This window comes from Brevibacillus laterosporus (genome assembly GCA_007833815.1).
In the GTDB taxonomy this organism is placed as follows: domain Bacteria; phylum Bacillota; class Bacilli; order Brevibacillales; family Brevibacillaceae; genus Brevibacillus_B; species Brevibacillus_B laterosporus_D.
Genome location: CP033464.1, coordinates 4,736,173 through 4,851,515, shown reverse-complemented (window position 1 = coordinate 4,851,515; position 115,343 = coordinate 4,736,173). Strand labels below are relative to the sequence as shown.

Sequence of the window (115,343 nt, the reverse complement as noted above, 5' to 3'; positions counted from 1 at the left end):
AAAAATTCTCCTGAATGAAGGCGAAAAAGACAGCAGAAGGATGTCATGACTGGGAAAACAATGGTAAAATAGAAGAAGCAAAACCTTCTCCACCTAGAACGTAAACTTACCATGTCCAATTGTAAGCTTACAGTCCAAGCCAAGAGAAAGGAGTGTTACTTTGAACGATACAAAAAATCAAAAACTACGTTGGACTGCGTGGATTAGTTTGTCTTTGTTACTTCTTCTGGGCGCCTCCTTCCCGCATAATACCACAGTTTTATACCGCCTTTTACAGCAGATAGGCATTCCTACCAATATAGAAACTTTCCAAGTGGATGGCATTTTTCTTATATTATTATTTTTCTTTGTACTTGCCCTTTTCCTGAAAGAATACGGGGTAGGCAAAACAATTTTAATATTATGGATCGCTGTTCCGTTAGCAACTTCTCTTCTTATAGGTGGATTTCAACATTTTATTGCCACAGGTGTCTACGCACTTGATTATGAGAAAAAAAGAAGCTCCTGTAATTACAAAAAGACCTCAGATGGCTTGGTTAAAGGGAGTTGCCAATTCTATATTAAGAATTATGGCGGTAAAGAAGTCTATTTCTCCATAGATATGCCTTTTTCACCATTCAATACTAACAAAATTCAGCAGGAGCTTTTGCGTGAAGAATATGTGATTCAACCACGCTCTGAAGAAATTTTTGAAATGCCGTTTCAAATTCGACCTTATCAAATGATTCGGACTGACGAACCAGAGGAAATAGGGGGAGGTAGCATTACAAGCCCAGAAATTATGGTGCAGGCAGAGGGATATGAGCGGAGATTTTAGAAAGAAGTTTTTTTGATAATGAGCTTGAACAAGTTGGTACATAGCAAAAGCGCAAGAGGATATCCATACGGGTATCTTCATGCGCTTTTCGTTTTTTTCCAAAAGCATCTTTACATATCTACCGTTGCTTGAAATAAACACCGGCTATACAGACAAAATCAGCTGGGATGATTTACTCTGAACCAGCTATTAGTTTCCCAGTAGTAGTAAGCTGGCAGGTTCTTGCCCCCCTACTTGGCTTTCTCCGATAATTTCAACAGCGGCCGTGCGCAATTGGATCGGCAAGAAGGGGCTAGATGGGCCAATCTCAACATCGACTGCATGACAGCGAGTGGTTGGGAGGTCTTTTTATTTTGGCAGAACGATATCTAGAGTTTGCAAGCTAGAACCATCTGTTTTCACTGTTTTAAGCTGATAAGAGGATTCAGCGGGCCAGCCGATATCTTCTTGGAAAATTAGTTTGTTCTGTTTATGAAAATAGACAGGTGAACCAGCATACTTGTGTAATGTGGTGATTTGCTTTGCTTGTTGCGTTGCTATATCCATGGTGAACAGTTCATACTCAAACGTTTTTTTGGAAGAAGCAAGGGAAACAGCTGTAAAGGCAACTTGTTTATCATCCGGTGAAAAATGAACGTTATACATCTCAGGTGTTCCTAGCGCCTCGTTTACTGGCAAGTAGCTGGACAGTGTTTTCCCTTGTAAATCAGTGGCAAATATTGATAGTTTATCTTGAGTAAAGTCAGGCTTATCTGCTGTATTTGTAAATTTGGTGAAGAACAGTTTTTGTCCGTCCGATGATACAGACAGGTCTGACATTTGATATTCTTTATCGTTCGTAATTTGTCGTTTGTTTTTCCCCTGTATATCGATAGAAAAGATATCATAATCATGGGGGCGTTTGGAAGCGATTGGAGAGTAATTTTTAAATACCCCAGCTTTTAGAAAATAGATGGTTTGATTATCAGGAGCAAATGCTGCGTCTGTGATCAAATCATGCGGATCGGATAAATGCTGCAATTCAGAGCCATCTGCATTCATTATATAAAGAGCCTGTTCAGTAGTCTTATTTTCTACTGCTGTAGGTCGCACAAGAGCAAGAATCTTTTTCCCATCACTAGAGTAGACGGGCTGGAGCAAAGAATGACCAGGAAGACTTGCTAGCTTTTTGACACCTGTCCCATCTGGATTTGCTGTATAGAGACTAGCTACCCCATTAACCGAATAGGAAAATAAAATACGAGAATCATCTGGAGCAACATCAACACCTACCTCCAAACCTGTTTTTCCCGAATTCATTGCAGTAGTAGAAGCGTACAGAGAGCCTGTCACCCAAAGACCGATTGTAAGACAAAAAGCAATTCCTAAAAATAACCACTTGCGCGTTTTTTTGTTCATTTGTATCACCTCACGTGTTTTCTAAAAAGAACAGAAAAAGCCAACAGAAACAGCAGAGGAAATCCCAAGCAATAATCCTAGAAACGGCATACTACCGATTAACTTGTACTGTGTCCAATAAAAACCAGCCGAACATTAGAATACCACTTGCCCATTTTGACAGGGGATACAGCATAACTAACAGCAAAGTTAAGTTTGCTGTATGGATCACGTTTCTTTGCTTGCGCTCCGAGATGGTTAGATGCATAGGTTTTTTCCCGTATCCCCAAAACAAAAAGAGTAGAGTGAGTAGAATCAGAACCGTGCTTATCAGTAGTTTCCTCGGGAAGATTTTTTCTGGATTCCAATAGAACCAAAGCAATATGCTTCCAAGTAGCATTCCAGTTACCATAGGGAAAGGAAGAAATGCTTGCAAAATAAACAGGGAATACAAGTAATAAAAAATGGTGAACAGAATGGATCCTGCTCCCACAAGTACTAGTAGCAGGCGATAATGTGGAGATTGAGATTCTTGTAATTCCTCACCAATCTCCTGCTCGCCTCCAAAATCACGAATGGCTAGCCGCTCTGCTTCCTCTTGTGAATAGCCAGCTTGCAGATAATCCTGTTGTAGCTGGTGAAGATGGCCTAGGAATTCTTCTGTTAACTCAGCTCGATCCTGCTCGCTAAATTCCCCGTGCGACAAAATAGAGGAAACATACTCTTCCAATCGACTCATACATAACCCTTGGCTACCTTGCTCACCAGTGAGTGAATGGTGTTCCACTCCGATACTTTCCGCTGTAATTCTTCTGTGCCAGCATCCGTAATCTGATAATATTTGCGTCTTCCTTGGGCTTCATTGTCTCCCCAATAAGAGATGACCCATCCTTTTTTATGTAGTCGATTTAAGGCTGGATAGAGTGTGCCCTCACTCATGTGATATAAATTATCACTTTTTTCCTTTAGTTCTTTTGTAATTTCATAGCCATACATATCGCGTTCAGCGATCAAGGAGAGTAGTAAAATGTCGATGCTACCCTTCATTAGTTCCTTATCCAACAAGCTCAACTCCTTTTTTGCATTGTATAACGATGTATCTTGTATTGCAATACGATGTATGTAAAAGAAAGCAAATAAAAACAGCCCTTTCTTGGAACGGCTGTATTGCCATCCAATAATAGGGCTGTCTTAGGTAACGCATATGACTTGTTTGCTCATCATCATGCTGTTGTTTCGCTCCTATCTAGCTGGTCTTGGAAGTAACAGGGTGTTGAAAGGATTAGGTTACATCGCCTAGATCCCGCTGTGCTTCTAATTAAAATCCGTTAACTGCTTTGAATGCGTTCACGCGACCGTTTTGGTAGCTTGTGCCTGTAGCTGGGGTTTGATCAGCTGTAGACAAAACACGATCGACGATTTGTTTGTTCGTAGCACCTGGTTCTTTGCCCCAAGTCAATGCAAGAACGGATACAGCAACTGGAGTAGCCATGGACGTACCAGACATATTGGTGTAGCCACTGTTTTTGTAAGTAGAGTAAATATCTACACCAGGAGCAGCAATGTCAACCCAGCTTCCGTAGTTGGAGAAGTAAGCAAGTCCGTCGTTAGAATCAGTAGCAGCTACAGCAAGTACGTTGTTGTAAGCAGCTGGGTAAGAAAGAGAAGATGATCCGCTGTTACCTGCGGCAGCTACGATGATTTTGTTTTTGCCCCAAGCATAGTTAATGGCATCTTGGAAAGATTGTTGATAAGCTCCGCCACCAAGTGACATAGAGATGATGTCAGCTCCATTATCAGTAGCCCATGTTACGCCATTGATGATGTCAGCTGTATATCCAGATCCCTGTGCATTTAGTACTTTTACAGGAATAATTTTGGCTGAACCGTCAACACCGCTGACGCCAATTCCATTGTCACCGATGGCAGCAGCTAGACCTGCGCAGTGTGTACCATGACCATGGTCGTCGTTAGGTGTAGATGCACCAGAGACAAAGCTCTTACCAGGTAACAGGCTAGCCTGTAGATCAGGATGGTTTAATTGAACGCCAGTATCCAAGATAGCTACTTTCTTTTGAGATCCTTTAATAATGTCCCAAGCACCATAAGAGTTGATATTTTTGTGGTGCCATTGCTTATTGATCAGAGGATCATTTGGTGTGTAATCTACATGATACATCAGGTTAAATTCAACGGAATCTACATTTGGGTCTGCTAAATATTTTTGTCTAAATTCCTCAGCTTGTCCATCTGGAACTTTTACTAATTGCCATTCTGATTTGCCATTACCCAACTGTTCTACTTCTTCAGCACCTAAAGTAGAATGAATTTGCTCGGTGTTAATAGGTTGAAGGGTGTGTTTGAATTTTACCAATATTTCGTCATCTTTAAATTCACCAGCAGGAGCAGCAGCTTCCGTTTGTACTTGATGCTCAACCTTTTCAGTCATTGAAGCGAAAACATTGATAGGTAAAATCGTGGCTAACGCTGTGCAAAGAGATAGGACTTTTAGTGATTTTTTCATTTTTAACAACAACTCCCTTTAAAATATTTTGTTACTAGTCTAAATTATACGAAAATTACGAAAAAACACAATATATAACTTATCGACAAAAAATGTCTCAAAAGATAAAAATATGTCGAAATATTAATTTTTATTTACCTTTTTGTTGTATTGTTATTTCTAAGTGTGTTAAGGTCTTCTCTCAAAAAAATAGACCAAAGTGTTACGAGAGCTTACTATAGCTAGTTATCATTAGGAAAAATCTACCATCATCAAAATCCTATTCTGTAAAAACATTTTAGTAACATGTTAAAGGACGATGAAAAAAAACAGCTAGATTAGCTAAAAAATTTGTAGATTAGTTACAAGATTTGTTGGATGAATAAATAGAATAAAACATAATTTGGGAATATTAGAAAAATCAGGTTATTCACTTTGTGATTTCCACCCATTTCAAACTATAGCTAGCGCCAAATGGATGATAGGCTATTCCCTTTAGGTAAGACTTTGTCAATCTGGTTGCCCCTACTTGATAAACAGGGCCAATTACAGCATCGTTCATCAGGATTTTTTCTGCTTCCAGCGTTGAGTTCCAGCGTTCGTTGATATCGCTTGTTGTTTTTGTTCTAGCTGATTCTTCATGTATTCAGCAAGCTTTTTGCTTAAAGGACTATCGTAAGTGAGAAACTCTAAGGATACCTGCTTGGTTCCCAATTCTTGTTGGCCTGTTTTCCACAGTTCTTGTTAGACGTACGTCGTTAGTCTCTCCCTCCTTGGACGTGGTTTACTATTTTACTAATGCAAGTAATGTGCCTATTTGGGAAAGAGGCAAAACGAGAATTTTAACCATACAGAGCGCAGAGGGTGTCTTATAAGTCAAACAAGTAGACAGGGGGAGTGTATGATTCTTTTTGCGGGTAAAAACCGTTGGAGGACAAGTAAGAATCGTAAGGAGAAAGCAAAAAGACAGAAAAAAGCGAAAAAAAGAATAAAACCAAAAATGAGGAAAGCAAAAAACCTCAGGAATCATTCACAATGTAACACTCATATCACGATGCAAGGACGAAAAATGTTACTAACTTTCACTTTTCATCCCATAAGAGTGCTAGTGATTTCCAGAAGGTTTTTGGCAAGAAAAAATGGGGTATTAGGAAGTAATCGGGATAAGGAGCTTGTTCATCTTGTTATAAAGCGTTGCACGTGGGATCAGTGAGTTGGAGGTAGTGAATGAACTGGAATCATCTCGAGAACTAATTTATCTGTAAAAAACCGTATATTTGCAAGGTTTTTAATAGTATTGGAAGGTTTGTAAATAGATAGATAAATTGTTTTTTGTTTACATTGATACGCTAGATAGTTAAAATGTTATAGATAGGGTAGTATGTGAACGTATATATACCATAGATAAAGAGAAATAAAGTGAAGATAGACCTCCTTTTAGTGATATACGTAAGGGAGGTCTACTTCTTGTTATACATGGTGTGTCGTTAGAACTATTTCCTTTTCTGTCAATCGAGTAAAACACCCTTAAAACAAGCATGCTATAACTGGGGGTGTTAGCATGAAACGAATCTATACAGCTATTATACGGAGCTCAGCAATACTACTGACCCTTTCTCTATGGGGGTGTTCTACCCATTCTCCAGGTGGCACAAATACGCATATTGACATTCAAGAGTACAAAAGTGATCGTCGCAATAACCATGAGTTTGTAGAACCTGGACCAATGGCAATGATGTATAAAGGAAAAAATACAAATAGCTATCAGTTGACAGCCGTGGAAGAACGAGCCAAAAAAGTACCTGGAGTTCTTGATGCAAAAGCGATAGTTTTTGGAGATACCATGCTGATCGGTGTGATGACGGACGGAACTCCTAATGGAAAGTATGAACGAAAACCGATCCAGCGTGATCCAACAAGTGAATTACGACCGAAACTAAGTTTAAAATTAAATGTTGATGGACATGACAATCGAATTATCCGTGGGATTCGAGACACATTAATTCGTCAGGATAAGGTGCGTCTTGTCTTCATTACTCCTGATTTTAAAATGTACAAACGAATTTTATCCGTCCATGACAGATTGTTGGCAGGCCAACATGTGGACGAAAGTGAGTTCAGACGTTTAATTAATGATGTGGGAGCTTATACAGAAGGATTCAGTGCCAACTAGAGAATGATAGGTATGCGGGTACTTAGTAGAGTACCTGCTTCCTCGCTTTATGATAAACGTACAGAATGCTACAAAAGTTCAAGAAATTATATACATAAGAGTAAAGCAAGAGAGAGGATGACAAAAATGAAGAAAATATTAGTAGTAGACGATCAATAAAGAAGGCAAGCGGCTCTCCAACCTGCTGAATGATTTTTTAGATTGCAAAGAATGCAAGCAGGTAAACAAAATATTCATTTTATTCATGTCCAACTAGGTGAATTGTTGCAAGAACTATTGGAACAGTGGCAAGTAGGGCAAAATCATCATATTGTTCTTACTAAGCCGGAACAAAATATTTACGTGAAAGCAGATACAGATCAATTGACACAGGTGATTCATCAAATAACGGAAGTCTCCTCGATCTAACGAGAAGGAAAGCGAGTGGATGTGATATGTCGCCATGACTATGAATAAAAATCAAAAACATTTGCACGAAGCCCGTAAGCTATTTTTGCATGAATTAACGAATCAGTTAAGCAGCATGGAGGAACATCTGGAGCATTATGCTAATGAACAAAATTTGCAGTCTGCCCAAGAATTTTATCGAATCGCCCATACCTTGAAGGGTAGTGCACCTATCTTTGGACTGATGGCAATCGGTAAAGTGGCAGATTTACTGGTTCGAGAATTTGAATGGACACAAATGGATACCAGAAAAAGGCTAGCGCCTGACCAAATTGGTATGGTTAACATGCTAATTGGCCAATTAAAAATGGAACAAAGTTTTAGTAAGGAAGAAATTTTACATGAAGAGAAACAGGAAGAATATCTGTTGCTAAATAAACAAGCATATCGACTCCTATTAATTGACGACGATGATGTATTGCGCACCTATCTTGTCAAACGTCTTTCTCAAGAAGGCTATCAAGTCGAAGAGGCAGCCAATGTGGAAGAGGCCAAGCAATTATTACGGGAGCATACCTTTGATTTAATCACGTTGGATTTGATGATGCCCCCACAATCTGGGTATGAGATTTTTGACTTTGTGAGAAATGATATGGTGTTAAAGTGGATTCCGCTCATCGTGTTATCTGGAAGAAAAGATAGCGAGGATAAGGTAAGGTGCTATCGGATGGGAGCAGACCACTATGTGACCAAACCATTTCATTTTGAGGAGTTGGAAGCATGTATCTACCGCTTGCTTACGAGAACTCAGCACTATGAACAGATGGCTTTCCGTGATCCGTTAACTGGAGTGAACAATCGCCGCTATTTTGACCATCAATTACAAGTGGAATTGGCACAAACACGTAGGCAGCAGGAACCTAATTCACTTGCCTTTATTGATATTGATTATTTTAAAAAGATTAATGACATCTACGGACATCATATCGGTGATTTGGTTTTGCAAGGGTTAAGCTACAAAATCCAACAAAACTTACGTGCAACAGATTTGTTAGCACGTTATGGCGGTGAAGAATTTGTTATCGCCTTCCCTGGCACAACAGCTGAACAGGCTACAATGGTCTTAGAGCGGATTCTTGCTCAGTTACAGCAAGATCCTGTTGTGCAATTAGATGGTCAGAATTTTCATATCACGTTCTCTGCTGGTGTAGCAGAGTGGGATGAAATGATGTCGAAACAAAAATGGATGGAGCAGGCTGATCACGCCATGTATGAGGCGAAGCGTCAAGGGCGTAATCGAGTTGTTCGAGCCAAATTAAACATGGAAGAACCCCAGAACAATTTGGATTCCAACAAGAAAAAACGGTTGCTTCTGGCAGACGATGATCAAATTATTCGTTCGATCTTAAAAGCAAGGCTTGCCCATCCAGAAGTAGATATTATAGAAGCAGCAGATGGGGAAGAAGCGTTGAAAGTAATGAGGAAAAATAGACCGCATCTCTGTATTTTAGATGGAATTATGCCGAAAATGGATGGGTTTTCGTTATTGAAGATTATTCGACAAGATCAGAATCTACGCAAAATGAAAGTAATGATGCTTTCACACCGAAATAGTGAGGGCGACATCGTTCAAGGATTGTCGTTAGGGGCAGACGATTATATGTCGAAGCCATTTTCCATGGTTGAGTTGGAATTGCGTGTAAAGAGATTGTTACATTTACAGTAATGAAAATCGACCTAAATAAGTAAGCATGTATGTACATGAAAAAGGAGCAAGAAGCTTGATACCAAGGGCTTCTTACTCCTTCTTCTATAAGAAATAAAGTATGTAAGTAAAAGAAAAGACATCATTTCCTTGGAAATAGTGCCTTAGATCGACAAAAAGGAACATAAATAAAATGATCACAAGTCGCCTGCGCCTTTACGTAATTTCACTAAAAGATGTAATAATTGCTGTTGCTCGTCTTTTGATAATGGGGCAAAGAAACTATTTTGGTAATGCTCACGGATTTTCACTAATGATTCTTCTACCAAGCTTTGGTATTTATCTACTAACTTGACCACATAGCTACGGGAATCTTGGGGATGTGCTTCCTTATAAATAAATCCCTTTTTAAATAACCCTGGCAAAATTCGAGAGATAGTCGTTTTGTCACGTAAGGTAATCTCCCCTAGTTCTGTTGGGGTAACACCATTTGTTTTATATAATACAGCTAGCATTTGCCACTGTTCAGGGGTTAGATCGTAAGGCTTTAATACCTTATTAGTTTCCTCACGGGTAAGCTGACCAATTCGATGAAGATTATGACCTAAACTATTGCATACATCAGCTAAGTACGAGCTAGGGTTCATAAACAGGGTCCTTTCCATTCAAAAAAAGCCTTTTCTTCTTATATAACCACAGATAGAAAGCTTCGTCAAAGCGTGGAAAGTGACGACTTTGTGCAAATGAATTTTATGGCTGGCTCATTCTCTGAAAGATAAGCCTGTCTATAATAAAAAAATAAGCATATTAGAATGGCGGCCAAAGTGTTTATTTTCGTGATCCTGATCAAATCATGCTGGAACTACATACAAGTACTTTGCAATATAGAATGAGTAATTGGACCTAACAAGGCAAGGATACTTATTAATGACAAAAAACTCATATTTATCCCTTTTTCCATCGGGATATAGGGAATGTTTCAACTTGAAATGAGTAGTAACAGTGGATAAAATGAACTAAAGATTGTGGTTCTTAAGATTTATTCCCGATTAATATGAAAAAGCGTCCTGTTAGAGGGAGTATCAAAATGAGATAACGATATGGCGGAGCGGGCGGTCTTTATTTTGGCAAAATGCTGGAGGCCTACAAAAAACAAGCTCATCATGACTCTTTAACAGAAGTCCTGGTCAATCGGCAGTTTTTTAAGATGATGGACAGGGAGATACATAAAGCGAAAAACAACGTGATTGCCTATATTGTGGTCCCGTGGGTGGTGAGATGGAAATTTGGCATCGAGAGACCAGTCACATTTCCTTACAATAAGATGAAAACATATACATGAATGCATGTAACAACGCACACAATAGAAAAGAGAGTACGAAACCGGGGTACGACCTGGTTTTTTTAATGGATAAAATTGAATAGAAGATGGTCTGATACAAAAGGACCTACTGATTGGCAAGTAAACATTTTGTTAACAATTTGTTACCAAACAACAGACAACCGCCTAAATGATTCCAGTAAATCTGTGCCTGAATTAAGATTAAATGAAAATCAAGACATTTATTGTGTATTTTTTCTGAAGGTATTTGTGTATTTTTTTACAAAAAAAAGTGAGTCAGTGTGCTGAAAACCCTGTCATCTAGCGGTTCATCAAATCTTATTAATATCTTTACAAAAACTTAACATAGTTTATGTCGAATTTTGACTATAAATCAATTTACGTAGAAAAACATGTTTTATATAATCGTAGAGGTGATAATTCTGAAGGAGTGAGATTTCTTCCATGATCAAATCTAACAAAACAACATTCTTCGATCTTTTTGAACAGCAAGCTGCGACTGTACATAAAGGTTCCCATCTCTTTTTTGAAATGGTAAGTAACTACCAAAATTTACAGGAGAGAGTAGCTGAGATTAAAGCAGTTGAAAAGGAAGGCGACGCTGTTGTTCGTCAAATAATGAACCAATTAAACTCAACATTTATCACACCGTTGGAACGTGAGGATATTCACGCGTTGGCTCATACGCTTGATTCCGTTATTGACTTGATTGATGGTACCGCAGAATGCATGTATCTCTACCAAGTGAAACAAGTAGACAAGCGTGTACTAGCTCAAGCAAATATCTTACATCAACTAACTTCTAAACTAATCGAATTGATTCGGACTCTGCGTAAACTGGATCATAAAGTGGTAGAAGGTATCGCAAAAGATATCAAAACCCTTGAACATGAATCAGACGCGAATTATCGCAAAATGGTCTCTGAGTTGTTAAATACACCAGGGCAAGACCCAATTGAAGCGATTAAGTTAAAAGAGATTTATGAGAAACTGGAAGACTGTGCGGACTTTGCTGAGGACGTTTCTAATCTGGTTGAAGGGATTGTGCTGAAGAATGCTTAATCTGTCGCCAGAAATGATCATCCTGATTCTCGTGGTGATTATGGCTTTAAGCTTTGACTTTATCAACGGGTTCCATGATACGGCCAATGCAATTGCGACTTCTGTTTCAACCCGCGCGTTAAGCCCGCGTACGGCTATTCTTATGGCTGCTGTCTTTAATTTGATCGGTGCACTCACTTATACGGGTGTTGCCAAAACGATTGGTAGCGATATCGCTAATCCATTTGAATTGCAAAATGGGTTGGTCGTAGTACTTGCTGCATTGGTGGCTGCTATCCTTTGGAATCTGATTACCTGGTGGTTCGGGATTCCTAGTTCTTCTTCACATGCGTTAATCGGCGGGATTGCTGGTGCGGTTGTAGGTGCAGAAGGCTTAGGGGCGGTTAATTATAGTGGATTTATAAAAATCATTCAGGGTTTGATTGTATCTCCGCTTATTGCCTTTGCATTAGGATTTATTGTTATCAAGATTGTTTCTAAAATCGTTGCTAACATGCCATATCACAAAACCAACAAAGGCTTCCGTTACTTACAGGTGCTATCTGCTTCTTGGCAAGCATTTAGTCACGGGGCCAACGATGCCCAGAAGACAATGGGGATCATCACTTTTGCTATGGTATCAGGTGGATTTACGACATCAACGGACATTCCTTTGTGGGTAAAAGTGTCCGCGGCTCTCGCAATGGCATTTGGTACTTCTGTTGGAGGATGGAGAATTATCAAAACTCTAGGTGGCAAGATTATGAAAATCAAGCCTATTTCTGGGTTCTCTGCTGATATTTCCTCTGCATTTATCATTACGCTATTTACAATCTTGAAATTGCCGGTTAGTACAACACATGTAATCTCCTCTGCTATCATGGGGGTAGGTGCTTCACAGAAGTTCTCTGCTGTAAAGTGGGGCGTTGCGGGACGTATCATCTTCACGTGGGTAATTACACTTCCATCAGTAGCTCTATTAGCTGCCATCAGTTATCGTGTACTTGATGTATTTTTCTAAGATCATACTAAAATAAATCTGTAAAGCCTAAAAGCTAGGACACTCCTGTTAATCGTTGCCAGAGAGTGGGCCTAGCTTTTATTTCGATTTTTTGAATGGAATGAAAAGGGATATAGCATAAGTGATTTTGACGTAAGAGGATTCCAGCCCCGTCAAAATCATAAAACACGCCTTCTTCCGTGTGATGGGAGGTAAGGGTATTCGTTGTGTTTGTTTGTTGATAATACACAATGACAAAGTGATCCAGATATTCTTCTAAAAGCTCACTGGTCATTCTATCATCTCCTTCTTATCAGAAATGCCAGTCGATTATGACTGTATATCCATTATGACCCTTCCATATTTCTTTTAAACGAGAAGGAAGCCTTTTTTAGATAATCGTTCTTCTCTCATCAAAATAAAAGCATCCTGTTCCCCATTCTTAGGGATACAGGATGCTTGTTTATTCATTAGTCAGGCTACATGCTATTTTTTTGCGTGGGTCCAGCATTTTTTTGGCGTCGGTAACAGTAGATTAGTACAATCAAACCTACAACCATCAGCCCAAGGCTCATTACTTGAGCAATACGCAAAGGTCCAAGATATAGAGAGTCTGTACGCATTCCTTCAATAAAGAAGCGGCCAAATGAATATAAAATGAGGTAGCTTCCCATAATTTGACCATCAAATTTTTTGAAACGATACAACATCAATAACAGAAGTCCTAATACGAGCAGATTCCACACGGATTCATACAAGAAAGTAGGATGGTAGTATTGGCCTTGAATGAACATTTGCTCGCGAATAAAGGCAGGGAAGTTAGACATGAACGCAGCAGAAGCCACATCTCCATGCGCTTCCTGATTCATGAAATTACCCCAGCGACCAATGGCTTGGCCCAAGATAACACTAGGTAGCATGGCATCTGCTAATGTAAGGAAAGGCAGATTGTATTTTTTTACATAGAGAGCACCTGCTATAAATCCTCCAATTAACCCTCCGTGAATCGCTAGACCACCATTCCATACCTTAACGATATCGAGTAAATGATCTTTATACGTATTCCACTCAAAGGCTACGTAATAAAGGCGAGCACAGATGATAGCAGCAGGAATAATCCAAACCACCATGTTTAAAATATGATCGGGATCTATACCGGAGCGCTTGGCATTATAACGCGCGAGATATGTTCCTACTAAAAAAGCAGTCCCCATAATAAGTCCATACCAATGGACATCTAAGCTTCCGATGGAAAAGGCAATCGGATCATACAAAGTGAATCTCCTCCTCATGTTTACTCATGGGGAAAGTATAACATAGAATACACTCGTATTTCCTCATGCATTCCAATGAAAGCTGTTTTTCTAAAAGCATAAGGAATAAAAACCAAATGACTCTTTATGTCTTAGGTCAAAATTTCTAAAATATGTGCCAAGGAAGCCCGATTTTCCTTGTGTTGCAAGGGAAGAAATAAATCTCCTTTATTCTTAACCCGAGCTGGCATTGTATGGACGGTAAAATCACTCGGATGCGCATACTCTATTTCTGACCAACGTAAAGGGGCAGAGACGGTCGCTAGCTCCTTGGCTCTAGTTGTGTAGGGAGCAGGTAAGGTTTTGCCACGCCAATGTTGCAAGTAATCCAGATACAACTTGGTTCCCCGATTCTTTGTTAGGCGTTCAATAGTTAGTTTTTGTGGATACTTTTGCGTTAGATAGTTACAAATAAATTCCCCTACTTTACGAGTCTGTTCGAAGGAATAGCCTGATTGAATAGGAATATAGACTTGAATACCACTTGCACCCGATGTTTTGGGATAGCTGATGAGCTGTAACTCATCTAGGATTTCTTTTACATAGAGACTAGCCTCTATAGCATCATCAAAATCAGGAGTGGATGGGTCAAGATCAAAGACTAACTCGGTGGGCCATTCCTGCTGGGAGGTATGAAAGGCGATATGCCATTCTAATACCGCTTGATTGGCCATCCAGACCAGTGTAGCAACATCATTTAACAACGCATAGGTGATTGTGCCATCTACAGCACGTGGAATCCAATCTGGTGCATAGTTTGGAAGATTCTTTTGGTAAAAGGATTTATCTCCGACTCCGTGCGGATAGCGGATAACAGTTAGAAACCGATCAGTTGTATAAGGTAGCAAATAAGGCGCCATCTGTATGAGGTATTGCAAATAAATGAGTTTGGTTACGCCAGCTTTAGGCCATAAAGGCTTATCCGGATTGGTTATTATCAGCTCTTTTCCATCGATGTCTAAATGATATTCTTTCGTAGCAACCGCCAAGAATAAACACCTCCTGCTGTTCGGATGCGCCTTATTCTTCCCGATTTTTCGGTAATTGCTTCACATCGTCAGTTACTTTTTTTCCGGGATAAAAGAGTTTATACTCTTTTAATGGATTTTCTTTAGCACTAATGTGAGTAGGAGAAATTTTAAACACACCAACCGCACTGCCCAATGAAGAGCGATAATGGGTGACATGAGCCTCAGATAGGGAACGGTCAAAATAGCCAGGTACATATTTATCTAACATGACCTGTAACACCGCTGTTGCTTCTTTAGGATCGGTAATGAGTTCAATTTGTCCAAAGACAAGAACGCTAAAATAAGCGGTATCCACGTGGGCAGGGACGGGGTCTGACATAGTACCTTGCTCGTGGCTGACTGTGAAACAGACGCGAGGGTTCTCAGCTATCACCGTATTTTTTCGTCCCTCCATTGACCCATGGAAATAAATACAGCCATCTGCCCAGACGAAATTGACAGGAATTACGTATGGTTCGTCATGAAGGGAAAGGCCTACGTGACCGATTGGGGTTGTTTCCAAAAAACGAGTAATTTTGTGCTGATCATGAACTTGTTTCAGGGATCTTCTTAGTGGATTGGACATGGTTTTCCTCCTGTATAATAAAGGTTTCTTGACATAACAATTTGATTTACATCATAATTATCGTGAAAATCTGACCCTTTTCATAGAACCAGAATAAGAATATATAATAAGGTCAGATTCAGAAGCTAATCGGAGGTGTATATATGTTTTTCTCCACTACAAAGATGCAACAGAAAAAGCCAATGTATCAGCAGTTATATGAAGCGATCAAAACTGATATTGAAAATAACAGGCTAGTGCCTGGTAGTAAGCTTTTATCGGTCAGACAGATGGCCCAAGAATGGCAAGTGAGTCGGAACACAGTAGAGGCAGCCTATCATCAACTATTGGATGAAGGATATGTGAAAAGCAAAGAGAAAAGCGGATATTATGTAGAAGATTTATTGACCGATGGATGGACCAGAGATTTGGAAGCGGGGTCAGTCGAACAAACAAACGGAGTAGTTCATAGCGAAGAGGATTCCATGCCTTTGCCTATACGCTATGATTTTGTCTATGGCAAGGTGGATGGGACTGCATTTCCAGTAAAACAATGGAGAGCCTGTATGCAGGAAGCGATGCAATCCGAATTAGAACGAACAGAGGCATATGGTGAATACCAGGGAGAGTATCAATTACGGGAGGCTTTGGCTACGTACGTATATCAGGCAAGAGGAATTAAATGTGTAGCAGACCAAATTTTTATAGGATCAGGAACGCAGCAGTTAGCAAGCCTGTTATGTCAGACTGTCTTTCGTGACAAATCTGTTGTAGCAATGGAAAATCCCGGCTACGATCGCGTGCGACACGTATTTCATCAGCATGAATTTTCAGTACAACCTATCCAGTTGGATGAGGATGGTATTCGCTTAGATCAGTTGCTGACAAGTAAGGCTGATATCGCCTATGTCACCCCGTCTCATCAATATCCCTATGGTATGGTTATGTCTATTGTGCGACGATTGCAAATAATCGCTTGGGCAAAAGAAACGGGGGCATACCTGATTGAAGATGATTACGATGGAGAATTCCGCTATGGCACTAAGCCTATTCCAGCTTTGAAAGCGTTAGACGACAATGGACGGATCATTTATTTCGGGACAGCCTCAAAGGTCTTATTACCGTCCCTACGAATCAGCTACATGATCTTGCCTCAAACATTGGTTACACAATACAAGGAATTATGGCAAAAGTATTTACAGACCGCACCCAGAGTAATTCAGTATGCACTTGCTCTGTTCATACAAAAAGGAGAGTGGGCGAGGCACATCAGACGTATGAGAAATCTGTATGCGAAAAAGCATCGTCTTTTACTTCAATCCCTAGAGAAAACGATGGGAGAGCGAATAGAGATTATCGGGAGTGAAGCGGGGCTGCATATCTTACTTCGCATCCATACAACATATACGGAAAATGAGCTCATTACACGGGCAAGCCAACGGGGCTGTCAGGTTTATTCCATAGATCAGTATTATCAGCGAAAAGAAGGCCAGCAAGAGAACTTAGATAAATCTGAGTACCCTGTACTGCTTTTAGGATTTGGTGCCATTCCGGTAGAAGAGATAACAGCAGGAGTAGAAGAATTACATAAAGCATGGTGGGGATGAGCCAATGATATGAACATCGCAGTGAATCCAGGAAGAAATAAGCTTTGAATTGGAATTTTGTTCCCATTCGGATATTTTGGTATATATGCCGCATGATACAAAATTTTCATCTTCCTGGATGGAAGAATTAGGAATTGATCATACTAATTCTTAAAAAGGATTATGATTATGGAGCCAATTGTGCCTTTTGAACCAATAAGTACAAACGAAGTTCCGACTGGAGCCAACTGGGTTGGACAAGTAAAATGGGATGGAGTCCGTGTATTAACCTACTTTACCGATAATAAAACGCTATTGTTCAACCGAAAACGTAACGAAAGAACCAATCACTATCCAGAATTAATAAATAGTAGGGATTATTGTTCAGCAAAATCTGCGATATTAGATGGTGAAATCATCGCCTTTACGAACAATAAGCCCTCGTTTTATGAAGTAATGAGACGAGATGGGATTAAAAGCTTTAGTAAAATGGCATCTACTATAAATGAAGTGCCAATTACATACATGATTTTTGATATTCTTTTTTTTGACGGCAAATGGGTCACTACTTCTTCTTTGGAAGAAAGACAGAATTTGCTCACCCAGATCATTAGCCCAAACAATCATGTACAGCTAGTCGATAATTTTACAGAAACCGTTTCTTTGTATGATGTGGTTGTTAATAATGACCTTGAAGGAGTTGTATATAAAGACCTAAGTAGCACTTACATAATCAATGGAAAAGATCAACGATGGAGAAAGAAAAAGAAAATAAATGATCTCATAGCTGTTGTAGGTGGGGTAACTTATAGGGATACCATCGTAAACTCCTTGTTACTTGGCCTTTATGACCAACTTGGCCAACTATGGTATATAGGGAGCGTAGGTTCCGGTACATTAACTAATAAGGACTGGAGAAATCTTACTGATGGAATCAAACCAATTATTCAGGATAAAATTCCATTTAAGAATAGACCGCCCAAAGCACGTGAAGTGACATGGATAACTCCCATATTAACGGTGAAGGTAAACTATCTTGAATGGATTGATGGACATAATTTAAGGCAGCCTAGCATACAAGCATTTGTCACTGTTCCTCCTTCAAGTTGTGTATTTACCCAGTAACAAGCACTACAGCAAAATGGGTCTATAATAAGCTAGACCCATTTTCTATTTCACTCATATTCAGTGTCTGTAAACAAATCTAGGTCATCTATTCAGAGTACAGATTCTATTGCTGTTTTACCTTTTCTTTCACACTTGCTTTATCATCACAAATAAGGCTAGTTTTGTATTCGACCAACTGAATATCACATCCGGGACCCAAGGTTATATGATTGCCGCGGACGATGGCGGCTTTTGTGTCTTCAAGATAAATATCGTCACCCTCGATGATGTGTGTAGTTAGGCAATTGGAGAAGAATGGACGAAGCAGGGAAGGTAGGAAAGAGGCTCTTCGTTTTACTTCAATATGCTCTCCGCCTATTTCTTTTGCTCTGCACTCACCACTTGGTTGAACATAAATGCGACCAGCATTAAGTAATCCTTCAATTTGAAAGCACCCATACGTCTGGAAGGACTCAGCTTCACAATCACCGGTGATTTTAGCATAGCCACGTACCTTCACCTCTTCTCCATGGCAAGAACCTTCCACTAGAATACTACCATCAATGCTAATTTCTTGACCTTTTACTTGACCATTTACTTTTGTATTTCCACTAATTTTCATGATCTGGCTCTCCACATTGCCGTGAATGGAGGAGTTACCACGAACGATAAAGGATTCAGACTCTACATACCCTTCCACGGTAGCGTGTCCCGCGCAGGAAAACTCCTTGCAAACAATATCATTTGTGATTTTCGCACTACCTGCTATTTTGACTGAATGAAATGTTCCTCCAGGCACTTTCATGGACCCGTTAATTACCAGATCGTCTGATTCTTTTTTTGACATTTACAGCTCCTCCTTGAGTATGTCCCATTTTTGTTTCAAATTTTCAAGTAAAACGGGAAGAGAGAGTCGGGCGATAACACGAGCATGCTCTTCCCAATATATTTCGCAGGGGGACATTGTGAATAGACAGATTGACATGCCCATTTTTCTAACGAGAATGAGTTCAGTAGCTTTTCCTTGTAAAGAAGAGTAGTTGGCAGCGTATGTGCGCAGCACGGTCTTGGCTTCCTCCTTACTGCAATTTCCACTGAGGAGTAATTGGTCTACTGTGTACAGGGATAAGACCATTTCAAACGAGTATTCCTGCTGTTGATCAAAACACTCTTCATATAGTTCAAGAGAAATCGATGAAACAATGTTGCGAGAAAGAATGCTTTGCCTACTGATTGAATGATCCAAAGGGATAGGTGAGAACATATCAGCCAATTCATCCAGTGACAGATCATCCTTCATGCTTAGAATTTTGTTCACCCTATGAAGAATTTCTTGCTTAGGGAAAAAGGTCTCCTGTCCTGTAAAGGTTGACTTACGGATAAACCAGTCTTCGGGAATTAGGTTTTTGCGCTTCCAGCGATATAGTTGGCCATAGGAGATACCAGTTTGTTCTAACAATTCTTTTTTTGAAAGCAACTCTTGATTAATTTTGGAGACCTCCTTTGTAAAAGATGAGTGGAAAGAGGTGTTTTACTTGTGTAAATGATCGTAACATAACAATGTTACGTTGTAAATGGGAGACAAACTGTATCAAAGTGAAAAAATAATTGCGTGATTTTATTTAGAATGATTATAATGTGGTAGAGAGGATGGTGAAGGATATGAACGTGCTTGATTTTTCAGTACAAACGATGAATGAGGAAACAGTATCATTAGGACGCTATAAAGGTAAGGTTTTACTCATTGTGAATACAGCTAGCAAATGTGGCTTTACTCCTCAATTTACAGATTTACAAAAGTTGTATGAGCGTTATCAAGAGCAAGGTTTAGAAATTCTAGGATTTCCCTGCAATCAGTTTGAGCAACAAGAACCAGGAAATAACAAGCAGATTGCTCAGTTTTGTCAGCTAAATTATGGGGTGAAGTTCCCTGTTTTCGCGAAAACAGATGTAAAGGGAACGAATGCGAACCCATTGTTCCGTTATTTATGCCAAGAAATTCCGTTTGCTGGTTTTGACGAATCACAATCATCTGGTCGTCTTTTACATATGTTTTTGCAAGAAAAATTTCCTGAGACATTGCTGGATAACTCTATAAAATGGAATTTTACCAAGTTTTTAGTTGATCGAGAGGGAAATGTAGTGGGTCGCTATGAGTCTCCAGTAGAGCCAATGGATATGGAGATTCCTATTCAGAATTTATTATAGAAGCAATAGGAAGAAAAAAGACTAAGAAGCTGAGAGCAAACAGCTAAGCCTCAGCTTTTTAGCTATTGGTCAGGATTTTGGTTTCTGTGTTTTTTTACGTCGTAACGCTTTGGTCACGGTAGTAGAGCTTGATACAGGAGAGAGTGTGCTTGTTTCCTCCGTGATTACAGGTGCTTTTCCTTTCCTGGTTGCTTTCTCGCCGATAGGCTTTGGTTCAGGATAACGTTCCACAACATCCCGGTCCCTCTCTGTTTCCTTACCAGCTGGAGCTTGAGGCGTTCCTGTTTGAGCCAAGCTTTCTTTTAACGCCTGCATAAGATCAATGACATTGGCGCGTGGGGCGGAGGGAGCGGTTGCTACTTCTTTGCCTTCCAGCTTTTTTTGAATAAGTTCTTGTAAATGCTGTCGATACGTATCTTGGTATTGTTCAGGATGGAAGGGGCGCGACATGCCCTCGACCAATTGAATGGCCATGGCCAACTCACTTTCAACTAACGTAGCATCAGCTTGAGGAAGAGCTGGTACTTGTGAGAGAGAGCGCACCTCATCTGGGTAAAAAATCGTTTCCAACACCATGCCATTTTCATAGATCCGTAATACGGCCAAGCTTTCTTTATTACGCAGAGTGATTCTGGCAATAGCAATTTTACCTGTCTGTTGTAGAGCCACTCGTAGTAAGGAATAAGCTTTTTCTCCAGTTTCCTGTGGGGAGAGATAGTAGCTCTTATCAAAGTAAATCGGGTCAATCTCTGACAATTGAACAAAATCGACAATTTCAATAGCACGCTTTGTTTCTGGTGCAATTTTTTCTAAATCTTCATCTTGGATCATAACGAAATTGCCTTTTTCATATTCGTATCCTTTTATGATTTCGTCTGAAGCTACTTCTCGGTCACATGTTGGGCAAAGCTTGGAATAACGGATAGGAGTGTGGCACTCTTTATGCAGTTGACGAAAACGGATGTCGCGGTCTTCTGTTGCTGTAAACATACGAACTGGGATGTTCACTAAGCCAAAACTAATGGAACCTTTCCAAACGGTGTGCATAAAAAACGCCTCCTTATAAGTAGTATCCACAAGGAGGCAAGATGTGTTGGCATGTAACTTTTGGGACGTCCAAAAGTATTATTGATTATGCTTTTTTACGTTAGCATGATCTGCTTCGGATTGCATATCACGGGCATGTTCTATGCCAACGCCAGTGCGATCCGCTTGCGATTGTGCTTTAGAAGCTTTCAATTTACGTTCCGATGGATTTTTTGCTCCCATGTTGTTTCTCTCCTTTTATCCTTTATGGATGGGGAATTGTTACTAATATCCCTGTTTTGGACAAAAAAATACCTCACAGCTTCTAATGAAGAGTGAGGCAGTCATTCAAGCTGTTTCCGCGCGGGAAACTTGCCACCACCATGCTCCTATCTACATGAGGTGTCAACTGAACTGACTTCAATTATGGGAGAGGAGAAACCGGAGGAAGAGCTTATGGGGAAACGTAAGTCTTCTCCGCGGTTGTCGGCGACACCGGAGCATCGCTTGTATCACATTTTTGCCAGTCAAATGGTAACTTATACATTCTTTTCTATTTTTTTATCAGCAACAATCAAAATTTTACGTTTTTCCTTCCTATATGGTAGTATGAAAACTACTGTCCCACGAAAAATTTGTGGCAACGGATATGTATACAAGTCAGGTGAAGAGAAAATGAGAGTGATTTCAGGAGAACACAGAGGACGTCCACTTGCCGCTGTACCTGGTACAAGTACAAGACCCACAACAGATAAGGTGAAGGAATCCATCTTTAACATGATTGGACCTTATTTTGATGGGGAATGGGCTTTGGATCTATACGCAGGCACAGGAGGTTTAGGTATTGAAGCTCTTAGTCGCGGTGCTGCAAAAGCTATTTTTGTAGACAGTGATAGTAAAGCTTTTAACACCGTCAAACAAAATCTACAAACCATGCGATTAGATGAACAGGCAGAGGTTTATAAAATTGATTCAGCACGTGCGCTAAAGGTACTGGCTGCTCGTGGGGTTTTATTTGATTTAATATTTCTTGATCCGCCATATGCCAAGCAAAAGCTAGAGCAGGAGATTGAACAACTGCAAACGTTACATATGTTGGCAAGTGATGCTTGGATCGTGACAGAGCATGATTCTAAGCTGACCTTGCCTGAACAAATTGGATTGTGCGAGCAATATCGCTGCTCTACCTACGGAGATACCAGAATTACCATTTATCGCTATACAGTGGAAGGGGATTCCTAGCATGAGAATAGCAGTTTGCCCAGGCAGTTTTGATCCAGTCACGTATGGGCATCTAGATATCATTAAGCGTGGAGCCAAAATTTTTGATAAGGTAATTGTTGCCGTACTGGTTAATTCCAGTAAAAATCCATTATTTACGCTAGAAGAGAGAATGGCATTATTGCGTGAAGTAACAGCTGAGTATTCTAATGTAGAAGTAGATACGTTTAATGGTCTGTTAATTGATTATATGCAACGAAAGGAAGCGCGTGTTTTGTTAAAAGGCTTGCGGGCAGTATCTGATTTTGAATATGAGATGCAGATGGCCTCTATTAATCGCAAGTTGGATGACGAAATTGAGACGCTATTTGTCATGACAAATAATCAATATTCATTCTTGAGTTCTAGTATCGTAAAGGAACTTGCCAAGTACGATGCCAATGTAACTGATCTAGTGCCGCCGATCGTGGAGCAATCCATGCGGTTAAAGTTTCAGGAATTACAGGGAAACAACAGCTAGGATGCCTTGTGCACAAGTTTATGTTCAAGACATTAAAGGGTAAGGAACACATGGGGGTTCTTACCCTTCCTTTGTTTTTGTGCGTATGGTTGGTACGATCAATGCTTGAATAACTTGTGTAGCAAGAAACAAATCAGAAATAATACGATAGCAATACCAGCTGCAATGGTGCTCATTTGTGAAAAAATCAACCACCATGACTTAGCTTGTAGCAAATGCTCGCTCGGTAAAAATGCCGGGATACTGGTATTTACATTTTGGGTGAGTATGGTCAACGGTTTCCAAAAAACAATGGTTAAAGTAGCAGCCAAAGCAGCATGTATGGCTCGACCAATGAGATAGGGCTTCACGCTAATATCCGTCTTACTTAAAATGCTTGCAACTTGCGCGTGGACGCTGAGTCCTCCCCAGGATATGATGGCAGCGGTAATAGCTGCTTTGGTCATCATGGAGATATCTTGAATTTCGCTCGTATTTTGGGCACCCATCGTTACTTCAAACAGACCCGCCAATCCAGCTTCCCCCATCTCATCTGTAAAGCCAACGGGACCCAAGGCTAGAGATAGTACTCGGTTTAGGAAGTTGGTGATGCCAACGGTCTGCATCATTTGAAGTAAGACGGAGAACATGATGATAAAACCGCCGACTACCATCAAGGTTTGCAAAGCGGACTGCACAGCATCGCCCATTAGCTTGCCAAATGGACGATTGTCCCTTATGCGAGCGCGATGCATGGCTTGCAAGGCTCGGTATAGTAAGGTATGTTGCGATTTTTCATAGGTGCCTGTGATGGATGCAGATGGGCTGTAGAGGCGGTATAGTATGCCAAGCAGGATAGCGGAGCCATAATGGGTAAAGGCAATCACATAGCCAAGTTGTTCACTGTTAAAAAAACCAACAGCTACAGCTCCGATCACAAACAGTGGATCTCCTGTGGTAGCAAAGGTAACGAGCCGTTCCCCTTCTACTTTTGTAATGTTGCCACGTTCCCGTAATCGAGTGGTTAGATTGGCTGCGACTGGGTAGCCAGAAGAGAACCCCATTGTCAGCACGAAACCTCCCGTACCAGGCACATTAAACAGAGGTCGCATCAGAGGCTCCAGCAATACCCCGATAAAATGAACAACTCCAACTCCCATCAAAACTTCCGATACAAATATGAAAGGAAGAAGAGCAGGAAAGACAACTTCCCACCAGATGTTTAATCCGCGAACAGCAGCCTGAAAGGAAGGTTCCGGATTAATAATAAGCACGAAAACCAAAAGGAGCGATAAAATCGCCAAGCTAATTGTGAGATAAGGAGAACGATGCGACATAGAACCCTCCCAGATGTAAGCGTTAGTACATGTCTACGTTGGAGAGGTACAAACTATTCATCATCTCTAATAGGTAAAAAATGAATGGAGGAGTGGGCTGTTTTCATAAGATGAGGGGAGGAGGCGTTTTTTCATGACAGAAAAGAAACGACCAACCGTTGGTTTGGCGCTGGGTTCTGGAGGTGCACGTGGTTTTGCTCATATTGGCATTCTAAAGGTGTTTGAAGAGCATAATATTCCTATTGATTATATAGCCGGAAGTAGCATGGGTAGCATGGTAGCAGCCTTTTATGCGAATGGAATCAAACCAGACATGATGGAAAAGCTGGCGATAAATCTAAAGCGCAAGCACTGGTTGGATCTGGTTGTCCCTCATATGGGATTAGTAGCGGGTCAAAAAATTAAAGAAATCATCCGCTTATTGACTCATGGCAAAAATATTGAGGAACTACAAATCCCTTTGGCTATCGTTGCTACTGACATAGAGACGGGAGAGCGGGTTGTTTTTACGGAGGGGCCAGTGGATACCGCAGTTCGTTCCAGTATTGCCATTCCAGGAATTTTTGTGCCGGAGCGGGTAAATGGCAGGTTGTTGGTTGATGGTGGTGTTATTGATCGGGTACCAATAACGGTTACGAGAGAGATGGGTGCTGATCTTGTCTTGGCAATTGACGTAGCCAATTTTGACACCAAAATGAAGGTGTCAACAATCTTTGATGTGATTGCTCAAACGATTGATGTGATGGAGCGGGAGATTCTGCGCCATCGGATGTTATCCGCAGATTTGGTCATTCGTCCAGAAGTAGGTCATATAGGTAGCTTGTCGTTTACGCAAATAGCTTCTATTGTGGAATTAGGAGAGATAGCGGCTCAAATGTATGTCGATCAAATTAAAGAGATGATAGAGAATTGGGAGGAAGCAAATGCAGAACGAACACCAATCGAACGAGCGTTTAAGACCAACCAATAAACGTAATGTAGCCGTCCTTGTAGCTATGGCGATCATGGCACTTATGATTATTAGTACCTACATACCTTTGCCTTATTACGTTCAGCGCGCTGGCACAGCGAAGGAGCTTGCACCCATAATTACAGTGGAGGGTGGTGTGAAAGATGAGAAGGGCACATTTATGTTGACTACTGTACGTATGTCCCGCGCCACACCTTTATGGTATGTATACGCACAATTTTCCAAGGATGTTGATCTCATTTCGGATAAATTTATTACAGCACAAGGTGAAAGCGATGAAGACTATGCTAAACGTGAATTGTTGGTCATGCAACGATCGCAACAGGTAGCAGAAGCGGTTGCACTTAAAAAAGCAGGTTATCCTGTAAAGATGGAAGATCAAGGAGTCTTAATCCTGTCTGTTATGGATGGCTACCCAGCTAAAAACGTGTTGAAGGTAGGCGATGTTATTACTTCGCTAAATAACAAGCCCGTGAAAACCACGAACGACTTATTCCTTTTATTAGAGGGAAAGAAGGCGGGAGATGCTATCACATTGCAATTTAAGCGGGATGGACAGGAGAAAAAAGCAGAGCTGGTTCTAGCTCAATTACCCGAAAATAATGGAGCTAAGTCACATCGAGCTGGATTTGGTATTACACCACAGGACCAGAAGCGTATTTTGTTTGATAAAAAAATCACCATTGCTGCTAATAACATAGGTGGACCATCAGCGGGCTTAATGTTCACATTGGAAATTTATAATCAATTGCGACCAGAAATCGATATAACTCGTGGCTATCGTATTGCTGGAACGGGTGAAATGAATTCGGATGGTACGGTAGGACGGATTGGGGGCATTAATCATAAGATTATCGCCGCCGATGCCGCAGGAGCAGAGATATTCTTTGCGCCCAACGATACCAGCGGAGATAAGTCAAACTATGAAGTAGCCGTGGAAACAGCGAAACGTATCCACACTTCTATGCGTATTGTACCGGTTAAAACGGTAGATGATGCGCTTCAATACCTACAGCATTTAAAACCAAAGGGAACAGAGTAAGGTTCCCTGCTACTGCTCAGGTGTGATTTGCAAGGGAATCCGTCGATATTCTTCTAAAAAGGGCTGCTCCATGCAAGAGGAACGTACCAACCGATATAAAGCATTCGAGCGGATATCAATATCAAGCATAGGGTGCAATCCATCTCGCACGTTTGTGTAGAGGGGGATTGTGCTTTTTTGTTTGGCTTGCTGTAGCAATACTCTTCCTTTCTGACTAAATCCAAGCACGCGGGCGTATGGTGCGCCTTGGCGAAGGCTGGAAGCAGATATCTGTTCTTTTTTCACATCGAGTAACAGATTAAGTAGCATACGTTGAATGCGGTTTTGAGTATATCGCTTACTTTTAGCGGAGGTGACTATATCTGCCACCGTTTTGGATCGCCTAGCAGATTCAAGTAGACGGTACTCCATGCCTTCTTCTATTTCATGATACATGGCAAGTTTTTCAGGAGTAAGCTGCAAAAGACGATGAAATAAGGGATGAGCGAAATCTTCCCAAGTGATAGGGCCAAGTCCTAATATCCATTCGCGATGTAACACATCTATGGTAGTTTTAGGTACGTAGGAGGCGACTGTCGCTACATTTTGTTGCGTCAGTAACTTTCGTAATGCTGTAGCACTTGCTATCTGCTCATCTGTAATTGTTTCTTGATGATAGCCTGCTTTTTGGCGTTGAATGGTGGCAGGTACAATTTTGCTGTTTAATCTAGCCAGTGATAGGAGATAGTTAAAACCAAGAATATTATTTGGCTGATCGAGGATTGCGCCGTGGATGCCATGATCAGCGAGGTACGTGTGAGCTGCCTCAGCGTATGCCTTGGGATAAGGAAGACCTTCACGTAGACCTGTTTTTAGTAAATGAGAAAAAGCGGGCGTCTCATGCGCGAGTATCTGTGCCGCTTGATGCATCCAACTAATGTCTCCACTTTCACTACCAAAGCATAACGTATCAACTATTCCGATACGATCTAACAAAGAGACAGCGCCATGGGCAAACATCTCAGCGTTTGAGGTGGCAAAGAGAGTGGGGAGTTCAATCACAAGATCAACACCTACTTGTAGAGCCATTTCGGTTCGCGCCCATTTTGAGACAATGGCAGGCTCACCCCGTTGTAAAAAATTGCCGCTCATGACGGCAACACAGGCATCTGCACCTGTCTTTTTTTTGGCTAAAGTAAAATGAAGCTTGTGTCCGTTATGCAAAGGGTTGTATTCTACTATAAGGCCCACTGTTTTCATTTGTAAAAATTACATCCTTTCTACCAGAACCTATCTGTACTGGTAGTGTAGTAAAGTTCAATTGTTCTGGCAAACTCTATTTGTAGCCAATAAGGTGTCAAGGAAAATAGGTTGACAAAGATGTAGGCAAAAGCTATAATCATCTTTGTTGTGCATGAGGTGATAACATGAATATAAAACTAATAGAATTGCACCACAGAAAAGGAGACCCACTTCCTTTTCAAACAAACTTGGATTCCCAGGATTTAAAGAAGCGTCATCAAGAGATCCGAGATTTATCGACCGTAAGCGTTACGGGAGAGGCTCAGGAGCTCGGTGGCTTAATCTATATCAAGGGAGAAATACAAGCAGAGGCTAAGTTCGTTTGTGCACGTTGCTTGACGCCGTACACAGAACAGTTTTCGATTCCTTTTTCTGAAACCTTTGCGCCGAATACATCCGATATCGTAATGGATGAGGATAGCGATATTCATCAGGTGACTGGCGAAGAGATCGAGTTGGACCCGTTCCTGGAAGAAAACTTCCTGTTGTCGATTTCAGCGTTTCCACTGTGCTCCAAGGATTGTGAGGGACTGTGCTCGAGTTGCGGAATTAACCGTAATGAACAGTCATGCAATTGTTCCACAGAACGTATTGATCCGCGTTTAGAAGCTTTAAAGAAATTCTTCATTCAAGCAGAAGAATAGGCTTGTTTTCAAGATGAAGCTCTTCTCTTTGGATGGATTGCTTCATTTTTGAACGGGTTGGTCGATTCCTGTGAATTGGTACTAACCCACATACATCGGTTCCACAGATAACCATTTCACTTATGGCTTGATGCCATGAGTTTCTATATGGGGAACCTTCAGACATTTTGACTTCGAAGGAGGTGTAAGGAAGATGGCAGTACCTCAACGTAGAACTTCCAAGACTCGTAAAAGATTGCGTCGTACGCACTTCAAATTAGAGATTCCAGGTATGGTTAAATGCGATAACTGCGGCGAACACAAGCTAGCTCACCGCATATGCGCAAGCTGCGGAACTTACAAAGGTAAGAAAGTAGTTCAATAAGTGAGAGGCAAGGTGAGATAATCACCTTGCTTTTTTTCTGTTCAAGCGAGAGTTTTTAACGGATTAGGTTATTTTTTATGAATAGGGTTGTAAAAACAGCCTCCCTCCCGTATACTAATTTAGTACCTGGTATTAAAAACAACTCGTAAGCATAGATATAAAATAGCTAAGGGGGGTGCCGAATATCGCTCGCATAGCTAAGAGAGATCGCCAAAGACAATTAGTGAATAGTCTGGAACGAAATCCATTCGCTACGGATGAAGATTTGGCTACGATGTTTGATGTTAGCATTCAAACAATAAGGCTGGATCGATTAGAGCTAGGCATACCGGAATTACGTGAACGGATTAAGTCTGTTGCAGAAAAAAGTTTAGATCCAGTCAAATCACTAGGAATTGAAGAAGTGATTGGCGAAGTAATAGATCTACAATTGGATGATTATGGAATTTCTGTTTTGGAAATAACAGAAGAGCACGTTTTTCATCGGACACAGATTGCTCGTGGGCATTACATTTTTGCTCAAGCAAACTCCCTGGCAGTGGCCGTCATCGACGCGGATGTTGCTTTAACGGCTACAGCTCGCATGCGTTTTATCCGACCTGTGAAGCAAGGAGAGAAGCTGGTTGCCAAGGCTGTGGTTCGTTCCACGGAAGGGGACGAAAGCAAGGTGCGCGTCGAAACGAAAGTCCAAGGAGAAAATGTGTTTACTGCTACATTCCGGGTGTTTCGTATCCGTGAGTAGGAAGAACAGGAATGAACAGGAGGGAAATGTACTTGCGTATTTCACTTGATGCCATGGGGGGCGATCATGCACCCCGCAGTGCTGTAGAAGGAGCTCTGGAGGCTATCGCTGTTGAACCCTCCTTGCAAATTGTTTTAGTTGGGGATGAATCAGCTATTGGTAGTTATTTGCCTACTCCCCATCCATCTAATATTGAGATTTTACATACAACTGAAAAGATAGCAACAGATGAAGAGCCAGTCAAAGCTGTGCGCCGTAAAAAAGATTCTTCTTTGGTTAAAGCTGTTGAACTAGCACGTCAAGAGGAAGTAGAAGCAGTCATTTCTGCTGGAAACACCGGTGCACTGATGACAGCTGGATTACTGGTTACCGGACGTATGAAAGGTATTGAGCGTCCAGCCCTTGCTGCGATGATACCAAAGATTAAGGGTGGCGTTACCTTAGTGCTTGATGTTGGTGCTAATATGGATGCCAAACCGCAACACTTAGTCCAATACGCCATTATGGGTAGCCTTTACGTAGAAAAAGTATTAGGAATAAAGCAACCACGCGTTGGACTATTAAATGTTGGCACAGAAGAAGCAAAAGGAAATGAGCTGGCGAAAAGTACCTTTCCTTTACTAAAAGAAAGTCCGGTGAATTTTATTGGCAACGTAGAAGCACGTGATCTGTTAGAGGACGCTTGCGACGTGCTAGTATGCGAAGGCTTTTCTGGCAACATTTTATTAAAAAATACAGAGGGAACGGCACTGGCGATTTTCTCCCAGTTAAAACGCGAACTTACCTCCACCTTCATGAATAAGCTGGCTGCTGCTATTTTAAAACCAAGTCTAAAACGCTTTGCTAACCGCATGGACTATGCAGAGTACGGTGGTGCGCCGATGCTTGGATTGAAGCGTCCTGTCTTTAAAGCGCATGGTTCATCCGATGCAAAAGCTTTTAAAAATGCTCTGCTTGCAGCGGCACGTTTTTGCAAATCTGATGTCAATCAGCTCATTTTAAAGGAGCTGCAGATCGATCATAGCGGAAAAGGGGAAAAAGAATGAATGGATTACGTCCTGTAGGAATCCTGGCAACAGGTTCTTATACACCTGATAAAGTGTTAAGTAATGCTGATTTGGAAAAAATGGTAGAAACCTCTGACGAATGGATTACCTCTCGTACAGGGATTCGTGAGCGCCGGATTTGTGCGGAAGACCAGGCTTCTTCAGATCTAGCCTATGAAGCTGCTGTAAGAGCGCTAGATAAAGCGAAAATAAGTGCCGAAGAAATTGACATGATCATTGTGGCAACTGTAACGCCTGACCATTCCTTCCCATCTACATCATGCCTATTACAAGATAGACTGGGTGCAAAAAAAGCGGCAGCTATTGATCTTTCGGCGGCATGTACAGGCTTCATTTACGGGGTGACGACGGCTACACAATTTATCGCGAATGGCATGTATCGTTATGTGTTGGTAATTGGGGTAGAGTCATTGTCCAAAATTACAAATTATGAAGACCGCAATACATGCGTATTGTTTGGTGACGGTGCAGGGGCGGCTGTTCTTGGTCCTGTTCCAGAGGGAATGGGCTTTAAAGCATTTGACGTGGGTGCGGACGGTTCTGGCGGAAATTTGTTATCTATGCCAGCTGGTGGCTCACGTTATCCAGCTACTAAAGAAACCGTAGAGAATAAAATGCACTATCTGGCCATGACTGGTAATGAAGTATTCAAATTTGCCGTGCGTATGATGAACAGCTCAACCGAAACTGTTCTGACAAAAGCAGGTATAGATAAAGAAGCGATTGATCTGTTGGTACCACATCAAGCGAATCTGCGTATCATTGATTCAGCTGTGAAACGTTTTGGCTTGTCAGAAGATAAAGTAGTGGTTAACTTGGATCGCTATGGAAATATGTCGTCTGCCTCTATTCCGGTTGCATTAGATGAAGCAATCGAAGCAGGTAGAGTAAAAGAAGGAGACAACATCATTCTCGTTGGTTTTGGTGGCGGTTTGACTTGGGGGGCTGCACTGCTTACATGGTGCACACGTGAACAAAGCGACGAATAAAGCGAAGTACACAGGGATTGGAGTCGAATGGATTTGAGTAAACTAGCATTTGTTTTTCCAGGACAAGGCTCTCAGTTTGTCGGAATGGGAGTACAGTTGTGTGAAGAATCAACAGCGGCAAAAGCGATTTTTAGTCAGGCGGATGAAGCCCTTGGTTTCTCGCTTTCACACCTATGCTTTGAGGGACCTGAAGAAGAACTGCGTTTGACAGCAAACACACAACCAGCCATTTTGACCATGAGCGTAGCTGTTCTTAACGCTTTGCAAGAAAAACGACCTGATCTGAAGCCGGATTTCGTGGCAGGACACAGTTTGGGTGAATATTCTGCACTGGTTGCTGCTGGGGCGATCAGCTTTAAAGATGCAGTTAAGACCGTACGAGCTCGTGGAAAATTTATGGAACAAGCCGTGCCTGCTGGTCAAGGGGCTATGGCAGCTGTACTGAATATGGACCGCCAAAACTTGCAAAGCATTTGCGAACAAGTGACGGAAGCCGGATATCCTGTTCAGCTTGCCAATATGAACTGCCCAGGACAAATTGTAATCTCAGGTAGTGCTGAAGGTGTAGAAAAAGCAGGCGTATTGGCAAAAGAAGCGGGCGCTAAACGCGTCATGCCACTAAATGTTAGCGGACCTTTCCATTCTTCTTTGATGCAGCCAGCTTCTGAGCTTCTACAAGCTGTTTTAGCTGATATCGAAATAAAAGATGCTAATGTACCTGTTGTGACGAATGTTACGGCACGCCCTATGACTGGATCTAGCGAAATTGCTACAAGATTGGTTGAACAGGTATCTTCTCCTGTTCTCTGGGAAGATTCAGTTGCTTGGATGATCGAGCAAGGAGTGACTACATTTGTCGAGATCGGCCCAGGAAAAGTATTAGCTGGTCTGGTTAAAAAAATTGCACCAAAAGATGCGAACATAAAAATCTTTAGCCTGCAAGACATGGATTCACTCACTGAATTCGTAGGAGGAGAAGCATGTTAATGATAGAAGGAAAAGTAGCTTTGATTACGGGAGCTTCTCGTGGAATTGGCCGTGCGATTGCACTAAAATATGCGGAAGCAGGAGCCAATATCATTGTTAACTACTCAGGAAACGAAGCGAAGGCTCAGGAAACAGTGGCCGACATCGAAAAATTGGGTCGTGAAGCAATTATGATTCGTGCCAACGTGGGAAATACAGAGGAAGCGGAGAATATGGTAAAAGAAGCGTTAGAGCGCTTTGGTAAAATCGATATTCTCGTAAATAACGCAGGAATTACTAGAGATAATCTCTTAATGCGTATGAAAGAATCAGAATGGGACGATGTTATTAACGTCAATTTAAAAGGTGTATTTAATATGACGAAGGCGCTGACTCGTCCAATGATGAAACAACGTAGCGGAAGCATGATCAATATTACATCGGTTGTAGGTGTATTAGGGAATGCAGGACAGGCTAACTACGTGGCTGCCAAAGCTGGGGTCATTGGTTTAACCAAAACCACCGCTCGTGAACTGGCCTCACGAAACATTAAAGTGAATGCCATAGCTCCAGGATTTGTTGATACGGATATGACAGATGTTCTACCAGAGGATGTTAAGGGCGGGATTCTAGCACAAATTCCATTTAACCGTTTGGGATCGGCTGACGAAATTGCCAATGTGGCACTCTTCCTAGCATCTGATGCATCTAGCTATATGACAGGGCAGACTTTGCATGTAGACGGCGGCATGTATATGTAAACTGGTTTTTACTAGAGACATCCCGTATAATACGTTGAGAGGGGGTGAAGTAAGTGGCAGAAGTTCTTGATCGAGTAAAGAAAATCGTCATCGACCGTTTAGGTGTAGACGAAGACAAAGTAACGTTGGAAGCTTCTTTCAAAGAAGATCTAGGGGCAGACTCCCTTGACGTAGTTGAGCTTGTTATGGAATTGGAAGACGAGTTCGACCTTGAGATCTCTGATGAAGATGCAGAAAAAATTACTACTGTGGGTGAAGTAGTTAATTACATATCTTCCCACAAGTAATCGCTAAGGAGGGGCTCCGTTTCGACGGGGCTTCTCCCTTTACGCAAATAAGTGATTTTTTCAACAAACGTACTTATTAATAACGTAAGATAGGATGCGCAAGCTGATTTAATATAGAGGTGAATGAACATGAGACGTAGAGTAGTCCTTACGGGTTTTGGGTGTATTACAGCACTTGGAAAAGAACCAGAAACTCTTTGGAAGAACCTGCTGGCAGGTAAATCAGGGATAAGTCATATCGAGAATTTTGACACGACCGATTACGCCACGAAGATTGCAGCAGAAGTAAAGGACTTTGACCCAGAACAATATATGGATAAACGAGAAGCGCGGCGTATGGACCGTTTCGTGCAGTTTGGTCTGGCAGCAGCGAAAGAAGCAGTAAAGAATGCAGATTTAACCATTACTGATGAGAATGCCGAGCGTATTGGCGTCTATATTGGTTCTGGGATTGGTGGACTTAGCACATGGGAAGAACAACATCAGATTCTGATGGAGAAAGGTCCACGTCGTGTTAGCCCATTCTTTATTCCTATGCTAATCGCTAATATGGCTTCTGGGGTTGCTTCTATCGAGTTGGGTGCCAAAGGGCCAACTTCAAGTGCAATCACCGCGTGTGCAACAGGTACGAATGCAATTGGTGACGCTTTCCGTCTCATTCAGTATGATCAAGCTGATGTGATGATTACAGGTGGAACAGAAGCGACGATTCGTCCGATGGGTATGGCGGGTTTTTGTTCACTAAAGGCGATGTCTACACGCAACGATGATCCACAAAAGGCAAGTCGTCCTTTTGATCAAGGTAGAGATGGTTTCGTTATGGGTGAAGGAGCTGGGGTATTAGTTTTGGAAGAATTAGAGCACGCTAAACAACGCGGTGCGACAATTATTGCTGAGATTATTGGCTACGGTATGAGCGCTGATGCGTTCCATATTACTGCTCCTGTTGAAAATGGAGATGGTGCACGACGCTGTATGTTACATACGCTAAAAGATGCAGGTGTGTCTCCTGAGCAAGTGGACTACATCAATGCACATGGTACATCTACACCAGCTGGTGATCTGGCTGAAACAAAAGCGATTAAGAGCCTATTTGGCGAGCATGCATACAAGCTGGCTGTGAGTTCTACAAAATCCATGACAGGTCATTTGCTGGGAGCAACAGGAGCTATCGAAGCGATGGCGACTGCTTATGCTCTGCGTGATCAGATTTTACCTCCAACCATCAACTTAGAGAACCCTGACCCAGGATGCGATCTGGATTATGTACCAAACAAAGCAAGAGAGGCAAAAGTAGAATATGCTTTGTCTAACACGTTTGGCTTTGGTGGGCATAATGCGACCATTCTTTTGAAACGTTATGCGGAGTAGGGTATGCATTCGGTGAGGGAAGGTGTGAGAGGGATGAATTTTAAAGGGCTGCAAGAAAAAATTGGAATCGTATTCACTGATGAGTCCTTGTTGCGGCAAGCATTCACCCATTCTTCCTATGTGAACGAGCAAAGGGGCAAACGGATTTCCGACAACGAACGCTTAGAGTTTTTGGGTGATGCGGTGTTGGAGCTAACGGTCTCCCAATTTTTATACAAAATGTTCCCGAAAATGAGCGAGGGTGAAATGACCAAGCTTCGTGCGGCGATCGTATGTGAACCGTCACTCGTCAAGTTTGCGGAATTACTTTATTTTGGAGAACTAGTATTATTGGGAAAAGGTGAGGAGCTTACAGGGGGACGTCAACGTCCAGCTCTTCTTGCTGACGTTTTTGAAGCCTTTGTCGGCGCTTTGTACCTTGATCAAGGCTTGGATGCAGTTTTTCAGTTCCTAGAAAAATATGTGTATCCGCGCATTGATAAGGGTGAATTTACACAAGTGACCGATTTTAAAAGTCAATTGCAAGAGCTTGTTCAACAGGACAGCTTGGGAGAAATTATTTATCGCATTTTGCAAGAGAGAGGACCTGCCCACAATCGTGAATTCGTATCAGAAGTGATATTGAATGGCAATCAGTTGGGAGTAGGCTCCGGTCGTTCTAAGAAAGAGGCAGAACAGCGCGCTGCTGCCCTTGCTCTCATGAAAATTGGAACAAAAGGGTAATCCATAATACTAGCTGTACAGATGTTTAAAAAGACTAGGCTTTTACTTTGTTTGATATACAAAGTAGGGGTCTAGTCTTTTTTATGTATGATCAGTTGCTGTATTCTTTTTCAAATTATTTTTAATAAGGTGTAAGTTTTTTGTGAAACGGAGTTCTACAATATGAACACAATGAACACACAAAAAGGCTCACAAACCAGTGCCCTCTTTTGACAGGAGGATAACATCATGCATGATGATTCTGAGCTTATAAAGCTTGTGTTACAAGGTAATCAACAAGCTTTTGCTCCCATTATTGATAAATACAAAGTGAAACTGTATTCCAGTGTTCATAAAAGTTTATTACCATTTGCACAAATTTGAACTTGGTTCTAATTTTCTGCTTGGTTATTCCGAATTGCTCATAATGCTTGCATGGATGAATTAGCTCGTAAAAGAAAACAACCTTCTTTCGTGAAAGCCGAGATAGAGCAGTTTTTTCAGGAAAGCAGGTTATGAGGAATGACTCGAAAAAACGCTAGAAAATCAGGTATTTCCCAAGTCACCCTACGCCAAATGGGTCATCTGTGATAAACTAGGAGAGTTAAAGAGGATTGAGTATGTTTAGGGGAGATTATCATGTATTTAAAACGGTTGGAACTGATCGGCTTTAAGTCGTTTGCAGACCGGACCGAATTGGAGTTTGTACCGGGAGTGACTGCGGTAGTTGGTCCAAACGGTAGCGGCAAGAGCAACGTATCGGATGCGATTCGTTGGGTGCTTGGTGAACAAAGCGCCAAGTCGCTTCGTGGCTCCAAGATGGAGGATATTATTTTTGCTGGTAGCGATACGCGCAAACCGGTAAATTTCGCGGAAGTATCTTTAACCCTAGATAACTCGGATGGCTCTTTGGATACCGAATACTCCGAAGTGACCGTTACACGTCGAGTCTATCGTTCAGGGGACAGCGACTATTCTATTAACAAGCGTTCCTGCCGATTAAAAGATATCATGGAACTGTTTATGGATACCGGCGTAGGAAAAGAAGCCTACTCCATCATTGGACAAGGACGAATTGAAGAGATTCTTAGTACGAAATCAGAAGATCGCCGGGGCATTTTTGAAGAAGCAGCCGGAATTGTAAAATATAAAACTCGCAAGCGAGAAGCAGAAAAGAAACTGGATGAGACGACACAGAATTTAGTGCGCATTTATGATATCCGCAATGAGGTAGAAGAGCAGGTAGGTCCTTTGCAGGAGCAAGCAGAAAAAGCAAAAACCTACAAAGGCTTGCATGAAAAACTAATCCAACATGAGGTAGCGCTCTACGTGCAACAAATTGAACAGACGCATACCAAATGGGAAGAAACGAAACGACAGGCGACGGATCTTGAAAATCAGTTAGCTAAGCGTACCACACAAGCAGGGCAACAAGAAGCTGAGCTGGAGCAGGCTCGTTATAAGGTTAATCAGATCGACCAATCTATTGAAGAGTTGCAGCAGGTGTTGCTCACGGTTAGTGAAGAGGCGGAGAAGGTGGAAGGCCGCCGTGAGGTATTACGGGAACGTAAAAGAAATCTAGAAGCCAATCGCAAGCAAACGATGGAGCAAATGCATCGTTTAACCGAGAAGCAACATACCCTAGAGGAAGAACTGACAACGGAAGAGACACGTCGCGAAGAAGCCAAAGGCAAGATGCGTGAAGCGGAAGGCCAACTAAGGAAGGCAGAATCCGAATTTCAAGTGGTCGTGCGTGGTTTAACGGATGACTTAGAAAAGCTGAAGAGCGATTACTTCGACAAGCTAAATGAAATGGCTCGTCTCCGTAATGATATCCGCCATCAAGAACAGACACGAGATACAAGCAAGGCGAGAATGGAGCGTCTGCAAGCAGACCGTGATCGTTTAGGTAACGAGGAGTCTTCTCATGTGAATACAGGAGAGGGATATGCTGCTGAGCTTGCAACCATTGAGCAGAAAATAAATGCGACCTTAACCCGTTTCCGCGAACTCATAGCCGAAACCCGCGGACAAGAGCAACAGATGGAAGAAGCAGAAAAAGAAATACACCGCCTTGAACAGCAACGCGAGGCTACACGTTCCAGATTGGATCTGTTAAAAGAGATGCAACATGATTTTGCTGGCTTCCAGCAGGGTGTTAAAGAAATTTTACGTGCTCGTGAAAAAGGCATGAATGGAATTCACGGAGCGGTTGCTGAGCTTATGACGGTTCCTCGTAATGTTGAAACAGCTATTGAAGTTGCATTAGGTGGGGCGTTGCAAAACGTGGTCGTAAACGATGAGGCAGCTGGACGTGAAGCGATTTCCTACTTGAAAAGGCACAATTTGGGGCGTGCTACTTTCTTACCACTATCCGTGATTCGGTCCCGTTCGCTTACTAGTGAAGATGAACGACAGTTGCGCCATGAAAACGGTGTGGTTGGAATTGCGAGTCGTCTTGTTTCCTTTGATGAAGCTTATCGGGCGGTAGTCGAGTCTATGCTTGGTAACGTGATTATCACTGAGACATTAGAGCAAGCAAACCGTGTTGCGAGAAGTTGTCATTACCGCTATCGAGTGGTCACGTTAGATGGTGATATTGTTAACGCAGGTGGTTCCATGACAGGTGGAGCCGTGAAGAAAAACAGCGCCAATCTGCTTGGACGTAATCGTCAAGTGGAAGAATTAGAAGCCATGTTAGATACTTTGCATAATGAAATTACGCAGAAAAAGGCTAGCATGGAAGAGGTAATAAAGTCAGCTAAACTAGCAGAAGATCAACAGGAAAAATTACGTGAACAGGGCGAAGTTCTTCGTTTGCGTGAACAGGAATTAAAAGGTTTATTGCAACAAGCGGAGATATCCGGAAAATCAATACGTGAACGTATGGCTGTACTCGATCAGGATATGGCCCTTTATCAGAAAGAGATGAGTGATGCTGGGCATAAGCTGACTGAACTTACTCAGCAATTGGACGGTTTAGCGGAAGAAGAGCACTTGCTTACAACCGCTATCGCGACGGCGGAAACAAGACGAAAAGAGCATATGCTCAGCAAGGAAGAAATGAATGAGCAGATTACCAGTCTGAAGGTATTGGTGGCTCAAGTGAAGCAGGAGCATGCTTCGCGCATAGAACAGGTAGAGCGCTTGCGTGAACAACGTGCCTTGCTGACGAAAGAATGGGAAGAAGCAAATCAGGCGTTGATGGATTTACATAGCCTAGATGATAATAATGATTCGTTTTTTGGAGAATTGGATGAAAAAATCACTGAGCTTCGCCAAGATAAGGACCGTGTTGCCAACTTGATTTCTGAACGACGTGGTGATCGAGCTAGTTTATTTGCTAAGCAGGAGCAATTGGAGCTTGAAGTAAAAGAGATTCGTAAACAAGTGAAAGCACTTGAAGAGAAGCTACACGTGGAAGAAGTGAAGGGTAACCGTTATGAAGTGGAATTGGATCATTTGCTCAGCAAACTATCCGAAGAATACGAGCTGAGTTTTGATCTAGCAAAACAGAAATATCCGCCGCTAGGAGATATTGCTGAACAACAGGTGGTAGTAAACGGATTGAAAAAGCAAATTGCTGCACTAGGAACGGTACATTTGGGAGCGATCGAAGAGTATGATCGTCTAACGGAACGATTAGATTTCTTACGTAAACAGGAAGCTGATTTAATAGAAGCAAAAGAGATGCTGTATCAGGTGATTGCTGAGATGGACACAGAGATGTCACGTCGTTTCCAACAAACATTTGACGAAATTCGAGTCCAATTCCAGGATGTGTTTGTGCAGTTGTTTGGGGGAGGTAGAGCGGATCTCTTATTGTCACAACCAGATCGATTGCTGGAAACAGGAATTGATATTGTAGCTCAACCACCTGGCAAGAAACTACAAAACTTAGCATTGTTATCGGGAGGCGAGCGCGCATTAACCGCTATGGCCCTTTTATTTGCCATCTTGCGTGTGAAGCCAGTGCCATTCTGTGTGTTGGATGAGGTAGAAGCCGCTCTGGATGAAGCCAACGTCAGCCGATTTGCAGAATACATGCACCACTTTAGCAGTGATACCCAGTTTATTTGTGTTACACATAGGAAAGGAACCATGGAAAGCGCTGATGTTTTGTACGGTATTACAATGCAGGAAGGCGGCGTTTCCAAACTGGTATCTGTTAAACTAGAAGAGACGAAAAAACTTGTTGAATCCGCCTCATAGGCGCATATAGACTCAAAGCATCATGAAAAACAGGAGACAACATTCAAGGAGGGTCATTTGTGAGCTTTTTTAAGAAACTTCGTGATTCCATCGTTAAAAAATCAGAAGAGGTAACGCAGAAGTTTACGGATGGGTTAACCAAAACGAGAGATCTTTTGGTAGAAAAGGTAGAGGATTTAGTTCGTCGTTATAAAAAGATTGATGAGGATTTCTTTGAAGAATTAGAAGAAATTCTGATTGCAGCTGATGTGGGCGTAAATACAGTGATGGAGCTCGTTGATGATTTGCGTAGCGAGGTACGGAAGCACAAGATTGAGAATGCTCTTGATTTGCAACCGATTCTTTCGGAAAAGCTGGTAAACTTATTACGTAATGATGATGCGCACAATACGGCATTACAAATAGAAGAAGGACGTTTAAACGTTGTGTTATTCGTAGGGGTAAATGGTGTAGGGAAAACCACTACCATTGGTAAGATGGCTCATATGTTTAAACAACAAGGGAAAAAAGTAGTATTAGCTGCTGGGGATACGTTCCGTGCGGCAGCCATTGAACAGTTGGAAGTGTGGGGAAATCGTGTCGATGTAGATGTGATCAAACACCAGCAGGGCGCTGATCCCGCAGCTGTTATCTTTGATGCGGTACAAGCGGCTAAGTCACGTAAGGCAGATGTTCTTCTTTGCGATACGGCAGGACGCTTGCAAAACAAGGTAAATCTAATGGAAGAGCTAAATAAAATCTTCCGTGTCTTACAACGTGAAATCCCAGACGCCCCACATGAAGTATTGTTGGTGCTGGATGCTACGACTGGGCAGAATGCAATGAACCAAGCAAAGGCATTTGGGCAATCAGCAGGTGTCACAGGAATTGTATTGACCAAACTAGATGGAACCGCAAAGGGTGGTATTGTTATTGCTATCCGTAATGAACTGGATATCCCTGTGAAGTATGTAGGTTTAGGCGAGAAAATGGATGATCTGCAAGCCTTTGATCCAGAGCAATTCGTCCATGCATTATTTGCTGGCCTGATTGAAAAAGAAGTGGAGCAGGAAGCTGAATCCGATCAAGAAAAGTAAGCATAAGTACGCTGTTTTTATAGAATTTATACAGAAAAAAATTAATGTCAACAAAAACACTTGACAGTAGGCGCAGGATTGTATAGTATATTACTTGGCTCTGTAAAGTAAAAAGACTTTACACAGTAGCAACCGATCTAACTGTAAAGGATTGGTTCCATGCTGGAAAAAACGAATCAAGTGAATCTCTTATTTGACTTCTATGCTTCCTTACTAAAAGGAAAGCAACGTGAATACCTTGAGCTTTACTACCTGGATGATCTATCGTTAAGCGAGATTGCAGAAATGCATGAAGTAAGCCGACAAGCCGTTTATGATCATATCAAGCGAGCTGAAAAGCAGCTGTATGAATATGACGACAAGCTGAAGTTGACAGCGAAGCATGAACAGCGTCAAGAGGTTGTGAAGATGATGATCAATCTGGTAGAAGCGACAGGTGGGGACGATACGAGAGAGGAATTGCTTATCTTGCTCCGCCAACTGTCAGAGATGGATTAGGAGGGGCACATATGGCATTTGAAAGCTTGGCAAGCCGATTGCAGGGCGCCTTTGATAAGCTACGTGGCAGAGGTAAAATTGACGAAACCATCGTGAATGAAGCGATGCGTGAAGTGCGTCTCGCTTTATTGGAAGCAGACGTTAACTTTAAAGTCGTGAAACAATTTGTCGCTCGTATCAAGGAACGTGCAATTGGACAAGATGTGTTGAAAAGCTTAACGCCAGGACAAATGGTTATTAAAGTGGTAAATGAAGAGCTGACTGAGCTTATGGGCGGTGACGTCTCCAAGCTTGCTGTCTCCAACCGACCGCCGACTGTTATTATGATGGTTGGTCTACAAGGTGCGGGTAAAACAACCACGACCGGTAAACTGGCTAAGCTATTACAAAAGCAAAATCGCAAGCCAATGCTAGTCGCTTGTGATATTTATCGCCCTGCTGCAATTAAGCAGCTACAAGTACTAGGTGAGCAGTTGAATGCCCCTGTGTTCTCAATGGGTGATCAAGTAAGTCCGGTAGAAATCGCTACGAAAGCGATTGAACATGCCAAAGAAAATCACTACGATTATGTGATTCTTGATACGGCAGGTCGTCTGCATATTGATGAGACTCTCATGGAAGAGCTTCAGCAAGTGCGTGAAGTGGCAAAGCCAGATGAGATTTTGTTGGTTGTCGATGCTATGACTGGTCAAGATGCAGTCAATGTAGCAGAGAGCTTTAACAATCAACTAGAGCTTACGGGTGTGATTCTTACTAAGTTAGATGGAGACACACGTGGTGGTGCAGCCCTTTCCGTTAAAGCAGTGACTGGTAAACCGATCAAGTTCGCAGCGATGGGTGAAAAGCTTGATGCTTTAGAAGCATTCCATCCAGATCGTATGGCATCACGCATCTTGGGCATGGGCGATGTACTGAGCTTGATTGAAAAAGCACAGGAAAACGTCGATGTGGATAAAGCAAAAGAGATGGAGCGCCAAATGCGCCAAGGGGAATTCACCTTTGACATGTTCTTGGATTCCATGCAGCAAATGCGCCAATTAGGGCCGATTGAGGACCTCTTGGGTATGTTGCCTGGGATGAACAAGATGAAGGGCATGAAAGATCTAAAGGTGGATGAAAAGCAACTCGCTCGTACAGAAGCTATCGTGAAATCGATGACAAAAGAAGAGCGTGCTAACCCTGACGTCATGAATGCAAACCGTCGCAAGCGTATTGCAGCCGGTAGCGGAACCACAATCCAGGAAGTGAATCGTTTCATTAAACAGTTCGAAGATATGAAGAAAATGATGAAGCAATTCACAGGCATGACGGACAAAATGAAAAAGAAAAGCAAGAAAAAAGGCGGATTCCTTCCGTTTAAAGGAAAGCCACCGATCGATCCGTTCGGCGGCATGGGTGGAGGTACCGACGATAAAAAAGGCGGCGGCTTCAACTTCCCATTTAATCCGTTTAAATAATGTAAGCTTGAACTCTCTTCGCTTCATAAAAGCGATAGTTCAGATATATAGACACATACAACGTTTATCGTTGATTCTTTTAGGAGGTGAACAACATGGCAGTTAAAATTCGTCTAAAGCGCATGGGTTCTAGTAAGGCTCCTTTCTACCGTGTGGTAGTTGCGGATTCTCGTTCCCCACGTGATGGTCGTTTCATTGAAGAGATCGGCTATTACAATCCAGTTGCTCAACCAGCAGTGGTTAACATTGACAGCGAGAAAGCTGTACAATGGATCATGAACGGAGCACAACCTACCGATACAGCTCGTAACTTGCTTTCTCAAGTAGGCGTACTTGCGAAAGTACACGAAGCAAAATTCGGCAAGAAGTAAGATTGGGACGGTGATCTTTAGATGAAGGCTTTGATCGAAACGATCGCGAAAGCTCTTGTGGATCATCCGGAACATGTGAAAGTGAACGCAGTGGACAAAGAGCGTATCTTGGTTTTCGAGCTTTCCGTTCATCCAGATGATATGGGTAAGATTATTGGAAAACAAGGTCGCATTGCGAAAGCCCTGCGGACGGTTGTAACGGCTGCTGCAGTGCAGACTGATAAGCGGATTACCGTTGAAATCGTATAAAAAAGACTGGGGGTTTCTCCAGTCTTTTTTCGTATCTACATACGTGTTTATTCCACATGTTAAGGTATGATGAATCACAATGCTACTAAATGTGTCTATATAAAACGGGAGCAAATAGAACTTTCAGCTGTCGGGAGGCGGGTCCTATGATCAGCATTGAGAGATTGGTCCATGTAAAAGTTGTTTTGACGGAGAAAACAAAGACCATATTACGGGAAGAATATGAAAGAAAAGCGCAATATGTGCATATGGAATTGGAACAATGGCGATTCCAACGCAAGAAAATATTAGCAGAGGCAGAAAAACGTGGAAGCGAAGGGGTGCGTCTAGCTCAAGAGCGATTGGATCAGGAAGAAGGAACGTTACGAGAAAAATTAGAACTTATTTCCCTCCAATTGGAACAAGTAGAAAGACTCCCCTTAGAAAGTGAACTTCATCAGCAAACACTTAAGAGTCAGATTGAAATGGAAGTCGGGGACCGTTGGAATGAAAAAATGGCGGATGCTGAAATTATCATTCGTGACGGGATCGTAATTGAAATACGTCAAGGAGGCAAAAGCTTGTGACACAATCAAAATTTTATACAGTAGGAAAATTGGTTAATACACAGGGATTACGTGGGGAAATGCGTGTCGTTTCCACAACAGATTTTCCTGATGTTCGTTTTAAAAAGGGGAATAAGTTACATTTATTTCATCCAAGCTTGTCAACGCCTATGATCATTGAAATAGCTTCGTACCGTGAACATAAAGATTTTATTATCCTAACGTTTAAAGGATACACATCTATTAATGACGTGGAAAAGTATAAGGGTGGAGAATTAAAAGTTCCTGAAACCGAGCTACTGGAGCTTGAGGAAGATGAATTTTATATCCATCAGCTCATTGGTTGCGAAGTGATTACGGATACAGGCGAAGTATTGGGCAAGATTGCAGAGGTTCTGCAACCAGGTGCTAATGACGTCTGGGTGGTAAAAGGTAACGGAGGCAAAGAAATCATGCTACCATACATCGACGATTGCATTAAAGAAGTAGATGTTCAGAACAAAAAAGTAATTTGCCACATCATGGATGGATTGCTGTAGGGGAGAGTTAGATCATGCGTATTGATGTACTAACACTGTTTCCAGAGATGTTTACAGGAGTATTCTCTACCAGCATTTTAGGAAAAGCAGCAGAGCGAGGAATCGTCGATTTTGGAGTGATTAACTTTCGCGATTATTCGAAGAGCAAACATGGCAACGTAGATGATACTCCCTACGGAGGCGGTGGCGGCATGGTCTTAAAGCCAGATCCGATTTTTGATGCTGTGGAAGCTCTATCTGTTCGCGAAGGCGCTGCGAAACCGCGCGTTATTTTAATGTGCCCACAGGGAAGACGTTATGATCAAAAAATGGCAGAGGAATTAGCAAAAAAAGAGCATCTAGTGTTCATTTGTGGTCACTATGAAGGCTACGATGAGCGTATTCGTGAGCATCTGGTGACGGATGAAATCTCTATAGGCGATTATGTACTGACAGGCGGAGAATTAGGCTCGATGGTCGTTATTGATAGTGTTGTGCGTTTACAACCAGGTGCGCTTGGCAATGAAATGTCTGCTGTAACAGACTCCTTTTCTACGGGGCTTTTAGAGCACCCTCATTACACACGCCCTGCCGAATTTAGAGGCTGGAGGGTGCCTGATATCTTATTATCGGGACACCATGCGAACATTGAAAGATGGCGCCTGAAAGAATCACTAAAGCGTACCTGGCAACGCCGGCCAGAGTTATTGGAGCAGATTGAGAAATCCAAAGAGATTCAAAAGTTACTGGTGGAGATTCAACAAGAAGCGAGTGAGAGTGACTCTTGATGCTCATAAGCATGGAAATGAGGAAGATTACAATCATGTTATATTGTAGAGCTAAGAGATTTATCCTTGATTATTTTCCTCTGATGCTTGTAAATAGCCCTCATGTATGATAAAATATCACTTGTGGCAATTTTGCCGCTGACTTCGACGGTCCGCTACTCGATCGTTAACCTAACATAAGGTTTAGCAATAGAGGCGAGTAAGAACGTCTGTGTGGAAGGAGTGAATCATGATGAATCAAATTATTCGTGAATTAGAAAAAGAACAACTGAAACAGGATCTTCCTGCGTTCCGTCCTGGTGACACTGTACGTGTACACGTTAAGGTAATCGAGGGTACTCGTGAGCGTATTCAGGTGTTCGAAGGCGTTGTTATCCGCCGCCGTGGTACTGGTGTAAGCGAAACTTTCACTGTTCGTAAGATTTCTTACAACGTGGGTGTTGAGCGTACATTCCCACTACACACACCTAAGATCGACAAGCTTGAAGTAGTACGCCATGGTCGCGTACGTCGTGCGAAGTTGTACTATCTTCGCGATCGCGTAGGTAAAGCTGCTCGTATTAAAGAAATTCGTCGATAAGAATAAGAGGGGGGCTGCTTGCCAGTCCCCCTTTTTTCAGTTCTATTAGTTTAGAATGCTCCAGTCCTCTAGAAAGTACAGATCATTTCAGATAGATGCACTTATAAAGTGTAAAGATATCTTCTGTCATATATAATAGATAAATGAGACTCTAGAGCAGGAGGAAAGATTATGAGCGAAACTGCCTCGACTACCAAGAAGAAAAATGAAGCTTGGGAATGGATTAAAGCGATTGTCATTGCAATAGCTTTAGCATTCTTTATCCGTACCTTTTTATTTGCCCCGTTTATCGTCGAGGGTCATTCCATGGATTTTACTTTACACAACGAGGAAAAACTCGTGGTTAACAAAGCTCTCTACCATTTGAGAGAGCCACAGCGTGAGGAAATTATCGTATTCCATGCGTCTGAAAAACGTGATTATATTAAACGTGTCATTGCTGTGGCTGGAGACACCGTTGAAGTAAGAGATGATGTTTTGTATGTTAATGATAAAGTAGTGGAAGAGCCATATTTAAAAGAGAAACGTGACATTGCAGAAAAAGAGAAGGATTTGCCACTAACCACTCCTTACGAAAAAATAACGATTCCACCTGGACATATATTTGTGATGGGCGACAACCGCCAAAATAGTTCAGATAGTCGAGAATTTGGTCCAGTAGAAGTAAGTAAAGTGGTAGGACGTGCAGAGTTCGTCTTCTGGCCGATCAAAGATATACGCATGACACGCTAATCAACTAAACAGCAGTGTATAAAAAGTAGGTGAATGTACGATGACAATCCAATGGTTTCCGGGACACATGGCCAAAGCGCGCCGGCAAGTAACGGAGAAATTAAAGCAAATTGATGTGGTTATTGAGCTTCTGGATGCAAGGCTACCTTTGTCTAGTCGCAACCCGATGATCGATGAGATCGTGGCAGAAAAGCCACGTTTGATTCTGCTAAACAAGGCAGATTTGGCTGATCCAGCTGTAACAGAGATGTGGACGAGATATTTTAAAGAACAAGGCATCCGTACGTTACCGATTGACGCTTTATCAGGTAGAGGAGTTAACAGACTGCCTGAGCTATGTCAAGAATTGGCCGCAGACATGTTACAAAAACGTGCTGATCGAGGCATGCTAGCAAGAGCTGTACGTATTATGATCTTGGGTATTCCCAATGTAGGTAAATCCTCGTTGATTAACCGTCTGGCTAAACGTTCTGTTGCTCAAACAGGCGATCGTCCAGCTGTAACAAAATCACAACAATGGGTAAAAATGGGTGATACACTTGAACTTCTGGATACACCAGGTATCCTTTGGCCTAAGTTTGAGGATCAGATGGTAGGGCTTCGCTTAGCAGCTAGTGGTGCAATTAAGGACGAACTAATTGATTTCTCTGAAGTTGCTTTGTACGCTGTTCGCTATATGATGCATTACTACCCAGAGCGTCTAAAAGAGCGTTATAAGCTGACTGATTTACCTGAGGATGGCGTAGAATTACTAGAGATGATTGGTAAAAAACGTGGCTGTATGGCTTCAGGTGGACATATTGATTATGACAAAGCTTCCGAGCTATTGTTACGTGAATTACGTTCAGGAAAGATTGGTCAAATTACGTTAGAACGTCCGATTGATTGGGAAATGGAAGTGGCAATTGGTGAACCGCGTTCTATGTATGATGAATAAAAAATGTGTTTATTGACCCTTGCCGTATTGGCAGGGGTTTTTGATTGTTAGACCTGAACATGTAAAATGGTATGGATAATCCTAAAAGTGAGAAAAATTTTTGTCGCAAGGCTAGTCTTACGATAAAATAAAGATAGAAAGCAATGGGAGTCGGGAGAGAAAATTAATGAACATAGCAGAAATGTCGATACAGAAGATAAGAGACTGGGTAGAAGGAACAGACCAATTGTCTGCAGAGCAACGTTTGGAGCTCTCTAAAGACCAGCGAAAAGGTGTACAAGCAATTTGGCGCAGATTTATCGCTCAGGAAAACCATCTGAAAAAGCAACAAGCCCTATGGGAAATCATGACTGAAACAGAGAAGCTGTACTGGGCACAAGGGAATGAATACATAGTAGGTATCGATGAAGTAGGACGAGGACCACTAGCAGGTCCGGTTGTTGCTTCAGCAGTATGTTTACCAGCTACATTTTATCTACCAGGATTAAATGATTCCAAAAAAGTAAGTGCCTCTATGCGAGAAGCTTACTATGAAGTAATTATGCAAGAAGCAACTGCTGTAGGCATTGGGATTATTTCTGCTGAGCGCATTGATGAAATAAATATCTTGGAAGCAACACGCGAAGCAATGTATGTAGCGATTAGAGAGACAGGAATAACCCCAGAGTTATGTTTAATCGATGCTGTACATTTACCGCGTTTAGCAACGCCACAAGTCTCGATTATTGGTGGTGACGGCAAGAGTGTCTCCATTGCGGCCGCGTCAATCGTGGCAAAAGTGACGCGTGACCGGCTTATGAAAGCGTATGCTGAGGAGTATCCGGCTTATGGCTTTGAACAAAATGCTGGTTATGGCACAGCAGAGCACCTACAAGCATTACGTACGTACGGTCCTTCACCATTGCACCGCAAGACATTTGGAGGCGTAAAGGAGCTTATTACTGGATAGAGTGTTCAAAGGACCTTTTTATTCGTTTTGATATGAAAGGAGGAGAAGCGATGATACAAGCTGGTCAACTGCTATCTAACATGTGGCAACAAGCCCGTGCAAGCGGAAGCAAACAAGTAGAACTAAGTCCTAACCAGGTGGTAAAAGGGACCATCGTAAAAGTACTCCCGGAACAAGCGGCTATCGTCCAAATTGGCGGAATACAAATGGTTGCCAAAATGGAGACGAATCTGGAAGCAGGTCAAAAAGCTTGGTTACAGGTTCAAGGGAATACAGAGCCACTTACGCTAAAAGTGGTCCATACTGAGGCAGGTCAAACCTCTAAAGAGGCTTCACAGGAAGGCTTATTACGCTCTTTTGGCTTACCTAATCAACCAGAGCTAAAAGAAGCTTTGCAATTTTTACTTGATAAAAATTTGCCTGTTAACAAGCAAACCTTATTGGAACTCGGTCAAATTATAAAAACACAAGGGTCAGGGACAGATGTCATGCAATCCGTGCAGACAGCGCTCACCAAACAGCTTCCTCTCACACAAGATGTGGTTCTGGCATTGCGCAGTTTTTTGTTTGGAAATAACATTTCTGACTCCATTCGCGCTTTTTTACAACAGGTTAACGATACGTTGGCAACGCTCTCATTACATAGCGAAGGGAAGGGCACTGCTGAGCAGAATCAGACAACATCACAAGGTGGCTCTTCAGCTTCTGCGTCGCCACAATTGCAACAACCTTTGCGAACTCTTGCTACCTTACTACAGTCGTTACCGTTACAACTGAATGAAAAAACACCTTTGTTAGACGGAAGCCCAGCAATGTTGCCAAAACAGGTAATAGCGAATCTTTCGCAAACATCATTAAACCAAACCGTAGACGGTCAACAAATGGGAGTAGGGTTACAAAATGGAGCTTCACCTGTTCAAATAGGGCATCAAACAGGGCAACAAACTAACCTCTCGAATCAACCAACCAATCAACAGGGGCTCATGCCATCATCTTTAGCAGATAAGGTAGCTACCTTTTTTTCAGGATCGAATGTGAAACAGGGGGGAAATACTGGGGTTCCTAGTGGAGTTGGAGGAGACCAACCGACTCGATTTGAGGGGAGTCTAGGTGGGGGGAGAGGACAAGCTACTTTGCAACAAACTGAAGGTGCAAGTCAGTCAACTTTATTTCCTCCATCTGGAACTACACGCACTCCTATACAACCAGTCAGCATCACAGGTAATGGTAACCAAACAATTGATAACGTAGGGCAATCCAACCAAAATAGTCAACAACAAACAGGTGTTCCAATTCTGGGGCAGAATTTGCAGACTACGAGCCGTTCTTCTGGCATGCTTGTCTCAGAAGATCCGTCTTCACTTAAACAACAATCTTTAATGAACAATCAGGCAATATCCTCGCAAGCAAAAGATGGATCGGCAGTGGATCAACCCCATTTGGAAAAGAGTCCGGGAGTTTTGCAACAAAAGCTGGAATTGCTGGGTATCACAAATGAAAGAAATCTTTTTCAGTCTGGGCGAGCAGGTAACGAAACGATTGATCAACAGCAGCTACAAAATATAAAAAGCTTGTTGTTACAAATCACTCAGGCTCCACAAGGTGTATCTTTAGCACTCAAGGAAGCATCAGAGCAACTGCTTCAACACATCACTGGACAACAATTAATGATGTCTACTTCACAGCAAACGCAACCCCTGACGCATGTGATGATGCAAATTCCAATCAAGACTGAGCAAGGAGAAGATACGGCTTTTGTACAAGTGGAAGCACGTAAACAAAAGGGCGGGCAATTAGACCCAGGGAATTGTAGACTATTTTTCCAATTAGATTTGCATGTCTTGGGAATGACAATGGTTGATGTAACAATTGTAAATCGAATTACTACTATTCAGGTTTATAATGACCAGTCTTGGTTGGAAAAATTGATTCAGTCAGAAAGACAAACGTTTACTCAGCAACTACAAGAAGTAGGCTACCAGCTATCTATTTTACGTGTCCAACCACTACCAGATGCCAAATCAGGCAATGGTGGACTTACAAGAGATACAGAGCAAATGAAGAGTAACTATACAGGTGTTGATTTGCGTGTGTAGCAAAAGAAAGGGGGGACGTTATGGAGGAGTCTGGTGGGCATAAATCTTCTCAACCATCTACTTTTAACAACGCCTTTCAAGAAAACTCGGTACCACGATTAAAAAAAGTGGTAGCGTTGCGATATAAGGAAGATCAGGATGAGGCCCCGCGTTTAGTAGCTAAAGGGGGCGGTTATATTGCTGAGAACATCCTACAGAAGGCAAAAGAACATAACATTCCTGTTCAAGAGGACCCTTCGTTATTAGAGGTTTTGTCTAAATTAGATTTACAACAGCAAATTCCCCCTAAATTATACCAGGTAGTAGCAGAAATTCTTGCATTTGTTTATCGGTTAGATAAGAAAGAATGGAACCAATGACAGCCCGACGAAAAATGATTGGTCAAATCGGAGAAGAAAGGGCAAGCAACTACCTGAAAAGCTTGGGGTATCGTATTATTGGTCGTAATGTTCGGCTATCTCAAGGAGAGATTGATATTGTGGCCATGGAAGGGCAGACAGTTGTGTTTATTGAGGTTCGGAGTCGCACAGGTTCAAGAGAGGTTATCCCGAAGTATGGGAGCCCTGTTGAATCGATAACTCCACGCAAGCAGCAGAAATTACGACAGCTAGCACTAGCCTACCTTCAAAGCCATAATCAGTCCTATGATGCATTTCGGATAGATGCCATTGCAGTATGGATTTGCCCCGATCTTTCACAAACGGAAGTAGGTCTAGAGCATTATAAGCATATTTAGCTATTTGTATAGTAAGGACCTAACTTGTAAGAAATAGGCGAGTTCATAGGTATTCGTCTACATCCATAATACCTCTTTGAGCGTAGTATACAATGTACTCGACGAGTTGTAACTCCTCCACATTAGGTAATACATCTGGATTGGCTGTCTATAAGTCAGAAATGACTTGGGGCAGTCTTTTTTTGTGTGACCTGGTTATTACATGATGAAATAAAAAAACGTTTTCTTCCGAGGAAGAGAACGTTTTTTTAAATGGTACATAAAGGAAAAATAAATAGGACTTATGTAACAATAATTATTCTTTCGTGCTAACAGGCATATCATTCAAGCAATCATGGCAAATGATTTTACCTTTGAAGTGAGTAATTTGGTCTGCGTTTCCACAGAAAATACAAGATGGCAAGTATTTTTTCAAGATTACGCGTTCTCCATCTACATAGATCTCCATAGGATCTTTAATTTCAATGTTTAGCGTGCGTCTCAATTCAATAGGAAGAACGATACGTCCTAGTTCATCCACTTTTCTTACAATACCTGTTGATTTCATAGGTGTGAATCCCCTCTCTGTCAGATGTATTTAGTCAAAATTCGACAAGTTTATCTGATTATTATAGTACCAATATTTAATAAATAAGTCAATCTTTACTTTTTTTAAAAAAGTGACTATATTACTAACATTTATGATGGTGATTCCGCTTACATGGGGCTATAGTCTAGATACGTTTTCTGTTTTTTAGAAATGATACGAAATCCTCTTAGCCTCGTATTATGGACTATTTTTCACTTTTTCTAAAGATACACCGGAGCAACAGGTAAAAAAACATACTCAACGATTATTTACCCAAAAATGGTGTATGTCAAACCTGTTTTTATGAACATATTTTTGTACCACTAAAAAATCGCCTTATCAAGTGAACGATATTGGATAGCTTCTGCTACATGTGTAGCTTTGATATGCTTAGAAGCATCCAGATCAGCAATGGTACGAGCGACTTTTACAATTCGATCATATCCACGAGCACTCAACCCTAATTTGTCGAAAGCAATGCTCATTAATTCTTGTCCGCCTTGATCAAGAGAGCAATATGTTCGCAATTCTTGTCCAGTCATAGAGCTGTTAAAAGAAAAACGTTTGTTTTGATGATAACGATCATGTTGAATTTGGCGAGCTACTTCCACACGTGTGAGGATTGAAGCTGAGTTTTCCTCCTCCTCTCGTTTGGTTAGATGTTCCACGGAAACGCGAGGAACCTCCAAATGAATATCAATGCGATCTAACAAAGGACCAGAGATTTTGGAACGATATTTTAATACTTGTAAGGGAGAGCACCGACAGATAGTTTGATCTTTGGAACCATAATACCCACATGGACAAGGATTCATAGACCCAATTAATAAGAAACGAGCTGGATACATATACGCTTGTTTGGCCCTACCGATGGTAATTTGACCATTTTCCAGAGGTTGTCGCAACACTTCAAGAACTCCTCGAGAAAATTCAGGCATTTCATCAAGAAAAAGAATTCCACCGTGGGCCAGACTGCACTCACCTGGACGAGGGACTTGGGCTCCTCCACCTGCAAGAGCGGCTTGGGTAATCGTATGATGTGGTGCACGCAGGGGACGAGCTGCAATGAGTCCTTGACGAGTTGTAAAGCCCGCAATGCTGTAAATTTTGGTTACTTCAAAGGATTCCTCCTGCGTCATTTTAGGCATGATGGATGGGAAGCAGTTGGCTAATAAGGTTTTTCCAGAGCCAGGCGGACCAACTAGCATTACATTATGAAAACCAGCTGCTGCAACTTCCAGCCCTCTTTTCACGAACTTCTGCCCCATAACATCAGCAAAATCGTATGAAGGAATCACATCAAAGGGACTATTTTCGCTTGCAAGTGGTTTAATTGAGTTAGAATGAAAATAGTCAGAATTAACCAGAGTAGAATCTATTGGTTGAACCCATTCGTTGCCTTTACTAGCCTCCACAGCTGTTCTTAAATGTGGTACAGACATGATTTCTAAGGGAACTAGCTCTGCTTCTACTCGATTGGCAGTGGGTAATATTGCTTTGCTAAATCCTCTTTGATGAGCTTCGAGTAGCATGGGTAAGACACCTGGAATAGGGCGTAAGCTACCATCCAGCGCTAGTTCACCGAGAATGAGTGGAGTGGCCGATGTCATTTCAATTTGTTTGGATGCAAGTAAAATTCCAAAGGCAATGGCTAAGTCAAAGGCTGACCCTTCTTTGCGCACATCAGCAGGGGCTAAATTAACGGTAATGCGCTGCATAGGGAAGTCGAATCCGGCATTTTTTAAGGCGGCTCGGACGCGATCTCGGGCTTCTTTAATAGCGCTACCACCTAAACCCACCACTTCAAAATGTGGCAATCCATTAGAAATATCCACTTCTACAGTTACTAGCATGCCATCTATTCCATGAATGGTCGCTGAATAAATTTTGGCGTACATATTAGATATCCCCTTTATAAGTCAGTACGTGAAGATCTGAACCAGCTTCAAACCACTTTCAAAACAATTGAAAATGAAGTTTAAATCAAGTTCTAACCTACTTCTACTCAAATTAGATGTAAGCTCAGTTCAAACCAAGCTATCCCATTCTATAAAGCCATCTAATTCTGACTGTATAAAAAGTTAAAGGGTATCTGCAAAATGATTTTGTCTTACAAAACCTGCTAGCTGTTCCCATTAGGCCTATCATTTTGTACAATGAAAGGTAAGTCCATGTACAATATCAATATTTTACTCTGCGTTTCGCTAAAAACCGATTTTGTAGAGTATTACGAACGGACATCTTATAGAAGTAAGGATGATCAGATTGAATATACTAACAGCGGATCATATTAGAAAAAGTTTTGGAGAAAAGGTCTTGTTTGAACCCCTCTCCTTTCATATTGCAGAGAATCAGCGAATTGGTTTGATTGGTGTAAATGGTACAGGTAAGTCTACCTTGCTAAAAATATTAGCTGGTATAGAAGAAGCTGATCAGGGAGAAATCCTTCATTCCAATCATTTTCGAGTAGAATATTTGCCTCAGAACCCAGAATTTGATGGAGATTCAACTGTCTTAGAGCAAGTATTTTACGGGGATACTCCACTAATGCGTGCTTTGCGTGAATATGAGGTTTCTCTGGAGGAATTGCAACAAGATCAGGAGAATGATCACAAACTCCAACGGTTATTGCGTGCTCAGCAACAAATGGATGCAACTAATGCGTGGGATGCAAATACCAAAGCCAAAACGGTGCTCACCAAATTGGGTATTACTCAATTTGCACAAAAAGTGGGGGAACTTTCTGGTGGACAACGCAAACGTGTAGCGATGGCGCGTGCGTTAATTCAACCTGCGGATTTGTTAATTCTAGATGAGCCAACCAACCATATTGACAATGAGACAGTCGAGTGGCTGGAAGAGTACCTCGCTTCATTTAGAGGTGCATTGCTATTAGTAACGCATGATCGTTATTTCCTTGATCGAGTAACGAATCGAATTTTTGAATTGGATAATGGCAAGCTGTATAGCTATGAAGGCAACTATGCTGCATTTTTAGAAAAGAAGGCAGAACGAGAAGAGAATGAAACGGCTCAAGAAAGCAAACGACAAAATCTCTTGCGCAGAGAGCTAGCGTGGTTGAGAAGAGGCGCTAAAGCGAGAACCACTAAACAAAAAGCACGGGTGCAACGAGCGGAAGAATTACGCGACAAGAAGACGGATGGACCACAGGCAAAGCTTGATATCGCTTTGGGTGCAAGTCGTCTTGGTAAGAAGGTAATTGAAGCCGAAAATGTCTCTAAAGCGTTTGGTGAACGTACATTACTTACAGATTTTAGCTATATTGTGGTACCGGGTGATCGGATTGGGATCATTGGACCTAATGGTAGCGGAAAATCAACTCTGTTGAACATGCTTGCAGGGCGTTTACAACCTGATAGCGGAACGATTGAAACAGGTGAAACGGTTAAGCTTGCTTTCTACACGCAAGAAAATGTAGAAATGGACGGAAATTTACGAGCTATTGAATACATTAAAGAAGTGGCAGAACAAATCAAAACAGCTGATGGATTCACCCTGTCCGCTTCGCAGATGTTGGAACGATTTTTATTTACTCCCAATCAGCAATGGACGTATATTTCTAAACTATCTGGTGGGGAGCGTCGTCGTCTTTATTTGCTACGCACGCTGATGGGAGAACCAAATGTTCTGTTCCTCGATGAGCCGACGAATGATCTAGATATACAAACGCTTAGTATTCTAGAAGACTATCTAGATCACTTCCCAGGAGCTGTTATTACTGTCTCTCATGATCGTTATTTCCTAGATCGGACGGTTGAGCATCTGTTTGCTTTTGAAGGGCAAGGGGAAATTCGTCACTACATGGGAAATTACTCCGAGTACTTGGAAGAGAGTAAACAAGAAAAAGCCTTAGCCGAAAAAACAGAAAAAGGAAGAGCTGATGAGCAAAAATCAGATCAATCAACTGCTCAGGCTACTCGAGGGGCCAATCGAACCAAAAAATTATCCTATAAAGACCAACGAGATTGGGATGAAATAGAGAATCGTATTGCGAGTTTGGAAGCAAAGCTCTCAGAAGTGAAAAATCAGGTCGCAAATGCAGGCAGTAATTTAGATCGAGTGCAAGAACTGTTTGCAGAAGAGCAAGCGATAGCCAGTCAATTGGAACAAGCAATGGAGCGTTGGACGGAGCTATCTATTATGGTAGAAGAATTAGAGGAAACCAATAAAAAAGGATAGCAAAATAATGAAGGTCTAACGAAATATAAGGAACCGTGGATCGGTGGGTGGGAAGGTTGAGAAGACCTTCCTTCTTTTTTTTGCAGAAGCATCATAAACTGATTCATCCCGACTCAAAGCGTGTAAAAACATGTTGCAAACACGCTTACATAATTAGGAATATTCAAAATAGAATGAGATAAAGAAACACATCATAATATATCTTCGATGGTATACGGGCAAAAGTTCTGAGCAAATAATGGGTGAAATTACCTGGCAATAAACGGTGGACTCACCTATCGATTTACAGTATATTCAAAAGGAAATCACGCACGATTATGGAAGGAAACCCATCATTTTCTCTGCGTGTAGCCGGTACCTAGAGACAAACATTATGATCTATTACAAACCTTTGGAAAAGAGAGGGATAAACATGAAAAAGAAGAGCGGAATACAACTGTTAGTAGCAGGAACCATGATTTTATCGACAGTGGTAGTACCACAGGTTATTTTGGCTAAGACTGTTGCAGTAAAGCCAGTTCAAACAAATACAGCTTTTACTCAAGGAACTGGTTATCAAGCTGGAACCTATGATTATCAATCAGCACAACCTTCTACATATAACTGGACGCGCCAATCACGTTATAATGTGGTTCCTAATCCAGTAGAAAAATGGTCTATTACATCAGGAAAATCTATTACTGCCTCTCCTGTAGTTACTGGTAATGGTACAGTATATGTAGCCTCAAATGGGGGAGAATTGTATGCTTACCAAAATGGTCGTATTAACTGGAAAACTCAGTTAAAGGGCAATTTGTCTAGCACTGTAATTGGTAAAGGCGGAACGATTTATACAGGGTCATCTGAACATACATTGTTTGCTGTTTATCCAAGTGGCGTGAAAAAGTGGGAGAAACGTACAGTCGGTGAAGTAACAACGTCACCAGCACTTGGCTCAGATGGAACGATCTATGTAGGAACTGGCGATGGTAAATTACAAGCATTTAACGAAAATGGATCAGAAAAATGGACATTTAGTGCTACAGCACCAGTAACTACAGCACCAATCATCTCCAAAGATCAAATGGTATATGTAGGAAGCTCCGACGGTAAATTGTTTGCTGTCCAAGCGGCATCAGGAAAAACGAAATGGACGCTGACAATGGATGCTCCGATGAAACAATCCCCAGTGATCGGGAATGATGGTACTCTGTATCTAGGTACAGAAGCTGGAACAATCTATGCCGTTGGATCAAATGGAAAAGTAAAATGGTCCATTTCTGTTGGAAAAAAAGTAACCTCGTCACCAGCGATTGATGCAAACGGAACGCTTTATGTTGGAACGGATAGTGGTATGTTTTTTGCTTTAGATTCTAAAAACGGAAAACAAAAATGGACCTTCAATGGTGGACATCAAATCGATTCAGCTCCGATCATTGGTGCCAATGGTGTTATTTACATGGTAACAGGAAACGGTATGTTGCGCGCACTTGACCAAAAAGGAAATCGTATCTGGGAATATAGCATGAAAGATAATACAGTCTCATCACCTGCTATAGGCGCGGACGGTACTATTTATCTTGTATCTCAAAATGGACGTGTGACAGCAGTTGGTAAGTAAAATTACGAAAATAGGCTAGAAATTGAGAATCGTCTTATCAACAAAGGCGATTCTTTTTTTGTTCGTCAAAACTTCGATAACGATTATGCTCTTCTGAATAACTGTAACAATGCAACAGTGAGTTATGCTATAGATATTGAAATATTATTTTTAATTACATTCGTTTAGCAAAGCGAACCATTATGGGTCGCTTTTTTTGTTAAGGAGATCAGTAAGAACAAATGGATAAATTTGAAAAAGAGAAGTTTTTGTCTTTGTTTTGTAATATTACTTTAGTATGATAAGAAAAATATATCAATTGAAATGAGTACATGTCACATAGACTAAAAAGGAATAAGACATGTAGGAGTAAGAGTCTGATAACAGGAAAAAGTAATCATTAGCCAAAAAGATTGGGGCAAAGCTTGGAAGCTTGGATAAAACATCTTCTTGAACCTCTCATGGCTAAAGCTACGAGATTCCTGCGCTATCACATCCAACGAAGTGAGAATTAGCAGGCTATCCCCGTAGTCCCTACGGTTATTGAAAAAAAGTGTACGTTGGACTCTTCTCTCTGACCTACTGCTTGGTTTTCGCTTTTCGGTCAGAGAGGACGAAGGTGCTTGAATGTTTTACGCCACAAAGCATTCCTTATGGCAACCCCATACATTCCGTTTTCAATGAGCAATCTGTACAAGATTAGTATACCTGTTCTTGTTAGTTATTCAAAGAAGTAGTCGGACAAGTAACGTGTCAGAAGACACGCTTTGTCCGAAGCCGATTCATCTCATGAGTAAAATCACGAGTGTTCTCGGCTAATTCATAAAACCAGTGGAAAGGTAACAGGGTGAATGATGAAATCCTTATGTACTTTTCTTGCAGAGATCCATCGTGTCTCTGAGAGCGAGATTTTATTTGATTTTTTCCATGATCGACTTCCTTCTAAACATCCAGTGCTGCTGAAACGCTTACTTGTTTTACCTCGTGTGTATTTTGACTTCCTTATTGAAAAAGGGGTCATGCAGGTAAGGGGAGTGGGTACTTATCAGACAGCTTACCGTAACAGTGTTGCAGTTGGGATGAACATGAAGTCGTTAGGGAGCACAGTACTCTTTGATATATGTTTTTCTAAAGAAACCTATCAGTTATGGCAGAAGATGGATGCTGTCATTGAAGATATCTCATTACCAGCTGATCTGTTTGAAGATTATGTGTATCGATTAGGGGCATTAAGTCGCTTTCGCCATCTCGGCAGACTGGATGACCCTGTTATAGCTACTAAGCTGGGTGAGAACGATATGATTGAATTTAAGCAGGACTTCTTGAATTCAAAGCAAGCGATCGTCAAAGCGATTGTTGCCTTTTCTAATAGTAATAATGGTAATTTATTTTTAGGTATTAGCGATGATTCAAAAATTGTGGGCGTGAATGATGAACTTGCTCATTACGGTGATCCCGATAAGTATTTACTTGCCATCACTCAGTATATTCAAGATAAGACCACGCCGATTCTGCATCCATTTCCAAAGATATCCTTACGGGAAGTAGAGGGGAAGTTTGTAGTTAGTATATTTGTGGAAGTTGGGACTGAATTGATGTGCGGACTTGATAAAAATAATGAAAAATATGTCTCGATTCGAACGAACAATCGCTCTTTTATTGTGAGAGATCCCCATCAAATTGGAGAAATTTACGTAAAACGAAAATTGGGGAGCGATATTAGCCGTCGTCTGGGACTACTGTAGGCTTACAGCCAAAGAAGCAAGATCAGGAGGGGACATGCGTGAAAAAAAGCTGGCATGTTTGCTTGATGTCCGTTATATGGACTTGTTTCGTCGTTGCTGGTTGTTCCACGCAATCAAGCAGTTATGGATCAGAAGAAAAAGTAGACCTTTCGCAGGTGTTTCAGGCACTGGAAAGTGTTTCTGTCCTCACTACGAATGGACAAGAAATACCACTACCTATGGAAGATTTTGAAAAGAATTTTACAGATCGTCGCTTATCATTGGTAATGTCAAAGGATGCACTGGTGGATCAGGAAATTAAATTCAGACTAATCGCCTATAGACAAAAGGAAGCTCCGTTGGTTATGGAGGTAGGTGAACATGGTTTCACCTATGCAAATAATACCTATCGAGGCGATAATGCAAGCGTTTTCTATCAAACAGCTCGTAAGCAACTTGGGCAAGCTGTGATAAGTGCTCAGGACCTAGGTGGGTTAGAATTTAAAGCGGTTGACTTGTCACAGGCAAATACTGTAACAGTGCGGGGTACAACGGCACAAGAGGCTAGACGTTTGATATCAGAAAGTAAAATGTTAGATCAATCTGTTCATGCGTACCCCCTCTATCCTTCTTATCAAGTGAGCTATACACAGGGACAGAGTGGGCTTCATTTGGAACAGCTTCAACCAACTTTATTACGCTGCGTGATTGGGCGAGAAGTCATTTATTATCAAACAAGTTCCGCCTTGTATAAACTGGTAACTAATTTGTTACCAGAAAGGCCAAAAACCACAGGATGGGAAGAGTTATATGAAGCAACACGATTAAATGCTGTAAGTGACGGACAACAAACCAGTAAAAACGAAGCACACCTCATGAAACAAAACCTCATACAACAAGGGAAAATACATCAAGTGATTCGTGTGCTTACACGTACACAACATTCTAACGCTACGATTCAACATCAAGGGAAGTCGACATTTCCATTGAACCTGACCTTTTATGTAGATCAATTACAGTATCAAATGAAGGTAGAAGGAAATTATGTTCTCTATCAAGGTAAGCAATACTATTGGCCTAATCTACAAACTAATATTGAATCTATTCTATTTACAATCAAAGACTAAATAATTTACTCAGTCTATAAATGATGACGTACTATTAAGTAAGTGACTTTTTCCAAATCTTATCGTAAAATAATTATGTCATAACATTGACACTTTTTGTCCGACCAGAGCTTTTTGGGGCTGGTTTTTGCTTGGTCTAGCAAGAAATCATACTTTTGCTCACCATTATTGATTCAAACTGCCATAGGAGGTTGCAGAATGAACATTCATGAGTATCAAGGAAAACAGATACTAAAACAATACGGAGTAAAGGTACCGGAAGGTCGAGTAGCTTTTTCCGTAGATGAAGCTGTGAAAGCAGCAGAAGAGCTTGGCACCCAGGTCGTAGTGGTAAAAGCCCAAATCCATGCTGGTGGTCGCGGAAAAGCTGGTGGGGTTAAAGTCGCTAAGAACCTAGATGAAGTCCGTACATACGCGAACGAAATTCTTGGTAAAGTGCTTGTTACTCACCAAACAGGTCCAGAAGGCAAAGAAGTAAAGCGCTTACTAATTGAACAAGGCTGTGACATTAAGAAAGAATATTATGTAGGGGTTGTAGTTGATCGTGCCACCAACCGTGTTGTCCTGATGGCATCAGAAGAGGGTGGTACTGAGATCGAAGAGGTAGCAGCTAAATCACCTGAGAAGATCTTTAAAGAAGTGGTTGATCCTGTTACAGGTTTACTACCATTCCAGGCTCGCCGCTTGGCTTTTGCGATCAATATTCCTGCTGAGTTAGTAAATAAAGCTGCTGGTTTCATGATGAGCTTATATCAAGCATTCGTTGATAAAGATTGTTCCATTGCTGAGATCAATCCGCTTGTTGTCACTGGCGACGGCGAGGTGATGGCTTTGGATGCTAAATTAAACTTTGATAGCAATGCCCTCTATCGTCATTCTGATGTATTGGAATTACGTGACTTAGAAGAAGAAGACGAAAAAGAGATTCAAGCTTCTAAATATGATCTATCCTACATTGCCCTAGACGGTAACATCGGTTGCATGGTAAATGGTGCAGGTCTAGCGATGGCAACTATGGATATTATCAAATTCTATGGGGGAGACCCGGCGAACTTCCTAGATGTTGGGGGCGGTGCGACAGAAGAGAAAGTAACAGAAGCTTTCAAAATCATTCTGTCAGATCCTAAGGTAAAAGGTATTTTCATCAATATCTTTGGTGGTATTATGAAATGCGACATTATCGCGAGCGGTGTAGTAGCAGCAGCGAAACAAGTAAGTTTGGACAAGCCTCTAGTTGTTCGTCTGGAAGGTACAAACGTTGACCTTGGTAAACAAATTCTGAAAGATTCAGGATTAGATATCGTTGCAGCTGATTCCATGGCTGATGGGGCCGAGAAAATCGTTGCTCTCGTAAAGTAGGATGTTGTCCGTTACAGAAGCAAGAAGACGATAAAAAGGTGGGAAACATACGCGATGAGTATTTTAATTAATAAAAATACCAAAGTGATTACACAAGGGATTACAGGCTCTACAGCTTTGTTCCATACCCGCGGTGCAGTTGAATACGGTACACAGATGGTAGGCGGCGTACGCGCAGGAAAAGGCGGACAAGAAGTAGATGGGATTCCTATTTTTGATACTGTTATAGAAGCTGTAGAAAAAACGGGTGCAACCGTCTCTGTGATTTATGTACCGCCAGCAGGTGCAGCAGATGCCATCATGGAAGCCGTAGATGCCAATCTTGATTTGGTTATTTGCATCACGGAAGGTATTCCTGTTCTTGATATGGTTAAAGTGAAACGTTACATGGAAGGCAAAAAGACTCGTTTAATTGGTCCAAACTGCCCAGGGGTAATTACTCCAGGTGAATGTAAAATTGGAATTATGCCAGGTTACATTCATACACCAGGTAAAGTGGGTATCGTGTCCCGCTCTGGTACGTTGACCTATGAAGCAGTACACCAAACAACAACACGCGGTATGGGTCAATCCACAGCGGTTGGTATTGGTGGCGATCCAGTTAACGGAACCAACTTTATCGATGTATTGAAATTATTTAATGAAGACCCTGATACAGAAGCAGTTATTATGATTGGGGAAATCGGCGGTACAGCAGAAGAGGAAGCGGCTGAATGGATTGCGGCTAATATGAAAAAGCCGGTAGTAGGATTCATTGGTGGTCAAACAGCTCCTCCAGGTAAACGTATGGGTCATGCGGGTGCGATTATCTCAGGTGGTAAGGGAACAGCCGCTGAGAAAATTGCTAAACTAGAAGAATGTGGCGTACGTGTTGCTAAAACGCCTGCTGTTATTGGAGAAACATTAGTAGAATTCCTGACAGAAAAAGGAATGCTAGACAAAATAATGAGTAGATAATTACTTGCAAAAAGTCAACAAGCTACAAACTACTCCAAGAACGTTACAATGGAGATAAGTTCGAGTTTGCTTGGCTTTTTGTTTTTATTTTTTGTGCCATCCCTCTTTCTCTTTTTATAATGAAGAAAAAGAAAGAGGGAAGGTAGATGAAGGAACTAGAGGAACGTGATTGGATTTATACTTTGAGTAGATGTAGTGGTGTTGGAAGAAAAACATTATGGGCTATCTATGAAGAAAAGGGAAGCTTTGAGCCTCCTTATAACCTACAATGGCTAGGGAAGAGAGGCGTGGGCAGCTTTACTACAATTACTGCGAGACAGGTATACGAGGATCAATTAGAGAGGCAACGAAAGGGAATCCAATTCATCACCTATTGGGATCAAGAGTACCCAGATTATTTACGTGAGATACCTGATCCTCCCATTCTTTTATATTATCGGGGTAATTTGGAATTGTTACGGAAAATATCAATCGGTGTTGTGGGAACACGAAATCCTTCTACATATGGTCGTGATGTTTGCAAAATGTTGGTAGGTAGTCTAGCTAAATCGGGTATGGTCATCGTATCGGGAGTTGCTAAAGGCATTGATACCATTGCTCATCAGACAGCCCTCCATCTTCAGGTGGAAACTATTGGTGTGCTGGGAAATGGGCTAGATCGGATTTATCCTGCCCAAAATAGGTTATTATATACCCAAATAGCACAGCATGGACTACTTCTATCTGAATATTCAGAGGGAATGGCTCCAAGGACTGGTTTTTTTCCTGAACGTAATCGGATTATTAGTGGACTCTGTTGGGGAACACTTGTTGTGGAGGCAGCGGCGAAAAGCGGATCGCTCATTACTGCTCGTTGTGCCTTAGAACAAAATAGAGAGGTATTTACGGTGCCTGGTTCCATTTTTTCTAAAGGAAGTGCAGGCACGCATTACTTAATGAAAGAGGGAGCAAAACTAGTAAGCTCGTTAGAAGACATCATCGAAGAACTACCCCATCACCTACAAGCTAGTTTGAAAAAGAAATGTATAAATACAGAGATAATACAACTGTCAGCAGGTGAGAAAGCTCTCTTAGCATGTATGCAAGAGAATAGTCTTCATATAGATGAAATGATGCTCAGAATACCTAGAGATTGGCGTAAAGATTTTCATGCTATTTTACTTTTATTGGTAGGGAAAGGCTTGCTTGAAGAAGAAGCTGGACAATTTTATAGAAGAAGAGAAAGTGCAGAAGGAAAATATTAGAAGTTTGACAAATGGATATCCCGTATTGAATAATAGGGGAGATTCATTTAGTAAGGGGGAAAAATAGAATGGCTGATACTCTCGTTATCGTCGAGTCCCCGGCGAAAGCAAAGACGATAGGTAAATATCTGGGCAGCAAATATGTCGTGAAAGCGTCAATGGGCCATGTGCGCGACCTTCCAAAAAGTCAAATGGGGGTTGATGTAGGTAACCATTTTGAACCCAAATACATAACCATTCGTGGTAAAGGTGACATTTTAAAAGGCTTGAAAGATGCAGCTAAGAAAGCCACTAAAGTATATCTCGCAGCTGACCCGGATCGCGAAGGGGAAGCGATTGCTTGGCATTTAGCCACATATCTTGGTCTTGATATATCAAAGCCTCTGCGTGTAGTCTTTAATGAAATCACGAAAGAAGCTATTAAAGATGCCTTTAAGCATCCGAGACACATTAATATGGATTTGGTACACGCTCAACAAGCTCGCAGAATTTTGGACCGTCTTGTGGGTTATAATATTAGCCCCATCTTATGGAAAAAAGTGCGTAAGGGCTTGAGTGCGGGTCGTGTTCAATCTGTAACTGTGAAAATGATTAATGACCGAGAAAAAGAGATTCAGCAGTTTAATCCTGAGGAGTATTGGACGATTACTTCTACGTTGGAATCTAAAAGCAAGCCATTTGAAGCGCGTTTTTATGGATATGCTAACGAGAAAGTAGAACTCTCTTCAGAAGAGAATGTGCAAGAGGTTTTGAGAAAAATCAAGAAAGATGAATACAGAGTCGTAAAAGTGCAAAAGAAGGAACGCAAGCGTCACCCAGCTCCTGCCTTTATCACTAGTTCCTTGCAACAGGAAGCGGCTCGCAAGCTTAATTTCCGTACCGCTAAGACGATGATGATCGCTCAACAATTATATGAGGGTATTGATTTAGGCAAAGAAGGTACTGTCGGTTTGATTACGTATATGCGTACAGACTCTACACGAGTATCGCAGACAGCTCAAGACGAGGCGAAAGAATTTATTACTAATCAATATGGACAAGAGTTTGCTGTAAAGGAAGCTCGTCAAGCACCTAAAAAAGAAAACGCTCAGGATGCTCATGAAGCAGTGCGACCTACGTCTGTCATGCGTACGCCTGATGAAATGAAGGAACACTTAAGTCGAGATCAAATGCGATTGTATCGCTTAATTTGGGAGCGCTTTTTAGCAAGCCAAATGGCTTCCGCCGTGCTTGATACAATGAGCGTAGATATAGATAACAATGGTGTGATGTTCCGTGCCAGCGGATCTAAAGTACAATTCGCAGGCTTTATGAAGGTGTACATTGAAGGCAATGATGATGGCTCCAATGAGGATGATAAGCTGTTACCTCCCATTGAAGAGGGGCAGATTCTATCTGAACAAGCAATTGAGCCGAAACAGCATTTTACGCAACCGCCACCGCGTTATACGGAAGCAAGATTGGTTAAAACGCTGGAGGAAAACGGAATAGGTCGTCCATCCACGTATGCTCCTACCCTAGAAACGATTCAAAAGCGTGGATATGTTGCTTTAGAAGAGAAGCGATTTATACCTACTGAACTTGGACAGATTGTTATAACTATGATTGAAGAGTTTTTCCCAGAGATTTTAGATGTAGAATTTACATCTGGAATGGAGGGCGGGCTCGACAAAGTTGAGGATGGGATTGCAGACTGGGTAAAAATACTGGATTCTTTCTATCAAGGCTTTGCTGAGCGAGTTAAAGTGGCTGAAGAAGAAATGAAGGAAGTCGAACTGAAAGATGAGGTTTCAGATGAAGTTTGTGAACTATGCGGAAAGCATCTAGTTTACAAATTAGGCCGCTTCGGAAAGTTCCTAGCTTGTTCCGGATTTCCAGATTGCCGAAATACCAAGCCGATTGTAAAACATATTGGTGTGAAATGTTCAAGTTGTGAAAACGGTGAAGTGGTAGAACGTAAAAGTAAAAAGAACCGTATTTTCTATGGATGTACCAATTATCCAGAATGTGAGTTCTTGTCCTGGGATAAACCGATTGCCAGACCATGTCCGAAGTGCAATGAGATGCTTGTTGAAAAGAAACGAAAAAAACAAGGCGTAAATATTGTATGTACAAAATGTGATTACGAAGAAGAAGGGGATTCATAGAACTTTTAGTTCTATTCCCCTATTCAATTAAATAGTAGGTATAGAGAGGATTTTTCACCATGACACAACCTTTTGTAACGGTGGTCGGTGCAGGTCTTGCTGGGAGTGAAGCCGCTTGGCAAATTGCTCAAGCCGGTGTTTCTGTTAAGTTGTATGAAATGAGGCCAGTTAAGCAAACCCCTGCGCACCACACAGATAAATTTGCTGAACTGGTTTGCAGTAATTCACTAAGAGCTAATTCATTGACCAATGCTGTTGGGGTATTAAAAGAGGAAATGCGTCAATTTGATTCTGTGATCATGAAAGCAGCGGATCAATGCCAAGTTCCTGCTGGTGGAGCTTTGGCTGTTGACCGTCATGAATTTGCAGAGTATGTTACGGAAGCAGTACGTAATCATCCATTAATTGAGGTGGTTAACGAAGAAATCACAGAAATTCCAGAGGGGATTGTAATCATTGCATCTGGTCCGCTTACTTCCCCAGCTCTTTCTGAACAACTAAAAGAGCTTACGGGAGAAGAGTACCTGTATTTCTACGATGCTGCGGCACCTATCATCGAGAAAGATTCTATTGATATGGAAAAGGTATTTGTTGCTTCACGTTATGATAAAGGAGAAGCGGCATACTTAAATTGTCCGATGAATGAAGAGGAATTTAATCGTTTTTACGATGCATTGATTTCTGCGGAAACCGTTCCTCTCAAGGAATTTGAAAAAGAAGTCTTTTTCGAAGGATGCATGCCAATTGAAGTCATGGCATCTCGTGGAAGCCAGACTATGCTGTTTGGACCGTTGAAACCAGTAGGCCTAACCGACCCGCGTACTGGAGAACAACCACATGCCGTTATTCAGCTTAGACAGGACAATAGTGCTGCAACTCTGTATAACATCGTAGGTTTTCAGACTCATTTGAAATGGCCAGAGCAAAAACGAGTTTTTCAATTGATTCCAGGTCTGGAAAATTGTGAAATTATTCGCTATGGAGTCATGCATCGCAATACGTTTATCAACTCTCCGAAGTTGTTGCGTCCAACCTATCAGTATAAAGAGCGTGATAGTTTGTTTTTTGCAGGACAGATGACTGGTGTCGAGGGTTATGTGGAATCAGCAGCATCTGGACTACTAGCGGGGATAAATGCGGCGCGTCTTGCTAAGGGAGAAGAACAAATGATTCTTCCGGAGGAGACTGTAATGGGTAGCATGGCACATTATATCACAACAACCAACGCCAAACATTTCCAACCAATGAATGCTAATTTTGGTCTTTTACCAAGTTTAGGAATTAAAATTAGGAACAAAAAGGAAAAAAACGAAAAGATCGCTGAACGGGCGCTTGGTAGTATTCAGAATTTTACACATAAAAGACATAATTAAAGTTGTTTCAGTGTTTAGCGCTATGTTACTATATATGTGATTTGGGAGGAGTACATCTCAGATGGACAATTCATCCGAGTTTTCCGCATGGATCATATCTTACATCCATTACCTAAAGGTGGAAAAAAACGTCTCTCCTCATACGCTGAAGCAATACGTAGCAGATATCAATGAATTTGTCGTATTTATGAAACAGCAACAAATCAATGAATTTGCTGCTGTTTCTTATTTACATGGTCGGTCTTTTTTAGCTCATCTTGCAAAAAAAGGTCTTTCCCGTCGGAGTATTGCGAGAAAATTGTCTAGCTTGCGGAGCTTTTATCGCTTTTTAATGCGTGAAGAGTATTTGGAACAAAATCCGTTTCAGATGGTTTCTACACCAAAAGTGGAGAAAAAGCTACCTACCTTTATGTATCCGCATGAAATAGAGACACTATTAGGAGTAGTTGATACTAAAACGTCGCTTGGTCTCCGTGATTTCCTTATTTTTGAACTTTTATATGCAAGTGGAATGCGCGTGTCTGAATTGGTAACACTGTCAATAAACGCTGTTGATATTCAGAATGGGATTGCCCTTGTATACGGTAAAGGTGCTAAGGAAAGATATGTGCCAATCGGAAGTTATGCCATCAAGGCTCTGCAACAATACTTACAGGTAGGGCGGCCGAGGTTACTAGCAAAGGCTAAAAAAGATACCCCAATTCTCTTGTTAAATTATAGGGGAACTCCCTTATCAGATCGTAGTGTGCGCCGAATGGTAGATAAATATCTACAACAAGCAGCCCTACATCTAGGGATTTCACCCCACAGTTTCCGTCACTCATTTGCTACGCATCTACTCAATGCAGGAGCAGATTTACGGACGGTGCAAGAGCTATTAGGACATGTGAATATCTCCACTACACAAGTATACACCCACATCACAAAAGAAAGATTGCGGGAGGTATACGATACTGCACATCCGCGTGCAAATTTTCACAGGGGGTGAACGACTATGGAACAATTTCATGCTACCACCATTTTTGCCGTCCAGCATAAGGGTGAAGCGGCGATGGCAGGAGACGGTCAGGTTACATTTGGCAATAGTATGGTGATGAAAAACAAAGCCAAAAAAGTACGAAGACTATATCGTGAAGAAGTTATGGCAGGATTTGCTGGCTCTGTTGCTGATGCAATTACGTTGTTTGAGCTTTTTGAAGGCAAACTGGAAGAGTATCATGGTAATTTACAGAGAGCGGCAGTCGAGCTGGCCAAAGAATGGCGTTCTGATAAAGTATTACGCCGTTTAGAAGCTATGATGATTGTGTGCAATCGAAGACATCTTCTTTTGATCTCAGGTAATGGGGAAATTATTGAACCGGACGACGGCATATTAGCCATCGGATCAGGCGGAAATTTTGCCCTGGCAGCGGGACGGGCTTTGAAAAAATATGCACCAGAGCTTACAGCTAGGCAGATTGCTGAAGCCAGTCTATTAACAGCCGCTGAAATTTGCGTCTTTACGAATACGAATTTAGTAATTGAAGACATGAAACTGGAAGGGTAAGGGAGAGATGTCCTTGTTAAATTGGGAGCAATTGACCCCCCGCTTGATTGTAGAACATTTGGATAAATACATTGTAGGGCAGCAGCAGGCCAAACGTGCCATTGCTGTAGCGCTTCGCAATAGATATCGTCGTAGTCTCTTGCCGGAACAATTTCGAGATGAAGTGATTCCCAAAAATATCTTGATGATTGGACCGACTGGAGTCGGGAAAACGGAGATTGCGCGCCGTATCGCAAAGTTAACCGGAGCCCCATTTATTAAAGTGGAAGCTACGAAATATACAGAAGTCGGTTACGTAGGTCGCGATGTGGAATCGATGGTACGCGATTTAGTGGAATCGTCAATCCGAATTGTCAAAACGGAAAAGATGGAAAAAGTGAAGGGAAAAGCGGAGAAAAATGCTGAAGAAGCGCTAGTTCAGCTCTTACTTCCTTCAAAGAAACAGCAAAACAACTTTAAGAACCCGTTTGAGATGCTATTTTCTAACCAGCAACAAACCGAAAAAACTGATGAGGAAGATCCATCCCTGGAGAAACAACGTAAACAAGTGGCCTGGAAATTAGCTGCAGGTGAACTGGAGGATCAACAGATCGAAATAGAGGTAGAAGACCAGTCACCGTCCATGTTTGATATGTTGCAGATTCCTGGTGCAGAGCAGATGGGTAATCAGATGCAGGAAATGCTGGGAAGCTTGATGCCTAAGCGAACAAAAAAACGCAAGCTAACCATTCGGGAAGCACGCAAGATCTTGACTCAGCAAGAGGCCCAAAAACTGGTAGATATGGATGAAGTGATTCAAGAATCCATATCTAGAGCAGAACAATTTGGGATTATCTTTATCGATGAGATTGATAAAATCGCCGGAAAAGATAGCCGTGGACCAGATGTGTCACGAGAGGGAGTTCAACGTGACATCTTGCCGATCGTGGAAGGTTCTACGATTATGACCAAGTATGGGCCGGTCAAGACAGATTATATGCTCTTTATGGCTGCAGGAGCCTTCCATGTAGCCAAACCATCTGATCTTATACCAGAATTGCAGGGACGTTTTCCAATTCGAGTAGAGCTTTCAAGCTTGAAAGTTGAAGATTTTATAAGAATATTGACAGAACCTAAAAATGCTTTAATTACACAATATCAAGCCCTTTTGGAAACAGAAGGAATTAAAATTGTGTTTTCTGAAGATGCTATACATGAGATAGCACGATTGGCAACAGAGGTGAATCAAAGTACTGATAATATCGGAGCAAGAAGGTTACACACTATATTAGAAAAATTGCTTGAAGATTTGTCGTTTGAAGCGCCAAATATTAACTTGAGTGTGATTAATATCACCGCTCAATATGTGCAAGAGAAGTTAAATAGTATTGTACAGAATCGCGACCTAAGTCAATACATTTTATAGAGAGAAAACATATATATTGGCGATCGATTTGTGAGAAGATGTCAGGAGGAAATATACGATGGATTTACTAACAAAAACTAGAAGGATTAACCGTATGTTACAAAAAACAGCTGGTAATGCGGTTAATTTTAATGAGATGTCTAGCGTACTAAGCGACGTTATTGAGGCAAATATTTTTGTGTTAAGCAGAAAAGGAAAATTGCTGGGTTATGCAATTGCTCAAGAAATCGATAATGATCGTATTCGCAAAATGCTAGAGGAACGCCGTTTCCCAGAAGAATATAGTAATGGTTTATTAAAAGTAGAAGAAACATCTTCTAATCTAGATGTTAACAGTCCACACAGTGCTTTTCCAGTAGAAATGAAAGCAGTGTTCCCTACAGGTTGGACAACAATTGTTCCGATTATGGGTGGCGGAGATCGTTTGGGTACATTGATCTTGGCACGTGTAAACAAAGAATTCGTTGAAGGTGACCTAATTCTAACTGAAGTGGGCGCTACTGTAGTAGGTATGGAGATCTTGCGTGAGCGTGCAGAGGCGATTGAAGAGGAAGCACGTAGCAAAGCTGTCGTGCAAATGGCAATTGGTTCTCTGTCCTACAGTGAGCTTGAGGCAGTTGAGCATATTTTCCAAGAGCTAGATGGGAAAGAAGGCCTACTAGTTGCTTCAAAAATTGCTGACCGTGTGGGAATTACGCGTTCTGTTATTGTTAACGCTTTGAGAAAATTAGAGAGCGCTGGTGTAATTGAATCTCGTTCTTTGGGTATGAAGGGAACATTTATTAAAGTTCTGAATGGAAAACTTCTTCCAGAATTAGAGAAACTTAAAACGCCATAAACTGACAAAAAAACCAGTGGTTATCCGCTTTGTGGAAAAATGAAGAAGGGGGTCTATTGACCTTCTTCTCTTTTTTTTCATATTTATCACTTGTTTGTGTAGTATTCATAATAAGTATTCACATTATTAATACATATATGAAATGAATGTGACAAAATTGGTAAAAAACACTGTTTTTATGGGCATTTTCCCCAATTGAGACTTTTGTAACATTTTTCCTAGTCCTAGTAAGATAGGGCTTTCTTAGTAGTTTTCTTCATGGTATTATAGGTGCGTGTTAGATGTCGAATTGCAAAGAAAATAGAAGAAAAATGTACGCTTAGGCACAAAGGAGGGTAGAGAAACTTGATTCAATCTACGCAATTAAATGTACTAGAAAACTCATTGGACGCCGCTATGCTTAGGCAAAAAGTGATTGCCAACAATATTTCTAACATTGATACCCCTCATTTTCAAAGCAAACAGGTTGTGTTTGAGAGCTTGTTGCAGGAGGCAATGGAAGGAAATAATGGTCGAACCTTAGGAGCATATCGAACGAATCAGAGACACATTCCATTTGGCACAGGTTTAGGTAATATCCCTCAGGCCCGAACCATGACTAACAACCAAACGTTAATTCAAAACAATGGGAACAATGTGGACATTGATTTTGAGATGAGCCAACAGGCCAAAAACACCATCTGGTATAATGGTCTTGTTCAGTTAACAAATGGATACTTTACAAAAATGAAGAGTGTTGTTGAGGGAGGATGATAGTAGATGAGTCTGTTTCGTGGAATTGATACAAGTGCCTCTGCCTTGACTGCCAATCGTCTTAGGCTGGATACGATTGCTTCTAATATCGCTAATGCCAATACGACGCGTGGGAAATTTGTTGACGGCGCGTGGCAACCGTACCGACGTAAGATGGTAGAATTAACACCAAGAACAGGAGAGTCTTTCGACAATCTTCTACAAGCAGCAGTCGGGAATGTAGCAGGTCGTCAGGAGTCTGGGGTACGCGTTACCGGGATTAAGGAGGACAATAGTCAGTTCCAGAGGGTCTATAATCCTGAGCATCCTGACGCAGACCTAGAGGGCTATGTCATGATGCCTAACGTAGACGTGGCAAAAGAAATGATTGACATGATTTCTGCTTCTAGGTCCTATGAGGCAAATGTTACAGCTATGAACGCGCTTAAGGGTATGATGCAAAAAGCACTAGAGATTAATGGTAAATAATAAAGGGGTTGGCTGACAGATGGAAATCAGTAACATAGGTTCAGTCATAAACGCACAGCCGCTACAAGTAAAAAACACAGCTTCACCGGCTGAAGTAGCACGAAATTTCTCGGCCTATATGACCGACGCACTGGATCAGGTTAATCAGGCTCAGTTAGCTTCGGAACAAATGACAATGAAATATGCAGCAGGAGAAGTGACTGATGTCCATCAAGTGATGGTAACAGGTCAAAAAGCATCTCTGATGTTGCAAATGACGATGCAAGTACGTAACAAAGCGATCGAAGCATATCAGGAAATCATGCGCATGCAGGTGTAAGGTTCCAAACTGGTATGCAGCTCTGTAGAGGTGAACCATGAACGAACGTTTATTGTTATATCGAGACAAGATGAAGACAATGTGGGACAAGCTCACAAAAAAACAAAAATTATTGATAGGCGCTTCAGCTCTGTTCTTACTTATCGCGCTTTCCCTTTATCTATACATAGCTTCTCGTCCTGTATATGTAAATTTATATGACAGATTGAGTGAGCAAGAAGTTGGTGCGATCAAACAAGAGCTAGAAGGAAAAAACATCCCATATCGCTTGACTGGGAATGGGACAGGCATTCAAGTGCCGCAAACCATGGCGCAAGATGTCATTGTTGATTTAGCAGCTCAAGGAATTCCAAAAGATGCAGGTTTCAGCTCAGAAATTTTCTCCAATAATATGTTTGGCATGACCGATCGCCAGTTTGAAGTGATGAAGAAAGATGCTCTTCAACTGGAGATTCGAAAAATCTTGGAAAAAGTAAAAGGAGTTCGTACTGCCCAAGTTATTTTAACCATGCCGGAAGATACCACATTTGTTACAGACAACACAGATAAAGCCACAGCATCAGTCATGGTAGAGGTAGACCCAAGTACTCAATTAAACGATGCACAAATCAAATCCTTATATCATATTGTTTCACGATCAGTGAAAAACTTGCCTGTAGAAAACATAACGATTACCGATCAGTATTCCAATACGTTGGAGTTATCTAGTAAAGAAGACGGCAGTTCAATTACTACTTTTGAACAACAAGAGAGGATACGTAATAAAGTAGAAAGAGAAATACAGAAAAATTTATTTAACATGCTGTCCACCATTATGGGACGAGATAAGGTTGTCGTACATACGATGGTACAGATGGATTTTTCAAAAGAAAACCGGGTAGAAAATCTGGTCGCACCTGTTGTAAATGATGAAGGCATTATAATTAGTTCTCAAAAATTATCAAAAGCATATACCGGACAAGGTACTCCGCCTATTGGTGGCGTAGCCGGTACAGGTGACAATCAGATTGGTAGCTATCAATCTGCTACGGCTCAAGGGAGCAATAGTGAATATGAAGAACTATCTGATACCGTCAATCGTGAAGTAAATCGTATAACAAAGAATGTAACCGCTAGTCCATATCAAATTGTTGATATTTCTATCAACGTTGGGGTTGAACCTCCGAATGGGGGAACGTTGGATGACGCTACCAAAGAAAATATTCAAAAAGTAATTGGTAATGTTGTTCGTGTGGCCGTCAGCAATAAGAATCTACCCGATGATGAAGTGAACAAGCGTATTTCTGTTTTTGCGAAACCGTTCTCGGGTAAGCTTGACGAAGATAACAAGGGTTTCTTTACTCCAACTATGATGTATGGAGTGGGAGCAGTTGCTTTGTTAGCCTTGGGAGCAGTGGCGTACATGCTTATTCGTCGCCGCAAACAACAGCAGGAGGAAGAAGAAGTAGAGTTCGATGAAGAGTTTCCCTATGCTCCATCGCTTGAGATTCCCGACCTTTCTTCTTTGGAAGATAATACGGATGAAGCGATGGTTCGTAAACAGTTGGAAAAATTGGCGCGAAGCAACCCGGACGAGTTCGTCGTTCTGCTTCGTACGTGGCTAGCAGAAGACTAAGGAGTGAGTATAGTGGCTCGTGTCGCAAAAGAGTTATCCGGAAGGCAAAAAGCTGCGATTTTGCTCATTTCGCTTGGTCCAGATGTCTCGGCACAGGTATTTAAGCATTTACGTGAAGATGAGATTGAACAACTTACATTGGAAATTGCCAGTGTACGTAAAGTGGATCATGAAGAAAAAGGCAAAATACTAGCAGAATTCCATCAGATTGCAGTTGCCAAAGAAGTAATAGCACAGGGTGGTATTACGTACGCAAAAGAAATTTTGGAAAAAGCATTAGGAGAAAGCAAGGCGCTAGATATTTTGAACCGTTTAACGGCCAATTTGCAAGTGCGTCCATTTGACTTCGCTAGAAAGGCCGATCCTAGCCAAATCCTTAACTTTATTCAAAATGAACATTCGCAAACTATTGCGTTAGTTCTTGCTTATTTAGAACCTCAACAGTCATCTATGATCTTATCGTCTCTGTCGCAGGATCGTCAGGCAGATGTAGCTAAACGTATTGCTTTAATGGATAGCACATCTCCAGAGGTAATTGCGCAGGTAGAACAGGTATTAGAACAAAAGCTGTCCGCAACCGTTACCCAAGATTACACACAAGCGGGTGGTATTGAATCAATTGTGAATATATTAAATGGTGTTGACCGTAGTACGGAACGAACCATACTTGATTCACTAGAGATTCAAGATCCAGAGCTTGCTGAAGAGATCAAAAAACGGATGTTTGTATTCGAGGACATCGCTACGCTCGACAATCGATCCATTCAACGTGTTATTCGCGATTTGGACAACAACGATTTGCAACTTGCGCTTAAAGTGGCAAGCGAAGAAGTTCGTGAAACGGTTTTCCGCAACATGTCCAAACGGATGGCGGATACGTTCAAAGAAGAAATGGAATTTATGGGACCTGTGCGATTGCGTGATGTCGAAGAAGCTCAATCTCGCATCGTTGCTACTATTCGTCGCTTAGAAGAAGCTGGAGAAATCATCATCGCCCGCGGTGGAGGAGATGATATCATTGTCTAGGATTTTTAAGGCAAATCGATATGTCCAGTCGGTGGATACCTATGTACTTGAAGTGACTCAGCAAGTGAATCCTGCTATACAAGTACAGACGGATGAAGTAGAAGAAATGTTGCTAGAAAATAAAGTTATAGAACATCAGAAACTGCACGAAGAAGCAAAAGCCATTATACGTGATGCGAAAGAATTAGCTGAAAGTATTATGGCTGATGCTTCTAATCAAGCAGAGCAAATGCGTGAACAAGCTCGGCAGGAGATTGCTGAGTGGTGGGAGCAACAGCAAAGAGAAGTAGAAGAGATGGCGCAGGAGACGAAAGAAATGGCTCGCCTAGAAGGATACAACCTTGGGCAGGAGCAAGGCTTGGAGACAGCACGCCTCGAACAGGAAGCAAATGTTCAGCAGGCAAAGGACGTTTTAACTCAAGCCTATGACACCAAAGAGAGTATTATATCGGAAGCCGAGCCATTCTTAGTTGAGCTAAGCTTAGAAATCTCCCGCAAAATTATTCATGATGAGCTGGTGCTAGAACCTCAAAAAGTCGTTGAGATTGTTCGACAAGCTTTAAAAAGCTCACGCTCGCACGGAGTTGTATCCATTCTGGTGAACCATAAATTGTATCCATTCGTCGAAGAGCATCGTGCACAACTTCTTTCTTTGATCGATGGACAAGCGGAACTAGGTATTTATCCGGATTATGCGGTTGAGGATGAGGGATGCATTATTCGGACAGCTTACGGAAGTGTGGATGCCAAAATAGATACGCAACTGAAAGAAATCAAACAAATCCTGATGGACGTTGCGCGGGGAAGTGAATCCCAATGATTACATTAAACACAGAAAAATACAAAGCTGCCATGCAGACAATTACGCCTCATCGCATAAATGGTAAGGTGACACAGGTAGTGGGACTTACTGTAGAGTCACAAGGGCCTGAAGCCAAACTAGGCGAGATTTGCATGATTGAATCCCCTAATCACAAAGAACCAATTATGGCAGAAGTGGTGGGATTTCGAGATACGAAGGTTCTGTTAATGCCTCTTGGAGATTTATCGTATATCGGTCCTGGATGTGATGTGGTAGCTACAGGAAAGCCTTTGTCAGTGAAGGTAGGCCCTGAGATCCTAGGAAGTATTCTCGACGGCTTAGGTCGTCCTCTGTCGAATGAATCCCTTCCATATGGATTAACTAGCTATCCAACTGATAACACGCCTCCTAATCCCTTGACAAGGCCAAGGATAGCAGAACCGCTAAGCCTAGGTGTACGAGCCATCGATGGCTTGTTGTCAATGGGAAAAGGACAGCGTGTCGGTATCTTTGCCGGCTCTGGTGTAGGAAAAAGTACATTAATGAGTATGATTGCCCGTAATACGACGGCTGATATCAATGTAATTGGTCTCATAGGAGAACGTGGACGTGAAGTACGTGACTTTATCGAGCGCGACTTAGGCGAAGAGGGATTAAAACGATCGGTTGTTGTAGTTGCCACATCAGATCAGCCAGCCATGATTCGAATCAAAGGTGCGATGATTGCTACTTCCATTGCTGAATATTTTAGGGATCGTGGGCTGAACGTGATGTTAATGATGGACTCCGTGACGCGATTTGCTATGGCTCAGCGTGAGATTGGACTCGCCATTGGTGAACCGCCAGCTACACGTGGGTATACCCCGTCTGTTTTTGCTATGTTACCTAAGCTACTGGAACGCTCAGGAACTTCAGATAAAGGTAGTATTACCGCTTTGTATACCGTATTGGTTGACTCTGATGACATGAATGATCCGATAGCTGATGCTGTACGAGGGATATTAGATGGTCATATCGTCTTAGATCGGAAAATTGCCCAGCGTGGACATTTTCCAGCCATCGATATTTTGCAAAGTGTAAGTAGGGTCATGAGTGAGATTTGCTCGCCCCAACACTTACAAGCTGCCCAGGAATTAAAACGACACATGGCTACCTATAAAGAGGCAGAGGATTTAATTAACATTGGAGCGTACAAGACGGGAACTAATCGAGAAATTGATGCAGCCATTCGCTATCGAGAGATCATCCGCTCATTCACGGCGCAGGGGGTTAACGAACCATCCAATTTCAATACGACTTTACAGGCATTAACCACTCATTTTGGGAGTGTGATGTAACATGAAGCCCTTTCGCTTTCATATGCAGAAAGTACTTGATTTAAAGGAAAAAGAAACAGAACAAGCACAATGGGCATTTGGCCGATCGGTACAACAAAAGCAGCAAGAGGAGCAAAAGCTATATCGGCTTGTTGATCAGCGAAATGGCATGTCCGATTCGCTTGTGGATATGCAACATGCTGCATGTAGCGCATCCGATTTATTAGCCGTTACAAGATTTCAGCAGGTAGTAGACCGTCAGATTGCCACGCAAAAACGGCGCATCATCGGGTGTGACAAAGAAATTGAACGATGCCAGGAAAAATTACATTACCATTTGCAAGAATCCAAGCTCTGGTCAACCCTGCGAGACAAAGCTCAAACGAAATATGTAGAATGGCAAAACCAGGTGGAACAAAAAGAAATGGATGAGATCGGCACGAATCGATTCCTCCGACAATTGAAGCAGGTGTGAAAGGAGGCGTCTTCATGGAAGAGGAAATCCAGGAGGAACGCGAGTATAACAGGCTAGAGTGGCTCTTATACATTATTGTTATTCCTGCCTTATTTGCTAGTTTGTTAGCTGGAATCTTGGCAAGCCTCCTTGGCTACAATGTCGTGGGAAGCGTAAAAGATTGGCTAAATAGCATTCCTTATGTAGAAAAGCTGATACCAGACGATGCAACAACTAGCCAGACGGTAGCAGATAACAAAGCAGAATCAAAAGAATCAAAAGAATCAAAAGCAGCTCAGGCAAATGAGGATGCAACGAAAACCAAACAGGCCGCTGCTCAATTGCAGAAAGAAGTAAGTCAAAAAGAAAGCACGATTGCAGCTCTACAAAAACAAATCGATGATCTAAAAAGAACAACTGAAGAAAAACGCCTTAAAGAAGAAGAGAGACAAAAACAGTTTCAGGATTTAGCTAAGGTATATAGCTCTATGTCGGCAAAAAATGCCGCTGCGATTGTAGGAAATCTTAGCAAGGAAGAAGCGGTTGTGGTTCTTTCCAAGATGAAGACGGACGAACAGGCACAGTTGCTGGCGAAGATGGATCCAAAGAAGGCTGCTGATATTTCTATTCTGCTAAAGGATAATCAAATTTCAAAAGATGATGACATTGCAGCCTTACAACAGCGGGTCCAGATATTAACGAAAGCATTAAGTGAAACTAGGGAAACAAATAGAATCGATGCAGAGAAATTGTCCAATAGCTTTCAGTCAATGAATACAGGCGATGCATCTAAAATTTTAATCTCTTTGTATAAAATTAATGCGGAACGCGCTCTAAGTGTATTGGGACAAGTGTCTGACAGTAAACGGGGCGAGTTATTAGGTGAAATTAGCAAGACAAACCCCGAATTAGCAGCGCGCTTGACGAATGCGTTGCCTCGATGAAGTACAATTGTTCTTCATCGTTTACATAGCAACGAAATAATAGAGGAGGTGACTAAATGAATATTGGAAACATGCAAACTGTGATGCCTATGACAACCGGTACGACAGGAGTTGCCACTGTAATGAATGGAGGGCAAGCTACCGTATCCGGCCAAGAGCAAGGAGCTTTTTCTTCGCAATTAGGCTTAGCGTTTGGAGCCTTTAATAACATGGCTGAAGTAGAATTTCCTGGTATGTCCGAAGAAGACGCAAGTGCTTTAGGAGACCTTATGGCTATGCTTCAGCAGTTGTTGGGAACCAACCAACAGATGCTTTTGTCACAAGAACAGCAAATCAGTGAAGTAGATGGACAAACCGATGAAGCTCTTGTAGGCAAGCTTCCAATCATCACACTTACAACGGAACAGGGAAAACAAACCTTGTTACAAGCGTTGGCAGCACAAGGAATGTCGGAGGAAGATGCCAACAAGCTAACTGATTTGTTACAGAAGCTTCCGACGATGACACCTGTTCAAGCAAAGGGAGATTACCAACAATTGCTTGAAACAGTGCAAAAAACGTTGGGACAAATGGGGATTTCCTTACAAAAAGAAGGAGCTCCTGAGGGTGAACAGTCCTTATTGATCACTCCGCAAATGAAAAAAGAATTGATTCCTACTGCAACCAATCGAGCAGAAGTTCCAAATCAGATGCCTGCCCATATGCAACCAGTTCGCGTTCATCACGCGCTGAGTCAATATGGACAGGAAGCTGGCATTCAAGTGAAATCGTTCCAAACTACATTACAGGAAGCGATAGCACCAGTAGTTATGGATACAGAAGCTGTTGATGCCGATGTAGATACGACTACCACCTTCCAAGTGGCTAACACTGCAGCTACTACGGTACAAAACCAATCAGGTACAGCAGCGGACATGAGGAGTTTCCCTGTTCGAGCAGAACAGATGCCACAACAGGTTACGGATATATTCGTCCGTCAGCTGAAGGTGGGAACATTACAAGGGGTTACCGAAGCGAAACTAATATTGTATCCACAGGAACTAGGCAAAGTTGATGTGCGTATTACTTCACACAATGGTGTGATAACCGCTCACTTCATTGCTGACTCCAAACATGGTAAGGACATGCTGGATCAGCAGATGGCTCAACTTCGAAACGCTTTTGTTCAACAGGGCATACAAGTAGATAAGCTGGAAGTAAGCCAACAAAGCAATAATTCCACTCCTTTCTCTTTTGATCAAGGAAAAGAGAATGGTGGGCAACAGGCTCGTGAACAGTCTCAAGAACAAGGGGCACAGAACGAGCAAGAAGCTTCCTTTGACAGTGTTCTCGATGGTGAACGTGAAAGTAGTACAAGGTTAGGAACGACAACATCTCGCGTAGACCTGAACGCATAACGGGTATAAGGATGGAGGGGTAGCTTTGAATCATCACATACGTGTGGGAAGTACCTATTATCCTTCGCGGCTCTCCACTCCTAAGCAAACGGGGGCTTCGCAACCAACGACTAAGCCGTTTGATCAATGGCTTTCCGATTCCTTAACGACCCAGCAGAGTCCCTCACCAAAAGCTCTCTCTTTCAGTCAACATGCTGTACAGCGGATGCGGGAGAGTGGAATTGAGTTGCAACCAGAAGATATGCAGCGGTTGGAGAGCGGATTTCAAAAGGCGAGGAACAAAGGAGCACGAGAGTCCTTAATCTTAATGGATCGTGTCGCTTATGTCGTAAGCATCTCTAATCATAAGGTCATTACGGCCATGGATGAAAGCCGAATGAAGGAAAATGTATTTACCAATATAGACAGTGCTGTCTTTGTATAAGTAGGGCCGGCCCTCATGTAGGAAGCCCACGGATTGCCAAATGACGGAGGTAGTCCATACTTTAAAAATAGGGAGGTTTGTTCATGATTCGTTCAATGTATTCCGGTGTATCCGGCATGAAGGGTTTTCAAACGAAATTGGATGTAATTGGTAATAATATCGCTAACGTGAATACAGTTGGTTTTAAGAAGAGTCGCGTAATGTTCCAAGATATTTTAAGCCAAAAGGTTGGTAGTGAGTCTGGTCCAACTGATACTCGTGGAAGTGTTAATCCGAAGCAAGTAGGTTTGGGGAGTAAAGTAGCCTCCATTGACATAGTTCATTCTGTGGGTAGCCCAATGACAACAAATCTGACATCTGATTTATCTATTGAAGGTGATGGATACTTTGCCGTTTCCGATGGAGAAAATAAATATCTGACTCGTGCTGGTAACTTTGAACGTGATGTTGATGGATTTCTTGTTAATCCACAGGGGCTAAAATTATTGGGTGCGGATGAAGAACCTATTCAGATTGACAGAGAAGAATTTGTTTCTTATTCAATTGGATTAGATGGTACAGTTACTACAGTTAATAAAGATCAAGAAGTTGGTGAAGCTGGTCAAGTTGGGATAGTAGTTGTACCCAATCCAGGTGGCTTGGAAAAGTTAGGTGGTTCCCTTTATAAAACAACTATAGCTTCAGGAAATGTAGAAAATGAAATTGTTGATCCAACAGAAGCCTACTGCAAAGTCATCTCTGGACAACTTGAAATGTCCAACGTTGACCTAAGTGAAGAGTTCACTGAAATGATCGTTGCTCAGCGCGGTTTCCAAGCGAACTCCCGCATTATCACCACTTCCGACAGTATTTTGGAAGAGCTGGTTAACCTAAAACGATAGGTAACAAATCGTAACAGTACGTAACAATAAGCATCACAACGATAAGGCATGAGGAGGAACCACTCCTCCTCTGCCACCTTTGAAAGGAGTCGTTAGATGATTCGCTTGACTCGTTTTAATGGAAATACATTTTATTTAAACGCGGTTCATATTGAAGTAGTAGAAGCAACACCAGATACGATCATTACCCTGAACAATGGGAAGAAATATTTGGTCAAAGAGACAGTAGAAGACATTATTCTTCAAATGAAGCAGTTTTATCAGGAATCGTATTTGGCAAAGACGCTCGGGCAACCGAACGAATCTAGCTAATAACGGGAGGCCGCTATGTTTCAAAATAAATTAGTGAATATGGCACTTATTATTTTAATTGCTATTACTCTGTTAGGTGTGGCAGGATTCTTTGGGTACATGTCCATCATTGCTCCATCTACAACAGCTAACGGCGCTGAGGTGGTAAAAGCATTAAACGCAGATGAAATGAAGGAATACTCGGTAGATACGGATGACATTACCACCAACCTTTTAACCAATAATTTTGTGGTTGTGCGCTTTAGCATCACTGCAGACGGGAAAAAAAGTAAAGCTGAACTGGAAAAAAGACTGCCGCAAGTGAAGCAAGTCATTATTAAAACCTTGGCTGGATTAACTCCAGATGATTTAAAAGGGACGGAAGGCATTAACAAGCTTGAGGCCAAAGTTCTAGGGGATGTTAATACAATTATGCAAGATGGCAGGATCGTTTTAGTTACAACGACTAACCTAAAAAAGCCATAAGAGATGGGAAAAAACGATGAGTGGGATGAAACAAAGCGCAAAAGGAGGTGACCGCCATGGCCGAGGTACTTTCACAAAGTGAGATAGACGCGTTATTAGCCGCTCTTTCCTCTGGAGAAATGGATGCTAATGAACTAAAGAAAGAAGACGCTGAGAAAAAAATCAAAGTATACGATTTTAAACGAGCGCTTCGCTTTTCCAAGGATCAGATCCGCGGACTGACGCGAATTCACGAGAATTACGCCAGACTCTTAACTACCTATTTTTCAGCGCAGCTTCGGACCTTCGTGCAAATTAATGTCGCCTCTGTTGACCAGTTGCCATACGACGAATTTATCCGATCTATACCGAAGATGACCATTCTAAATATCTTTGAGGCGCCGCCTTTGGAAGGTAGAATGGTTATGGAAGTAAATCCAAATATCGCTTATGCGATGTTGGACCGATTATTGGGCGGTCAAGGAATGATCCCAGACAAGATGGGGGCATTGACCGAGATTGAAACGACCGTAATGGAACGCGTCTTCAGCAAGGCGCTGGATAGTTTTCACGAAGCTTGGAAGCAAATTATTGAGTTAGATCCGTATTTGGAAGTTCTTGAAATGAATCCGCAATTTATGCAGATTGTTTCCCCTAATGAGATTGTTGCTGTTATTTCCTTTAGTACAAAGATTGGTGATACGACAGGCATGATTAATCTTTGTCTGCCTCACGTGGTATTAGAACCAATCATGCCTAAGCTATCTGGGCAATACTGGTTCTCAACACAGCGACGACAACGGGATGAAGCAGAGAGACAGCTCTTAGAAGACCAAGTCAAAACAGCTAAATTGCCGATTTGTGCAGAACTAGGAACAAGCACCATCACCGTAAGAGAGTTTTTGCAACTGACACAGGGTGATGTCATTCAATTGGACCAAACCATTGATAACAGGCTACATGTCAAAGTGGGCGATTGCTTAAAATTCTACGCTCAACCAGGTACATTGAAGGGCAAGGTAGCTGTACAAATCGATGAAGTGATAGAGGAGGGGGAGGAAAACTATGAGTAGAGATATGTTGTCTCAAGAAGAGATTGATGCCTTGCTAAAAGCGAACGATAACCTCTCTGAGGAGCCAACGCAAGTGGAGAACAACATCCCTGATGTTGATGAATATCTCTCTCCCTTTGAGCAAGATGCTTTGGGTGAAATTGGTAATATTACGTTTGGGAGTGCGGCAACCGCGTTATCTACTCTGCTAAACCAAAAAGTTGATATTACCACACCGACAGTCTCCATCGTGAAGCGAAGTGAGTTAGTCGATGAATTTCCACGCCCGCATGTCGCGGTGCATGTTGAGTACACGGATGGATTCCAAGGTATCAACATGCTCGTTATTAAGGTAGCGGATGCCTCTGTCATTGCAGACTTGATGATGGGTGGAGATGGTCGAAATAATGCTATCGAATTGTCTGAGATGCATTTAAGTGCTGTGCAGGAAGCGATGAATCAAATGATGGGTTCTGCCGCCACTTCCATGTCTACTATTTTTAATCAATTAGTTAACATTTCTCCGCCCGGGATTGATATGATGGATTTACAGAATGGGCAAGGAGAAGAAGGATTGCCTAGCGGTGAGGAACTTGTCAAAATTTCGTTCCAAATCAAGGTTGGCGATCAAGGAGAGCTAATTGACTCTTCCATTATGCAACTATTACCGATTAATTTTGCTAAACAAATGATTAGCCAATTGATGGGAAGTGAAGCACCTGATATGGTTGAAACAGCAGCAACAGCTTCTATTATGCAAGAACCTTCTATTGATTTTGGAAAACCAGTTGCAACTCCACCAGCACCAGCAGTAGCAACGGAAGCACCAATGTCAGCATCAGCACCACAACCGCCAGTGATGGAACCAGTACCTGGCATGCCGATGAGTGCGGCACCAAGCGGTTATGATCAACAACCGCCGCATCCGTATCCACCGCAACCAGCACCATATGGCTACCCGCCAAATCAAGGGTATGCTCCATATCCATACCCATATCAACCGTATCCGCCGCAACCATATGCACAGCCTCCACAACAGGCTGGAGGAGCGATTAATACACAGGTAGCAGCAACAAATGTACAACCAGCACAATTTACACCATTCCAGGGGAATAATGTTGTGCAGCCAGAAGAGCAAAACCTTGGATTGCTACTGGATATTCCGCTTCAGGTGACTGTAGAGTTAGGTCGAACTAAAAAATTGATTCGAGATATCTTAGAGATGTCTGCTGGTTCTATTATTCAGTTGGATAAATTGGCAGGCGAACCTGTTGATATATTAGTCAACAACAAGCTGATTGCTAAAGGTGAAGTCGTTGTCATTGATGAAAACTTCGGAGTGCGTGTAACCGATATAATCAGTCAATGGGATCGTGTACAGAAGTTACAATAAGCAGATTTCTTTAAGGAGGAACAGTAGGATGTCTAACAAAGTGTTAATCGTGGATGATGCAGCATTTATGAGAATGATGGTGAAGGAAATTTTAACGAAAAATGGTTTCACCGTTGTTGGGGAAGCTAGCGATGGTGCCCAAGCCGTTGAAAAGTATAAGGAATTAGGTCCTGATCTAGTAACCATGGATATTACCATGCCAGAAATGGATGGTATTACAGCTTTGAAGGAAATTCGTAAGCTTGATCCTAATGCTCGTGTTATCATGTGTTCGGCAATGGGACAACAATCCATGGTTATCGACGCTATCCAGGCTGGTGCAAAAGACTTTATCGTAAAACCTTTCCAAGCGGATCGAGTAATCGAAGCCATCAAAAAGACGTTGAGCTAAACGATTATGAATGCAATGAACATTCGTAGTTTGTTCGTGGCAATGTTACTAGTTTTTGCTGTAGTAGCGCCTCCCCCAGTAATTAGTTATGCGGAGGCGAAACAGACAGAAGGATCAGCTTTTGACTGGTTACAGCAGGATGCAAAACAGGGAAAACAAGGGACTGGAGGAGAGCTATCTGCGGATTCTCCAGTTCCAAAAACCCCTAGTATTCTTGGGTATGTGGTCCAAATCGTCTTTTCTTTGGCAGTAGTGGTCGGGCTTATCTACCTCTTATTTAAATGGATAGGAAAGAAACAAACTGGTGGTTTTCGAGAAAGTGGCCCATTTCGCTCTTTAGGAGGCTATTCTCTTGGAACTGGTAAGTCCATTCAATTGGTGATGATTGGCGACTCCCTGTACGTATTAGGCGTAGGAGATAATATCCAGCTTATCCGCCAGATTTCACCTGGTGATGAGTTGGACGTTATTTTAGCCGATATCGAGAACAAAACGGCTCCTGACTGGTCATGGAATAAGCTTGGTCATTTGTTTCAAGCACAATCTAAGCCTGCATCCACGCAAACTCAACAAACAGATGCCTCTTTTGATCAGCTACTGGACGAACAGTGGCGGGAAGTCTCCCATGCGGAGCAACAAAAGAATCAATGGGAACAGAACCGCCGCAAAGGGGATTAGTCATGAACAGATTTTTGCCACTTTTATTTATATGTGCAACGTTTCTTTGTTTGATGACCTATGCACAAGTCGCTGAAGCAAGTACGTCAGGTGCAGCGGGACTTTTGAATAACATTCCACAGGTGGAGTTCAAGATTGGTGGGGGAGCAGATACTCCCGAAAAAACAGCCTCTTCTATCCAGCTTCTGTTAATGTTTACTGTCTTAGCCTTGGCGCCTAGCATATTAATTTTAATGACTTGCTTTACGCGTATTGTTGTGGTGTTGTCGTTTGTGCGTACCGCTTTGGCTACTCAGCAAATGCCACCTAACCAGGTAATTGTAGGCATGGCATTGTTCCTGACTTTTTTCGTCATGGCGCCTACATTTCAAACCATTAATGATACGGCAGTAAAACCGTTTATGCAGGGGGAAATCACGGAGCAACAAGCGTTAGATAAAGCAGTTACTCCTCTCAAGACGTTTATGCTAAAGCAGACTAGGCAAAAGGATTTGGCGTTATTTTTACAATACTCGAAGTCTGAAAAACCAAAGTCTATTGAAGATGTCTCTCTAGTGGCGCTGGTTCCTGCTTTTGCAATCAGCGAATTAAAAACAGCCTTCCAAATTGGTTTTATGCTGTTTATTCCATTTTTGGTTATCGATATGATTGTCGCCAGTATTTTGATGGGGATGGGGATGATGATGCTTCCACCTGTCATGATTTCACTACCGTTTAAAATCCTGTTGTTTATCATGGTGGACGGTTGGTATCTCGTTGTGAAATCTCTCTTTTTAAGCTTCTAGGAGGCCTGATGAAACATGACATCAGATATGATCTTACAAATTGCGCAATCCTCGGTGTACACCATATTGATCGTGCTTGCCCCTATTTTGGGAATTGCGTTGTTAGTCGGGCTAATGGTGAGTATTTTTCAGGCAACAACACAAATTCAAGAACAAACGTTGGCGTTCATACCGAAGATCGTGGCTGTGTTTCTTTCTTTGCTCATTTTTGGTCCATGGATGCTACGGATTGTCATTGAATTTACAGCAAATATCATGGGTAACCTGTACAGATTTGTGGGGTAGAATATGCAACTGATTGAAACGTTCTTGCCAATGTACCTGCTGGTATTTGTGCGGATTATTTCCTTCGTGGTATCGGCTCCACTATTTACGCAACGTGGTATGCCCAACCAGTTTAAGATTGGCTTTGCTGCCGCTATGGCGTTCATTAGTTTTGCCTATGTGCCTATTTTGGATAAAATTCCACTTGATATCACTTTTGCTGCTTATGTAGTAAAGGAAACGATCGTGGGCCTGTTATTGGGTTTCTTGCTACAGCTCATGTTTTCGGCTGTACGGGTAGCGGGTGGGCTCATGGATATGCAAATGGGACTAGCCATGGCTAACGTTGTAGATCCTGCGACGGGTGCTTATGTACCGATCACGGGTCGGTTGAAAGAAATCTTAGCTACCTTATATTTCTTGAGTATTAATGGACATCATTTGATGATACAAGGTATTCTGAAAAGCTATCAGACAATCCCCATTAGCAAATTGGGAATTGCGTTTTCTTCCGAGGCATTTGGAGAGTTTATGTTAAAGGCTTTCTCGCAGATGTTTTTAAGTGCCTTTATGATGGCGATACCAATTGTCGTTGCTTTATTTCTGGTAGACCTCTCTCTTGGTATTATCGCCAAAATGGTGCCACAATTTAATATCTTTGTGGTTGGTTTGCCTTTGAAACTGTTAGTTAGCTTTTTAATGCTCATTTTCGTAATGCCTGGATTCTTTTTAGTTCTTAGCAATTATTTTTCCAAGATGTTTCAGGCCATGGCGGAATTGATCGGGATTTTGGGAGGAGCATGATGAGTCATCCACGTTTTTTTGTGACAGTAGACCTGCAATTTTTTAACGGCGAAAAAACAGAAAAAGCGACTCCTCAAAAACGTCAGGATTCTCGCAAAAAAGGACAGGTTGCCAAAAGTTCAGATTTGGCTCCCGCTTTTATGATCAGCTCCGTGTTTTTTCTGTTGATGATCGCTGGCTCTTGGATGTTGGGCATCTTTGAGGGCATTCTACGCGAATCGTTGGGCAGTTATGCGACCTGGGAAGTAAATGCTGAAAATCTTCAGGTGATTTCCCTGCAGGTCGTCAAGGAGGCAGCCAAGATTCTTAGTATAGTGTTTGGCGTCTGCATGTTGGTCGCGTTAGTGGTCAACTATTTGCAAGTCGGGGTGCTTTTTTCTTTAGAACCAATCCAATTTAAACTAGAGAAACTTAACCCAATCGAAGGATTCAAAAAAATCTTTTCGATCCGGTCCATTGTTGAATTGTTTAAGTCTATTTTAAAGATTACCGCAGGAATGATTGTTGTTTACATGATCTTATGGGACATCAAGGACAAGATTCCACGACTTTCTTTTTCCACACTAGAAGCAGTCTTAGAGTTTACGGGCTGGCAAGTCGTCAAGTTGGGAATTTCTGTCGGTATGCTGTTGGTTATCTTAGCGTTTCTTGATTATCTATATCAACGCTACGAATATGAAAAGAATCTGCGCATGTCCAAACAAGACATCAAGGATGAACATAAAAAGATGGAGGGTGACCCCCTCATCAAAAGTAAGATCAAGGAACGACAAAGACAGATGGCGATGCGCCGTATGATGCAGGAGATCCCTAACGCCGATGTCATTATCACCAACCCGACGCACTTTGCAGTAGCGATTAAGTATGATCCGGCTGAAATGATGGCGCCGACGGTGATTGCCAAAGGTCAGGATTATTTAGCCCTGAAAATCAGGGAAATGGCCAAGAAACACCGCGTTGTTACTATGGAAAACAAACCGCTTGCCCGTGCGTTATACTCACAAGTGGAAATTGGACAGACAATCCCTGAGGAGCTGTTCAAAGCGGTAGCGGAAGTATTGGCCTATGTCTACAAACTTCAAGGTAAAGTGAAGCGGTGAAAGGAGGAGACGAGATGGGTGCAAAACAGTTGGGCATGATCATCTTCGTGTTAAGCATTGTCGTAATGATGGTAATTCCTTTACCATCCGGACTGTTGGATATGCTACTGATTGTTAATATATCGTTGGCCCTGGTTATCCTGCTCGTCTCGATGTATACCAAAGAGACTCTGGAATTTTCCATCTTTCCTACATTATTGCTATTAACAACGCTATTCCGATTGGCTCTAAATGTTTCAACCACGCGTAACATTCTGTCAACTGGACAGGGTGGTACTGTTATCGAAGCATTTGGTGATTTCGTAGTAGGTGGTAACGCGGTTATCGGTTTTGTTGTATTCCTAATCTTGATCATCATCCAGTTCATCGTTATCACAAAAGGTTCAGAGCGCGTAGCGGAAGTAGCTGCTCGTTTTACACTAGATGCGATGCCTGGGAAGCAAATGAGTATTGACGCGGACCTGAACGCAGGGATGATTAGTGAACAAGATGCGAGACAGCGCCGCCGCAAAATTGAGCGAGAAGCAGACTTTTACGGTTCTATGGATGGGGCAAGTAAATTCGTAAAAGGGGACGCTATTGCAGGTATCGTTATTTTTATCGTAAATATCATTGGTGGTTTTATTATCGGGGTTGCTATACATAAATTGAGCTTTATGGAAGCGTTAAGTACCTTTACACTACTTTCGATTGGTGATGCCTTAGTAAGCCAGATTCCTGCACTATTAATTTCGACAGCGACAGGTATTATTGTGACACGTGCCTCCTCAGAAGGTGGTTTGGGCGAAGATATTACGGAACAATTATTTGCTCATCCTAAACTGCTGTATGTGGTTGCTGCAGCCATGTTATTACTTGGAGTGTTCACGCCAATCAGTTTGATCCCTACAGCTGTAGTAGCTATTATTCTAATCTTAGCTGCGATGAAGTTGTCTAAACAGCAAAAGAGTGAATTGGAGGAATCCTTTACGCAGGAAGAAGAGCAACAGCTAGAAGAGGTACGAAGCCCAGAAAGCGTGGTCAATCTTCTACAAGTCGATCCCATTGAGTTTGAATTTGGCTATGGATTAATTCCGTTAGCGGATACCAAGCAAGGTGGGGATTTACTTGATCGAGTTATTATGATTCGACGCCAGTGTGCACTTGAATTGGGACTTGTTGTGCCTGTCATTCGCATTCGCGATAACATTCAGTTAAAGCCCAATGAATACATCATCAAAATTAAAGGCAATGTGATTGCAACTGGTGAGATTTTGATGGATCATTATCTAGCTATGAGTCCTGGGTTTGAAGATGAATCAGTCGAGGGTATTCCTACGATGGAACCTGCCTTTGGCCTACCTGCGCTGTGGGTGTCTGAGGAAAATAAAGAGATGGCCGAGCTGTCTGGTTACACGGTTGTTGATCCGCCATCTGTAGTTGCTACCCATCTGACAGAGATTATAAAACGTCACGCTCATGAATTACTTGGTCGTCAGGAAACACGGGCGTTGATTGATAACGTACGTGAATCAGCACCAGTATTAGTAGATGAATTGATCCCATCCTTACTTACAATTGGGGATGTTCAGAAGGTCCTACAGAAATTATTGAAAGAAAAAATTTCTGTTCGTAATCTTCCTGTCATTCTGGAAGCTTTGGCCGATCATGCCATGTACTCCAAAGATCCAGAAGTTTTGACTGAATATGTAAGACAGGCACTAGCTAGACAAATTACTTTGCAATATACGCAACCTGGGGAACCGCTCCGAGTCATTACAGCAGGACCAAGTTTGGAAAAAACCATCTCCGAGAGTGTCGAACAATCGGAACAAGGCAGTTACCTAGCCATGGACCCTGATACTTCTCAGCGCATCTACCAAAACGTGTCTGAGCAAGTAAATCGTATGGTAAATATGGGGCAACAACCTGTTATCCTGTCTTCTCCTATGACGCGTATGTATTTACGTCAATTAATGGAGCGTATGATGCCGGATATTCCTGTTCTGTCTTACAGTGAATTAGAGCCTCATGTTGAAGTGCAGAGTGTAGGAGTGGTGAACGTATCATGAAAGTAAAACGTTACTTGGTTGAATCGATGCCAGAAGCTTTAGAAAAGATTCGTGTTGAACTTGGGAAAGATGCTGTCATTTTAAATACGAAGCAAGTCAAGACAGGCGGCTTCATGGGGATGTTCCGGAAACAGCAAATCGAAGTGATTGCGGCGGCGGAAACCAAGGAAGAAAAGCAGGCTCCAGTAAAGCCTGCTACTTCCGTTCCTAAACTGGATGGGCAAGGATATCAACAGCCTAATAAGAGTTATCAACCATCTGTTGTACAGCATCCTGAGTTTTCCAAAGCAGCTCTCCAGCACAATGAGACTCCTTACATAGCACATGTAGAAGAGGAGCTATTGTCAATTCATACACAAGGGGCAGTTAGTGATCAACAAGAGGAACGGCCAAAGTCATTGGCAGGGGCACTTGCTGCCATCCGTTACCAACAAGCGCTACATACTTTTACGGATGCCAATCAGCCTAATCAGCAGGCGGGAACAGTACAACCCATGCAAAAGCCAACTCCAGACGATACTAGTTCTCTACAAATGAAGTCTAATCCGGTTGAAACTCAGTCCGTGCCAGCAGAGAGTTCACTTAGATTAGAGCGTTCTCCAACGATCAATCAGCCTGATATCTCTGTTACTACGGAAAAAGAACAACAAGGTAAACGACTTGATCAAGCAACAGGCATGCAAGAATATCGTGACATGATTGGGGAGCTAAAAGATATGAGGGTGATGCTCCACAAGCTCTTGTTTGCTAAACAGGCAAGTGAGCAATTACCTACACCGCTTGCAGACTGGCGAGAGAAGCTCTTGCAAAATGAAATGCAAGAAAGTACCATTGCTACTCTATTGCATGATATTTTACTAGAGCTACCTGACCCATATCATGTCACCCACGAAGAAGTAGAGGACTTGATGAAGCTCAGGATTGCAGAGCGAGTAGCTAAGCATGTACCTGATGTTACTCAAACAAGGGACCCCAAAAAGTATCTATTCTTTTTTGGACCAACTGGGGTGGGTAAAACCACAACGATTGCTAAACTGGCAGCTTGGCATATGTTAAAAGAGAAACGAAAAGTAGGATTTATTACTGCCGATACCTATCGTATTGCAGCGGTGGAGCAACTGAAGACATATGCTAACATTTTAAATGTACCGTTGGAAGTTGTCTTTTCTGCTAATGAAATGGAGAACGCCTTGGACAAAATGCAGGGCTATGACCTTATTTTCATAGATACGGCTGGTCGCAACTATCGAAATGATGAATTTGTGAATAAAATAAAAGAATACTTACAATGGGAAGAGATGAGTGAGCATTTACTAGTTATGAGTCTTACCTCCAAATTTGCGGACATGCAGGCAATTGTGGAGCAGTTTAAGGACGTGCCTATCTCGCAAGTTATTTTGACGAAAGCTGATGAAACACTACATTATGGACCCATCTTGTCGTTACTCGAACAATTTGATCTTCCTCTTTCCTATCTGACCACAGGACAAAATGTTCCCGATGATATTGAAATCATCACAACGGAGAAACTGACCAAGTTGATCGTGGGGGAAGAGGCATATGCATGATCAGGCGCAAAAGTTACGAGAACAGTTTCAACGAAAACAGCAGATGCATGCAGATACAGAGACACGAAAAACGCGACTCGTAGCCGTTACAAGCGGAAAAGGTGGCGTTGGTAAATCAAATGTTACACTTAATTTAGCATTGGGTCTCATGGAACAAGGGAAGAAAGTTCTTGTGTTTGATGTTGATCTAGGCTTAGCCAATCTTGACGTCTTAATGGGTGTTACCCCTAAGAAACATTTATTTCATCTTCTCGAAGCAGATCAGACAGTCTGGGATATCATTGAAAAAGGTCCTAAAGGGTTGGAGTTTATTGCAGGCGGTTCAGGCTTCAACCAAATTTCTCAGCTACAGGATTGGGAATTGAGTAAGGTTTTTGATGAATTAGGAAAATTACAAGGCTATGCCGATATTATCCTTTTCGATACAGGGGCTGGGCTTAGCAAGGAATCTTTACAGTTTCTAATGGCATCTGATGAAATTCTGCTGGTGACCACACCTGAGCCTCCAGCTATCACTGATGCGTATGCAATGATGAAGATGGTTCATTTGCAAAAACCTGATGCCAAGATCAAGCTAATTATTAATCGTGCCTCAACGATGCGGGAAGGACAGCAAACTGCTGACAAACTGATTACAGTAGCGCAACGCTTCCTGGAATTTCCTATAGGAACACTTGGATTTTTGCCGGACGACCCGTACGTTTCAAAGGCAGTAAAGCAGCAACAACCCCTTTTACTCGTTTATCCACAGTCTCAGATGGCAAAAGGCATACGCCAACTGGCTGAAAAATATAGTGTCGAGTTCAGCCCTTCTTCAACAGAACGGGAGGAGCAAGGCGGACTAAAAGGATTTCTTGCTAAATTGCGAAATTGGATGTAACAGATGGTGGAAACGATTGGAGTGACTAGAAGGGAGCGGTAACATGACGAAAATAAAAGTGCTAGTGGCAGACGATTCCGCTTTCATGCGCAAGGTCATTTCTGACATTTTGACAAGCGATCCTAACATTGAAGTCGTGGCTCGTGCTCGAAATGGAATGGAATGCTTAGAAAAAGTAAAGGAATTTCAACCAGATGTGGTCACGTTAGACGTGGAAATGCCTATTTTGGATGGACTAGCCACATTAGAGAGACTAATGGCAGAACAACCTTTGCCAGTTGTCATGTTGAGTAGTTTGACCAAAGAAGGGGCGGACGCGACTCTAAAAGCGTTGGAGTTAGGCGCTTTTGACTTTATCGGTAAACCCTCTGGGCCTATTTCGTTAGACATTCATAAGGTGGGCCAACAGCTTGTCGAACTTGTAAAGGAAGCAGCGGTTGCAAAGGGGCGTATTAAGCAGAAGCTAACAGCTCCATTAACGAAGACTTCTGTCAAAAAAACTCAAGTAGAGCCACAAAAGAAGCTACGTCAAACAGAAAAGACGAGTGAGTACCCTTCTCTTTCTGATAAAGGAAGTAAGGGATTGCAACCTATGGAAATGTCGGATAAGACAGGGACGAAAGTTGTATTTCTAGGAACTTCAACAGGAGGACCTCGTGCTTTGCAAACACTGTTAACTCACATTCCTGCTTTTTTTCCAGCACCTATATTAATTGTGCAGCATATGCCACCTGGATTTACCAAAAGTTTGGCCCAACGGCTAGATAGCATGTGTCAAATAACGGTAAAGGAAGCAAGCGATGGAGAAGAAATAAAGGCAGGTACAGCTTATATTGCACCGGGTGGTTATCATATGGAAGCCACGCAACCAACCGGTGGAAAAGTCATTATAAAATTACATCAAGAAGCACCACGTGGAGGTCATCGTCCGTCCGTTGACGTTTTGTTTGAATCAGCGAGTAAACTTACGCATACAAGGCAGTGGGCGGTCATTTTGACTGGAATGGGAGCTGATGGGACAGCAGGCTTACGACAGATGAAGGAAGCTCATCACGTCGTAGGATTGATAGAAGATCAAAGTAGTTGTGTCGTGTACGGAATGCCACGTGCAGCCATTCAAGCTGGATTAGCGGATCATGTAGTTCCACTGGACCACATGGCGGAGACGTTAGTTCGACTCGTAACATGATGGGGGAGGTTATTTACACATGGATATGAATCAATATCTCGATATGTTTATTGAAGAATCCAAGGAACATTTGCAGGCGATTAACTCCAATCTGTTGTCTCTGGAGACCGATCCGAATGATATTGGAATCGTTAATGAAATTTTTCGTTCAGCTCACACCTTAAAAGGAATGGCAGCAACGATGGGCTTTGAAGATTTGGCCAGCTTAACGCATGAGATGGAAAACGTACTTGATTTAATTCGTAATCAGAAATTAATGATTACAAGCGACATTATGGACGTCATTTTCAAAAGTGTCGATATCATGGAAAGCATGGTCCAAAACATCATGGAAGGCGGGGATGGGGCCGCTGATGTTAGCTCATTGGTAGGAGTGCTCCGTTCCATAGTAGCAGGAGATTTTAACGAGGTATCTCCTGAGCCTGCTGTTACGATGGCTGAAAGTACAGACTCTGATTCTGAGACGAATGACCAGATGGTAGAAGTGTCTACTGAGATACGTGATTATCATTTAGATGATTATGCGATCACGATCATGCGTCAATCACAGGAAACGGGAAATAATTTGTACTGGATTCGTGTAATTTTGCGTTCGGAATGTATACTAAAAGCCGCTCGTGCTTATATGGTTTTTGATCAATTGGACACCCATGGAGAAGTAATCAACTCAACACCTTCTGTGGAAGAAATTGAAAACGAGAAATTTGACCTGTCGTTTGAGGTCGTATATATCACTTCAAAATCATTAGAAGAGATCCATAAAGCAATTAGCAATATCTCTGAAATCGAGGAAGTACTGATCGAAGAGGTTAAATTGCCAGGTAGTGAAAAGGAAGTAGCGGTTGCGGCTCCTGTGAAAGAAGTCGTAAAGCCTGAAACAGAACAAAAGGCAGCAACTCCAGCGGCACCTGTTAAAAAGCCTGCTGCTAGCAAAACCATTCGCGTGGATATTGAACGTTTGGACATTTTAATGAATTTGTTTAGCGAACTGGTTATTGACCGTGGACGTTTGGAGCAGTTAGCAAGAGAAATCGGTAAAACAGAACTACATGAAACGGTGGAACACATGAGCCGGATCAGTGGAGATCTACAAAATATTATCCTGACCATGCGCATGGTTCCTGTGGAGCAGGTATTTAACCGTTTCCCTCGAATGGTTCGAGATTTGACTAAAGAATTAAACAAGAAGGTGAATCTAGAGATATTCGGGGCTGAAACAGAGCTAGACCGTACGGTTATTGATGAAATTGGTGATCCGCTTGTTCACTTATTGCGAAACTCCATTGACCATGGGTTAGAGTCTCCTGAAAAGCGTAAACAGTCAGGTAAGCCAGAAGAGGGCGTTGTTCAGTTAAAAGCGTATCATAGCGGCAATCATGTTTTTATCGAAGTGCGTGACGATGGAGCTGGTATCGATAAGGATAAAGTGCGTGACAAAGCGATTAGTCGTGGAGTAGTTAGTGCGGCTGTTGCGGAGACAATGGCGGATAGACAAATATTTGAACTGTTGTTCTCATCAGGATTTAGTACGGCTGATGTAGTTTCTGACATCTCTGGGCGTGGTGTAGGTCTCGACGTTGTTAAAACCAAGATTGAATCCTTGGGTGGTTCCGTGTCAGTGGATTCAGCGCCAAATGAAGGTTCCGTTTTCCGTATTCAACTTCCTTTGACCCTTTCGATTATTTCTGCGATGCTGGTTCAGGTTGAAAATGAAAAATACGCGGTACCACTTAGCTCTATTATCGAGACTGCTGTCTTCAAGAAAAGCGAAATTATGATGGCGCATCGTCAACAAGTGATTGATTTCCGGGGGCGTATCGTCCCTTTGGTGTCTCTCAAAGAAATTTTCCAGATTCCAACGAGTGGGAAAGCACGTGAGGATGAAGTCGCTGTAGTCATTGTTCGCAAAGGGGAAAAAATGGCAGGGTTAGTTGTTGATTCCTTTATTGGACAACAAGAAATTGTGCTGAAATCGCTAGGCAAGTATTTAGTAAATGTCTTCGCTATTTCGGGGGCAACGATTTTAGGTGACGGGCAAGTCGCATTGATTCTAGATTGCAATGCCTTAATTAAATAGGTAGGAGGTCATGAGTATGTTGGATATGAAAACAGCATCTGAAGAAGTGAAAGTAATTATTTTTCGCTTGGTAGACGAAGAGTACGGTGTAGAGGTTCAACAGGTTAAATCTATTGAGAAGCTGGAGCATATTACCCGCGTACCACGTACACCTGTTTTTGTAAAAGGGGTTATCAATTTACGTGGTGTGGTAACTCCTATTATTGATTTACGCAGTCGTTTTCAATTGGAGGAGGCAGAATATACTGAGGCTACTCGTGTTATTATCGTGGCTGTAGACGAACTAGAAGTGGGGCTTATTGTTGATTCTGCGAACGACGTAGTTGATATTCCTGTTAATGCAATCGAACCGCCACCAGCCGTGGTTGGCGGAGTAGAGGCAACTTATTTGCGTGGTGTAGCCAAATTAGAAAAACGTCTACTTATTTTGTTGAATCTTGATAAGGTGCTGAGCACAGAAGAGATCAAGCAATTGGATTCTTTTGAGGTTTAGATATGACTCATATTAAGAAATTGGGCGAATTTCAATTAGATGTGCTGCGTGAAGTAGGCAATATCGGGGCTGGTCATGCAACCACGGCACTTTCGCAATTGATTCAAAAAGAAATCGACATGACCGTTCCACAAGTTCGTATAATCTCTTTCCAGGAAATTGCTGATTTCCTGGGGGGAGATGAAGTGGTGGTAATCGCAGTATTTTTGCGTGTCGAAGGTGATTGCCCCGGAAATATGTTTTTTATCATAGATATTCCTTCCGCTAAAAATTTGTTGCAACATCTGCTGGGCCTAGTGCCTCAAGAAGAGCAAGAAGAGGTATTTAGTGATATGGAATTGTCAGCTTTGCATGAAATCGGCAATATTATGGCAGGCTCTTATCTGTCCTCGTTAGCTGATTTTACGAAGCTTAGCATGCAACCGACTGTACCAGCTCTTGCAATTGATATGGCTGGCGCTCTATTGAGTTACGGACTTATCGAACTAGGACGGGTTGGGGATTTCGCTTTAACGATTGACACAGCTTTTATGGAAGATAACGAAAAAATGCAAGGCCACTTTTTCCTCATCCCAGATCCGGATTCATTTGCAACACTATTCCAAGCATTAGGGGTCCCGTTAGATGGAAATTATTAAAGTTGGAATGGCAGACGTAGGAGTAGCTAGTGCCCCCGACCATATTCGTACGACAGGCTTAGGATCTTGCGTCGGGGTTGTGCTTTATGATCGTATCAAGAGGATTGCGGGAATGGCACATGTTATGCTACCAGATTCTAGCCTAGGGAAAAATACAGAGACCAATCATTTGAAATATGCTGATACAGCAATACCTGAATTAATTGAACGAATGAAGAAGCTAGGAGCACAAAGCCGTCATATGACAGCTAAATTGGCTGGAGGCTCCCAAATGTTTACCTTTCTTTCTACCAATGACGCAATGCGAATTGGACCACGGAATGTGGAAGCATGCAAGGTAGCTTTAAAACAATTTGCCATTCAGATTATTGCAGAAGATACTGGTGGAAATTGTGGACGAACCATTGAAGTGGATGCGGAAACCGGTATATTACAAATCCGGACCGTAAATCAAGGGACTAAGGAAGTATAACCATGAATCAAACCGTGAAAAGAAGCCTTTGGCTAGGATGCATTGCATTTCTCTTTACGTTTTTGGCAGCCTTTACTGGCAATTTGTTAACTGTATCGTTTTATCGTGGAGCTCTGGCATTTCTTGTCGTATTTGCAATTGCCTTTCTTGTTCAGCTGGTATTATCTATTCTCTTTCCAAAAGAAGAGGCAATCGAGCCGGGTGATGGAGATGAAAACGTAGACCTAGATGCAGACGCAGCAACAGTCTTGGATGATCAAGAAGAATCTACTCATACAAGTGATAACAAAGAATCTACAAATCCAGAAGACGAGTTTATACCACTAACAGCACAAGATGTATCTACAGAGCATGATCCAAAATTAATTGCCCAAACGTTAAGAAGATTTACTGATGAGTAAAAGGCAGGTGATTAAACCATGGCTCGCGTATATAATCAAGAGAAGGTAACAAAAGAATTTGATAAATGGATGGAATGGAAAGAAAACGGGAGTCGAGAAGCGGAATTAGAACTGGTGGAAAAATTCTTGCCGCTAGTAAACAAAGTGGCAATGCGTCTTTCCATTGGTTTGCCTAACAACGTGGATAAGGATGATCTCATCAGCTATGGTCGATTCGGGTTGCTTGATGCTTTAAACAAATTTGATTATAAACGGGGCTTGCAGTTTGAAACGTATGCCATGTGGAGGATTCGTGGAGCCATGATCGATGGATTACGTGAAAATGATTGGATTCCTCGCACGGTACGGGATAAGGCAAAAAAAATCGAAGAAGCATATACATATTTAGAGCAAAATCTGTTGCGTTCCCCCACTGAGAAAGAAGTGAGTCTTCATTTGGGGATTACGGAAAAAGAAGTTCAACAGGTGATGTATGACACCTCACTATCCAGCATGTTGTCGATAGACGAAGCAGTAGGTGATGAAGATGAACAGAAAATTGCTCGTCATGCTTATTTAATAGACGATCTTATGCCGAATCCTGAAAACGTCGCCCAAATGCAAAACTTAAAGGAAGTTTTAACCCAAACCATTGACAAATTACCAGAAAAGGAACGCCTCGTTGTTTCACTTTTTTACTTTGAAGAGTTAACTCTGTCTGAAATCGCTGAGGTCATGAGCTTATCCCCTTCACGCATTTCCCAGTTGCATTCCAAAGCGATTTTTCGTCTGCGCAACACGTTGGCAAAATGGAAATCGCAGTTGATGTAGAAAACTGGTGGCGCTAGTAAGCGCAGGAAAAGGGGGGTTTTACGTGAGTCAAATTGCCGATTACGCGGATATTCACATTTCATCTGACAAACTTATTGCCGAAATTACTATGAAAACAGACAGTGATATCCCGTTAAAAGAGGAAGACTTGATTCGATTTTGTGAAACAAAAGGTTTGAAATTCGGACTTATAGAAAATCATATACGTGCCATCTGTTCTACCCCATCTCAATATGTAAATATCCCTCTTAGCATTGCTAAGGGACAGGAACCAGTAGCGGGTAAAGATGGTAGCATTCGTTATCTATTTCAAGATGAGACAGCAGAGAAAGCTTCCCCCAAAATGCTTGAAGATGGTCGAGTGGATTATTATTCCGTTCTCAACATTGCTAATGTGACACGTGGTCAACTTTTAGCAGAAAAGATTATGGCAACACCGGGAGAACCAGGTAGAACTGTTACAGGTGAAGTGATCCCACCTAAGCCAGGCAAAGAAGCTATGTTAAAGCCGGGTAAGGGAATTGTTTTAAATGAAGAACGAACGTTGGCATACGCTGTTATAGACGGTCAGGTATCGGTAGACAAGGATAAGATTCATGTATTTCCTGTCTATGAGGTAAATGGAGACTTGGATTTCAGCGTGGGTAATATTGATTTTGTAGGAACGGTTGTTATTCGTGGCCATGTACCAACTGGGTTTACGATAAAAGCCACAGGTGATATTCGCATCTATGGAAGTGTTGAAGGAGCAGAGCTGATTGCAGAAGGCTCTATTGATATAAAAAATGGTATTGCTGGTCAGGATAAGGGGCATGTTCAGGCAGGAAATAACGTGACTACCTCCTACATTCAAAATGGGAATGTAACCGCTGGTAATAACGTTTTCGTTAAACAAAGCATTATGTTTTCACGTGTACGGGCTGGAAAACAGGTGGTTTGTAAAGGAACCAAAGGTATTATTATTGGTGGTGTGACCCAAGCGGGCGAGAAGATTATTGCGCAAGTCGTTGGCAATATGAGTTCTACGCCAACCAGTCTTGAAGTGGGGGCTAAACCGCAATCCCGCGATCTCGTCGGCCAAATTAAACAGAAATTAACCGACCTTCACGATCAGAAACGTAAGGCGGATCAAGGACTCCAAGTATTGAATCAAATGATGCAAGCTTATGGAGATTTGCCTGCTGATAAGAAGGCGTTACAGATTAAATTGACCAATACGCAACTGGTTGTGGAAAAAGATATAAAAGTGATAGAAGAGGAAAAACGAGCACTTGAAGCCGAACTGGAAAAAGAGATGCCAGCCTACATTGAAGTGTCTCAACTAATTTTTCCAGGGGCAAAGCTGGTTTTTGGTAAGCACGTGCGTTTCATTAAACAGGAGTTTAGCCGTACTCGTTTTCTGGTTTTGGATGGAGAGATTTCTACTTCCACTCTCATTTAGAAAAGGAGAGAGATGCTGATGAGTTTTAAAGCGCTCGAATTGCAACATGCTATTCCTCGGACACAAGAGATAGGCAGATGGCAAGAACAACTGCAACAGCGGGCTGCAGCCGAACAACAGCAAATTAAGGAAGAACAGAAGAGGCTAAACGAAGCCAAACGGAATAAAACGGAGAATGTGCACAAGTCAGAACATCAGCAAGTAAAAAATAATCAAGAAGAGTCTGCAAAGAAACGTGGAGGAGAACAAGGGCAAACGAAGGATGGATCTGCAGGAGGGGCATTGAAGGCGCACGATCATCCATCGATTGATCCAATCCGTGGTCATCATATTGATATCTCTTTGTAACTATTCAAACTAGGTGAAAACAAATGACTCTATTGTTATATGTGTTACTAGGGATTGGCCTTATCGCTATAATGCTTTCAGGCCTCTCCTTTTGGTTGTCTAAAAGAAAACATCAAGAGATTATAGGTTCTGATGCAGTATCTTCTGTGGGGCACTTAGAGCCCAGCAATCTAGATCGCACTAGCATGGAAACGACACTAAAACGCTTTGTCCAACAAGTAAAAAGGGAAAATGAAGAACTGGCTGACAAGTTGTATGCAACAATTGAACAATTAGGAATAAATCAGCAGGAACTATCAGCTTCTAATCAACTACATGAACAAAATAACCATAATATGCAGCAAGAGATAGATAAACTAAGTCAGCAACTGCTTGAGTTGCAAAAATCTCATCTTATATTAAAAAAGAGCGTGGAGCAATCCCAGACGTTGAACCAAAATAGTGCAAATCAACTGCCAGAGATTTCTCAAGACGTGTTGGCATTAAAAGATCGGTACCAGCGGGTTTTTGAATTAGTACAGCAAGGGCTCACTACTCCTGAGATTGCAAAAAAGCTTGGAGCAGGTCATGGGGAGATTGAATTAATTTTAACGCTTGCCGAGCCGATTGAAAGAGAGGCCTGACATGAGAACGAGAATCGGGTGGATGGGGTTTGGATTAGGAGTCGTGTTCTCTGCTTTATTTCTTTTGACCTTTGGACAGAAGGCGATTAGCATGGATGAAATAAAGAAGATCGCTACTACTCAAGGTTGGGTTGTTTTATCCAAGGAAGAATTTCAAAACATGCAAGTACAGGTATCTCCTAAAGAGACGCCACAAGCACCACTGGATACAAGTAAAGTAACACAGATTGGGCAACCAGCCTCCTCTTCGTCTACTGAGCAGAAGCAACCAGAGAAATCTCCTGCTACTGTTTCAACAACAAATAATGAAAATAAGAAGTCAGCTTCTGAAAAGGCCAATAAAGCTTCAGAGTCGTCTAGTTCGACGACAGATAAACAAAAAACGAATGATTTATCAAGCCAAGACAAAAAGAAGACGGAACAATCTGCCGAGAAATCTATTCCTCCTAAAGATTCGTCATCTAAAACGCAACAGCAAACTACGCCTACTCAGAATCCTGTTCCCAAGTCTCAGGATACTTCTGTGACATCTCCATCTTCTACAGATGTAAAAGAGTCTGTGAAAAAGCAGGAGAAGCCGATTGAGCAGTCTACAAATAATAAGCAGGAAGTAGAGGAGAAGGATACCCCAGATATAACGCCACCAGTTCCTCCGACTTCTCCTGAGCCACCTAAAGCACCTGTATCCGATTCAATATCTGATCATAAATAAACACCAGATGACGGCAAGGATGCCACGGTAATTTGGCATTAAACCAGCAGTATTGGAAAAAATGACGGTAAATTTTTGGATAATATGGATAGAGATAGGTGAAAATAACAGTAGAATGAAGCAACTTTTCTAACACTCTTTATTGCATTTGTTATTTTGATATGATATAGTTTTCTTCGGTGTTAAATACACACGCAGGCTAATTTCGGCAACGGTGCTACCATTTGGTAGTTTTGCTTGAAAGATGCGGTCCGCGGAGGTTGACACAAAAAACCAAATCAGAGGAGGTGTGAAATATGGCGGTAATCTCTATGAAACAACTTCTTGAGGCTGGTGTTCACTTCGGTCACCAAACTCGTCGTTGGAACCCAAAAATGGATCGCTATATCTTCACTGAACGTAACGGAATTTACATCATCGACTTGCAAAAGACGGTGAAAAAGGTAGAAGAGGCATACAACTTCATGCGCGAACTTGCTGCTAACGAAGGTAAAGTACTTTTCGTTGGAACAAAGAAACAAGCGCAAGAATCTGTTAAAGATGAAGCTGAGCGCACTGGTCACTACTTCATCAACCAACGTTGGTTGGGTGGTACATTGACTAACTTCGAAACTATCCAAAAACGTACTGCTCGTCTTGCTCAACTAAAACGTATGCAAGAAGATGGTACTTTCGATGTTCTTCCTAAAAAAGAAGTTATCGTATTGAACAAAGAAATGGATCGCCTAGAGAAATTCTTGGGCGGTATTGCGCACATGAAAGAATTACCTGACGCATTGTTCGTAATCGACCCTCGCAAAGAGCGTATCGCTGTTGCAGAAGCTCGTAAATTGGGTATCCCAATCGTAGCGATTGTTGATACTAACTGCGATCCAGATGAAATCGACTATGTGATTCCTGGTAACGATGACGCTATCCGTGCTGTTAAACTATTAACTGGCAAGATGGCTGATGCTCTGTCTGAAGGAAACCAAGGCGGAGAGCAAACAACCACGGCGTAATGAATGAGGGTGGACTGAGGGTTTTCAGAACCCCCGTCCACCTTTTTCTACGAATACAATTGTATCTCCCGACGAAGAGTTTCACACATTACATACGTAGGCAATAAGATGCTTGCGGATTAGTTGAAGGAGGATGTAATTCAATGGCAATTACGGCACAAACAGTTAAAGAATTGCGCGAAAGAACAGGCGCAGGTATGATGGACTGCAAACGCGCACTAGAAGAAGTAAATGGTGATATCGAAAAAGCGATTGACCTACTTCGTGAAAAAGGTATCGCAAAAGCTGCGAAAAAGTCCGGACGTATCGCTGCTGAAGGTTTGACTGGTTTCGCAGTAAACGGAAACATTGGTACAGTGGTAGAAGTTAACTGTGAAACAGACTTCGTTGCTAAAAACCCTGAGTTCCAACAATTAGTAAAAGATATCGCTGAGCACGTAGTAACCGCTCGTCCAGCTAGTGTTGAAGAAGCATTGACTCAAGCTTTCCAAGGTGGAGAAGATTTGGGTACATCAATCAACGCGAAAATCGCGACAATTGGTGAAAACATCAGCTTCCGTCGTTTTGAAATCCTTGAAAAAGCTGACAACGGCGTTTTCGGCGGATACCTACACATGGGTGGAAAAATCGGTGCGTTGGTAGCTTTGAACGATTCTAGCGATGAAGCTTTGGCAAAAGACCTTGCGATGCACGCAGCGGCTTCTAACCCACGTTTCGGCGTGAGAGAAGAAGTTTCTCAAGACGTGATTGATCGCGAGCGTGAAGTATTGAAAAACCAAGCGCTGTCCGAAGGCAAACCTGCTAACATCGTTGACAAAATGGTAGAAGGCCGCATGGCAAAATTCTTCGAAGAATATTGCTTGGTTGAACAACCATTCGTTAAAGATCCAGACAAACGCGTTTCCCAATTGTTGAAAGAAGCAGGAGCTAGCTTCAAAGGCTTCGCTCGCTTCCAAGTTGGAGAAGGTATTGAAAAGAAACAAGAAGATTTTGCTGCTGAAGTAATGGCGCAAGTGAATAAGCAATAAGATGACAATAGGGAACACCGCTGTGTTCCCTATTTTTAAAGAAAGACAGGAAAATGAGCAATACGAAATGAAAATGGAGGTCTTTTCGCATGCCAGAAGCTGCATATAAACGAGTCATACTAAAGCTGAGTGGAGAGGCACTAGCTGGAGAACTAGGGTATGGAATCGACCCAAAAGTTATCGCTTCGATTGCAAATCAAATTAAGGAAATCGTAGAACTTGGTGTAGAAGTAGCTGTAGTAGTAGGTGGTGGAAACATCTGGAGAGGCCTTTCTGGTAGCTCTAAAGGGATGGATCGTGCAACGGCTGACTACATGGGCATGCTTGCAACCGTTATGAACGCGTTAGCGATGCAAGATGGTTTAGAACAAGTCGGCGTACCTACCCGAGTACAAACTTCTATTGAAATGCGTCAAGTAGCGGAGCCATACATTCGCAGAAAAGCTATTCGTCATTTGGAAAAAAGTCGAGTTGTCATTTTTGCGGCTGGTACAGGTAACCCGTATTTCTCCACCGATACAACAGCGGCATTACGAGCTGCCGAGATCGAAGCAGAGGTTATTCTGATGGCAAAGAACAAGGTGGACGGTGTATATACGGCTGATCCAAGTATTGACGAAAGCGCTACAAAATACGATAACCTAACTTTCCTCGAAGTCTTAAACAAAGGCTTGGGCGTCATGGATTCTACCGCTTCCAGTCTTTGTATGGATAATCATATACCACTTATTGTTTTTGCCATAACGGAAGAAGGCAACATTCGTCGGGCCGTCATGGGAGAAAAAATTGGGACTATAGTAAAGGGGGATGCTTAAATGCCACAAAACATTTTAAAGGATATGGAAGATCGCATGAGCAAGGCGATTCATACATTAAAAAAGGACCTAGCAACGTTGCGCGCAGGTCGTGCAACACCAGCTATGTTAGATAAAATTGTGGTGGATTACTATGGAACGCCAACACCAATCAATCAATTGGCAAACATAGTAGCACCAGAACCGCGTACGCTACAAATTCAACCTTGGGATAAGACGTCACTAAAAGATATCGATAAAGCAATCATGCAATCCGATATTGGACTTACGCCAACCAATGATGGTTCGATCATTCGCATCTCAGTACCGGCACTTACAGAAGAGCGCCGTCGCGATTTAGTGAAAGTGGCAAACAAGAATGGTGAAGATGCAAAAGTAGCGATTCGTAACGTACGTCGTGATGCAAATGATGGCATTAAAAAGTTGGAAAAAGCGGCTTCTATCTCTGAGGATGAATCCCGCGGTCATCAAGAAACGGTTCAAAAAACGACCGATAAGTTTATTGCGGAAGTTGATAAAATCGTAAAAGATAAAGAGAAGGACATTCTCGAGGTATAATGTGAGAATTTGTTCCCCCTCTATGATGAGGGGGAGCTATGTCTATATCTCTCTTTTTGGGGGAAACCTGTATGTTAGAACGGTTAGGAAAAATGTTTAGCGGTAAGCAGGAAGAACGAAAAAACAATACGTTTGATCAGGCAGGAGTCATTCCGCGTCATGTGGCAGTTATTATGGATGGTAATGGCAGATGGGCTAAAAAACGTAATTTACCGCGTATTGCTGGACACCATCAGGGAATGAAAACCGTAAAAGACGTGGTTAAAGCAGCTGATGAAATTGGTGTAGGTGTATTAACCATGTATGCCTTTTCAACAGAGAATTGGAAGCGTCCTAAAGACGAAGTAGATTTTCTTATGAAACTTCCACAGGAGTTTTTGTCGACTGAATTGGTAGAATTAGTTGAACGAAATGTACGAATTCGTATGGTAGGCTCACGTGAAGGATTACCTTCCCATACCCTAAAGGCTTTGCTAGAAGCCGAGGAAAAAACAAAAAATAATACAGGATTGCAACTCAATTTTGCCCTTAATTATGGTGGGCGTGATGAAATTTTGAAAGCGACAAAAGAGATTGCTCAGTTGGTCGCACAAGGCAAGTTAACACCTGAACAAATTGATGAGGAAACGATTGCCTCACATTTATATACGCAAGGAATTCCCGAACCTGATTTGTTGATTCGCACGAGCGGAGAAATTCGTATTAGCAATTTTATGTTATGGCAACTAGCTTATACGGAATTTTGGTTCACGGATGTATATTGGCCCGATTTTTCCAAAGAGCATTTCTTACAGGCGATTGCTGAATACCAAGGTCGAGCTCGTCGATATGGCGCAGTTTGAGCTGGAGAGGTGGAACAAGTGAAGGAACGGATAATTACCGGATTAATCGGGGGGTTGGCTTTCTGACCCTGGTTTATCTGGGAGGGGTTTGGTACTCATCCCTTGTATTACTTATGGCCTTCATCGGCCTTTTTGAATTTTTACGCATGGCCAGCATAAAGCCATTTAGTTTTCCAGGTATCCTAGGCTATATTATTTTAATAAGTGCGTGGCAACCAGATCTGGCGGCTTTATTATTTCCAGTGCTCGGTTTTTTTCAGGTGAGTGGTTTTGGTGCAATTACAGTAGAATGGAGTCAAATTCTTCTTTTACCGTTATTTTTGTTACTATTTTATACCGTTCTTAGCAAAAATCGTTTTCATATTGAACATGCCGCTCTGGTACTACTCGGAGCGTTATACATAGGATATGGTTTCCATTACGTTGCCGTTGCTCGTGGGGGTGTGGGTTTAGCTGGATTTTGGCTCACTATTATCATCTTGTTATCTGTATGGTCAACAGATACAGGAGCTTATTTTGCAGGCAAAGCATTGGGGAAACGAAAGCTTTGGCCAGATATTAGTCCAAATAAAACAGTCGAGGGAGCTCTTGGCGGGTTCCTTGCTTCCCTTCTGATTGTAGGAGCAGTAGATGCTATTTTGATCTCTTTGCAAGTACCAGGAGCGCTACCGTTGAGTCAGGCTTTGGGAATTGCATCCATTACCGGTATTGTCGGCCCACTAGGAGATTTAGTAGAATCAGCTTACAAGCGTCATTTCGCAGTAAAGGACTCAGGACATATCCTTCCGGGGCACGGAGGCATCCTCGATCGATTCGATAGTATGCTGATCGTGTTTCCGGTGCTGTACCTGTTTGGCTTGTTTTAGGTTAAGGATTGTAGATAAATAGGGGTTTGAGGTGAAATGGGTGAAAAACATATCGCTGTTAGGTTCTACCGGTTCGATCGGGACAAGTACCATGGAAGTAGTGAAACAGCACCCTGATCAATTTAAAATCGTAGCAATGGCGGCCGGTAACAACATTGACTTATTGGTGGAGCAAGCTCTGTATGCTAAACCGGAACTGATTTCCGTAGGGACAGAGGAGCTTGCTAAAGAGTTGTCAAAACGTCTTGCAGGAGTTCTCTCAGCAGAGATTACGTACGGATTAGATGGCCTTATTGAGGTAGCTACACATCCACAAGCATCGTTTGTTATGTCAGCTGTAGTAGGGAGTGTAGGAGTAAAACCCACTTTGGCTGCTATTGAACGGGGGAAAACAATTGGACTTGCCAATAAAGAAACCTTGGTAAGTGCAGGACATGTGGTCATGGAGGCTGCCCAAAAACATCAGGCGACGATTCTTCCAGTAGATAGTGAGCATTCAGCTATTTTTCAGGCGCTAAAAGGGGAGAATCGACAGGATGTTTCTAAACTAATCATTACAGCTTCAGGGGGATCGCTCCGGAATCTATCTCGGGATGAGTTGGTTCATGTAACGCGTGAAGATGCATTACGCCATCCCAATTGGAGCATGGGGGCTAAAATAACGATTGATTCAGCCACCATGATGAATAAAGGCTTTGAAGTGATAGAAGCTCATTGGTTGTTCGGAATGCCTTATGAACAGATAGAGACAATTCTTCACTATGAAAGTATCATTCATTCTATGGTAGAATACAAAGATAAAGCCGTGATAGCACAATTGGGGACACCTGATATGAAGGTTCCGATTCAGTACGCTCTTACCTATCCAAATCGCTGGCCTTTGCCGACCGAGACTCTCGATCTAGTCAAATGCGGAACGCTACATTTTAAAGAGATGGATTTCACCCGCTATCCACTCTTAAAACTGGCGTATGATTGCGGTAAGATTGGTGGCACACTGCCAGCAGTACTGAATGCAGCCAATGAAGTCGCTGTTTCGCGTTTTTTACAAGATGAACTAACAATTGTTGGAATTGAAGATGTCGTTCATCAGGTATGTGCACAGCATCAAACAAGTTTACATCCTTCCTTGGAGGAGATTGATGAAGCTGATGCATGGGCACGTAACACTGCCCTAAACTGGGGCAAGTAAGATTTGAAGTAGAACCAAGCAAAAGCTTTGCAGGAGACAGGTACTGATTAGACGCTACAACTACATATAGTAGAATAGTGGTCCTGTTTCGATAGAACGGGTGGGTGCTTCTCAATCATGAATTAGAAGGAAAGGTGGCTATATCTATGCAAATGCCTCCCGTACAAATTGGTTTTGGATCAGTGATCGCCTTCGTGGTTATTTTTGGATTGTTGGTCTTTTTCCATGAAATGGGCCATTTTTTGTTAGCAAAACGGGCAGGCATTTTATGCCGCGAATTTGCGCTAGGAATGGGACCAAAAATCTATAGATTTAAAAAAGGCGAGACAGAATATACGTTGCGTTTGTTACCCATTGGCGGTATGGTACGAATGGCTGGAGAAGATCCTGAGTTGGAAGTATTGCAACCGCATATGGAAGTTGGGGTTTTGTTTAACAAAGCTAATCAGATTTCTCACGTTTATGTTACCCCAAAAGATATTCCAGATCATGCGACTATTGGTAATGTAGTACGTTTTGATCTTGAACATGATTTGATGATGACACTAGATGTGCAGGGAGAGGCGAAGACATTCGCTGTAGACCCCAAGACGATGCTGGTGATTGAGGGTAAGGAAGTACAGATCGCCCCTTTCAATCGCCAATTTAGAGGAAAAACATTGTGGCAACGTTTCTTGGCCATCTTTGCTGGTCCTGCTGCTAACTTCATCTTAGCGTTTGCAGTATTTGTGGCGGGGGCCTTATTCTTTGGAGCTCCGACTAAAGATGCAGTTTTAGGTCAAGTTGTTCCAGATGGACCTGCTTATCAGGCGGGGTTAAAACAGGGAGATCGGATTCTTAGTGTTGATGGTACACCGATAAATGAATGGAACCAATTTGTGGGGGTAATTAATTCGTCCCCTAATAAAAAGCTAGAAGTTAAGATTAATAGAGGTGGGCAAGATATGGTCGTCCCCGTACAGGTAAATGAACAAGGTAAAATCATGGTGGGTGCGGGTGTCAAGAAAGAGGTTGGGACAGCACTGAAACATGGCTATGATCAAACCATCTTCTGGACTAAAACCATCTTCACCAATCTTGCACAGCTCTTTACGGGTCATGTGAGCGTGAAAGATTTGAGTGGACCAGCGGGAATCTTTACGATGACCAGTCAAATGGCTCAAAATGGTCTTGCAGCGCTCTTTACTTGGACTGCGCTTTTGAGTATTAACCTTGGTATTTTTAACTTGCTTCCAATCCCAGCATTAGATGGTGGACGTCTTGTGTTCATTGCGATTGAAGCACTACGTGGTAAACCGATTGATCCTAACAAAGAAGGCATGGTTCACTTTGTTGGTTTTGCTTTATTGATGATGCTAATTCTGGTTGTGACTTGGAATGATATACAACGACTCTTTTTACAGTAAATCAACGTGTAGAAAGAAACAGATAAAGGAGTGTGCTTACTTTGTTTAAGCGCGAGGAGACCAAACCGGTATTTGTAGGCGGAGTCCAAATTGGGGGACAAAAAAGCGTGGTTATCCAATCAATGACCACCGCTGATACGCGTGATGTAGAAGCTACGCTCACACAGATAGAGCAATTAAACGAAGCAGGATGCCAAATCGTTCGCTTGGCGGTTATTAATGAGGATGCCGCTAAAGCGATTAAACAAATTAAAGAACGTTCCCCCCTACCATTAGTAGCTGATATTCATTTTGACTATCGATTAGCGCTTACGGCATTGGAGAGCGGAATTGATAAAATACGAATTAATCCAGGGAATATTGGTAATAGAGCTAGAACACAGGCAGTAGTCGATGCTTGCCGTGAACGAAATGTTCCGATCCGTATTGGTGTAAACTCTGGTTCTGTAGAAAAACGTTTATTAGACAAATACGGATACCCAAGTCCGGAAGCGATTGTTGAGTCAGCAATGAATCACGTTGAGATTCTTGAAGATCTAAACTATGATAATATCACTATCTCATTAAAATCTTCAGATGTTCCAACTATGATTCAGACGTATTCGTTGATGGCACAACGTCGTCCTTACCCTCTACATGTAGGGGTAACGGAGGCAGGTACACAATTCTCTGGTAGCATTAAATCTTCTGTAGGGATTGGTACTGTTTTGTCCATGGGTATCGGTGACACAATCCGTGTATCACTCACGGCTGATCCTGTTGAGGAGATTAAAGTAGCGAAACAGATTTTGCGTAGCCTAGATATCGTCAATAATGACCCAGTTGTTATTGCCTGCCCATCTTGTGGACGTTGCGCCATTGATCTGATTGGTTTGGCAACTAAGGTAGAAGATGCGGTCAGCACGTTGAAAAAACCACTAAAGGTGGCTGTTATGGGTTGTGCAGTTAACGGACCTGGTGAAGCACGTGAGGCAGATGTAGGTGTAGCTGGTGGTAATGGAGAGGGTCTGATCTTCCGCAACGGTGAAATCATCCGTAAAGTAAAAGAAGATGAACTCTTTGAAGAGTTAATGAAAGAGATTAACACAATTATGGAAGAGAAATAGAACGTGTTGATTTGATCAAAGGAGGAACTTGTGTGTTAAGGCAAAGCCAATTACTAATCCCTACTTTACGCGAGGTACCAGCAGACGCAGAAATTGCCAGTCATAAGCTGTTGTTGCGTGCTGGTCTCGCAAGACAGTTAGCTTCCGGTATTTATACGTTTATGCCGATAGCTTTGCGTGTCCTCCATAAAATTCAAAACATCGTGCGTGAAGAAATGAACAACGCAGGTGCACAAGAGATTTTAATGCCAACGATTCAACCGGCTGAAATTTGGGAGAAAAGTGGACGTTGGGACCATTATGGACCTGAATTGATGCGTTTACGTGATCGCCATGATCGTCGTTTTGCTTTAGGACCAACTCATGAAGAAGTTGTAGCTACCTTAGTAGCTAGCGAAATCAATTCATATAAAAAGCTACCGATTAACTTGTACCAAATACAAACCAAATTCCGTGATGAGGTTCGTCCGCGTTTTGGATTAATTCGTTGCCGGGAATTTATGATGAAGGATGCCTATTCTTTTGATATAACTCAAGAAGGCTTGGATAAAAGCTTTGATGATATGTTCCATGCGTACCACCGCATTTTTACTCGTGTCGGACTTAACTATCGTGCGGTAGAAGCAGATGCGGGTTCTATTGGTGGAACGGGCACATATGAATTTATGGCGTTGTGTGATATTGGGGAAGACACGATAGCTTATTCTACGGAGGGCGATTATGCAGCCAATCTGGAAAAAGCGGAAGTCATCTATAACGGACCTACTTCAGTAGAGGCAGACGTAGCTCCTTTAGAAAAAATCCATACACCAAATACTAAAACGATTGAGCAATTGAAAGAAAGTATGGGTGTGGAAGGCAAAGATATCGTGAAAAGCTTGGCTTACATGGTAGATGATCAATTTGTACTTGTTTTGCTACGTGGTGATCATGAGCTCAATGAAGTTAAGCTGAAAAATATGTTTGATGCGCTTGATGTACGTATGGCGACAGAAGCAGAAATCACTGAGAAGCTAAATGCTCCAGTTGGTTTTGTTGGTCCTGTGGGTGCTGTAGAGAAGAAGAATGAGGTAGTAGCAGATAACTACGTACAAGGGGTGGCAAGTGCCATCATCGGAGCAAACGAAGTCGATCATCATCTGAAGAATGCGCAATACGGACGTGATTATCAAGTATCCCGTTTTGCTGATCTGCGCAACATTCAGGAAGGTGATGTTTGCCCACGTACACATGCTCCAATCGCTTTTGCGCGCGGTGTAGAAGTAGGTCACGTATTTAAATTGGGTACGAAATACTCAGAGCCAATTGGTGCTACGTTCTTGGATGAGAACGGTCGTGAACAAACGATGATCATGGGTTGCTACGGTATTGGTGTATCACGTACGTTGGCTGCTGTCATTGAACAGAACAACGACGAGAACGGTATCATTTGGCCTGTGTCTGTTGCTCCATATCATGCACATGTGATTCCAATTAATGTAAAAGTGGATCAACAGCGTGAAATGAGTGAAGAGATTACAGCTGCGTTGCAAGCTGCGGGAGTAGAAGTGTTGTATGACGACCGTACAGAACGTGCTGGTGTGAAGTTTAAAGATGCCGATTTACTTGGTTTACCACTACGTATTACGGTTTCTGATAAATTGGAACCAGGTACAGTAGAAGTTCGCGTAAGACGCACGGGTGAAGCGACTGTGGTAGCTGTTAGCGAACTTGTCCCTTATGTAAAAGAACAACTAGCAAATCTGTAAGAGTCAGGTAAGGAAATCTGAATGCAGGATTTGCTTGGGATTTTGTAGAAGAGAAAAAGGTACCCCAGATGAGCAAGGGGTACCTTTTCTATGTAGATATTACCTTTGGTTCTACCTAGCATTTTGTCGTAAGGTAGAGAAGGAAAAAAGCGAGAGGTGAGGAAAAAGTGGATCTATTAACAGAACAAAAACATAGATTTTCTCTGCTCCTCAAGCAATTAGAGGTTCCCCAAGAGATGATTGAGCGATATTTCGCCGAGGGGTACATTGAGAAGCTGGAAGTATATAAACAAACCAAAGAATGGATGTTTCATTTTACATTAGAAAAAATGATGCCCATTGATATATACCGTGCCTTTACCAAGCGGTTACAACAAACATTTGCGCACTTAGCTAAGGTTGACGCTATTTTTCGTTATTCCTTACAGCCGCCCATACATATTGTGGTGGAAGAATACTGGGATTATTTGTTGAGCGACCCAGATGCTCAATTGCAAACATTGGCAGGTACCCTAAAAACGGGACGAATGGAGACAGCGGGGGAGCAAGTAAAGCTTTTGTTACCAACTGAGATGGCTGTTGATATTATGAAATCGAAAAAAGCAGATGAACAACTGACTGAAGCATTTTGGAAGATTGCTCAAGTGCGTCCGCGCTTCCTATTCCAAGCAGAAGAAAACGATGAAGCTATGCAAGCCTTTATTGAACAACGTAAAGAAGAGGAGCGGGCGTTAGTCAAAAATGTAATGACTCAGCAAGCACAAGCGGAGAAAGAGCGTCAGAACGGGCAAGGTGCTGAAGCGATTACAACGGTTACCATTGGATATGACATTAAGGAGGAACCCGTACCTATCAGTGAAATCCAAGAGGAAGAGAGACGGATTACGATTCAGGGTACGGTTTTTAATGTTGAAATTAAAGAATTAAAAAGTGGACGTCATATCTTAACATTCCATATGACGGATTATACGGATTCGTTGACCGTCAAAATCTTTTCACGTGACAAAGATGACGTAAAAGTACTAGAGGCTATTAAAGATGGTATGTGGATTAAAGCACGCGGTAGCGTTCAGCATGATACCTTTATGCGTGAGCTGGTTATGATGGCAAATGACATCAACCAGATTGAACAGCAAGGACGAAAGGATCGGGCAGAGGAAAAACGTGTCGAGTTGCACGCTCACACTCCAATGAGCATGTTGGATGGTGTAGTTTCGGTCAAATCTTACATTTCACAAGCCGCCAAATGGGGACATAAAGCTGTGACGATCACCGACCATGGTGTAGTGCAGTCGTTCCCGGAAGCATATAGTGTAGCCAAAAAGAACGGTGTCAAATGTATACTTGGTTTAGAAGCGTATGTAGTGGAAGATGGCATTAATATTGTATATAACTTGGATCGTGGAGCAACGAATTATGCCATTGACGATAAGACCCCCTATGTCGTATTTGATACAGAGACGACGGGATTAAATGCCAATGAACATACGATTATCGAAATTGCAGCTGTTAAAATGGTCGGTTCAGAGATTATTGAAGAGTGGACAGAATTGATTGATCCTGGTATTTTGGTTGGTCCTAAAACCACAGAGATTACGGGAATTACAAATGAGATGTTACGGGGACAACAGAAGCTAGATGTCGTCTTGCGCCGTTTTAAAGAATTTGCTGGGGATGCTATTCTTGTTGCGCATAATGCGGAATTTGACCAAGCATTTATTAATGCATGTGCTATACGTGTAGGGATGGAACCGTGGACAAATTCGTTCTTAGACACCTTGCCGCTCGCACGCATGATGTATCCGGGTATGCGTAACTATCGTCTGGGTACACTGGCGAAACGTTTTAATGTTGAGCTCATCAATGCTCACCGTGCCTTAGATGACACTGTCGCGCTGGCTAAAGTATTCCAGCTCATTTTAAAAGACATGAAGGAAGCAGAGATCAAAACACTTTCAGAGTTAAATGAGCGAAGCAATGCGCAGGCGGATTACAAGAGTACCCGTCCTTTCCATGCTACGATTTTAGTTAAAAATAAAGAAGGCTTAAAAAATCTATATAAGCTGGTGTCTATCTCACATACGGAAACCTTTTTCCGCGTACCGCGCATTATGCGTAGTCAGATTACCAAGTATCGAGAAGGATTGTTGATTGGTACGGCTTGTAAAGAAGGAGAGCTGTTCCAAGGTATTCTACGTGGTAAACCAGAAAAAGAGTTAGAAGATATTGCTAGATTTTACGA

115 protein-coding genes and 3 pseudogenes (1 of these 118 running past the window's edge) are annotated in these 115,343 nt (G+C 42.1%); 102 read left to right on the top strand and 16 right to left on the bottom strand.

The window, feature by feature from the left end; all coding sequences use genetic code 11:
- The first annotated feature begins 160 nt into the window (after positions 1–160).
- Entirely contained in the window at positions 161–817 is a 657-nt protein-coding gene (locus EEL30_23915) for a hypothetical protein (GenBank protein QDX95069.1), read from the top strand.
- 348 nt (positions 818–1,165) lie between these two features.
- On the opposite strand, the gene EEL30_23910 is transcribed toward EEL30_23915, so the two are convergent.
- From EEL30_23910 to EEL30_23895, 4 genes and pseudogenes are all read right to left on the bottom strand, one after another.
- Positions 1,166–2,215: a hypothetical protein gene (locus EEL30_23910; GenBank protein QDX95068.1), complete on the bottom strand. Its 1,050-nt coding sequence runs from the start codon at positions 2,213–2,215 to the stop codon at positions 1,166–1,168.
- Positions 2,216–2,236: 21 nt separating this feature from the next.
- Positions 2,237–2,933: pseudogene (locus tag EEL30_23905) on the bottom strand (hypothetical protein).
- On the bottom strand, positions 2,930–3,256 hold the full coding sequence (locus EEL30_23900; protein QDX95067.1) for a PadR family transcriptional regulator: 327 nt from the start codon (positions 3,254–3,256) through the stop codon (positions 2,930–2,932). The pseudogene EEL30_23905 and the gene EEL30_23900 overlap by 4 nt, the downstream one beginning before the upstream one ends.
- A gap of 256 nt (positions 3,257–3,512) precedes the next feature.
- Complete coding sequence (locus EEL30_23895; GenBank protein QDX95066.1) at positions 3,513–4,718, bottom strand: peptidase S8; 1,206 nt, start codon at positions 4,716–4,718, stop codon at positions 3,513–3,515.
- 880 nt (positions 4,719–5,598) lie between these two features.
- Here EEL30_23895 and EEL30_23890 point away from each other — a divergent pair.
- From EEL30_23890 to EEL30_23875, 4 genes are all read left to right on the top strand, one after another.
- A complete protein-coding gene (locus EEL30_23890) occupies positions 5,599–5,910 on the top strand; it encodes a hypothetical protein (GenBank protein QDX95065.1) in 312 nt (103 codons plus the stop codon).
- Positions 5,911–6,258: 348 nt separating this feature from the next.
- A complete protein-coding gene (locus EEL30_23885) occupies positions 6,259–6,870 on the top strand; it encodes a hypothetical protein (protein QDX95064.1) in 612 nt (203 codons plus the stop codon).
- 210 nt (positions 6,871–7,080) lie between these two features.
- Complete coding sequence (locus EEL30_23880) at positions 7,081–7,278, top strand: hypothetical protein (protein QDX95063.1); 198 nt, start codon at positions 7,081–7,083, stop codon at positions 7,276–7,278.
- Positions 7,279–7,312: 34 nt separating this feature from the next.
- Complete coding sequence (locus tag EEL30_23875; GenBank protein ID QDX95062.1) at positions 7,313–8,983, top strand: response regulator; 1,671 nt, start codon at positions 7,313–7,315, stop codon at positions 8,981–8,983.
- A gap of 176 nt (positions 8,984–9,159) precedes the next feature.
- On the opposite strand, the gene EEL30_23870 is transcribed toward EEL30_23875, so the two are convergent.
- On the bottom strand, positions 9,160–9,609 hold the full coding sequence (locus tag EEL30_23870) for a MarR family transcriptional regulator (protein ID QDX95870.1): 450 nt from the start codon (positions 9,607–9,609) through the stop codon (positions 9,160–9,162).
- 167 nt (positions 9,610–9,776) lie between these two features.
- On the opposite strand from EEL30_23870, the pseudogene EEL30_23865 reads away from it, so the two are divergent.
- The 4 genes and pseudogenes from EEL30_23865 (at position 9,777) to EEL30_23850 (ending at position 12,366) form a co-directional block, all read left to right on the top strand.
- A pseudogene (locus tag EEL30_23865) lies at positions 9,777–9,869 on the top strand (glutathione transferase).
- A 207-nt stretch (positions 9,870–10,076) separates the two neighbouring features.
- Positions 10,077–10,199 (top strand): annotated as a pseudogene (locus EEL30_23860) (GGDEF domain-containing protein).
- Between the two features lie 549 nt (positions 10,200–10,748).
- Positions 10,749–11,366 carry a DUF47 domain-containing protein gene (locus EEL30_23855; GenBank protein QDX95061.1) on the top strand — a complete coding sequence of 206 codons (618 nt, stop codon included), beginning with the start codon at positions 10,749–10,751 and terminating at the stop codon, positions 11,364–11,366.
- Positions 11,359–12,366: an inorganic phosphate transporter gene (locus tag EEL30_23850; protein ID QDX95060.1), complete on the top strand. Its 1,008-nt coding sequence runs from the start codon at positions 11,359–11,361 to the stop codon at positions 12,364–12,366. Before EEL30_23855 ends, EEL30_23850 begins: the two co-directional genes overlap by 8 nt.
- Positions 12,367–12,400: 34 nt before the next feature.
- On the opposite strand, the gene EEL30_23845 is transcribed toward EEL30_23850, so the two are convergent.
- The 4 genes from EEL30_23845 to EEL30_23830 all read right to left on the bottom strand — a co-directional run bounded on the left by EEL30_23845 (position 12,401) and on the right by EEL30_23830 (position 15,254).
- Positions 12,401–12,640, bottom strand: coding sequence for a hypothetical protein (locus EEL30_23845; protein QDX95059.1), 240 nt, complete (start codon positions 12,638–12,640; stop codon positions 12,401–12,403).
- A 184-nt stretch (positions 12,641–12,824) separates the two neighbouring features.
- Positions 12,825–13,619 carry a prolipoprotein diacylglyceryl transferase gene (locus tag EEL30_23840; protein QDX95058.1) on the bottom strand — a complete coding sequence of 265 codons (795 nt, stop codon included), beginning with the start codon at positions 13,617–13,619 and terminating at the stop codon, positions 12,825–12,827.
- A gap of 131 nt (positions 13,620–13,750) precedes the next feature.
- Complete coding sequence (locus EEL30_23835; protein ID QDX95057.1) at positions 13,751–14,647, bottom strand: DNA polymerase domain-containing protein; 897 nt, start codon at positions 14,645–14,647, stop codon at positions 13,751–13,753.
- 31 nt (positions 14,648–14,678) lie between these two features.
- Positions 14,679–15,254: a pyridoxamine 5'-phosphate oxidase family protein gene (locus tag EEL30_23830; GenBank protein QDX95056.1), complete on the bottom strand. Its 576-nt coding sequence runs from the start codon at positions 15,252–15,254 to the stop codon at positions 14,679–14,681.
- A gap of 143 nt (positions 15,255–15,397) precedes the next feature.
- Between EEL30_23830 and EEL30_23825 the strand changes: the two genes are divergently transcribed.
- Together EEL30_23825 and EEL30_23820 are read left to right on the top strand one after the other, a co-directional pair.
- A complete protein-coding gene (locus EEL30_23825) occupies positions 15,398–16,840 on the top strand; it encodes a PLP-dependent aminotransferase family protein (protein ID QDX95055.1) in 1,443 nt (480 codons plus the stop codon).
- Between the two features lie 162 nt (positions 16,841–17,002).
- Entirely contained in the window at positions 17,003–17,944 is a 942-nt protein-coding gene (locus EEL30_23820) for a DNA ligase (protein ID QDX95054.1), read from the top strand.
- 106 nt (positions 17,945–18,050) lie between these two features.
- On the opposite strand, the gene EEL30_23815 is transcribed toward EEL30_23820, so the two are convergent.
- Together EEL30_23815 and EEL30_23810 are read right to left on the bottom strand one after the other, a co-directional pair.
- Positions 18,051–18,773, bottom strand: coding sequence for a hypothetical protein (locus tag EEL30_23815; GenBank protein QDX95053.1), 723 nt, complete (start codon positions 18,771–18,773; stop codon positions 18,051–18,053).
- Entirely contained in the window at positions 18,774–19,403 is a 630-nt protein-coding gene (locus tag EEL30_23810) for a DUF4004 family protein (GenBank protein ID QDX95052.1), read from the bottom strand.
- A gap of 185 nt (positions 19,404–19,588) precedes the next feature.
- On the opposite strand from EEL30_23810, the gene EEL30_23805 reads away from it, so the two are divergent.
- Entirely contained in the window at positions 19,589–20,134 is a 546-nt protein-coding gene (locus tag EEL30_23805) for a glutathione peroxidase (protein ID QDX95051.1), read from the top strand.
- 69 nt (positions 20,135–20,203) lie between these two features.
- Here the strand turns inward: EEL30_23805 and EEL30_23800 are convergent, their stop codons facing one another.
- Positions 20,204–21,181 carry a Ku protein gene (locus tag EEL30_23800; protein ID QDX95050.1) on the bottom strand — a complete coding sequence of 326 codons (978 nt, stop codon included), beginning with the start codon at positions 21,179–21,181 and terminating at the stop codon, positions 20,204–20,206.
- A 654-nt stretch (positions 21,182–21,835) separates the two neighbouring features.
- Between EEL30_23800 and rsmD the strand changes: the two genes are divergently transcribed.
- Positions 21,836–22,402, top strand: coding sequence for a 16S rRNA (guanine(966)-N(2))-methyltransferase RsmD (gene rsmD / locus EEL30_23795; GenBank protein QDX95869.1), 567 nt, complete (start codon positions 21,836–21,838; stop codon positions 22,400–22,402).
- A 1-nt stretch (position 22,403) separates the two neighbouring features.
- A complete protein-coding gene (locus EEL30_23790) occupies positions 22,404–22,901 on the top strand; it encodes a pantetheine-phosphate adenylyltransferase (protein ID QDX95049.1) in 498 nt (165 codons plus the stop codon).
- A 98-nt stretch (positions 22,902–22,999) separates the two neighbouring features.
- Here EEL30_23790 and ylbJ read toward each other — a convergent pair whose 3' ends face one another.
- Positions 23,000–24,217: a sporulation integral membrane protein YlbJ gene (gene ylbJ, locus EEL30_23785; protein QDX95048.1), complete on the bottom strand. Its 1,218-nt coding sequence runs from the start codon at positions 24,215–24,217 to the stop codon at positions 23,000–23,002.
- 133 nt (positions 24,218–24,350) lie between these two features.
- Here ylbJ and EEL30_23780 point away from each other — a divergent pair, with 133 nt between their 5' ends.
- Together EEL30_23780 and EEL30_23775 are read left to right on the top strand one after the other, a co-directional pair.
- A complete protein-coding gene (locus EEL30_23780; GenBank protein QDX95047.1) occupies positions 24,351–25,187 on the top strand; it encodes a patatin family protein in 837 nt (278 codons plus the stop codon).
- Positions 25,141–26,229 (top strand): PDZ domain-containing protein, encoded by a 1,089-nt coding sequence (locus EEL30_23775; protein QDX95046.1) that lies wholly within the window; start codon positions 25,141–25,143, stop codon positions 26,227–26,229. The genes EEL30_23780 and EEL30_23775 overlap by 47 nt, the downstream gene beginning before the upstream one ends.
- Positions 26,230–26,238: 9 nt before the next feature.
- On the opposite strand, the gene EEL30_23770 is transcribed toward EEL30_23775, so the two are convergent.
- Positions 26,239–27,468: a nucleotidyltransferase gene (locus EEL30_23770; GenBank protein QDX95045.1), complete on the bottom strand. Its 1,230-nt coding sequence runs from the start codon at positions 27,466–27,468 to the stop codon at positions 26,239–26,241.
- Positions 27,469–27,635: 167 nt separating this feature from the next.
- Between EEL30_23770 and EEL30_23765 the strand changes: the two genes are divergently transcribed.
- From EEL30_23765 to EEL30_23640, 26 genes are all read left to right on the top strand, one after another.
- Positions 27,636–28,154 (top strand): DUF177 domain-containing protein, encoded by a 519-nt coding sequence (locus EEL30_23765; protein ID QDX95044.1) that lies wholly within the window; start codon positions 27,636–27,638, stop codon positions 28,152–28,154.
- Between the two features lie 193 nt (positions 28,155–28,347).
- Positions 28,348–28,518 (top strand): 50S ribosomal protein L32, encoded by a 171-nt coding sequence (rpmF, locus tag EEL30_23760; protein ID QDX95043.1) that lies wholly within the window; start codon positions 28,348–28,350, stop codon positions 28,516–28,518.
- Between the two features lie 175 nt (positions 28,519–28,693).
- On the top strand, positions 28,694–29,260 hold the full coding sequence (gene fapR / locus EEL30_23755) for a transcription factor FapR (protein ID QDX95042.1): 567 nt from the start codon (positions 28,694–28,696) through the stop codon (positions 29,258–29,260).
- A gap of 32 nt (positions 29,261–29,292) precedes the next feature.
- Positions 29,293–30,306 (top strand): phosphate acyltransferase PlsX, encoded by a 1,014-nt coding sequence (gene plsX / locus EEL30_23750; GenBank protein QDX95041.1) that lies wholly within the window; start codon positions 29,293–29,295, stop codon positions 30,304–30,306.
- Positions 30,303–31,316 carry a ketoacyl-ACP synthase III gene (locus EEL30_23745; protein ID QDX95040.1) on the top strand — a complete coding sequence of 338 codons (1,014 nt, stop codon included), beginning with the start codon at positions 30,303–30,305 and terminating at the stop codon, positions 31,314–31,316. Before plsX ends, EEL30_23745 begins: the two co-directional genes overlap by 4 nt.
- A 27-nt stretch (positions 31,317–31,343) precedes the next feature.
- Positions 31,344–32,303, top strand: coding sequence for a [acyl-carrier-protein] S-malonyltransferase (fabD, locus tag EEL30_23740; protein QDX95039.1), 960 nt, complete (start codon positions 31,344–31,346; stop codon positions 32,301–32,303).
- Positions 32,297–33,043: a 3-oxoacyl-[acyl-carrier-protein] reductase gene (fabG, locus tag EEL30_23735; protein QDX95038.1), complete on the top strand. Its 747-nt coding sequence runs from the start codon at positions 32,297–32,299 to the stop codon at positions 33,041–33,043. Before fabD ends, fabG begins: the two co-directional genes overlap by 7 nt.
- A 53-nt stretch (positions 33,044–33,096) precedes the next feature.
- Positions 33,097–33,330, top strand: a complete 234-nt coding sequence (acpP, locus tag EEL30_23730) for an acyl carrier protein (protein ID QDX95037.1) — start codon at positions 33,097–33,099, stop codon at positions 33,328–33,330.
- Between the two features lie 129 nt (positions 33,331–33,459).
- A complete protein-coding gene (gene fabF / locus EEL30_23725) occupies positions 33,460–34,701 on the top strand; it encodes a beta-ketoacyl-[acyl-carrier-protein] synthase II (GenBank protein ID QDX95036.1) in 1,242 nt (413 codons plus the stop codon).
- Positions 34,702–34,734: 33 nt separating this feature from the next.
- Positions 34,735–35,424, top strand: coding sequence for a ribonuclease III (locus EEL30_23720; protein QDX95035.1), 690 nt, complete (start codon positions 34,735–34,737; stop codon positions 35,422–35,424).
- Positions 35,425–36,042: 618 nt separating this feature from the next.
- The gene (smc, locus tag EEL30_23715; GenBank protein ID QDX95034.1) at positions 36,043–39,615 is read left to right on the top strand and encodes a chromosome segregation protein SMC; all 3,573 of its coding nucleotides are present in this window, start codon (positions 36,043–36,045) and stop codon (positions 39,613–39,615) included.
- A 59-nt stretch (positions 39,616–39,674) separates the two neighbouring features.
- Positions 39,675–40,691 (top strand): signal recognition particle-docking protein FtsY, encoded by a 1,017-nt coding sequence (gene ftsY / locus EEL30_23710; protein ID QDX95033.1) that lies wholly within the window; start codon positions 39,675–39,677, stop codon positions 40,689–40,691.
- A gap of 159 nt (positions 40,692–40,850) precedes the next feature.
- Entirely contained in the window at positions 40,851–41,189 is a 339-nt protein-coding gene (locus EEL30_23705; protein QDX95032.1) for a putative DNA-binding protein, read from the top strand.
- Between the two features lie 11 nt (positions 41,190–41,200).
- Entirely contained in the window at positions 41,201–42,646 is a 1,446-nt protein-coding gene (locus tag EEL30_23700; protein QDX95031.1) for a signal recognition particle protein, read from the top strand.
- A 95-nt stretch (positions 42,647–42,741) separates the two neighbouring features.
- A complete protein-coding gene (locus EEL30_23695) occupies positions 42,742–43,017 on the top strand; it encodes a 30S ribosomal protein S16 (GenBank protein ID QDX95030.1) in 276 nt (91 codons plus the stop codon).
- Between the two features lie 21 nt (positions 43,018–43,038).
- Positions 43,039–43,266 carry a KH domain-containing protein gene (locus EEL30_23690; protein QDX95029.1) on the top strand — a complete coding sequence of 76 codons (228 nt, stop codon included), beginning with the start codon at positions 43,039–43,041 and terminating at the stop codon, positions 43,264–43,266.
- 146 nt (positions 43,267–43,412) lie between these two features.
- Positions 43,413–43,832 (top strand): hypothetical protein, encoded by a 420-nt coding sequence (locus EEL30_23685; GenBank protein QDX95028.1) that lies wholly within the window; start codon positions 43,413–43,415, stop codon positions 43,830–43,832.
- Complete coding sequence (rimM, locus tag EEL30_23680) at positions 43,829–44,350, top strand: ribosome maturation factor RimM (protein QDX95027.1); 522 nt, start codon at positions 43,829–43,831, stop codon at positions 44,348–44,350. The genes EEL30_23685 and rimM overlap by 4 nt, the downstream gene beginning before the upstream one ends.
- A 14-nt stretch (positions 44,351–44,364) precedes the next feature.
- Entirely contained in the window at positions 44,365–45,117 is a 753-nt protein-coding gene (trmD, locus tag EEL30_23675; GenBank protein QDX95026.1) for a tRNA (guanosine(37)-N1)-methyltransferase TrmD, read from the top strand.
- A 232-nt stretch (positions 45,118–45,349) separates the two neighbouring features.
- The gene (locus EEL30_23670) at positions 45,350–45,697 is read left to right on the top strand and encodes a 50S ribosomal protein L19 (GenBank protein QDX95025.1); all 348 of its coding nucleotides are present in this window, start codon (positions 45,350–45,352) and stop codon (positions 45,695–45,697) included.
- Positions 45,698–45,868: 171 nt separating this feature from the next.
- Positions 45,869–46,429: a signal peptidase I gene (lepB, locus tag EEL30_23665; GenBank protein QDX95024.1), complete on the top strand. Its 561-nt coding sequence runs from the start codon at positions 45,869–45,871 to the stop codon at positions 46,427–46,429.
- Positions 46,430–46,469: 40 nt separating this feature from the next.
- Positions 46,470–47,366, top strand: a complete 897-nt coding sequence (gene ylqF / locus EEL30_23660; protein ID QDX95023.1) for a ribosome biogenesis GTPase YlqF — start codon at positions 46,470–46,472, stop codon at positions 47,364–47,366.
- Positions 47,367–47,532: 166 nt separating this feature from the next.
- Positions 47,533–48,315 carry a ribonuclease HII gene (locus EEL30_23655; GenBank protein ID QDX95022.1) on the top strand — a complete coding sequence of 261 codons (783 nt, stop codon included), beginning with the start codon at positions 47,533–47,535 and terminating at the stop codon, positions 48,313–48,315.
- Positions 48,316–48,365: 50 nt separating this feature from the next.
- The gene (locus EEL30_23650) at positions 48,366–50,411 is read left to right on the top strand and encodes a hypothetical protein (protein ID QDX95021.1); all 2,046 of its coding nucleotides are present in this window, start codon (positions 48,366–48,368) and stop codon (positions 50,409–50,411) included.
- A gap of 20 nt (positions 50,412–50,431) precedes the next feature.
- Positions 50,432–50,770 carry an EscU/YscU/HrcU family type III secretion system export apparatus switch protein gene (locus EEL30_23645; GenBank protein QDX95020.1) on the top strand — a complete coding sequence of 113 codons (339 nt, stop codon included), beginning with the start codon at positions 50,432–50,434 and terminating at the stop codon, positions 50,768–50,770.
- Entirely contained in the window at positions 50,767–51,147 is a 381-nt protein-coding gene (locus EEL30_23640) for a YraN family protein (protein ID QDX95019.1), read from the top strand. The genes EEL30_23645 and EEL30_23640 overlap by 4 nt, the downstream gene beginning before the upstream one ends.
- A 295-nt stretch (positions 51,148–51,442) precedes the next feature.
- Here the strand turns inward: EEL30_23640 and EEL30_23635 are convergent, their stop codons facing one another.
- Together EEL30_23635 and EEL30_23630 are read right to left on the bottom strand one after the other, a co-directional pair.
- A complete protein-coding gene (locus EEL30_23635) occupies positions 51,443–51,694 on the bottom strand; it encodes an AbrB/MazE/SpoVT family DNA-binding domain-containing protein (GenBank protein ID QDX95018.1) in 252 nt (83 codons plus the stop codon).
- A gap of 344 nt (positions 51,695–52,038) precedes the next feature.
- Positions 52,039–53,613, bottom strand: a complete 1,575-nt coding sequence (locus EEL30_23630; protein ID QDX95017.1) for an ATP-binding protein — start codon at positions 53,611–53,613, stop codon at positions 52,039–52,041.
- 367 nt (positions 53,614–53,980) lie between these two features.
- Between EEL30_23630 and EEL30_23625 the strand changes: the two genes are divergently transcribed.
- The 60 genes from EEL30_23625 to EEL30_23330 form a co-directional block, all read left to right on the top strand.
- Positions 53,981–55,915, top strand: coding sequence for an ABC transporter ATP-binding protein (locus EEL30_23625; protein ID QDX95016.1), 1,935 nt, complete (start codon positions 53,981–53,983; stop codon positions 55,913–55,915).
- 412 nt (positions 55,916–56,327) lie between these two features.
- Positions 56,328–57,515: a cell surface protein gene (locus tag EEL30_23620; GenBank protein QDX95015.1), complete on the top strand. Its 1,188-nt coding sequence runs from the start codon at positions 56,328–56,330 to the stop codon at positions 57,513–57,515.
- Positions 57,516–58,348: 833 nt separating this feature from the next.
- A complete protein-coding gene (locus EEL30_23615; protein ID QDX95868.1) occupies positions 58,349–59,239 on the top strand; it encodes an ATP-binding protein in 891 nt (296 codons plus the stop codon).
- Between the two features lie 38 nt (positions 59,240–59,277).
- Positions 59,278–60,345 carry a hypothetical protein gene (locus EEL30_23610; protein QDX95014.1) on the top strand — a complete coding sequence of 356 codons (1,068 nt, stop codon included), beginning with the start codon at positions 59,278–59,280 and terminating at the stop codon, positions 60,343–60,345.
- Between the two features lie 198 nt (positions 60,346–60,543).
- Positions 60,544–61,704 (top strand): ADP-forming succinate--CoA ligase subunit beta, encoded by a 1,161-nt coding sequence (locus tag EEL30_23605; protein ID QDX95013.1) that lies wholly within the window; start codon positions 60,544–60,546, stop codon positions 61,702–61,704.
- A 54-nt stretch (positions 61,705–61,758) separates the two neighbouring features.
- Positions 61,759–62,661, top strand: a complete 903-nt coding sequence (gene sucD, locus EEL30_23600; protein ID QDX95012.1) for a succinate--CoA ligase subunit alpha — start codon at positions 61,759–61,761, stop codon at positions 62,659–62,661.
- A 146-nt stretch (positions 62,662–62,807) separates the two neighbouring features.
- On the top strand, positions 62,808–63,905 hold the full coding sequence (dprA, locus tag EEL30_23595) for a DNA-protecting protein DprA (GenBank protein ID QDX95011.1): 1,098 nt from the start codon (positions 62,808–62,810) through the stop codon (positions 63,903–63,905).
- Between the two features lie 68 nt (positions 63,906–63,973).
- Positions 63,974–66,052 carry a type I DNA topoisomerase gene (gene topA, locus EEL30_23590; protein ID QDX95010.1) on the top strand — a complete coding sequence of 693 codons (2,079 nt, stop codon included), beginning with the start codon at positions 63,974–63,976 and terminating at the stop codon, positions 66,050–66,052.
- Positions 66,053–66,111: 59 nt separating this feature from the next.
- Positions 66,112–67,425 (top strand): FADH(2)-oxidizing methylenetetrahydrofolate--tRNA-(uracil(54)-C(5))-methyltransferase TrmFO, encoded by a 1,314-nt coding sequence (gene trmFO / locus EEL30_23585; GenBank protein ID QDX95009.1) that lies wholly within the window; start codon positions 66,112–66,114, stop codon positions 67,423–67,425.
- A 61-nt stretch (positions 67,426–67,486) separates the two neighbouring features.
- Complete coding sequence (gene xerC, locus EEL30_23580; GenBank protein ID QDX95008.1) at positions 67,487–68,413, top strand: tyrosine recombinase XerC; 927 nt, start codon at positions 67,487–67,489, stop codon at positions 68,411–68,413.
- Positions 68,414–68,419: 6 nt separating this feature from the next.
- Positions 68,420–68,971, top strand: coding sequence for an ATP-dependent protease subunit HslV (hslV, locus tag EEL30_23575; protein QDX95007.1), 552 nt, complete (start codon positions 68,420–68,422; stop codon positions 68,969–68,971).
- Positions 68,972–68,978: 7 nt separating this feature from the next.
- Positions 68,979–70,376, top strand: coding sequence for an ATP-dependent protease ATPase subunit HslU (gene hslU, locus EEL30_23570; GenBank protein QDX95006.1), 1,398 nt, complete (start codon positions 68,979–68,981; stop codon positions 70,374–70,376).
- Between the two features lie 58 nt (positions 70,377–70,434).
- On the top strand, positions 70,435–71,214 hold the full coding sequence (gene codY, locus EEL30_23565; GenBank protein ID QDX95005.1) for a GTP-sensing pleiotropic transcriptional regulator CodY: 780 nt from the start codon (positions 70,435–70,437) through the stop codon (positions 71,212–71,214).
- Positions 71,215–71,559: 345 nt separating this feature from the next.
- Complete coding sequence (gene flgB, locus EEL30_23560; protein ID QDX95004.1) at positions 71,560–71,967, top strand: flagellar basal body rod protein FlgB; 408 nt, start codon at positions 71,560–71,562, stop codon at positions 71,965–71,967.
- A gap of 6 nt (positions 71,968–71,973) precedes the next feature.
- Positions 71,974–72,435, top strand: coding sequence for a flagellar basal body rod protein FlgC (gene flgC, locus EEL30_23555; protein QDX95003.1), 462 nt, complete (start codon positions 71,974–71,976; stop codon positions 72,433–72,435).
- Between the two features lie 19 nt (positions 72,436–72,454).
- The gene (gene fliE, locus EEL30_23550) at positions 72,455–72,754 is read left to right on the top strand and encodes a flagellar hook-basal body complex protein FliE (protein ID QDX95002.1); all 300 of its coding nucleotides are present in this window, start codon (positions 72,455–72,457) and stop codon (positions 72,752–72,754) included.
- Positions 72,755–72,791: 37 nt separating this feature from the next.
- Positions 72,792–74,369 (top strand): flagellar M-ring protein FliF, encoded by a 1,578-nt coding sequence (gene fliF / locus EEL30_23545; protein QDX95001.1) that lies wholly within the window; start codon positions 72,792–72,794, stop codon positions 74,367–74,369.
- A gap of 12 nt (positions 74,370–74,381) precedes the next feature.
- Positions 74,382–75,395 carry a flagellar motor switch protein FliG gene (gene fliG / locus EEL30_23540; protein QDX95000.1) on the top strand — a complete coding sequence of 338 codons (1,014 nt, stop codon included), beginning with the start codon at positions 74,382–74,384 and terminating at the stop codon, positions 75,393–75,395.
- Positions 75,388–76,215, top strand: a complete 828-nt coding sequence (locus EEL30_23535; GenBank protein ID QDX94999.1) for a flagellar assembly protein FliH — start codon at positions 75,388–75,390, stop codon at positions 76,213–76,215. The genes fliG and EEL30_23535 overlap by 8 nt, the downstream gene beginning before the upstream one ends.
- Positions 76,212–77,534, top strand: coding sequence for a flagellar protein export ATPase FliI (gene fliI, locus EEL30_23530; protein ID QDX94998.1), 1,323 nt, complete (start codon positions 76,212–76,214; stop codon positions 77,532–77,534). The genes EEL30_23535 and fliI overlap by 4 nt, the downstream gene beginning before the upstream one ends.
- A 1-nt stretch (position 77,535) precedes the next feature.
- Complete coding sequence (fliJ, locus tag EEL30_23525; protein QDX94997.1) at positions 77,536–77,988, top strand: flagellar export protein FliJ; 453 nt, start codon at positions 77,536–77,538, stop codon at positions 77,986–77,988.
- A 14-nt stretch (positions 77,989–78,002) separates the two neighbouring features.
- Positions 78,003–78,911, top strand: a complete 909-nt coding sequence (locus tag EEL30_23520) for a hypothetical protein (protein QDX94996.1) — start codon at positions 78,003–78,005, stop codon at positions 78,909–78,911.
- A 56-nt stretch (positions 78,912–78,967) separates the two neighbouring features.
- A complete protein-coding gene (locus EEL30_23515; protein QDX94995.1) occupies positions 78,968–80,308 on the top strand; it encodes a flagellar hook-length control protein FliK in 1,341 nt (446 codons plus the stop codon).
- A gap of 25 nt (positions 80,309–80,333) precedes the next feature.
- Positions 80,334–80,732, top strand: coding sequence for a flagellar protein (locus tag EEL30_23510; GenBank protein QDX94994.1), 399 nt, complete (start codon positions 80,334–80,336; stop codon positions 80,730–80,732).
- Positions 80,733–80,815: 83 nt separating this feature from the next.
- The gene (gene flgG / locus EEL30_23505) at positions 80,816–81,613 is read left to right on the top strand and encodes a flagellar basal body rod protein FlgG (protein ID QDX94993.1); all 798 of its coding nucleotides are present in this window, start codon (positions 80,816–80,818) and stop codon (positions 81,611–81,613) included.
- A gap of 96 nt (positions 81,614–81,709) precedes the next feature.
- Entirely contained in the window at positions 81,710–81,925 is a 216-nt protein-coding gene (locus tag EEL30_23500; protein QDX94992.1) for a hypothetical protein, read from the top strand.
- Between the two features lie 15 nt (positions 81,926–81,940).
- Complete coding sequence (locus tag EEL30_23495; GenBank protein ID QDX94991.1) at positions 81,941–82,390, top strand: flagellar basal body protein FliL; 450 nt, start codon at positions 81,941–81,943, stop codon at positions 82,388–82,390.
- A gap of 56 nt (positions 82,391–82,446) precedes the next feature.
- A complete protein-coding gene (fliM, locus tag EEL30_23490) occupies positions 82,447–83,442 on the top strand; it encodes a flagellar motor switch protein FliM (GenBank protein QDX94990.1) in 996 nt (331 codons plus the stop codon).
- Positions 83,435–84,814, top strand: coding sequence for a flagellar motor switch phosphatase FliY (gene fliY, locus EEL30_23485; GenBank protein QDX94989.1), 1,380 nt, complete (start codon positions 83,435–83,437; stop codon positions 84,812–84,814). Before fliM ends, fliY begins: the two co-directional genes overlap by 8 nt.
- Positions 84,815–84,842: 28 nt before the next feature.
- Positions 84,843–85,205 carry a response regulator gene (locus EEL30_23480; protein ID QDX94988.1) on the top strand — a complete coding sequence of 121 codons (363 nt, stop codon included), beginning with the start codon at positions 84,843–84,845 and terminating at the stop codon, positions 85,203–85,205.
- Between the two features lie 6 nt (positions 85,206–85,211).
- Entirely contained in the window at positions 85,212–85,883 is a 672-nt protein-coding gene (locus EEL30_23475; protein QDX94987.1) for a flagellar biosynthesis protein FliZ, read from the top strand.
- A 2-nt stretch (positions 85,884–85,885) separates the two neighbouring features.
- Positions 85,886–86,668: a flagellar biosynthetic protein FliP gene (gene fliP / locus EEL30_23470; GenBank protein ID QDX94986.1), complete on the top strand. Its 783-nt coding sequence runs from the start codon at positions 85,886–85,888 to the stop codon at positions 86,666–86,668.
- 15 nt (positions 86,669–86,683) lie between these two features.
- Positions 86,684–86,953, top strand: a complete 270-nt coding sequence (gene fliQ, locus EEL30_23465; GenBank protein ID QDX94985.1) for a flagellar biosynthetic protein FliQ — start codon at positions 86,684–86,686, stop codon at positions 86,951–86,953.
- Positions 86,954–86,956: 3 nt separating this feature from the next.
- Positions 86,957–87,736 (top strand): flagellar type III secretion system protein FliR, encoded by a 780-nt coding sequence (gene fliR / locus EEL30_23460; GenBank protein QDX94984.1) that lies wholly within the window; start codon positions 86,957–86,959, stop codon positions 87,734–87,736.
- Positions 87,736–88,836 carry a flagellar biosynthesis protein FlhB gene (gene flhB, locus EEL30_23455; protein ID QDX94983.1) on the top strand — a complete coding sequence of 367 codons (1,101 nt, stop codon included), beginning with the start codon at positions 87,736–87,738 and terminating at the stop codon, positions 88,834–88,836. The genes fliR and flhB overlap by 1 nt, the downstream gene beginning before the upstream one ends.
- A 14-nt stretch (positions 88,837–88,850) precedes the next feature.
- Positions 88,851–90,887 (top strand): flagellar biosynthesis protein FlhA, encoded by a 2,037-nt coding sequence (gene flhA, locus EEL30_23450; GenBank protein QDX94982.1) that lies wholly within the window; start codon positions 88,851–88,853, stop codon positions 90,885–90,887.
- On the top strand, positions 90,884–92,455 hold the full coding sequence (flhF, locus tag EEL30_23445; GenBank protein ID QDX94981.1) for a flagellar biosynthesis protein FlhF: 1,572 nt from the start codon (positions 90,884–90,886) through the stop codon (positions 92,453–92,455). The genes flhA and flhF overlap by 4 nt, the downstream gene beginning before the upstream one ends.
- A complete protein-coding gene (locus EEL30_23440) occupies positions 92,448–93,335 on the top strand; it encodes a MinD/ParA family protein (protein QDX94980.1) in 888 nt (295 codons plus the stop codon). Before flhF ends, EEL30_23440 begins: the two co-directional genes overlap by 8 nt.
- 43 nt (positions 93,336–93,378) lie before the next feature.
- Positions 93,379–94,524 (top strand): chemotaxis response regulator protein-glutamate methylesterase, encoded by a 1,146-nt coding sequence (locus EEL30_23435; GenBank protein QDX94979.1) that lies wholly within the window; start codon positions 93,379–93,381, stop codon positions 94,522–94,524.
- Positions 94,525–94,543: 19 nt separating this feature from the next.
- Positions 94,544–96,601, top strand: coding sequence for a chemotaxis protein CheA (locus tag EEL30_23430; GenBank protein ID QDX94978.1), 2,058 nt, complete (start codon positions 94,544–94,546; stop codon positions 96,599–96,601).
- A 16-nt stretch (positions 96,602–96,617) separates the two neighbouring features.
- Positions 96,618–97,094: a chemotaxis protein CheW gene (locus EEL30_23425; protein QDX94977.1), complete on the top strand. Its 477-nt coding sequence runs from the start codon at positions 96,618–96,620 to the stop codon at positions 97,092–97,094.
- A 2-nt stretch (positions 97,095–97,096) separates the two neighbouring features.
- Positions 97,097–97,732, top strand: coding sequence for a chemotaxis protein CheC (locus EEL30_23420; GenBank protein QDX94976.1), 636 nt, complete (start codon positions 97,097–97,099; stop codon positions 97,730–97,732).
- A complete protein-coding gene (locus tag EEL30_23415) occupies positions 97,719–98,204 on the top strand; it encodes a chemotaxis protein CheD (GenBank protein QDX94975.1) in 486 nt (161 codons plus the stop codon). The genes EEL30_23420 and EEL30_23415 overlap by 14 nt, the downstream gene beginning before the upstream one ends.
- A gap of 2 nt (positions 98,205–98,206) precedes the next feature.
- Entirely contained in the window at positions 98,207–98,605 is a 399-nt protein-coding gene (locus tag EEL30_23410) for a hypothetical protein (GenBank protein ID QDX94974.1), read from the top strand.
- An 18-nt stretch (positions 98,606–98,623) separates the two neighbouring features.
- The gene (locus tag EEL30_23405; GenBank protein ID QDX94973.1) at positions 98,624–99,415 is read left to right on the top strand and encodes a FliA/WhiG family RNA polymerase sigma factor; all 792 of its coding nucleotides are present in this window, start codon (positions 98,624–98,626) and stop codon (positions 99,413–99,415) included.
- Between the two features lie 43 nt (positions 99,416–99,458).
- A complete protein-coding gene (locus tag EEL30_23400) occupies positions 99,459–100,856 on the top strand; it encodes a DUF342 domain-containing protein (protein ID QDX94972.1) in 1,398 nt (465 codons plus the stop codon).
- Between the two features lie 12 nt (positions 100,857–100,868).
- Entirely contained in the window at positions 100,869–101,204 is a 336-nt protein-coding gene (locus tag EEL30_23395; protein ID QDX94971.1) for a hypothetical protein, read from the top strand.
- Positions 101,205–101,227: 23 nt separating this feature from the next.
- Positions 101,228–101,827, top strand: a complete 600-nt coding sequence (locus tag EEL30_23390) for a hypothetical protein (protein ID QDX94970.1) — start codon at positions 101,228–101,230, stop codon at positions 101,825–101,827.
- Position 101,828: 1 nt separating this feature from the next.
- A complete protein-coding gene (locus EEL30_23385) occupies positions 101,829–102,539 on the top strand; it encodes a hypothetical protein (protein QDX94969.1) in 711 nt (236 codons plus the stop codon).
- Between the two features lie 296 nt (positions 102,540–102,835).
- A complete protein-coding gene (gene rpsB / locus EEL30_23380) occupies positions 102,836–103,540 on the top strand; it encodes a 30S ribosomal protein S2 (protein ID QDX94968.1) in 705 nt (234 codons plus the stop codon).
- Between the two features lie 143 nt (positions 103,541–103,683).
- Entirely contained in the window at positions 103,684–104,568 is an 885-nt protein-coding gene (locus EEL30_23375; protein QDX94967.1) for an elongation factor Ts, read from the top strand.
- A gap of 89 nt (positions 104,569–104,657) precedes the next feature.
- Positions 104,658–105,383: a UMP kinase gene (locus EEL30_23370; GenBank protein QDX94966.1), complete on the top strand. Its 726-nt coding sequence runs from the start codon at positions 104,658–104,660 to the stop codon at positions 105,381–105,383.
- On the top strand, positions 105,384–105,941 hold the full coding sequence (locus EEL30_23365; protein ID QDX94965.1) for a ribosome recycling factor: 558 nt from the start codon (positions 105,384–105,386) through the stop codon (positions 105,939–105,941).
- Between the two features lie 38 nt (positions 105,942–105,979).
- Positions 105,980–106,783 (top strand): isoprenyl transferase, encoded by an 804-nt coding sequence (locus EEL30_23360; GenBank protein QDX94964.1) that lies wholly within the window; start codon positions 105,980–105,982, stop codon positions 106,781–106,783.
- Between the two features lie 68 nt (positions 106,784–106,851).
- Complete coding sequence (locus EEL30_23355) at positions 106,852–107,649, top strand: phosphatidate cytidylyltransferase (protein ID QDX95867.1); 798 nt, start codon at positions 106,852–106,854, stop codon at positions 107,647–107,649.
- A gap of 40 nt (positions 107,650–107,689) precedes the next feature.
- On the top strand, positions 107,690–108,841 hold the full coding sequence (locus EEL30_23350) for a 1-deoxy-D-xylulose-5-phosphate reductoisomerase (GenBank protein ID QDX95866.1): 1,152 nt from the start codon (positions 107,690–107,692) through the stop codon (positions 108,839–108,841).
- Positions 108,842–108,987: 146 nt separating this feature from the next.
- A complete protein-coding gene (gene rseP, locus EEL30_23345) occupies positions 108,988–110,247 on the top strand; it encodes an RIP metalloprotease RseP (GenBank protein QDX94963.1) in 1,260 nt (419 codons plus the stop codon).
- 41 nt (positions 110,248–110,288) lie between these two features.
- On the top strand, positions 110,289–111,353 hold the full coding sequence (locus EEL30_23340) for a flavodoxin-dependent (E)-4-hydroxy-3-methylbut-2-enyl-diphosphate synthase (GenBank protein ID QDX94962.1): 1,065 nt from the start codon (positions 110,289–110,291) through the stop codon (positions 111,351–111,353).
- Between the two features lie 32 nt (positions 111,354–111,385).
- On the top strand, positions 111,386–113,101 hold the full coding sequence (locus EEL30_23335; protein ID QDX94961.1) for a proline--tRNA ligase: 1,716 nt from the start codon (positions 111,386–111,388) through the stop codon (positions 113,099–113,101).
- A 167-nt stretch (positions 113,102–113,268) separates the two neighbouring features.
- On the top strand, positions 113,269–115,343 hold the start of the coding sequence (locus tag EEL30_23330; protein QDX94960.1) for a PolC-type DNA polymerase III. Its footprint extends 2,242 nt past the window's final position; the window shows 2,075 of its 4,317 coding nt (coding positions 1–2,075); the start codon lies at positions 113,269–113,271; the stop codon falls past the right edge of the window.

Coding starts and splice junctions, on each gene's coding strand:
- EEL30_23910 (QDX95068.1), bottom strand. CDS start 2,215: ATGAACAAAAAAACGCGCAAGTGGTTATTTTTAGGAATTGCTTTTTGT.
- EEL30_23895 (QDX95066.1), bottom strand. CDS start 4,718: ATGAAAAAATCACTAAAAGTCCTATCTCTTTGCACAGCGTTAGCCACG.
- EEL30_23890 (QDX95065.1), top strand. CDS start 5,599: ATGATTCTTTTTGCGGGTAAAAACCGTTGGAGGACAAGTAAGAATCGT.
- EEL30_23885 (QDX95064.1), top strand. CDS start 6,259: ATGAAACGAATCTATACAGCTATTATACGGAGCTCAGCAATACTACTG.
- EEL30_23880 (QDX95063.1), top strand. CDS start 7,081: ATGCAAGCAGGTAAACAAAATATTCATTTTATTCATGTCCAACTAGGT.
- EEL30_23875 (QDX95062.1), top strand. CDS start 7,313: ATGACTATGAATAAAAATCAAAAACATTTGCACGAAGCCCGTAAGCTA.
- EEL30_23870 (QDX95870.1), bottom strand. CDS start 9,609: ATGAACCCTAGCTCGTACTTAGCTGATGTATGCAATAGTTTAGGTCAT.
- EEL30_23855 (QDX95061.1), top strand. CDS start 10,749: ATGATCAAATCTAACAAAACAACATTCTTCGATCTTTTTGAACAGCAA.
- EEL30_23850 (QDX95060.1), top strand. CDS start 11,359: ATGCTTAATCTGTCGCCAGAAATGATCATCCTGATTCTCGTGGTGATT.
- EEL30_23845 (QDX95059.1), bottom strand. CDS start 12,640: ATGACCAGTGAGCTTTTAGAAGAATATCTGGATCACTTTGTCATTGTG.
- EEL30_23830 (QDX95056.1), bottom strand. CDS start 15,254: ATGTCCAATCCACTAAGAAGATCCCTGAAACAAGTTCATGATCAGCAC.
- EEL30_23825 (QDX95055.1), top strand. CDS start 15,398: ATGTTTTTCTCCACTACAAAGATGCAACAGAAAAAGCCAATGTATCAG.
- EEL30_23820 (QDX95054.1), top strand. CDS start 17,003: ATGATTATGGAGCCAATTGTGCCTTTTGAACCAATAAGTACAAACGAA.
- EEL30_23815 (QDX95053.1), bottom strand. CDS start 18,773: ATGTCAAAAAAAGAATCAGACGATCTGGTAATTAACGGGTCCATGAAA.
- EEL30_23805 (QDX95051.1), top strand. CDS start 19,589: ATGAACGTGCTTGATTTTTCAGTACAAACGATGAATGAGGAAACAGTA.
- EEL30_23800 (QDX95050.1), bottom strand. CDS start 21,181: ATGCACACCGTTTGGAAAGGTTCCATTAGTTTTGGCTTAGTGAACATC.
- rsmD (QDX95869.1), top strand. CDS start 21,836: ATGAGAGTGATTTCAGGAGAACACAGAGGACGTCCACTTGCCGCTGTA.
- EEL30_23790 (QDX95049.1), top strand. CDS start 22,404: ATGAGAATAGCAGTTTGCCCAGGCAGTTTTGATCCAGTCACGTATGGG.
- ylbJ (QDX95048.1), bottom strand. CDS start 24,217: ATGTCGCATCGTTCTCCTTATCTCACAATTAGCTTGGCGATTTTATCG.
- EEL30_23780 (QDX95047.1), top strand. CDS start 24,351: ATGACAGAAAAGAAACGACCAACCGTTGGTTTGGCGCTGGGTTCTGGA.
- EEL30_23775 (QDX95046.1), top strand. CDS start 25,141: ATGCAGAACGAACACCAATCGAACGAGCGTTTAAGACCAACCAATAAA.
- EEL30_23770 (QDX95045.1), bottom strand. CDS start 27,468: ATGAAAACAGTGGGCCTTATAGTAGAATACAACCCTTTGCATAACGGA.
- EEL30_23765 (QDX95044.1), top strand. CDS start 27,636: ATGAATATAAAACTAATAGAATTGCACCACAGAAAAGGAGACCCACTT.
- rpmF (QDX95043.1), top strand. CDS start 28,348: ATGGCAGTACCTCAACGTAGAACTTCCAAGACTCGTAAAAGATTGCGT.
- EEL30_23745 (QDX95040.1), top strand. CDS start 30,303: ATGAATGGATTACGTCCTGTAGGAATCCTGGCAACAGGTTCTTATACA.
- fabD (QDX95039.1), top strand. CDS start 31,344: ATGGATTTGAGTAAACTAGCATTTGTTTTTCCAGGACAAGGCTCTCAG.
- fabG (QDX95038.1), top strand. CDS start 32,297: ATGTTAATGATAGAAGGAAAAGTAGCTTTGATTACGGGAGCTTCTCGT.
- fabF (QDX95036.1), top strand. CDS start 33,460: ATGAGACGTAGAGTAGTCCTTACGGGTTTTGGGTGTATTACAGCACTT.
- EEL30_23720 (QDX95035.1), top strand. CDS start 34,735: ATGAATTTTAAAGGGCTGCAAGAAAAAATTGGAATCGTATTCACTGAT.
- smc (QDX95034.1), top strand. CDS start 36,043: ATGTATTTAAAACGGTTGGAACTGATCGGCTTTAAGTCGTTTGCAGAC.
- EEL30_23705 (QDX95032.1), top strand. CDS start 40,851: ATGCTGGAAAAAACGAATCAAGTGAATCTCTTATTTGACTTCTATGCT.
- EEL30_23700 (QDX95031.1), top strand. CDS start 41,201: ATGGCATTTGAAAGCTTGGCAAGCCGATTGCAGGGCGCCTTTGATAAG.
- EEL30_23695 (QDX95030.1), top strand. CDS start 42,742: ATGGCAGTTAAAATTCGTCTAAAGCGCATGGGTTCTAGTAAGGCTCCT.
- EEL30_23690 (QDX95029.1), top strand. CDS start 43,039: ATGAAGGCTTTGATCGAAACGATCGCGAAAGCTCTTGTGGATCATCCG.
- EEL30_23685 (QDX95028.1), top strand. CDS start 43,413: ATGATCAGCATTGAGAGATTGGTCCATGTAAAAGTTGTTTTGACGGAG.
- trmD (QDX95026.1), top strand. CDS start 44,365: ATGCGTATTGATGTACTAACACTGTTTCCAGAGATGTTTACAGGAGTA.
- EEL30_23670 (QDX95025.1), top strand. CDS start 45,350: ATGAATCAAATTATTCGTGAATTAGAAAAAGAACAACTGAAACAGGAT.
- lepB (QDX95024.1), top strand. CDS start 45,869: ATGAGCGAAACTGCCTCGACTACCAAGAAGAAAAATGAAGCTTGGGAA.
- ylqF (QDX95023.1), top strand. CDS start 46,470: ATGACAATCCAATGGTTTCCGGGACACATGGCCAAAGCGCGCCGGCAA.
- EEL30_23655 (QDX95022.1), top strand. CDS start 47,533: ATGAACATAGCAGAAATGTCGATACAGAAGATAAGAGACTGGGTAGAA.
- EEL30_23650 (QDX95021.1), top strand. CDS start 48,366: ATGATACAAGCTGGTCAACTGCTATCTAACATGTGGCAACAAGCCCGT.
- EEL30_23645 (QDX95020.1), top strand. CDS start 50,432: ATGGAGGAGTCTGGTGGGCATAAATCTTCTCAACCATCTACTTTTAAC.
- EEL30_23640 (QDX95019.1), top strand. CDS start 50,767: ATGACAGCCCGACGAAAAATGATTGGTCAAATCGGAGAAGAAAGGGCA.
- EEL30_23635 (QDX95018.1), bottom strand. CDS start 51,694: ATGAAATCAACAGGTATTGTAAGAAAAGTGGATGAACTAGGACGTATC.
- EEL30_23630 (QDX95017.1), bottom strand. CDS start 53,613: ATGTACGCCAAAATTTATTCAGCGACCATTCATGGAATAGATGGCATG.
- EEL30_23620 (QDX95015.1), top strand. CDS start 56,328: ATGAAAAAGAAGAGCGGAATACAACTGTTAGTAGCAGGAACCATGATT.
- EEL30_23615 (QDX95868.1), top strand. CDS start 58,349: ATGAAATCCTTATGTACTTTTCTTGCAGAGATCCATCGTGTCTCTGAG.
- EEL30_23605 (QDX95013.1), top strand. CDS start 60,544: ATGAACATTCATGAGTATCAAGGAAAACAGATACTAAAACAATACGGA.
- sucD (QDX95012.1), top strand. CDS start 61,759: ATGAGTATTTTAATTAATAAAAATACCAAAGTGATTACACAAGGGATT.
- dprA (QDX95011.1), top strand. CDS start 62,808: ATGAAGGAACTAGAGGAACGTGATTGGATTTATACTTTGAGTAGATGT.
- topA (QDX95010.1), top strand. CDS start 63,974: ATGGCTGATACTCTCGTTATCGTCGAGTCCCCGGCGAAAGCAAAGACG.
- trmFO (QDX95009.1), top strand. CDS start 66,112: ATGACACAACCTTTTGTAACGGTGGTCGGTGCAGGTCTTGCTGGGAGT.
- xerC (QDX95008.1), top strand. CDS start 67,487: ATGGACAATTCATCCGAGTTTTCCGCATGGATCATATCTTACATCCAT.
- hslV (QDX95007.1), top strand. CDS start 68,420: ATGGAACAATTTCATGCTACCACCATTTTTGCCGTCCAGCATAAGGGT.
- hslU (QDX95006.1), top strand. CDS start 68,979: ATGTCCTTGTTAAATTGGGAGCAATTGACCCCCCGCTTGATTGTAGAA.
- codY (QDX95005.1), top strand. CDS start 70,435: ATGGATTTACTAACAAAAACTAGAAGGATTAACCGTATGTTACAAAAA.
- flgC (QDX95003.1), top strand. CDS start 71,974: ATGAGTCTGTTTCGTGGAATTGATACAAGTGCCTCTGCCTTGACTGCC.
- fliE (QDX95002.1), top strand. CDS start 72,455: ATGGAAATCAGTAACATAGGTTCAGTCATAAACGCACAGCCGCTACAA.
- fliF (QDX95001.1), top strand. CDS start 72,792: ATGAACGAACGTTTATTGTTATATCGAGACAAGATGAAGACAATGTGG.
- fliI (QDX94998.1), top strand. CDS start 76,212: ATGATTACATTAAACACAGAAAAATACAAAGCTGCCATGCAGACAATT.
- fliJ (QDX94997.1), top strand. CDS start 77,536: ATGAAGCCCTTTCGCTTTCATATGCAGAAAGTACTTGATTTAAAGGAA.
- EEL30_23520 (QDX94996.1), top strand. CDS start 78,003: ATGGAAGAGGAAATCCAGGAGGAACGCGAGTATAACAGGCTAGAGTGG.
- EEL30_23515 (QDX94995.1), top strand. CDS start 78,968: ATGAATATTGGAAACATGCAAACTGTGATGCCTATGACAACCGGTACG.
- flgG (QDX94993.1), top strand. CDS start 80,816: ATGATTCGTTCAATGTATTCCGGTGTATCCGGCATGAAGGGTTTTCAA.
- EEL30_23500 (QDX94992.1), top strand. CDS start 81,710: ATGATTCGCTTGACTCGTTTTAATGGAAATACATTTTATTTAAACGCG.
- EEL30_23495 (QDX94991.1), top strand. CDS start 81,941: ATGTTTCAAAATAAATTAGTGAATATGGCACTTATTATTTTAATTGCT.
- fliM (QDX94990.1), top strand. CDS start 82,447: ATGGCCGAGGTACTTTCACAAAGTGAGATAGACGCGTTATTAGCCGCT.
- fliY (QDX94989.1), top strand. CDS start 83,435: ATGAGTAGAGATATGTTGTCTCAAGAAGAGATTGATGCCTTGCTAAAA.
- EEL30_23480 (QDX94988.1), top strand. CDS start 84,843: ATGTCTAACAAAGTGTTAATCGTGGATGATGCAGCATTTATGAGAATG.
- EEL30_23475 (QDX94987.1), top strand. CDS start 85,212: ATGAATGCAATGAACATTCGTAGTTTGTTCGTGGCAATGTTACTAGTT.
- fliP (QDX94986.1), top strand. CDS start 85,886: ATGAACAGATTTTTGCCACTTTTATTTATATGTGCAACGTTTCTTTGT.
- fliQ (QDX94985.1), top strand. CDS start 86,684: ATGACATCAGATATGATCTTACAAATTGCGCAATCCTCGGTGTACACC.
- fliR (QDX94984.1), top strand. CDS start 86,957: ATGCAACTGATTGAAACGTTCTTGCCAATGTACCTGCTGGTATTTGTG.
- flhB (QDX94983.1), top strand. CDS start 87,736: ATGAGTCATCCACGTTTTTTTGTGACAGTAGACCTGCAATTTTTTAAC.
- flhA (QDX94982.1), top strand. CDS start 88,851: ATGGGTGCAAAACAGTTGGGCATGATCATCTTCGTGTTAAGCATTGTC.
- flhF (QDX94981.1), top strand. CDS start 90,884: ATGAAAGTAAAACGTTACTTGGTTGAATCGATGCCAGAAGCTTTAGAA.
- EEL30_23440 (QDX94980.1), top strand. CDS start 92,448: ATGCATGATCAGGCGCAAAAGTTACGAGAACAGTTTCAACGAAAACAG.
- EEL30_23435 (QDX94979.1), top strand. CDS start 93,379: ATGACGAAAATAAAAGTGCTAGTGGCAGACGATTCCGCTTTCATGCGC.
- EEL30_23430 (QDX94978.1), top strand. CDS start 94,544: ATGGATATGAATCAATATCTCGATATGTTTATTGAAGAATCCAAGGAA.
- EEL30_23425 (QDX94977.1), top strand. CDS start 96,618: ATGTTGGATATGAAAACAGCATCTGAAGAAGTGAAAGTAATTATTTTT.
- EEL30_23420 (QDX94976.1), top strand. CDS start 97,097: ATGACTCATATTAAGAAATTGGGCGAATTTCAATTAGATGTGCTGCGT.
- EEL30_23415 (QDX94975.1), top strand. CDS start 97,719: ATGGAAATTATTAAAGTTGGAATGGCAGACGTAGGAGTAGCTAGTGCC.
- EEL30_23410 (QDX94974.1), top strand. CDS start 98,207: ATGAATCAAACCGTGAAAAGAAGCCTTTGGCTAGGATGCATTGCATTT.
- EEL30_23405 (QDX94973.1), top strand. CDS start 98,624: ATGGCTCGCGTATATAATCAAGAGAAGGTAACAAAAGAATTTGATAAA.
- EEL30_23395 (QDX94971.1), top strand. CDS start 100,869: ATGCTGATGAGTTTTAAAGCGCTCGAATTGCAACATGCTATTCCTCGG.
- EEL30_23390 (QDX94970.1), top strand. CDS start 101,228: ATGACTCTATTGTTATATGTGTTACTAGGGATTGGCCTTATCGCTATA.
- EEL30_23385 (QDX94969.1), top strand. CDS start 101,829: ATGAGAACGAGAATCGGGTGGATGGGGTTTGGATTAGGAGTCGTGTTC.
- rpsB (QDX94968.1), top strand. CDS start 102,836: ATGGCGGTAATCTCTATGAAACAACTTCTTGAGGCTGGTGTTCACTTC.
- EEL30_23375 (QDX94967.1), top strand. CDS start 103,684: ATGGCAATTACGGCACAAACAGTTAAAGAATTGCGCGAAAGAACAGGC.
- EEL30_23370 (QDX94966.1), top strand. CDS start 104,658: ATGCCAGAAGCTGCATATAAACGAGTCATACTAAAGCTGAGTGGAGAG.
- EEL30_23365 (QDX94965.1), top strand. CDS start 105,384: ATGCCACAAAACATTTTAAAGGATATGGAAGATCGCATGAGCAAGGCG.
- EEL30_23360 (QDX94964.1), top strand. CDS start 105,980: ATGTCTATATCTCTCTTTTTGGGGGAAACCTGTATGTTAGAACGGTTA.
- rseP (QDX94963.1), top strand. CDS start 108,988: ATGCAAATGCCTCCCGTACAAATTGGTTTTGGATCAGTGATCGCCTTC.